We start from the raw sequence: 112,638 nt of genomic DNA, 5'->3' as shown, positions 1-112,638 counted from the left end.
TCGTCGGCACCGTGATCGAGGTCGTCGACGAGCAGGGTTCGGCGATCGACACCGGCGAGACCGAGGTGCTCGGGCCCGACGTGCTTGCGACGCTGCCCGCCGACCTCGAGGGGGAGTACCAGGTGCGCTGGCGGGTCGTCTCGAGCGACGGGCACCCGATCGAGGGAACCATCGACTTCGGCGTCGGCGCGGGTGCGACCGGCGTCTGGGATGGACGGGCCGCGGGTGGCGACGCGTCCGACGCCGCGACGGACCCGGCATCCGAGGACGCCGGTGAGGCGACCGACGCGCCGAACGGCTGGCTGATCGCCGGATTCGTGGTCGGCGCGCTCGCCGTGATCGGCCTCGTGATCGCCCTCATCGTGAAGACGGGGCGCCGGGCGCCGGGCACGGACGCACCGGGCACGGATGCCACGCGCCCCGGTGACGGCACGGAGCCCCGCGCGTGAGCGACGTCGCCGACTGGGTCGCCGTGCGGCGCTCCGACGCGGAGACGGTCGGCTACCTCGACCCGCTGACGCCCGACTTCGACCGGGTGCAGGCACGCAGCCTGCTCGGCCACGCCGTCGGCGAAGCCCAGTCGTACGTCGACGCCGAAGAGCTGCTGCTCGACCGCGGCATCGGCGAGCTCGCCGACTCGTGGCACCTCGACGGCGGCGAGCAGGCCCTGTCGATCGCCGAGCTCTCGCCGCACGGCATCGTGCTGCGCGACGCCCTGCTGTCGAAGGCGCTGCTCCCGACCGAGGACATCCGCATCCCCTGGCCGGACCTCGACGGGCGCTTGTCGCGCACCCGCCCGGTGGGCGAGTAGGTCTCACCGCGCGAGCAGGTATGCCGCGGCGCACGCCGCGAGGCCCGCTGCGAGGGTGACGGCGACGTTCGCCACCGCGGCGCGGGCACGGCGCGCGAGGGCGAGCTCCACGGTCTCGACCGTCCACGTGCTGAACGTGGTGAGGCCGCCGCAGAACCCGGTCACCAGCACGACCCGGACGTCGTCGCCGACCGCTGCGCGCTCGGCGAGGCCGATGACGACTCCGGCGACGGCCGAGCCCGCGACGTTGGCGATCAGGATGCCGAGCGGGATGCGGCCATCGCGCACCGGGAGCGCGCGGCTGAGGCCGTAGCGCGCGACGGCGCCGATCGCGCCGGCGACGAGCACGGCAGCGGCGATCCACGGCGTGAGGGCGGCGGTCATGTCGTGGCTCCGCGGCCCGGACGGCCGGGGTCACCGGGCTCGACGGCCTCGGGCGGCACCCGGCCGTGCACCAGCCGAGCGCCGAGGACCAGCCCGGCGTACGCGAGGCCGATCCCGCCGATGAGCGACACGGCGAGGTAGGCGCCGGCCGTCCACCAGGACCCCGCGCCGGCGAGGAGCACGAGCGAGGCCATCACCGCCGAGAGCGTCGTGAACGACCCCAGCAGTCCGGCCCCGGCACCGGCCTTGACCCAGGCGGGCGTGGACGGCCGGGTCCAGAGCCCGCCCACCAGCGTTCCGAGCGCGAGTGCGCCCGCGAGGTTCGCGACCAGTGTCGAAACGGGGAACGCGTCGTCCCCGTGCGGCAGCAGCAGGTCCAGACCGAACCGCAGTCCGGTGCCGATGAGGCCGCCGACGAACACGGCGAGGATCGCGCGCACACGCCGAGGCTAGCGGAGCGGCCGGATGGAACCGCGCGGGACCGCCGACCTCAGCGCTCGCCGAACGACCCGAGCACCTCCGCACGCACCTCGGCGAGCCGGGCGCGAAGCAGCGACACCGTGTCCGCGGAGAGCCCGGCCCGGTGCGCCTGGGCGCGCAGGTCGGTGCGCAACTGCTGCCGGAACTCGTTGATGACGAGGTCGGCCTCGTGCACGGCGCGGTTCGACTCGGCCTGCCCGGCGGACGGAGCGGCCGACGGACCGGACGGCATCCGGGCGTCCTTCGCCGCGCGCTTGGCCTCCCGGGCCGCGTTGGCGAGCTCTGCGCGCAGCGTGCGCATGGCCTCGTCGACCTCGGCGCGCACGCCGTCGGCGAGCCGTCGCACGGAGTCGTCGACCTCGTCCTCGATCGCGTCGAGTTCGGGGCGGCGTCGCTCGAGCTCGGCTCGACCCGCCGGGGTGATCGCGTAGACGGTCTTTCGGCCGTCGACGGACTTCTCGACGAGGCCCTCCTCCTCGAGCTTCGCGAGGCGGGGGTAGATCGTGCCGGCGCTCGGCGAGTAGGTGCCCCCGAACCGGTCGGAGAGCGCCTGGATCAGCTCGTACCCGTGCCGGGCGTGCTCGGCGAGCAGCGCGAGCAGGTAGAGCCGGAGGCTGCCGTGGGCGAAGACGGGTGGGGTCATTCGCCCGTCTCCTCCGCTGCACCGGTGTCCGGGGCATCCGCTGCGGCCTTCTCGCGGCGCATGACGGAGATGTTGCCCGCGACGCTGCTGGCGGCGAGGTCGAGCCACTGGCCGGCGAGTTCGCCGGTCGAGTACTCGAAGCCCTTGCCGAGCACGCCCTTGAAACGGCTGTCGTCGAGCACGATGGTGCCGCCGACCGTGTTGATGCGGAAGCGCGAGCCGGACCCCTCGGCGTACCGCACGGTCAGGTCGCCCGAGACGGTGTTGGTGTCGATCCGCGACGGCGTGCCGTGCGCGTCGACGATCATGTCGCCCGAGACCGTGTCGGCGTTGAAGCCGACGATGTCGCCGGAGGCGATGATGTCGCCCGAGACCGAGTGCGCGGTGACCCGGCCGGTGTGGTTGCCGGCCGAGACCTCGCCCGAGACGGTCGAGAGCTCGACGTCTCCCGAGTGGTTGTCGACGACGACGTCGCCGGAGACGGTGCTGAACTTCGCGTCGCCGTCGAAGCCGCTGACGAGCGCGTCGCCCGAGACGATGCCGAGCTTCACGATCGCGTGGCGCGGCGCGAGGATCGACACCTGCGCCTTGGCGTTGCCGGCGTACCCCTTGAACGCGTCGATGAACTTGTCCCAGCGCAGCTGGGGGTGGTCGATCTCGAGGCGGTCGCCGTCGATCGAGACCTTGAGGTCCTTGCCGGTGACGTCGGATATCTCGACCCGGGCGCCCGGTTCGTCGTGGGCGATCAGGTCGACCTTGCCGCCGATGAGGCTGATCTTGAGGTTGCGGACGAGTTCGAGGTCGATCACCCGCGTTTCGCCGGGTGCGATCACCCACTGCTCGATGGACATTCGATTCCTCCTGTCGTGCGGAAGTCCGGGGCGACTCCCGCCTCGTAACTCGCGATATATCGCGTCTCTGAGAATCAAGATATATCGCGTTTTCGGGGTCGGCAAGCCGGTTCAGCGATTTCCGGGTTGACCTTGACGCTACGTCAACTTCTACGCTGGAAGCATCCGGGAATCACCCGGTTCTCGGAAAGGAGCAGCACATGGACTGGTCGATCCAGGAGGTGGCGAGACTCGCGGGCACCACGAGCCGCACCCTGCGTCACTACGACGACCTCGGCCTGCTGCCGCCGAGCCGGGTCGGCTCGAACGGCTACCGCCACTACGACCAGGCCTCGCTCGTGCGGTTGCAGCGCATCCTGCTGCTGCGCGAACTCGGGCTCGGGCTGCCCGCGATCGGCGAGGTGCTCGCCGGCGAGGCATCCGAGGTCCATGCCCTGGCGGGCCACCTGGAGTGGCTCCGACAGGAACAGGAACGACTGGCGCGGCAGATCGCGTCGGTCGAGAAGACCATGCACGCCGTGGAAGGAGGTGAACAGATCATGGCTCACGACATGTTCGACGGATTCGACCACACGCAGTACCGCGAAGAGGTCACCGAGCGCTGGGGTGCCGACGCGTACGAGCGCGGCGACCGCTGGTGGCGCGGCATGGGCGACGCGGAGCGCACGGCCTGGCAGGCCCGCACCGCGCAGCTCGCCGCCGACTGGGCGGATGCCGCGACGCGCGGCGTCGACCCGGCCTCGGTCGAGGCGCAGGCGCTCGCGAAGCGCCACGTCGAGTGGCTCACGGGCATCCCGGGCACGCCGACCGCGGCGCCCGGAGGCGACGTGAAGGGCTACGTGCTCGGCCTCGGCGAGATGTACGTCGCCGACCCGCGGTTCGCGGCGAACTACGGCGGCACCGAGGGTGCCGGGTTCGTGCGCGACGCGCTGCGCGTCTACGCGGAGGCGGCGCTGTAGTCGCCTCGGCTTCCCGCCCGTCGTGACCCCCGAGGTGTCCCGCCTCGGGGGTCACGGCGTCCGCCGACCCGGCGGATGGTGAACCGCGCGATCGTCCAGCCGCACAGCGGGCCGATCGTGACCGCGAACAGCACGGTGCCGAGTCCGACGTTGCCGCCGAGCAGCCAGCCCAGTGCGAGCACGGTCAGTTCGATGCCGGTGCGCACGATCCAGATGCGCCATCCGGTCACGCGGTGCAGGCCGGTCATGAGCCCGTCGCGGGGACCGGGTCCGAAGCCGGCGCCGATGTAGAGGCCGGTCGCGACCGCCAGCAGCAGGATGCCGCCCGGCAGCAGCAGGATGCGCACCCACAGGTCCAGCGACTCCGGGATGAGGAAGAGCCCGAGGTCGGCGGCCGGGCCGATCAGGATCGCGTTCATGATCGTGCCGAATCCGGGCCGCTGCCGGATCGGGATCCACAGCAGCAGCACGACACCGCTCACGATCAACGTGATGGTTCCGAACGTGAGGCCGGTCTGCTTCGCGAGGCCCTGGCTCAGCACGTCCCACGGGGAGACGCCGAGGGCCGCGCGCACGATCATCGCGATCGCGAAGCCGTACAGCACGAGACCCACGATGAGCTGCACGAGGCGGCGCGTGAGGAGCGGTGCGGGATCGTCGAACGAGGGCAGGCGGCGTGGCATGCCTTCCATCCAATTCCGAGATTGGCCTTCCAGCAAGATGCCAATTCGCATAATCTGGCTCGCATGTCGGATGCCACGCTGAGCGCCCGCCGCCTCGAGACCCTCCTCGGCCCCTGGCGCGGCGACGAATCCCCCACGACGGATGCCGCGTACCGCGCGCTCGCCGAACGGATCCGGCTCCTCGTCATCGACGGACGCATCACGGTGGGCACCCGGCTCCCCGCCGAACGCGACCTCGCCGACCGGCTCGGGCTCAGCCGCACGACCGTGACCGCCGCCTACCGGCGCCTGCGCGAGCAGGACCTGCTGACGAGCACCCGCGGGTCCGGCTCGGTCGCCCGGCTGCCCGGTGCGCCCAGCCTGCCGCCGGCGCCCGGCGGCAACGGGTTCATCGACTTCTCGAAGGCGGCGCCGGCCGCCCTGCCGTGGCTGCCCGACCTGGCCCGCGAGGCGGCCGACGAACTGCCCGCCCACCTCGGCGACGCCGGATACGACCCCATCGGCACGCCCGTGCTCCGGCAGGCCATCGCCGACCGGTACACCGCGCGCGGCCTGCCCACCTCACCCGACCAGGTCATGGTCACGATCGGCGCCCAGCACGCCATCGCGCTGCTGTCGCGGGCGCTCATCGGCCGCGGCGACCGCGCCGTGATCGAGACGCCGACCTATCCGCACGCGTACGAGGCGCTGCGGGTGGAGGGCGCGAGGCTCGTGCCCGTCGCGGTCGCGCCGCACGACGGCGGCGGGCTCGGAGGATCTGCGGAGTGGACCGCCGGCCCGGCCGACGAGGGAGAGGCGTTCGCGCGCGCGTTCGGCCACGCGAACCCGGTGGCGGCGTACCTGATGCCCGACTTCCACAACCCGACCGGGCGCACGATGAGCGAGCAGGCCCGCGAGCACGTGCTCGACGCCGCCGCCCGCCAGGGCACCGTCGTCATCGCCGACGAGACGATCGCCGAACTCGACATCGACCGGCGCGGAACCTTCAAGCCCCTCGCCGCGTACGGACCCGCCGTGCTCATCGGGTCGACGGGCAAGACCGTCTGGGGCGGGGTCCGCGTCGGCTGGATCCGCGCCGACCGGTCGCTCATCCGGCGCCTGCTCGCGGTGCGGGCGCCCGGCGACCTCGGCACGCCCATCCTCGAGCAGCTCATCACCGCTCGCGCGCTCGAGCGCATGGACGACGTCCTCGCACTACGGCGCGAGCAGTTGCGTGCCGGCCGAGACCTGCTCGAGACGCTGCTCGCCGACGCGTTCCCCGAGTGGCACGTGCCGCACGTCGACGGCGGCATCGTGACCTGGGTCGGCCTCGGAGCACCGGTCAGCTCGCAACTCGCGCTCGCGGCGCGCTCGCACGGGCTCGTCATCGCCGCCGGCCCGCGGTTCGGCATCGACGGCGCCTTCGAGCGGTTCCTGCGGCTGCCCATCTGCTACTCCGCGGCCGAGACGGAGGGGGCCGTGCGGGCCCTGCGACTCGCGTGGGAGTCGCTGCCGGGGATGCCGGCCGCCGACGCCGGACTGCTGTCGGGCGTCGTCTGAGGGTACGCCGCCGAACGCACGCCGTCCGGGCGCATGACGTCCGACCGCATGACGGAGACGGCGACGGTCCGCGCCGAACACGGGACCGCCGCCGCCGCTTCCCCCTGCTCCTCCGTCGGATCCCCCTTGCGATCCCGGTGGTGCACCGGCGCGGCGCGAGGAGCACCGCCGCCACCGGTTCGGCCGAACCGTCGGCACGGCCGGCACGCGCCCCGAGGGCGCGCGCGTCTGGTGAACGTCTTGGTAGGTGAGCGTCTGACGTCGTGGGGCGGATGGCCCGGGGTCGCGCGGGCGACCCCGGGCCTTCCGTCAGTTGCGCTGCGGCAGCAGGCGACGCGCCCCGAGCAGGGCCAGGCCGGCCAGCATCACGAGCACCGCGATCCAGAGGCCCGCGGTGTCGGTGCCGGTCGAGGCGAGCGACTCGGATTCCCCGGCCGCCAGTGCGATGGAGTCCGAGGCCGCGACCGTGGTCGAGCCGCCGTCGCCCGCGCTGCCGCCCGAACCGCCGTCACCGGGGTCCACCGGATCCACCGGGTCGACCGGATCCACCGGATCCACCGGATCCACCGGGTCGACCGGGTCCACCGGATCGACGGGATCGACGGGATCGACCGGGTCGACCGGGTCGACGACCGTCGCCGGTCCCTCGGTCTCGCTGTCGCCGATCACCGAGACGGCGTTGCCGCCGATCGCGATCGGGAGCGAGATGATCGGCAGCACCTGGGTGCCGCCGAGGAGGGAGTCGGTGCCGCCCGTCGTCGGCGACCCGGTGCCACCGGTACCGGGTGCGACCTCGGTGGAGGCATCCGTCGAGGTGCTGTCGCCGATGACCGAGATCGCGTTGCCGCCGACGGTGATCGGTGCCGCGGCGTCGACGATGGCCTGCGTCCCGCCGAGCACCGAGTCGGTGCCGTCGGTGGTCGCCGATCCGGTTCCGCCCGTGTGGGCGGTGCCCGGTGCGATCCCGGTCCACGCGTCCGTCGACTCGGCGTCGCCGATCACGCTGATCGCGTTGCCGCCGACCGTGACCGGTGCCGAGATCCCCGGCAGCACCTGCGTGCCGCCGAGCACCGAGTCGGTGCCGTCGGTGGTCGGCGATCCGGTTCCGCCCGTGGGTGCGGTGCCCGGTGCCTCGGTGGCGGCATCCGTCGACGCGCTGTCGCCGATCACCGAGATGGCGTTGCCGCCGACGGTGACCGGCAGCGAGACGTCCAGGAGCGCCTGGGTGCCACCGAGGATCGAATCCGTACCCGACGTCGCCGGTGCCGACGATTCGGCCGGTGCCGGTGCCGGTGCCGGTGCAGGTGCGGCTGCGGGTGCCTCGGTCGAGGCATCCGTCGACGCGCTGTCGCCGAGCACGCTGATCGCGTTGCCGCCGATCGTGATCGGGATGTCGACGTCGATCAGCGCCTGCGTACCCGAACCGACGCCGTCGTCACCCGAGGTGACGGCGGCCGGAGCCGGCTCGGCGGCCGGTGCCGAATCCGTCGATGCTTCGGTCGACGCACCGCTCGACGACGAGTCGCCGAGCACCGAGATGCCGTTGCCCGAGAGCGTGATGGGCAGCTCGATCGAGATGCCCGCCTGCGTGCCCGAGAGGATGCCGTCGTCGCCGCCCGTCTCCGAGGCGTGCGCCACTCCGGCGCCGAGGAGCATGAGGCCCCCCGTTGCGAGGGTCGCGTACAGCGCCCTCGTTGCGAACCGCTTGAGGTCCATGATGATCAGTCCTTCCGACTGGTGGGTGATGGCGCGCACCCGGAACCGGGCGCGCGAGTTCCGTGTCCGCCGCTGCGGGCGCGCGAAGGCGCACCGGTGCGACGGGACGGCACCCGTCAGTCGGGAGTGGTGTCGGTCTCGAAGACCGGCGACGACGGCAATGCGTCGTCGACCGTGGAGAGCGCGAGCGACGCGAGCGCGTCGAGCTGGAGCGAAGCGGATGCCGCGTCGCCGGAGCCGAGGCCGGGGGCGCCCGATGCCGAGGCACCCGAGGCCGGCGCGCTCACGGGCACGTTCGTCGGTGCCTGGCCGATCGGCGTCGGCGCGGCCGGGATGACGGCTGCGCGCTCACCGATGGGCAGGCCGGGCGGACCGGCGTCCGTCGCCACGGCCGTGCCGCCCCGGGACGGCGATGCGGTCGGCGGCGGCGAGACGTCGTGCGCCTGCGCCGCGAGCGCGACCGGAGCCTCGCTCGGTGCGCCCGGGCTCGGCGAGCCGGGCGTCACGGGTTGGTCGACGCCGGGGGTCCCGGTGCCGGGTTCGCCGTCGCCGGGCAGCAGCGGAACCTCGGGAAGTCCGGGGAGCACGCCTCCGCCGGGGAGTGGCCCGACCGTGCCGACGACCGTGTCGAGCGAGTCGTCCACGAGCGAGGTGACCGGCGTGAGCACGCCATCGAGGAGGTCGTCGCCCACGAGTTCGCCGACGACCGGCACGTCGCCCAGGACGCCGTCCACGCCGTCGACCACCGGGTCCACGATCGCGCCGACCGTACCGCCGCCGGCGATGCCGGAGACCGTGTCGGTCACGCCGCCGACCGTGTCGACGACGGCGGTGTCGACCGCGTCGATCGTGCCGTCGAGGGCTCCGGTGGCGGTGTCCACGACCTCCGGGACGACCTCGACGACCTCCGCGATGGGTTCGGGTGCGACCTCGACGACGGGTTCGAGGACTTCGTTGACGGGGGCGGTCACCGCACCGACGACGCCGCCGAGGAGGTCGCCGACCGCGCCGGTCACGTCGGCGACGCCGCCGACCACACCGCCGACGGTGCCGAGCAGGCCACGTGGTTCGCCGTCGTCGGCCGACGCCGACTGCGCACCGGAGGCCAGTGTGATCGCGAGCCACGCCGCGGATGCGGCGGCTCCGAGCAGCGCGAGACGCAGGAACGGTCGTCCCGTTCGCGTCGTCGCCTCGGCCATGGCACCCCCTCGCCTGATTGCACCCTAGCGAACGCGTCGCGGCGGGTACACCCCCTCGCGGCGGCGAGCCGCGGCGACGAAACCCATGGGAGCGCGGTCATCGGTCGTCGTTCACAGGGTTCCGTGACCTTTTCGCGGCGCGTCGACTGGAAGAATCGAGCCCATGTCCCTGCTTGCCAAGCTCAGCATGAAGAACCGCGCCCTCATCGCGCTCGTCACGGTGGTGGTCGCGATCTTCGGCGGCATCTCGCTGACGAGCCTCAAGCAGGAGCTGGCTCCGTCGATCGAGTTCCCGCAGCTCATGATCGTCACCAGCTACCCCGGCGCGTCGCCCGACATCGTCAACCAGGACGTCTCGACGCCGATCGAGACGGCGATCCAGGGCATCACGGGCCTCGAGTCCACCTCGACGACGAGCTCGACCGGCCTCTCGCGGGTCACCGCGAGCTTCACGTACGGCACCGACCTGGCGTTCGCCGAGCAGAAGCTGCTCTCCTCGGTCAACCGCGTCCAGGGCCAGCTCCCCGACGACGTCGAGCCGCAGGTCGTCGCGTTCAGCCTCGACGACTTCCCCGTGATCTCGGTCGCCGTCACCGGCGCCGACGACGTCGCCGCGCTGTCCGACGAGATCACCCGCACGACCCTGGGCGAGATCGAGGACATCGACGGCGTGCGCGAGGCCACCCTCGTCGGCGACGTCGGCCAGCGGGTCACGATCACCCCCGACCCCGTGAAGCTCGCCACGTTCGGGCTCACGCAGCAGGCGATCCGCGACGCGCTCCAGCAGAACGGCGTGCTCCTGCCCGCCGGTACCATCACCGAGGGCGACACGACCTTCTCGGTGCAGACCGGCTCCCGCCTCGAGAGCATCGACGACCTCGCGGCCCTGCCCCTCGTCGGCGCGACCCAGCCGGCGCTCCCGTCTCCCGATGCGGGTGCCGGCGCGGAAGCCGGTGCCGATGCCGGAACCGACGCGGGCGCGGGAGCCGACGCGGAAACCGGAGCGGATGCCGGAACCGGCGTGGGCGCCGGCGCGGATGCCGCCGCCGGCGCTGCCGCCCAGGCGGCCGCGACTCCCGTCGCCGCGACGATCGGCGACGTGGCCACCGTCGAGCTCACCGAGAACCCGGTCACGAGCATCTCGCGCGTGAACGGCGAGCCCGCCCTCACGATCTCCGTCACCAAGCTTCCCGCGGCCAACACGGTCGACGTCTCGAACGCCGTCGTCGCGCTGCTGCCCGACCTGGAGTCGTCGCTCGACACGACCAACCCCGGGGCATCCTTCACGGTCGTGTTCGACCAGGCCCCGTACATCGAGCAGTCGATCGAGGCGCTCGCGACCGAGGGCCTGCTCGGCCTCGTGTTCGCGGTCATCGTGATCCTGGTGTTCCTGCTCTCGGTGCGCGCGACGCTCGTGACCGCGATCTCGATCCCGACGTCGGTGCTCATCACGTTCATCGGGCTCCAGGTCGCCGACTACACGCTGAACATCCTGACCCTCGGTGCGCTCACCATCGCGATCGGCCGCGTCGTCGACGACTCCATCGTGGTCATCGAGAACATCAAGCGGCACCTCGTCCAGGGCGTCGACAAGGCCTCCACGATCGTGCGCGCCGTGCGCGAGGTCGCCGGCGCGATCACCGCGTCGACCATCACGACGGTCGCGGTGTTCCTGCCGATCGCGCTCGTCGAGGGCGTCACCGGCGAGCTGTTCCGGCCGTTCTCGCTGACGGTCACGATCGCGCTGCTCGCCTCGTTGCTCGTGGCCCTGACGATCGTGCCCGTGCTGGCGTACTGGTTCCTCAAGCCCGCGAAGCCGCACAAGCACGACGAGCAGACCGCGGCTGCGGCGTTCGTCGACGATGCCGGCGCCTCGGCGCCGGGAGAGGACGAGCTCGAGCACCCGTCGCGCCTCCAGCGCGGCTACCTGCCCGTCGTCGAGTGGACCCTCAAGCACGGCGTCGTGACCCTGATCGTCGCGGTGCTCGTGCTCGGCGGGACGCTCGCGCTCGTGCCGTTCATGAAGACCAACTTCCTCGGCTCCTCGGGGCAGAACACGTTCCAGGTCACCCAGGAACTCCCGGTCGGCACCAGCCTCGAGGCGCTCGACGAGGCGTCCACGTCGGTCGAGCAGGTGCTGCTCGACACCGAGGGCATCGAGACCGTGCAGACGTCGATCGGCTCCGGCGGCGGTATCGCCGCGATCCTCGGCGGCGGCAGCTCGACCGTCACCTACTCCGTGACCACCGACGAGTCCGCCGACCAGGACGCGCTCCAGGCCGAGGTCCGCGACGAGCTCGCCGAGATCGACGACGCCGGCGAGGTCACGCTCGCCGCGTCGAGCGGGTTCGGTGCGTCCAACGACATCGAGGTCGACATCACCGCCTCGAACGCCGAAGACCTCCAGGCGGCGACCGACGCGGTCGTCGACGAACTCGACGGCATCGACGGGCTCGCGCAGGTGACCTCGAACCTCGCCGAGGGTCGCCCGTACATCGCCGTCGAGGTCGACCGCGAGGCCGCCGCCGCCGCGGGCTTCTCAGAGGTCGCACTCGGCGGATACGTCTCGGCCGCGATGCAGCCGCAGACCGTGGGCTCGATCGTGATCGACGAGCAGACGCTCACGATCTACCTCGCCACCGAGAACCCGCCGACGAGCATCGAGGAACTGCAGGCGCTCGAGGTGCCGACCGCAGCGGGCCTCGTGCGCCTCGACACCCTCGCGACCATCGAAGAGGTCGACGGCCCGGCCACGGTCACGACCGTGCAGGGACTGCGCAGCGCGACCGTCTCGGCCACCCCGCAGGGCGACGACCTCGGTACCGCGAGCGCGTCAGTGCAGACGGCCCTCGCCGAGGTCGACCTGCCCGACGGCACCTCGGCGACCATCGGCGGCGTCACCGCCGACCAGACCGAGTCGTTCGGCCAGCTCGGCCTCGCGCTGCTCGCCGCGATCCTGATCGTCTACATCGTGATGGTCGCGACGTTCCGGTCGCTGCTCCAGCCGCTGCTGCTGCTCGTGTCGGTGCCGTTCGCGGCGACCGGTGCGATCGCGCTGCAGGTTGCGACGGGCATTCCGCTGGGCGTCGCCTCGCTCGTCGGCGTGCTGATGCTGGTCGGCATCGTCGTCACGAACGCGATCGTGCTGGTCGACCTCGTGAACCAGTACCGCGACCGCGGCATGAAGGTGCGCGACGCGCTGCTGCACGGTGCATCCCGCCGTCTCCGGCCGATCCTCATGACGGCGCTCGCGACGATCTTCGCGTTGCTGCCGATGGCGCTCGGCATCACCGGCCACTCGGGCTTCATCTCGCAGCCGCTCGCGGTCGTCGTGATCGGCGGCCTGCTGTCGTCGACGCTGCTGACGCTGATCGTGCTGCCCGTGCTGTACGACCTGGTCGAGGGCGGCCGCGAACGCCGTGCCGCGAAGCGGGCGGCGAAGGCGGCGGCGGCGGCGGCTGAGACTGCCTCGGCTGAACCGGCGGCTGACGCTGCTCCGGCCGAGCAGGCGGCGGATGCCTCGCCCGACGCGCCCGCGCCCGACGAGGCCCCCGGCGGCACCGAGCGACCGGAGGACCGCGCATGAGGATCAGCGCCGATGGCCGGTTCGACCTCGGGCTCACCGGAGTCGGCCCGGCCGCCGCGGGCGGCGGTTGCTGCGGCGGCGCCGGCGGCTGCTCCTGCGGTGCCGGCGGGCATACCGGCGCCGGTGCCCGCGCGCGCGTGCTCGCCGAGCTCGACGACCGGGTGGTCGCGGAGTACGACCTCACGGGTCTGACCGGCGAGCAGTGCGTCGAGCGGGTGACCGAGGCGTTCGTCGTGCTCGACGGCGTGCAGACCGTGGACGTCTGGCTGGTCGCGGGCGGGTCGTCGACGGTGCGCGTCGCGAGCGACGAACTGCTCGACCCGGAGGCGGTCGCCGCGGCCGTCGACGAGGCGGGGTACGCGCTCGCCGGCTGACGGACGCATCGTTCGTCGACCACGCGGCCGACCCGGTCGACTGGTAGCTTCGGCCGCATGGAGCGCACCGGGGTCGACGTCGACGCGTGGCTGGCCGAGGCGGCCGCTGATCTCGGCGACGCGCGAGGCGGGCAGCTCCGCGAGCTCGACGCCGTGATCGCCCCGATCTTCGCCGGCCTCGACCGGACGCTCTGGGCGGGCAGGTTCTGGGGCGGCACCGACCAGCAGATCATCGGGTACGGCGCGATCGCGCAGGAACGCCCGCGCGGCCCGGCCGTCGACTGGTTCCTCGTCGGGCTCGCCGCGCAGTCGAAGCACTTCAGCGTGTACGTGAACGCCGTCGAGGGCGGCGAGTACCTGGTGCGCGGGTGGGCCGACCGGCTCGGCAGGGTGAAGGTGGGTGCGGCCGCGGTGACGTTCGCGGATCCTTCGGCGCTCGACCTCGACGGTTTCGTCGCCATGCTGCGGCGTGCCCGCGAGACCGCACCGGGTGTGCGCTGACGCAGATCACGTCGCGTTCAGTGGATGGTCGCCGAGTGTTCACCGAGGCGTCCGGTCGATGCCACCGCGCCCGGCACCCGCGCTCCATAGGGTCGAGGCATGTCCACCGCGACCGCTCCCGTGGCCCAGCGCGTGCGTGCGGAGCTCCGGCAGCGCATCGAGCGCGGTGAGTGGCAACCCGGCATGCCGCTGCCCAGCGAGGCCGCGCTGTGCCGGGAGTTCGGCACGTCGCGCGGGCCCGTCCGGCGTGCGCTGTCGGCGCTGCGCGCCGAGGGATTCGTCGTCGGCGGGCGAGGGCGGCCCCCGGTGGTCGGACGTGTGGTGCCGGCGCAGTCGCTGACCACTTTCCGATCGTTCACCGAGTGGGCGCGCGCCGAGGGCAAGGCTCCGGGCACCCGCATCGTCGCCCTCGAGCGGCGCCACGCGACGTCGATGGTCGCGGGTCTGCTCGAGTTGGACGAGGGGGCCACCGTCGTCGACCTGGTCCGGGTGCGACTGCTCGACGACGTCCCCATCATGATCGAGCGCGCGTCGTTCCCGACCGAGGTCGGGCGTCACCTGTTCGGCTTCGACCCCGAGCGCGGATCGGTGTCCGCCGAGCTCGCACGGCACGGCTGCCAGCTCGCGAGCGCGCGCCACACGATCGACGCGGTCTCGGCGAACCGGCTGGACGCCGAGATGCTCGGCGTCCACGAGGGCGCGCCGCTGCTTCGCGAACGGCGACGTTCGCAGGATGCCTCGGGGCGTGCCGTCGAGTACGCGGATGCCCGCTACCGCTCCGAGTACGCGACGTTCCGGGTCGACAACCGGGCGGTCGATGCGAGTCCGATCGAAGTGCGCGCCGACTCCTGACCGCCGGGGCCGGTCGCCCGCTCGCCCGGTCGCCCTCTCGCACGGCGGATGCCTCCGCGCGACCGCGCGCGGAGGCATCCGGTCGGTCGTCGACTCAGCCGGCCCGGTCGAGCACCGCGCGGGCGGATGCCTCGGGCCGCAGGTCGAGCCGCCGGAGCAGCTGGGCGTTCGCGGCGACGATGACGGTCGACAGGCTCATCAGGATCGCGCCGACCGACATCGGCAGCACGAACCCGATCGGCGCGAGCACGCCCGCCGCGAGCGGCACCGACAGCAGGTTGTACCCGGCCGCCCACCACAGGTTCTGCGTCATCTTGCGGTAGGTGGCGCGCGAGAGCTCGATCACCGACAGCACCGAGCGCGGATCGCTCGACGCGAGCACGACGCCCGCCGAGGCGATGGCGACATCGGTTCCCGCGCCGATCGCGATGCCGACATCGGCCTGGGCGAGCGCCGGGGCGTCGTTCACGCCGTCGCCGACCATCGCCACCGTCAGGCCCTCCTGCTGCAGCGTCGCCACCTCGGCCGCCTTGTCCTCGGGGCGGACGCCGGCGAGCACCCGGTCGATCCCGAGCTCCGCGGCGACCGAACGCGCGACCGGCTCGGCGTCGCCGGTGATCATCACGACCTGCACGCCGAGCGCGTGCAGGGCGTCGACCGCGTCGCGCGACTCCGGCCGGATCTCGTCGGCAAGCGCGATCGCCCCGACCACGGTGCCGTCCTTCACGACGTGCAGCACGGTCCGCCCCTGCGCGCTCCACGCGGCGGCCTCCGCGAGCGGCTCGTGACCGTCGCGGCTCAGCAGCCCCGGGCCGCCCACCTCGACGACCCAGCCGTGCACGTCGGCGCGGACACCGACGCCGGGCGACGCGGTGAAGCCGGTCGCCGGGTGCACGTGATCGGTGCGCCGGTGCGCCTCCGCGACGATCGCCTTCGCGAGCGGATGCTCCGAATCGGTCTCGGCGGCGCCCGCGAGCGCGAGCACCTCGCGCTCGTCGATGCCCGAACCCGGTGCCGCGACCACGCCGGTCACGGTGGGTGCACCCTTCGTGAGCGTGCCGGTCTTGTCGAACAGCACGGCGTCGACCGATCGCATCGTCTCGAGGGCGAGGCGATCGGTGACCAGCACACCGCCGCGTGCGGCGCGCTCGGTCGCGATCTGCACGACGAGCGGGATGGCGAGGCCGAGGGCGTGAGGGCACGCGATGACGAGCACGGTGATCGTGCGGACCACGGCGTCGTCGGGGTCGCCCAGCAGGGTCCAGGCGACAGCGGTGATCGCGGCGGCTCCCAGCGCGAACCAGAACAGCCATCCGGCAGCGCGGTCGGCGAGGCGCTGGGCTCGCGAACTCGACGCCTGCGCCTGCGCGACGAGCCGGGCGATGCCGGCGATCGCGGTGTCGTCGCCGATCGCGCCGACGCGGACGCGGAGCGCGCCGTCGGTCGCCACGGTTCCCGCGACGACCTGGTCACCGGGACCGCGGGGCACGGGAACGGACTCGCCGGTGACCATCGACTCGTCGACGGCGGCGCCGCCCTCGACGACCGTGCCGTCGGCCGGCACGCGCCCGCCGGGGCGCACGATGACGAGGTCGCCGACCACCAGGTCGGCCCGAGCGACCCGCTCGGTCGCGGTGCCGGTCGAGGATGCCGTCGTCGTGCCGGTCGCGGTCGACGTCGAGGTGCCGGCGGCGCCGGCTCGCGCCGGGATGATGCGCTCGGCGTCGTCGGGCAGCAGCGACTGGAGCGCGTCCAGCGCGCTCGACGCCTGCATGACCGAACGCATCTCGATCCAGTGCCCCAGCAGCATGATGACGATCAGCAGCGCGAGCTCCCACCAGAAGTCGAGGTGCCGGTGGTCGAGCAGGTGCAGGCTCGCGCCGAGGCTCGCGACGAAGGCGACGCTGATCGCGAGCGCGATGAGCAGCATCATGCCCGGCTTCCCGGAGCGGATCTCCGACCAGGCGCCGACGAGGAACGGCCGACCGCCCCACACGAACATCACCGTGCCGAGGGCGGGCGAGATCCACGGGATGATCTCGCTGTCGGGCAGCGGGTAGCCGAGGAGCGAGGCGAACATCGGGCTGAACGCGATCGTCGGCACCGCCAGCACGAGCATGATCCAGAACAGGCGACGGTATTGGGCGACGTGGTCGCCGTGCCCGGCGTGACCGGCGTGGTCGCCGTGCCCGGAGTGCCCGGCGTGGCCGGAGTGACCGGCGTGCCCGGTGTGGTCGGCGTGCCCGGTGTGGTCACCGTGCTCGGCGTGTGCGACCTGGCCGCCGTGACGCCGGTGAGACCCGGGTGCCTCGTGGCCCTCGTGCGGATCGTGCCCGTGGTGCGCTTCGTGGCTCACGTGCTCATCATGGCCTCCATGGCCCTCGTGGTGGTGGTGCTCGCGGGCGGCGGCGTCGCCGTCGGTTCGTTGCGTCTCCATCATGTCCTCCGCAACCACCATACCCCCTGGGGGTATTCCCGCAACACCTCGCCACCGTTCGTTCCGCCCTCGGCGGATTCCCTTCGCGCAGAGTGAACGTGGGTCGCGAGGCATCCGACGCCGTGCTTCGATGGCCTGCATGGACGTGCTCATCCTCGGTGGAACGCAATGGGTCGGACGAGAGCTCGCGCGGGAGGCGATCGCGCGCGGACACCGCGTGACCTGCCTCGCGCGCGGCGAGGCGGGCGAGGTCGCCGACGGCGCGGTGCTCGTCGCGGCCGACCGGGCCGAGCCCGGCGCCTACGACGCGGTCGCGGCCCACGACTGGGATGCGGTCATCGACGTCACGCGCGAACCGCTGTTCGCGCGCGGAGCCGCCGCCGCGCTCGCCGACCACGCCCGACGGGCCGTCTTCATCTCGACCGGCAACGTGTACGCCCGCCACGACGTTCCCGGCGACGACGAGTCGGCAGACCTGCTGGAGCCCCTCGCCGACGACCGCTCGACGCCCGAGACCTACGGCGAGGCCAAGGTCGCGTGCGAGGCGGCCTACCGCGACGCGTTCGGCGAACGGCTGCTCGTCGTGCGCCCCGGGCTCATCGGCGGCCCCGGCGACCGCTCGGGCCGGATCGGGGCGTATGTGACCCGCGCCGCACGCGACCCGCTGACGCCGATGCTCGTCCCCGACATCGCGGCCGAGGCCGCGCAGGTCATCGACGTGCGCGACCTCGTCGCGTTCGTCTTCGACGGCCTCGAGCGCGGCCTCGCCGGCACGTTCAGCGCCGTCGGCGACCGTTCGACGTTCGGCGCCGTGCTCGAGGCGTCCCGGGCGATCGGCGGACACGGCGGCGAGGTCGTGCCCGTCGCGACCGACTGGCTCGAGGAGCGCGGCGTGGCGGAATGGGCGGGCCCGGAGTCGCTCGCACTGTGGATCATCGACCCGACCTGGTCGGCGTTCCAGGACCGAAGCAACGCGGCCGCCGTCGCGGCGGGGCTGCGGGTGCGGCCCCTCGAGCAGACCTTGGCGGACGTGCTCGCGTGGGAGCGCGAGCAGGGACTCGACCGCGAGCGCGGCGCCGGGCTGTCGCCCGAGCGCGAGACCGAGCTCATCGAGGCCTGGCGCGCCGACCGACCGGCCTGAGCTCGCCTCGCAGGTCGGAAGACGTCTCGTCGTCCGGGATCGCAGACACCCGGCCGAAGGGATGCCTCGGCGCGCGGCCGCCCGATCGTTAGCGTGAGCGCATGGCGAATCCGCAGGCATCCGCGCTGCCGCACGACCCGCACTGGCCGCGGGCGGGCGGTTGGCCGTCGCTCGACGATCTCGCGACCGACCAGCGCGCGCACCTCGCCATCGTCGGCGTTCCCGCATGGCGCACGTCGCTCTCGACGACCGGTGCGCACGCCACGCCAGCGGCGATCCGATCGGCGCTCGCGAGGTACAGCCCGTCGACGATGCCCGACCGGCGCGCGACCGGTGCCGCCGATGGGCTCGACCTCGACGACGTCCTCCGCATCGTGGACGCGGGCGACGTCGTGGAGCCCGACGGGCCCGACGGCGAGGCGCGCACGCGGGCGCTCGTGGCATCCGCTCTGCGGCGCAGCGATGCGGTGCTCGCGCTCGGCGGCGACAACTCGGCGACCGTCGCGACGGCACTCGGTGCGTGGGGCGACGACCTCGACCGGGCCGGGCTGGTCACGATCGATGCGCACTACGACCTCCGCGACGGCGTCTCGAACGGATCGCCCGTGCGCCGGCTCATCGAGGCCGGGCTCGATCCCGCCCGCATCGTGCAGATCGGCATCGCGGACTTCGCGAACTCCGTGTTCTACGCGCGGCGCGCCGCCGACCTCGGCATCACGGTCGTGCACCGCGACGAGCTGCACGGGCGGGCGCCGGACGACGTGATGGCCGAGGCGCTCGAGATCGCCGGCGCAGGGGGCGGGCCGGTCCACCTCGACGTCGACGTCGACGCATGCGACCGTTCGGTCGTGCCCGCCTGCCCGGCATCCGTGCCCGGCGGGCTCGCCGCCTGGGAGCTTCGCGCCCTGGTGCGAGCGGCCGCCCGCGACCCGAGGGTGGGCTCGGCCGACCTCGTCGAGATCGACGCCACCGCCGACGCCCCGGACGGCCGGACCGTGCGGCTCGCCGCGCTCTGCGTGCTCGAATTCGCGGCGGGGCTCGCGGCGAGGTGACGTCGGTGGCAGGCTGGGCTGGTGAAGACGCTCCTCGTCGTGCGCCACGCCAAGTCCGACTGGGCCGATGCCGGCCTCGCCGACCACGACCGCCCGCTGAACGACCGCGGGCGACGTGACGCACCGGTGATGGGCGCCCGGCTCGCCGAGCGCGGCACGGTTCCCGACGTCATCCGGTCGAGCACCGCGTTGCGGGCGCAGACGACTGCGGCGATGCTCGCGGAGGCGCTCGGGCTCGATGCGTCGACCGTGCAGCTCGACGAGTCGCTCTACGCGACGGGCACGTCGCACCAGCTCGAGGTGATCCGCGCCTTCGACGACGCCGCCGCGATCGCGATGCTCGTCGGGCACAACCCCGAGTCGAGCGCACTCGTCTCGCGGCTGACCGGCCGGTACGCCGAGCTGCCGACCTGCGCGATCGCGGAGATCCGCCTGCCGATCGATCGCTGGGCGGATGCCGCCGCCGACACCGGCGAACTGGTGCGCCTCGACACCCCGAAGCGCTGAACGAGGCCCGCCGGGCCCGAAGGAGGTCGTGATGCCGAAGTCCGCGACGCGGGTGCCGGGTGCGCCGTGCTGGATCAACCTCAACACCAGCGACCTCGATCGATCGATCGAGTTCTACGACCGCCTGCTCGGCTGGCACGTCGACAGCGAACCCGTCGAAGGCGGCGGGTACGCCGTCGCGACGCTCGACGGCGGGCGAGTCGGCGGGATGTCGCCGCGGGACGCGGAGGAGCCCGGCCCCGACTGGTGGGGCCTGTACCTCGTCACCGAGGACGCCGAGGCGATGGCGGCGGCGGTCCCGGGCGCCGGCGGCCGCATGTCGTTCGGGCCCGACCGGGTGCCCGGCATCGGCATCTTCGCCGGCGCGTTCGGGCCGGGCGGCGCACTCATCGGGGTGTGGGAACGGGACGCCGGCGAGGCATCTGCTCCGTTCGGGATCGAACGGTTCGAGGCGCCGGGCGCGCCGAGCTGGTTCGAACTGCTCACCCGCGACTACGAGGCCGACGTCGCGTTCGCCGAACGGGTGCTGGGCTGGACGCCGCGCGTGATGTCGGACACCCCGGAGTTCCGCTACACCCTGCTGACCACGGCCGACGGAGCGGATCTCGCAGGCATCTGGGACGTCTCCGACGCGAGCGCCGGCACCCGCCCGTCGGCGTGGGAACTGTACTTCGGCACGGCCGACGTCGACGTCGCGTGCGGGGTGGTGGAGCGGCTCGGCGGTGCTGTGGCCGAGCCGCCGGAAGACAGCCCCTACGGCAGGATCGCGCGGGTCACCGACGCGACGGGCGCGTCGTTCCGGTTCATCTCGCAGGAGGGCTGACGAGCGCGCCGTCCTTCCAGACCCGCCGCACGATCGGCACGCCCGGCCGGTAGGCGAGGTGCAGGTGGCTCGGCGCTGCGAGCTCGACGAGGTCGGCGCGCACGCCCGGGCGGATCACGCCGACATCGTCGCGCCGGAGCGCGCGGGCACCGCCGGCCGTCGCCGCCCACACCGCCTCGGCGGGCGTCATGCCCATGTCGCGCACCGCGACCGCGATGCAGAACGGCATCGAGCTCGTGAAGCTCGACCCCGGGTTGCAGTCGCTCGCGAGCGCCACGGTCGCGCCGGCGTCGAGCAGTCGGCGTGCGTCGGGGTACGGCTGGCGGGTCGAGAACTCCACGCCGGGCAGCAGCGTCGCAACCGTGTCGGATGCCGCGAGCGCGGCCACGTCGGCATCCGTCAGGTGGGTGCAGTGGTCGACGGATGCCGCACCGAGTTCGACGGCGAGGGCCACGCCGCCGCCCACGCCGAGCTGGTTGCCGTGCACGCGGATGCCGAGGCCTGCGGCCCGGCCCGCCTCGAGCACCCGGCGGGACTGCTCGACCGTGAATGCGCCGCGCTCGCAGAACGCGTCGACCCAGCGCGCGTGCGGTGCGCACGCGGCGAGCATGTCGCCCACGACGAGGTCGACGTAGGCCTCGGCGCCGGTGTCGGCGAACTCCGCCGGAACCACGTGCGCGCCGAGGAACGTGACCTCGTCGGTGACCTCGTGTGCGAGCCGCGCGAGCCGTTCCTCGTCGGCGACCGAGAGGCCGTACCCGGTCTTCACCTCGAAGGTCGTGGTGCCCTGCGCGTGCAGTTCGGTGACGAACCCGGCGAGCCTGGCCCGGAGCTCGCGGTCGGATGCCGCCCGCGTCGCGGCGACGGTCGAGCGGATGCCTCCGGCCTCGTACGGCCGCCCGGCCATGCGCGCCGCGAACTCGTCGGCCCGGTCGCCGCCGAACACGAGGTGCGTGTGGCTGTCGACGAAGCCGGGGATCACCGCCCGGCCGCCGAGGTCGACGATCTCGAGGTCGTTGAACTCGAGGTCGCCTCCCGTCGTTCCGGACCCGACGCAGGCGACGTGTCCGCCCTCGACGAGCACCGCCGCGTCCCGGATGATGCCGAGGGCACCCCCGTCGCGGCCGGGTGCCGGGTCGTTGGTGACGAGCTCGCCGATGCCCGTGAGCAGCATCCGATCGGCTCGCACGGTTCCGCTCATTCGCCGAGCATCGGCACGTCGAGGCCGCGCTCGCGCGCGACGTCGACCGCCCGGTCGTAGCCGGCGTCGACATGCCGCATGACGCCCGTGCCGGGGTCGTTCACGAGCACGCGCGCGATCTTCTCCGCGGCGAGGTCGGTGCCGTCGGCGACCACGACCTGCCCGGCGTGGATGGACCGGCCGATGCCGACACCGCCGCCGTGGTGGATCGACACCCAGGTCGCGCCGGACGCGGTGTTGAGCAGGGCGTTCAGGAGCGGCCAGTCGGCGATCGCGTCGGAGCCGTCGGCCATCGCCTCGGTCTCGCGGTAGGGGCTCGCGACCGAGCCTGCGTCGAGGTGGTCGCGGCCGATCACGATCGGGGCGCTCAGTTCGCCGGTAGCGACCATCTCGTTGAACTTCAGCCCGGCGAGGTGGCGTTCCTGGTAGCCGAGCCAGCAGATGCGCGCCGGCAGGCCCTCGAAGTGCACCTGCGCACCGGCCTGCTCGATCCAACGGCGGAGGTGATGGTTCTCGGGGAAGAGTTCGACGATCGCCCGATCGGTGGCGGCGATGTCGGCCGGGTCGCCCGACAGTGCCGCCCACCGGAAGGGCCCGCGCCCCTCGGCGAACAGCGGGCGGATGTAGGCCGGCACGAATCCCGGGAAGTCGAACGCGTGCTCGAAGCCGCCGAGCTTGGCCTCTGCGCGGATCGAGTTGCCGTAGTCGAACACCTCGGCGCCGTCGGCCTGGAATCCGACCATCGCCTCGACGTGCTTGGCCATCGACGCGCGGGCCATGCGCGTGAACTGCTCGGGGTCGAGTGCGGCGAGCTCGCGCCACTCGGCGACCGAGACGCCCTCGGGTACGTACGAGAGCGGGTCGTGCGCGCTCGTCTGGTCGGTCACGATGTCGATCGGGGTGCGCCGTTCGAGGAGGTCGGTGAACACCGTCGCAGCGTTGCCGACCACGCCGACGCTGAGCGGCTCGCGGGCCTCCTTGGCGGCGAGCACCCGATCGAGCGCGGCATCGAGCGATGGCGCGACCTCGTCGAGGTAGCCGTGCTCGACGCGGCGGCGCAGGCGCGTCTCGTCGACGTCGACGATGAGCACCGCACCCCCGTTCATCGTGACCGCGAGCGGCTGCGCGCCGCCCATGCCGCCGCAGCCGGCGGTGAGCGTGAGGGTGCCGGCGAGGGTCGCGTGGGCGGCATCCGACTCGGTGGCTCCGCGCTTCGCCGCCAACGACCGGGCGACCGCGCCGAACGTCTCGTAGGTGCCCTGCAGGATGCCCTGCGTGCCGATGTAGATCCAGGAGCCGGCGGTCATCTGCCCGTACATGGTGAGGCCGAGATGCTCCAGGCGGCGGAACTCGGGCCAGTTCGCCCAGTCCCCGACGAGGTTGGAGTTCGCGATCAGCACGCGCGGCGCCCACTCGTGCGTGCGGAACACGCCCACGGGCTTGCCCGACTGCACGAGCAGCGTCTCGTCGACCTCGAGGCGCTCGAGGGTGCGCACGATCGCGTCGTACGCCTCCCAGTTGCGCGCAGCCTTGCCCGTGCCGCCGTAGACGACGAGGTCCTCAGGACGCTCGGCGACCTCGGGATCGAGGTTGTTCATGAGCATGCGCAGCGCCGCCTCGGTCTGCCAGCTCTTCGCGGTGCGTTCGGTGCCGCGGGCGGCGCGGACGGTGCGGGAGCGCGTGGGTGCGTCGGTCATGGTCCGATGCTCGCGCGGCGCGTCGATCGCGACAACGGATGCCGCTCGCCGCGTGTCTGCGATCCCAGACGAGCCGGGCTACGGCAGGTCAGCCGAGTGCGATCCCGCGACCGGCGAGGAACGGCCGCGCGTCGACGGCGACGCCGTTCAGGCGGACCTCGAAGTGCAGGTGGCAGCCGGTCGATGCGCCGGTCGAGCCGACGAGGCCGATCAGCTTCCCGGCTTCGACGAACTCGCCCGGCGAGACGAGGATGCCGCCGTCCTGGAGGTGGGCGTAGCCGGTCGAGACGCCCGAGCCGTGGTCGATGAGCACCCAGTTGCCGTACCCGCCGAAGGTGCGTGCCTCGACCACCACGCCGGCCGTCGCTGCGAAGACCGGCGTGCCGCACGCGGCGGCGACGTCGGTGCCTCGGTGGAACTCGTTGGCGCCGGCGGGCCGGCTGGGCCGCGGGCCGAACCCGTCGGTCAGGCGACCGGTGACCGGAACGGCCCAGCCCTGCGCGCTGAGCTGACCGGCATCGGCCGGCAGCATGGCGACCAGTTCGACGCTCTGGGCGGCGACGCGCGTCTGGACCCCGTCGAGTTCGGCTCGCGCCTGGGTGATCGCGACCTCTGCGGCACGGACCTCCTGCTGGTCGGACTCCACCGGTACGGCGTCGACGTCGTCCCAGGCGAGGCCGGCGGCCTCCTCGGCATCGTCGGCCCGCTCGTCGAGTTCCTTCGCGCGTTCGATCAGCTTCGCCGGGTCGCCGTTGAGGTTCGCCATGCGCGACATGCCGCCGAGGCCGGCGAGCAGGTCGCCGCCCGATCCGACCGCGGCGAGCAACGACGCGTCGGCCGCGTCGGCGCTGCGCTCGGCCGAGAACGAGACCGCGGCCGCCTCGTCGGCTTTCTGGCGCGCGAGCGCCGCCGTGTCCTCGAGGCGTTCAGCAGCCGTGCGGGCGACCTCGCGAGCCGCCTTCGAACCGGCGAGCGTGATCTCGGCGGTGCGCAGGGTCGTCGTCGCCTCGTCGATCACCGCGCGGGCCGCGAGCAGCTCCAGCACACCCGTGTCGGCGGTGGCGCGCGTGGAGAAGCGCAGCACCGGTCCGTCGCCGACGAGGAGCGGAGCGCTCGCGATCGGGGCGGGCGCTGGTGGAGGTGCGGGTGCCTCGGTGGGAGGCGGGGGCTCCTCGGTCGGGGCGGGTCGGTGGGATCGACCGGCGGGTCGGTGGGATCGACCGGCGGGTCGGTGGGATCGACTGGAGGATCGGTGGGATCCACGGGCGGGTCGGTGGGATCCACGGGCGGGTCGGTGGGATCGACCGGGGGATCGGTGGGATCGACCGGCGGGTCGGACTCGGCGGGCGGATCCGACGGCGGGGTCGGGGTCTCGGTGGCGAGCGGGGCCTCGGTCGCCGCGACGACCGGTTCCTCCGCCTGCGCCGGTGAGACGCCGCCGAGGGCGAGGACCAGGGCGGAGCCCGCTGCCCACACCGCGAGCGTGGCCCGCCGGGCATGCGCTGCCCGGATCGGTCCTCGGTGCTCTCGCGATGCTCTGCTCGACGCCATGGATCTTCCGTTCGTGCGGCCGGAAGGCCGACACCGTCAGTCTCGCACCCGCCGCCGACGGCGCACAACACCCGATCGGGCATGTTCGCCCCCCGTTCGGGTCAAGGTCCGCCGACGGGGCAGGCTCGTTCAGCCGAGTCGTCCGGCGACCTCCTCGGCCGCCGCGACGAGGGCGCCGACCGCGACGAGGTCGACCACGGCCTCGATCTCCGGGGCCACGAACCGGTCGGGTCCGGGGCCGCCCGAGGCATCCGTCACGATCGTCGCGGCCCGCCCCGTCGCGGGGGCCGGAGCGAGCGGCGCGCGCAGTGCGAGGCCTCGCGACGCGGTGAGCAGTTCGATCGCGACGACGCGCCCGAGGCCGTCGATCGCGCGGCGCAGCTTGCGCGCGGCGGCCCAGCCCATCGAGACGTGGTCCTCCTGCATCGCCGACGAGGGGATCGAGTCGACCGAGGCGGGTGCCGCGAGGCGCTTCAGCTCGGACACGATTCCGGCCGCCGTGTACTGCGCGATCATGAGGCCGGAGTCGACGCCGACCTCGTGCGCGAGGAACGGCGGCAGGCCCTGGTTGCGCGCCGGGTCGAGGAACCGGTCGGTGCGCCGCTCGCTCATCGAGGCGACGTCGGCGACCGCGATCGCGAGGAAGTCGAGCACGTACGCGACGGGGGCGCCGTGGAAGTTGCCGTTCGACTCGACGCGGCCGTCGGGCGTGAGTACGGGGTTGTCGATCGCGCTCGCGAGCTCCGCCTCGGCGACGGATGCCGCGTGCTCGAGCGTGTCCCTCGCTGCCCCGTGCACCTGCGGCGCGCAGCGCAGCGAGTAGGCGTCCTGCACGCGCGTGCACTCGGGACCGCGGTGGCTCGCGATCACGGGGGAGTCCGCGAGCAGCGCGCGCAGGTTCGCCGCCGAGACCGCCTGTCCGCGCTGCGGGCGCAGCACGTGCAGGTCGGCTGCGAACACCGCGTCGGTGCCGAGCAGGCCCTCGACGCTGAGCGCCGCGGCGAGGTCGGCGGTCGTCAGCAGTCGGCGCAGGTCGTGGATCGCGAGCGCGAGCATGCCGAGCATCCCGTCGGTGCCGTTGATGAGCGCGAGACCCTCCTTCTCGCCGAGGCGAAGCGGCGGGATGCCGGCGGCGGCGAGCGCCGACGAGGCATCCGTCGTCGTCCCGGGCGAGGCGACGTCGGCGCGGTCGATCACGCGGACCTCGCCCTCGCCCATCGCGACGAGCGCGCAGTGCGCCAGGGGTGCGAGGTCGCCCGAGCAGCCGAGCGATCCGTACTCGCGCACGATGGGCGTGATCCCGGCGTTCAGCAACGCCTCGTAGGTCTCGCACGTCTCGCGGCGGACGCCCGTCCGGCCGGTCATGAGGGTCGAAAGTCGCAGCAGCATGAGCGCGCGGACGACCTCGGCCTCCACGTCGGCGCCCGATCCCGCGGCGTGCGAGCGGACGAGGCTCGCCTGGAGCTGTGCGCGACGGTCCTCGGCGATGAACGTGGTCGCGAGCGCGCCGAATCCGGTCGAGATGCCGTAGTGCGGTTCGGGGTCGTCGGCGAGCGCCTCGATGATGCTGCGGCTCGCGGCGACCTCGTCGAGCGCCGCCGGATCGAGCGTGACGGATGCCCCGTACCTCGCGACGGCGACGACCTCGTCGATCGTGAGCGGGCCCGTGCCGATGACGACCTCGGCGACGGCGGGGATGACGGTCGTGGCGCTCATGATCCGATTCCATCCCGGTCGTGCGCTCGCCGCAGGCTCCGCGCGTAGGCTGGCGTCCGGGATACCGGACAGGCAGCGCCGATGCGGACGCGAAGGGAGGCGGCGATGGCCCACGAGAAGCCGAAGGTGCCCGCCGCCGACCAGACGCTCGCGATCCTCGCCCACCTCGCGACGCAGCGCGGCCCGGTGCCGGCCGCGACGATCGCCGCGGCGCTCGACCTGCCGCGCTCGACCGTCTACCACCTGCTCGCCGTCATGCAGGAGCGCGGGTTCGTCGTGCACCTGCCCGAAGAGCGCCGGTACGGTCTCGGCGTCGCCGCGTTCGAACTGTCGAGCGGATTCAGCAGGCAGCAGCCGCTCGCACGCCTCGGCCGCCCGCTCGTCGCGGCGCTCGTCGACCGGGTCGGCGAGTCCGGTCACCTCGCGGTGCTGCACGGACGCGACGTGCTCTACCTCGTCGAGGAGCGCGCACCGCGGCGCCCGTCGCTCGTCACCGACGTCGGCGTGCGCCTGCCCGCGCACCTCACCGCGACCGGACGTGCGATGCTCGCCGTGCTGCCGCCCGCGCAGCTGCGGGCGCTGTACCCGGACCGCACGGCGTTCGCGGCTCGGCAGGGCGCACCCGAAGCGGATGCCCCGGACTGGACGTACGGGCGACTCAAGCGCGTGCTCGAGCGCGTGCGACACGACGGCGTGGCCGGCGAGCACGGCGAGGTCACACCGGGGCTGGCATCGGTCGGGGCCGTCGTGCTCGACCACGTCGGCTGGCCGGCGGCGGCGATCGCGGTGACGTTCGCCGAACCGGCCGATGCCGACCGGGCGCGTGAGATCGGCGAAGCGGTCCGGGATGCGGCGCGGACGCTCTCGCGCCGCATCGGCGCGCACCGCTGACGCGCGACCGAACCGCACACCCAGCTTCCGTTCACCTCGCGTCGCTAGCGTGACGCCGAGCACGATCATCGCCGGACCGGCGATCCCGACACCCGACCCCGACCCGCCCACGAGCGCGGGCGCCGAGCGCCGAGAGCCGAGACGACGACATGACCACGCTTGCCACCGCCGACCACGGCTTCACCGGACTCACAGGCTTCGCCGCCGACGTGCTCAACGCACTCGGCGACGTGGGCGTCGGCGTGCTGGTGTTCCTCGAGGTGCTGCTGCCGCCGATCCCGAGCGAGGTGATCCTGCCGTTCGCGGGGTACCTCAGCCAGGCGGGCGACCTGAACCTCGTGTGGCTGATCGTGTGGTCGACCGTGGCATCCGTCGTCGGCGCGCTCGTGCTGTACGCGCTGGGGGCGGCGATCGGCCTCGAACGCGCGATCCGATGGATCGCGTGGACGCGACTGGTGAGCCGCACCGACCTCGAGCGCGGTGCGGAATGGTTCCACCGGCACGGTCGCGCATCCGTGCTGTTCGGCCGCATGATCCCGGGCGTGCGCAGCCTGATCTCGCTGCCGGCCGGCGCCGACCGGATGCCGCTGGGCTCGTTCGTCGTGTTCACCGCCATCGGGTCCGGCCTGTGGAACACGCTGCTCATCGGCGTGGGGGCCGCGCTCGGCACCCAGCACGCGCTGCTCGAGGAGTACCTGCAGTACCTCGACTACCTCGTCTACAGCGCGATCGCGATCGCCCTCGCGGTGCTCGTGTTCCGTCGCATCCGCGAGGCGCGCCGGTTCGGGCGCGACGACGTCGCCGACGCAGCGGAGTAGCGCGGAGCGCGTCGTCGCCGTTCGCCCGGGCCGCGCGCTCAGCGCCGCGGCGCCAGCCAGCGGCGCAGCGCGCGCGTCACGAACGGCAGCACCCAGTACGCCATGATCGGCGTGAGCACGAGCGTCGTCGCCAGCACGCGCAGCCACAGCGGCAGGTCGTTCCAGCCGGGCACCGGCGACAGCAGGTAGCTGAACGCGAGGTTCACGGGGAAGAACCCGAGCCAGATCGTCGTCGCCTGCTTCCAGCGCGGGGGTGCGGCGGGCAGGTCGACCGACGAGGCGGATGCCCCGGCATCCGGATCGATCGCCGAGATCGAGCCCGTCGGCGGCTCGTCGAACCAGCCCTCGATGCCGGTGCGGCGGCGGCTGCGTTCGCTGCGGACGAACCCCTCGCCCATCGAGAGCCACCAGGTGCGCTCGTTCGACCGCTCCCACGCGTCGAGGGTCGCCTCGTCGGCGAAGCGGTACAGCATGTGCCAGACCGTCGAGTCGTCGCCCGCGCGCACCCAGCCCGACCCGAGGAACCCGGGGTACTTGTTGGCGAGGTTGACGCCGGTCTGCACCCACACGGTCGCCTCGGAGATACGCGAGGGGTCGACCTCTCGACGGATCGACACGGTGATGGGCTGGTTCGCAGTCATGGGGGAGCGCCTTCTCGGGTGCCCGCGGGGGTGGTGCGGGAACGGAGGGTGATGGCAGAGGTGCCCGCGGTGTTCCGCGAGCCCCTCCGGCGGTCAAGTGTAGGCGGGCGATGTTGCGAGGTCGTTTCGAGCTGCTGCCTCACGAGCGTGCCGCCTCGTAGGGTGGCGGGATGGTTGCTTACGAGGTCTCGCAGATCGGCGCGCTCGACGACTGGCGCTCGCACTACGGCGGATTCCGCCCGGACTCCTCGCGCGACGGGCGCCGCGTCGTCGATCACGAGCTCACGATGCAGTTCATCGGCATGACCGCGAACGCGATGGCGCCGGGCGAGGAGGCCGGATACTGGCACCGTCACTCGAGGGTCGAGGAGCTCTACGTGTTCCTCGAGGGCCACGGGCAGTTCGCGGTCGACGACGACGTGCTCGACGTCGGCCCGGGCACGGTGGTCCGTGTCGGGCAGGGCGCCTGGCGCACCTGGCGGTGCCCACCCGAGCAGTCGGGCGAGCTGCGGTGGCTGTGCATCCGCGCCGGCGGGAGCGAACTGCCCCACCTTCCCGACGACTCCGAGCGCGGCCTCGACCGGCCGATGCCGTGGTGACCGTGCCCGGCCGGTGACCGTTTCGGACGGGTGACCGGTGACCGGTTCGGGCCGGTGATCGGCCCGGGCCCGATCAGGTCGCCAGCACCGCGATCGGCTCGGTCGTCGGCTCGGGGGAGCCGCCGGCGGGTTCGACGGTGATGCCGACGGCGACGCCCGGTTCGAACGCGCCGTCGAGGATCCGCCACGTCTCGCCGTTGCGCACGTCGAAGGTGCCCGCCGAGACCACGGAGTCCTCGCCGATGTACCAGAGCTCGTACGTGCGGCCCTCGCCGACGTCCTCGAGCCCCTCGGCGATGATCGCGCTGCGTCCCTGCTCGGCCGAGGAGACGAGGGTCACCTCGCCGCCGCCGGTCACCTGGGCGGTCGTCTGCTGCGCGTCGGATGCCTCGGCGAGCGACGCCATGTCGCGCTGCGCGCCCCAGCCGTTCGGGCCGCCCCAGTTGACGCCGACGATCGCGGTGCCCACGATCAGCACGACCGCGGCGGCGCCCGCGAGCAGCACCCCGAGACGCCCGCGCCGGCGCCGACGCTCGGCGAGCTCGTCGGGGACGACCGGCGCGGGAGGTTCGGCGGGTGCGGTGCGCGCGGCGGGCTCCGCCGGTGCGACCGGCACCGTGGCCGGCGCCGGGGCGCTCGGCTCCTGCTCGATCCCGTCGAGCCGATCGAAGATTCCTGCCTTCAGGCTCGGCGGCGGCTCGACGGGCGCAACCGTGCCGCCGAGGGCCTCGGTCGCCGCAGCGCGGAATGCGTCGACCTCCTCCTGGAGTTCGGGCGCGGTCGCGAGGGCGCGCTCGAATCGGGCGCGGTCGAACTCGTCGAGCGCCCCGAGCGCGTATGCGGGCACGAGGTCGCGCAGGTCGTCGGGGACGCGCGGGGAGGAGGCATCCGGCCCGGTCATGTCGTCACCCCCAGCACTTCTCGCAATCGGATCATCCCATCACGCAATCGGGTCTTCACGGTTCCGAGCGGAACGTCCAGCCTCGCGGCGATCTCCGACTGCGTGCAGCCCTCGTAGTAGGCGAGCGCGAGCGCCTCGCGCTGCGCGTCGCTGAGCGCGCCGAGCGCCGTGGTGACGCGTTCGTGCTCGACGCGGGTCTCGACGATCTCGGCGACCTCGTCGACCGGGACGTCCAGGTCGCGGGCGCCGACCCGGAGGTCGCGGTCGTGCGACGCCTGCGCGGCGCGCACGCGGTCGACCGCGCGGCGATGCGCGAGGGTGAGGAGCCACGCCATCGCGTCGCCCTTCGCCGGGTCGAACCGCGCGGCGGTCTGCCAAGACTCGAGATACACCTCCTGCGTCACCTCCTCCGCCTGAGCGGCGTCGACGAGGAGCCGCCGGACGAGGCCGAACACGCGAGGAGCGGTGGCGTCGTAGAGCCTGCTGAAGGCATCGCGGTCGCCGGTCGCGGTCGCGCGCAGCAGGTCGCCGAGCGTTGGGCTCGGCGGCTCGACGCCGCCGGCCGCCGTCGTTTCGCCGGTGTCCGCCACGCGGACAAGCATGGCAGAGGGCGTTCGGGTGCCCCGCCCCTCGCGGGCGGCACGGCTGTGTGGTAGTCGAACATCGGTCATCCGAACGTGAAGGAGTAGGCGTCGACGCCCGCGGGGAGCTCGACGTCGAGGACGCCGGTCGTCGAGGCATCCGACTTCCGGAGGAGGTGGGATCTCGGCGCTCCGGCCACCTCGATGCGCTCGGTGCGGTCGCCGTCGCGCACGACGACGGTGCCCTCGCCGCCGAGGACGATGCGTACCTCGCTGGCCGTGTACGACAGCCGCACGCTCGCGGCGTCGGAGCCGGAGCCGGAGTCGGCGGCGGGCGAGATCGACTGGGTGCCGAGCTCCCAGTCGCCGTCGAGCGCGAAGCTGTCGCGCGGCTGGTCGTCGGGCAGGGCGAACGACGTGGTCGACCTCCGGTACGGCTCGTCGCCGGCGAAGTTCACCTGCTTGGTCGTGCCGAGGTACGTCTCGGGCGTCGTCGAGCCGGCCGACGGAGTGTCGTCGGCGACCTCGGTCGGCTCGGGCAGCTCGGCGCCCGGGGAGGCATCCGCCAGGAGTTCCCGGATGAGCCCCTCGGTCGCCTCGTAGTGCCCCTCGCCGAACGACACCTGCCGCACCGTGCCCTCGGCGTCGATGAGGTAGTGCGCCGGCCAGTACCGATTGCGGTAGTTCGTCCACGTCGAGAGCGTGTTGTCGAGCGCCACGGGGTACTCGATGCCGAAGTCGGCGATGCCCGCCTGCACGTTGCGCGGCTCCTTCTCGAACGCGTACTCGGGCGAGTGGATGCCGACGACCGAGAGTCCGGCGTCGCGGTACGCCTCGTCCCACGCGACGACGTGCGGGATCGACCGCTGGCAGTTGATGCACGAGTACGCCCAGAAGTCGACCAGTACGACCCGGCCGCGCAGGTCCTCCAGGTCGACGCCCGCGCCGCCGTCGGTGTTGAACCACTGCTGGATGCCCCGGATCGACGGCGCCGTGCCGCACGACTCGAGCTCCGACGCCCCGTTGGTGCAGTTCGAGAGTTCGCGGTTCTCGTCGGTGACGAGTCCGCCGAGGTCGAGCGCCTCGGTCACCTCGTCGGACTGCGCGAGCTGACGCTGCAGGTCGGCCGTGTAATCGGGCACGAGCCGCTGGAGCGCCTGCGGCAGGTTGAACGCGAGCCCGACCGCGAGCGCGATCATGACGACGCCGCCGGTGATGCGGATGCCCCGCTGGTGGCGGCGGAACGTCGACAGCCGCTCGGCCATGCCTCGGCCCGCGAGCGCGAAGAAGAGCAGCGGCGCGGCCGTGCCGATCGCGAACGAGAGGGTCAGCACCACGGTCTCGAGGCCGATGCGCCCGGTCGACCCGGCGACCGTGATCGCCGCGAGCACGGGTCCCGCGCACGGCACGTACACGGCCCCGAGCGCGAGGCCGAGGCCGAACCCGCCGCGATCGGTGCCGACCGCCTTCCGCGGGATCCACGCGAACGGCTTCTCGAGCAGCTCCTCGAACCGCGGCACGATGAGGCCGATGCCGATGAGGGCCAGCACGACGAGACCCGTCCAGCGCAGCACGTCCTGCGGGAGGCCGAGGAGGCCGAGCAGCACCGAGCCGACGAGCGTGACGAGGCTGAAGCTCACCACGAGGCCGGCGATCACGAGATAGGGGCGCCAGCGTGACGGCTGCCGGGTGGCGTCGGCGTCGTCGCGGCGGGCCCCCTCGGCTCCGCCGGACAGCAGGATCACCGGGAGGACGGGCAGGATGCACGGCGAGATGCCGGTGATCAGGCCGCCGGCCAGGCCGATCAATGCGAGTACGAGCACGGGATACCTCGTTTCGGGAGTCATCCGTGATTCGGAGCCGAGGCCCGATCCGATTGGATCGCGATTCCTCCAATCCGTCTCCGTGAGGTCTCCGAATCCCTCGTGACGGCCCGCCTTCGAGTCGTCAGACGAACAAGGAGGAGATCCCATGCGATCGATCCGCAGCACCCGCACCGCGTTGGCCGTGTTCTCGATCACGGCGGTCGCGGCACTCGGCCTCGCCGGCTGTTCGATGGGCGGCAGCACGTCCACCGAGTCCGACGAGCCCGCCATGTCCGAAGAGGCCGCTCCCAGCGAAGAGGCGATGGAGATGGACCCGGCCGCGAACCTCGTCGGTCCCGGCTGCGCGGCCTACGCCGAGGAGGTGCCCGACGGGCCTGGCTCGGTGGTCGGCATGTCGCAGGACCCCGTGGCCGTCGCGGCATCCAACAACCCGCTCCTGACCACCCTGGTCTCGGCGGTCTCCGGGCAGCTGAACCCCGACGTGAACCTGGTCGACACGCTCAACGGCGACGAGTTCACCGTCTTCGCACCGGTCGACGACGCGTTCGCGAAGATCGACCCGGCCACCATCGAGTCGCTGAAGACCGACACCGACACGCTCACCGCGATCCTCACGTACCACGTGGTTCCCGGTCAGCTCACCCCCGACGAGGTCGTGGGCACGCAGAGCACGGTGCAGGGCGGCACGGTCGAGGTCACCGGCTCCGGCGACGAACTCATGGTCAACGACGCCGCGGTCATCTGCGGTGGCGTGCAGACGGCGAACGCCACCGTCTACCTGATCGACACGGTGCTGATGCCGACCATGTGACCGGGCCTCGCCCATCCGAATCCGCTGCGACCGCCGCATCGTGCGGCGGTCGCAGCACCGATCCAGCGTCACAGCCGCAACCCAAGGAGGAACTCATGCGCAACTCACCGAACCGGATCGTCGCCACGGTGTTCGGCGCCGTCTACCTGCTCGTCGGACTGCTCGGCTTCGCCGTCACCGGCGGCGTCGGCTTCATCGCCACCGAGGGCGGCCTGCTGCTCGGCATCTTCCAGGTGAACCCGCTGCACAACATCGCGCACCTGCTCATCGGCGCGGCCCTGCTCATCGCCGGGCTCGTCAGCGCGACCGCAGCGAAGACGGTCAACACCGTCGTCGGCGCCGCGTACCTGCTGCTCGGCATCGTCGGCTTCTTCCTCGCCGGAACCGCCGCGAACATCCTCGCGCTGAACACGGCGGACCACATCCTGCACCTCGCGAGCGCCCTGGTGCTGCTCGGCGTCGGCGTCGGCGTCGAACGCGGTGCTGGCCGGACCCGCGCGGTCACGGCATAGGGAGCCGAAACCGTGCGCGCACTGCTGCCGACCCTCACCCGAAGCTGGCCGATGCTCGCCGCCCTCGGCGCCGGGCTCGTGCTGGTCGCGGTCGGCGCCGGTGCACTCGACGGCGCGATCAGGGGGATCGCGACGTCGGTCACCCTGGCCGGGTGCGGTCTGACCGCACTCGGCTGGGGTGTCCTCGCCCTTCGGGCGGGAGCGATCCCGGCCCCGACGGCGACGCTCGGTGCCGTCGTCGGGGTGCTGCTGCTCACCGCGGTGCTCCTCTCGAACGGCCTCGCCGCGGAGTTGGACCTCGCGGCCCTGCCGCTGCTGGCTGCTGACGCCCTGCTGCTGGTCGTCGGGATCGGTGCGGCCCTCGCGCTGCGCCGCGGACAGCGCGGATCGGTCGGGCGCGGTCGCCAGCACGGCCGCCCGTCCGAACCCGTCGGCACGTCGCTCGTCGGCATGGCCGTCGGGGCCGCACTCGTCGCCGCCCTGGCGACGCCGGCGCTCGCCGGCACCGAGGCCGGCGGTTCCGCCGTGCCGCACGGCGAACTCCACGGCATCCCCGACGGCGTCGGCGGCCACGCCCACTGAGGATCGGGCGCGCCGCGCCGCGCCGCCTTCCCGTTGCATGGGGAAGGAACCGGCGGATGCTTCAGACGAAGCCCGGCAGGTCGAGCCAGGCGTCGGGCGCCGCGTCGACGCCCTCACGGATGACGGTGCCCTCGATGAGTCCGTACGGGCGGTCGGCCGCGATGAACACCTCGTTCGGGTTGTCGAGTCCGAACGGCGAGAGGTCGACCGTGAAGTGGTGCTTGTTCGGCATGGCGAAGCGCACCTCGGCGAGCTCGGGTCGAGCGTCGATCGCGGCCTCGCCCATCGCGAAGAGGGTCTGCTGGAGGGCGAGCGAGTGCACCGACGCGAACGTCGCGAGCAGCACGTCGAGCACGTCGGCGTAGAGGCCGTTGTAGTCGATCCCCGCCTCGACCGCCTCGGGAAGGAAACGCCAACGACCCGTGACCGAGGTCGCCATGATGCGATCGGATGCCTCGGCCAGCGTCGTGTACCGGTCGCGGTGGAAGCCGGAGAACTCCGAGCCCGTCGACTTCAGCACGACGAGGTCCTTCACGCCGCCGGTCACGTGCACCTTCCCGCCGACCCGCTGCACCGCCGCGAGCCGCGTCGCGCGACCCGACCGCACGAACGAGTGGTCGTGCGGGCGGCCGTCGACCGTGATGCGCTCCCACTCGTATTGTTCCGCCTGCCAGAGGCCGCCGTCGATCCACTCGTACCCGTCGACGAAGTGCGCGCCGAGCTTCAGCAGGAACTCCTCGGGCGAGGGGATGCCGTGCTCCTTCGCGAACGCGAACGCCGTGTTCTTCTGCGTATCGGTCGCGATGACGAGCGAGTTGTCGCCCGTCAGGTAGGAATCCTCGAGCGCGGCGCCGCGCAGCTGGCTCGTGACGTTCAGGTCGACGATCTCGTGCCGTGCGGTGTCGCGGACGATCCGCACGATGCGGTTCTCGGCCTTGCCGTACTTGTTGGCACCCAGGCGGACAGCGGCCACAGGTCAGCTCCCTCGGTAGGTGGAATAGGCGAACGGGCTCAGCAGCAGCGGCACGTGGTAGTGCCTGGAGGTGCCGTCGTCCGCGACCTCGACGCTGAAGGTCACGGTGACGAACGGGTGGAACGACGGGACGCCGCGCGCGGCGAAGTACTGGCCGGTCTGGAACGTGAGGGTGTAGTCGCCCGCGTCGAGCAGGTCGGGGCCGATCGCGAGCCGCCCGTCGGCGTCGGTGACGCCCTCGGCGATCGCCGACTTGTGCAGGCCAGGCTTCCAGTGCGCGAGCGAGACCGCGACGCCGGCGGCCGGGTCGCCGGTCGCGGCATCCAGGATGTGGGTCGTCAGGTGGGTCATCGTTCCTCCGATGCGGGCTCGTCGGGGCCGGTGACGGTCGATCGCAGCCTGAGCAGCGCGATCTCGGCGAGCTGCCCGGTCGCCTCGCGGGCCTCTTCGGCGTCGTCGTTGTCGAGCCGGCGTTCGAGCTCGGCCAGCATCTCCTCGGGCGAACGCCCGGCGGCACGGATCAGGAACACGCGCCCGAACCGCTCCTCGTACCGGCGATTGCCGTCGGCGATCCGCTCGGCGACGTCGACCGTCGCCGTCGACATCGACGACTGCTCACGACGCGAGGCGGATGCCTCGGCGCCGGTGCCGGGGGCGCGCTCGCCGATGCGCGGGTGGTGCGCCAGCGCGGCATCCAGGTCGATGCGCGACCAGACGGCGGCGAGGTCGGCGGCGGCCGCCGCGAGCGCATCGACCGACGGGTACGGGCGGCCGGCCTCGAGCTCGTCGGCCCAGGCGGGGATCGCCGCCCACACGGACGCGGTCGCGCGGGCGGCGTCGGCGTCGAGGGCGTTGAACTCATCGATGCGCATGCGGCTCCTCTCCATGGCGACGCTACCGCTGTCCGGCGTGCACGAGGTCGGAGATCTCCCGCTTGTGCTCGTTGAACGCGGCGCTCGTGAGGTCGCGCGGCTCGGGCAGGTCGATCTCGACGATCCGGCTGATGCGGCCCGGTTCCCCGTGCGCCGCGCCGCCCGTCATGACGACGACCCGGTCGGCGAGGAACACGGCCTCCTCGATCGAGTGCGTGACGAACACGACCGTCGTGCCGGTCTCGACGTGGATGCGCTTGAGCTCGGCCTGCAGGTCGGAGCGGGTGAGCGCGTCGAGCGCGCCGAACGGCTCGTCCATCAGCAGCACCCGCGGTTCGTTCGCGAGCACGCGGGCGATCGCGACGCGCTGTTGCATGCCGCCCGAGAGCGCGCCGGGGTACCGGTCGGCGAAGCGGCTCAGGCCGACGGCCTCGATGAAGCGGTCGGCGAGCTTTCGCACGCGCGCCCCGGGGACGCGGCGCCGGCGAGGGCCGTACGCGACGTTCTCGCGCACGGTCAACCACGGGAACAGCCCGTAGTCCTGGAACACGACGCCACGGTCGGGCCCGGGCGCGGTGACGGGTGCGCCGCCGACCTCGACGGCGCCCTCGGTGGCCGTCTCGAAGCCGGCGAGGATGCGCAGCACGGTGCTCTTGCCGCACCCCGAGGCGCCCACGATCGCGACGAACTCGCCGGGTGCGATCGCGAGGTCGACGTCGGCGACCGCCAGCACCCCGGTGTCGTCGTCGCCGTATCGCTTGCCGAGCGCCTCGAGGCGGACAGCGGCGGAATGCTGGTGATTCATCGGATGCTCCGGTCGATTCACTTGATGAGCGGGCGGCCGCGGGTGAACAGCCGGAATGCGCCGACGAGCAGCCGGTCGGAGAGGAATCCGGCGGCGCCGATCACGATCATGCCGACCACGACCATGTCGGTGCGGACGACGTCGCGGGCGAGGATGATCGACGAGCCGAGGCCGACGCTGACCCCGACGGACTCGCCGAGCACGAGCACGACCCAGGCGATGCCGAGTCCGACGCGGAGGCCGTTCATCACGGCCGGCGCGGACGCCGGCACGACGACCTGCGTCAGGATCTCCCAGCGTCTGGCGCCGAGCATCTGCCCGGCCTCGACGAGCCGTTGCGGCACCTCTTTCGCGCCGCTGATCGCGCCGAGCACGATCGGGAAGAACGCGGAGAGGGCGATGAGGAAGATCGTCGCCTGGTCGCCCCAACCGATGAGCAGGCCCACCAACGGCACCCACGCCGTCGCCGGGATCGGACGGAAGAGGTTGATGAAGGGGTCGAACAGGGAATCCATCGTGTACGAGCGGCCCATGACGATGCCCAACGGAATCCCGATGCCGCAGGCGATCGCGAAGCCGACGAGGATCCGCAGACTCGAAGCACCGAGGTTCACCCAGAGGTCGCCTGAGGACGCGTCGTCGCGGAGTCCGCCGAACGCGTAGTCCCAGAGCGAGACGACGACGTCGCCGGGCGCGGGCAGGTAGCCCATGCGGATGCCGACGACGGGGAGTTCCCACGCCTGCTCGCGGCCGATCTGCCACACGATGAGGAACAGGATCGGCACGGGGAGGGCCAGCAGGAACCGGCGCCATCGGGTCGGTCGCGCTGCGCTGCGCCGGGGTGGGCGCGTGGTGTCGGATGGGCGGGCCGCGCGCTGCGCGGTCGCATCCTCGGTCGTGGTCTCGGCCACGCGGTCCTCGCTTTCGGGAAGGTGCTCGCCCCCTGCAGAGGGCTGGGGCGGCGCCCGGCGAGTGCCGGGCGCCGCCGAGGTCAGGATGCGAACGAGGTGTCGACGATGTCGTCCGCGGTCGGCGCCTCGTCGATCAGGCCGATCGAGGCCATGGCCTCGGCGAGGGCCTCGAGCTGGCCGACGTACTCGTCGGAGAGGTCGGACCGCAGCCAGAAGTTCTCGAGCGCCGACTCGAACACGGACTGGTCGCCGCCGAACTCCTCGACCATGCCGGGGAGCCACTCGTCGATGTTGTCGGCCATGTACTCGGTGGTCGCGGCGTGCGTGTCGACGACCTTCTGCACCACGTCGGGGTGCTCCTCGATGTACGCGCCCGTCGTGATGAGGCCGATGTTGACCTTGCCGATCGGCGTCGAGTACGGGTCGACGACCTCCTCACCGCCGTTGCCCTTCGCGATCGAGACGCCGATCTCGACCCCCATGAAGGCCGCGATGTCGCCCGCCGCGAACGCCGTCGCCATCTCGGGGACGGGGATGGCCGTGAGCTCGAAGTCCTCGGGCTGGAGCCCGGCATCCTCGATGAGCAGTCGCAGCGCGACCTCCTGGGCGGAGCCCTGGATGATCCCGATCTTCTGGCCGGTGAGTTCCTCGAGCGAGGACTCGCCGTTGCCGATGAAGCCGGATCCGCCGTCGGCCGCGCTGGCGACGACCTTCAGATCGCGGTCCTGCGCGATCGAGGCGATCGACGGCGTGACCCCGGAGATCGCGAAGTCGATCGAGCCCGAGGTGAGGGCGTCCGACAGAGCGGGGGTGGTGTCGAGCGTGACGACCTCGAACTCCACGCCGTCGACGGCGTGGTCGGCGTAGAGGAACGGCTGGTAGAAATGCGGCTGGCCGCGCAGGGTGCCGATCTTGACGGTGACCGTCTCGCCCTCGGCGGCCGGGGCCGGCTCGGGCGAGCCCGCGCAGCCCGCGAGGGCGAGGGCGGATGCCGCGAGGAGGGCGGCGGTGGCGATGAGGCGGTGCGGGCGTGAAGGCATGTGCGTGTTCGCTCCAGGAAGGTGGTCCGGGTCGGGGGGACGGGTGGGACTCCTGTCATTCAATGACCGGTGCGCACCGTGGGTGTGACCGCCGTGTAACGGCTCCGTTAAGTCATCGCTTAAGGCCGATGCGGGCACGGCGGTCCCTTGCGCCGGCCGGCCCTGCGGCCTCTACGATGACGACGACCACGAGAACGGAGCACGGATGCCCGAAGCATCGACGGCGCAGATCGGCGCCCGCCTGCGGCGCATCCGCACCGCGACCGGCCGGTCGCTCGCGTCCGTCGCACGGGAGATGGGCATCTCGTCGAGTGCGCTGTCGCAGATCGAGACGGGCGCCATGCAGCCCTCGGTCAACCGCCTCATCGAACTCGTCGGCGTGCTCGGCGTGCCGGTGTCGGCGATCTTCGGCGATCTCGACGTGTTCGCGCCCCCACTCGGCGAGGAGCAGGGCGACCGCGCCGGCGAACCGCTGCCCGGCGTGCTGGTGTCGATCGGCTCCGGAGACGACACGGCCGCACACCTGGGCGGCGGCGTCACCTATCGCCGGCTCGCCCCCGCGACGCCGGCCGGCGTCGACTGGTTCGAGTCGACGTATCCTCCCGGCTCGTCGTCGAGCGCCGACGGCGCGATGCTCGTGCACGCCGGCTACGAGAGCGGGCGGGTCGTGCTCGGCGAACTCGTCTTCCAGTTCGAGGACGGCTCGGTGCGGCTCGGGCCAGGGGACTCGCTCTCGTTCGCAGCCACCAGACCGCACCGCGTCGTCAACGACACCGGCGAGGTCGCGGTCGCGATCTGGCTGACGGTCAGTGGGTCGTGAGGGCGGCGGGTGGGCGAATGACGCGACGTATTCTCGAACTCATTGCCGTCTTCACCGGAGTCTGCATGCTCATCTTCGTGGCAATCGGCTCGTTCGTGACGGTGGATGGACAGTTGCTCGAGCAGTTGCCGGAGGCTGAGGATAGCCGAATGGCAGGCACGGACATCCCCGCCGCTGTCTACGTGTTCGGTGCTGGGAGTGCGGCACTCGTGTCCTCGGTCGTCCTCGCGTTCCTCACGAGGGGGTTCGTGCGCGACTGGCGCGCGCGAAGCGCCCAACTCGATCCGTTGCGCGCCTCGGCCGCATCGAGGCCGTTCGAACCAGCGCCTTTGGACGAGGGGGAGCGCATCGCTGAAATCGCGGCGTCGCGCGATCCTCACCCCAATTCCAGCGCCGGAAGCCCTCGGCGCTTCGATCAGACTCGGGGAAAATTCGGCCTTCGACGGACCCCGGGCGAATCTCGTTGGCAGATCAAGGGTCACCTCGTGCCGGCGCGGGGCGTGTATCGCAGACGATTCATGCCAGGGGTGCTCATTCTCGTCGTCGTATTCGTTGCATCGGCCGTTGGTGTCCGGATGGCAACGACGATCTCAGTACAGTTCGGGCTCGTCCTCGCTCTCGGAACGCCTGCGGTCTTCGCGGCGGTGTGGCTCGGTGGTGCGGGCCTGCGTCTCATCGGTCGCGGTCGGGATCGGACCGTTGCGCAGATCGTCGGTGATAGTGCGGCCGTGGTGTTCGCGTCGAACCGTACAGCACGGTCGAATGAAGTACTCGCCTCGACTGTCGGTGACGGCCCGGTTCGTCTCTCCCACGAATTCAGCGTCGTCCTGGGCGCGGACGGGCTGTCGATCTGGGACGGCCCGGCGCGCGAGCCGAGCTGCATGGCCACAATCAGTTGGCACCTGGTTTCCGGCGTGCAGGTCGGCCGGGTCCGGTCGGAGAGTTCGACCGGGTTGGGACTCAGGGTGAGTCTGCGCGACACGAAATCGATCGAGTTTCAACCCGTCGGTGGGGGATTCATGGGCGTGTTCTCGTTACCCGCTGCTGAGGTCGAGGAGCTTGCCGCTCAGCTCGACCGGATGCGGGTCGCGAACGCGGCTCCTTGATGCGACGAGTCACGGCTCAGCCTGTCAGCGGTCGTAGACGTCGCGGCGATGCCCGAGTGTCACCACGACCACCAGGAGGACGTCGTCCTGGACCGTGTAGATGATCCGGTAGTCGCCGACGCGGACCCTGAGGCCGTCACGTCCCTGGAGCGCCTTCGCCCCCGGCGGCCGGGGATCCTGACCGAGCAGCGCGATCGCACCGCGGATGCGATCACGGTCCTGATGGTCGATGCGCTTGAGCGCTCGGATGGCGGCGGGTCGGAGTTCGATCCGATAGCTCACTCCCAGCCCAGGTCCTTCTTGACCTGGTCCCACGGAACGTTCTCGCCCTCTTCGGCCATCGCCGCATCGAACGCGGCGGCATCCTCGGCGTCTTCGAGCGCCTCGAGCATGCGCTCGTACCGCTCGTGGCTCACCACGACGGCAGCGGGCCGTCCGCGCCGCTCGATGATGACGGCCTCCCGCTGGGCGCGGGCGATCACGTCGGACAGGTGGCTACGGGCATCCGCGACGCTGACGTTGGACATGCTGCAATTGTACATTTGGAATGATCGTGTGTACATGATGCGAGCGCGTCAGGTCTCCGGATCCTGCGCGAACCCGCCGCCCAAGCGCTGCGTCACACGAGTGTTACCTCCGGGAAACCCCGCGGCGCACGTTAAGCAATAGCTTCACGGCATGACCTCCAGCCGTACCGTCTTCCGGGCCGCCCGCGCGTTCGTCGACGGGCGGTTCCGGCCGGCGGCGGTCGTCGTCGACGACGGACGCATCGCACAGGTGCTCGGGATCGACAACGCGGTGCCAGGCGCGACCGAGGTCGTCGTTCCTGAGGACGCGGTGCTCCTGCCCGGCCTCGTCGACTCGCACGTGCACGTCAACGAACCCGGCCGCACCGAATGGGAGGGGTTCGCCTCGGCCACGCGAGCGGCGGCCGCCGGCGGGGTCACGACGATCGTCGACATGCCGCTGAACTCGATCCCCCCGACGACCACGGCCGAGGCGCTGCGCATCAAGCGCGCGGCGGCCGAGGCATCCGCTCGGGTGGACGTCGCGTTCTGGGGCGGTGCGGTGGCCGACAACCTGGGCCGCCTCGGGCCGCTGCACGACGCAGGCGTCGTCGGATTCAAGTGCTTCCTCTCGCCGAGCGGCGTCGCTGAGTTCGGCCACCTCGACCGGGAGCAGCTCGACGCCGCGATGCACGAGATCGCGGCCCTCGGCTCGCGGCTCATCGTGCACGCCGAAGATCCCGACCTGCTCACCGGCGAGGGCCCGCTCGGGCGCGGCTACGCCGGCTTCCTCGCGTCGCGGCCGCCCGAGAGCGAGGCATCCGCCATCGACGCCGTCATCGCAGCCGCGCGGCGCAGCGGCGCGCGGGCGCACATCGTGCACCTCGGCGACGGTGCCGCGCTGCCCGCGATCCGCGCCGCGAAGGCCGACGGCGTGCACCTCACCGTCGAGACCTGCCCGCATTACCTGACCATCACGGCCGACGAGATCCCCGACGGCGCGAGCGAGTTCAAGTGCTGCCCGCCGATCCGCGAGCGCGCCCACCAGGACCTGCTGTGGGAGGGCGTGCTCGAGGGCACCATCGACGCGATCGTCAGCGACCACTCGCCGTCGACCGCCGACCTCAAGCACGCCGGCGACGGCGACTTCGGACTCGCCTGGGGCGGCATCTCGGGGCTCCAGGTCGGGTTCGCCGCGGTGTGGACCGAGGCGCTGGCGCGGGGCATCCGACTGGAGACGCTCGTGCCGCTGTTCACGACCGGGCCGGCGGCGGTCGCAGGCCTGACCGGGCTGGGTGTCATCGAAACGGGGGCGCCCGCGCACCTCGCCGTCTTCGGACCTGAAGACTCGTATGCCGTGCACGCCGCGGAACTGCACCACCGCAACCCCATCAGCGCGTACGACGGCCGCGAGCTCACCGGTCGCATCCGGCGCACCTGGCTGCGCGGTCGACCGGTGTTCGACGTCGACGAGGCAGCGTCGGTTGCCGCTGCGTCGAGTGCCGGGCCGCGCGGCCGCCTGCTCCACGCAGGGGAGGCCGGCGCATGACCGTCGAGATCCTCCAGCCCGGGCGCGGCGACCGGCCCGGCGACCACTACCTACCCGCTCGGCCCGACACGATCATGTGGGGCCGGCTTCCGTGCGAAGCGGATGCCCCGGTGCTCGACATCGCACCCGGGCAGACGGTCACGATCGACACGGTGAGCCACGAGGGCATCCTCGAAGACCAGGGCAAGGACCCGCTCGCCTGGTTCGGCGCGCAGGGCGTGGCGGCCGGCGACGTGCTCGAGGACGCCATCACCATCGCCGCTGAACGCTCACGCGACCCGCTCGCCGACGGACCGCATGTCGTCACCGGACCGATCCGCGTCGCGGGTGCGCGCCCGGGCGACCTGTTGAAGATCACCGTCGAACGGCTCGTTCCGCGTGTGCCGTACGGCGTCATCTCGAACCGGCACGGCAAGGGCGCGCTCGTCGGCGAACTGCCGCGCGGCGAGCACAACGTGAGCGTGTTCAGCCCAGTCGAGGTGCGCGACGGCGGGCTCGTCGGGGTGCTGCCGCTCGTCGAGGGCGGCGACCGCGTCATCGAGTTCCCGCTCGCCCCGTTCCTCGGCACGATGGGCGTCGCCGTCGCTGGCGACGTACGCCCGCACTCGGTGCCGCCGGGCGCGCACGGCGGCAACGTCGACATCAAGCTGCTCGTCGAGGGTGCCGTGCTCTACCTGCCGGTGCAGGTCGACGGGGCGCTGGCCTACGTCGGCGACCCCCACTTCGCGCAGGGCGACGGCGAGGTCGCACTCACCGCGCTCGAGGCGTCGCTGCGGGCGACGCTGCGGTTCGACGTCGTTCCGCGCGAGCAGGCGCTCGCCGCGTTCGGCGATCTCGCGGGGCCCCTCGTGCGCACGCCCGACTACCTCGTGCCGACGGGGCTCGACCCCGACCTCGGCGAGGCGATGCGCCGGTGCGTTCGTGCCGCCATCGACCTGCTCGGCGCGCGCTACGGCATGGCGGAGCACCTGGCCTACGCCTACCTGTCGGCCGCGACCGACTTCGACATCTCGCAGGTCGTCGACCTCGTGTGCGGGGTGCACGCGCGCATCCGGCTGGCCGACTTCGCCGCCGTCGGCATCGCAGACGAGGCGGTCGGCCGCGCGCAAGGGGTCCGCGCATGACCGGGTTCCCCGACGACATCCCCGCCGACCTGTTCACGGCGTTCGACCGGTACGAGCGGGCGATCCTCTCGAACGACCTCGACGCGCTGGATGCCGCGTTCGCGCCCGGCGACCGCACGATGCGCGGCGACGGCGCCGGCCTGCTCGTCGGACACGACGCGATCCACGCGTTCCGCAGCCTGCGCGGCGGGGTGCCTTCAAGATCGATCGAGCGGATCGAATACCGCCCGCTCGCCGACGGCATCGCGCTGCTCGTCTCGGTGTCGCGGTTCCACGACGGCGGCACCGGACTGCAGACGCAGGTGTGGGAGCGACACGACGACGGATGGCGCATCACCGCCGCGCACGTGACACCGAGGCCGCAGGCCTTCGACCGGACGATCTGGCGGGTGGTGGGCGACCCGCTGGCTCCCGCAGATGCGGAGTCGGGCGGCGCGATCGCCGGGCTCGCCGTCGCGGTCAAGGACGTCTTCGCGGTCGCCGGCCACCCGATCGGCGCCGGAAACCCGGCCTTCCTCGCCGAGGCACGCCCCGAAGGCGCCGACGCAGCCGCGGTCGGCGCACTCCGGCGCGCCGGCGCCGTGGTCCGCGGCATCGCCCGCACCGACGAGTTCGCCTACTCCATCGCCGGCGACAACGTGCACACCGGAACCCCGCCGAACGGCGCGCTGCCCGGCGCACTCCCCGGAGGCTCGTCGAGCGGACCGGGGTCGGCGGTCGCGACCGGCCAGGCCGACATCGGGCTCGCCACCGACACCGCGGGCTCGGTCCGCGTGCCCGCGTCGTACCAGGGGCTGTGGGGCATCCGCACGACGCACGGGCTGGTGCCGCGCGACGGGATGCTGCCCCTCGCACCGTCCTTCGACGCCGTCGGCTACCTCACGCGCGACGCTGAGACGCTGCAGCGTGTCGTCGACGCGGTGCTCGACACGGTGCTCGACACGGCGCTCGACGAGGGGCCCGTCGGCGACCTGCCGTGGCGACTGCTCGTCGCCGACGAGGCCCTCGCCGCCACCGAGCCCGAGACCGCCCGGGCGTTCGAGGCGCTGCTCGTCCGGCTCGCGGCATCCGACGACGGTCCCCGCCTCGGACGCGTCGCGATCGGCGAACTCGACGAGTACGCGGTGCCGTTCCGCACCGTGCAGGGCGGCGAGGCGTGGCGCAGCCATGGCGCGTGGGTGACCGCGCACCCGGCCGCACTGGGCGATGCGGTCGCGGCCCGGTTCGCCGCGGCATCCGAGGTCACCGCCGAGGCCGAGGCCGCCGCGCGCGACGACCTCGCGGCACTCCGCGAGCGCCTGCATCACCTCGTGCGCGACGCCGTGCTGATCCTGCCCACGGTGCCCGGGCCCGCACCCGCGCGCACGGTGGTCGGCGCAGCGGTCGACGCCGGACAGGCCGACAGGATCCGCAGCGACACCCTGCGTCTCACGACCCCCGCATCGGTCGCCGGGCTGCCCGCGATCTCCATCCCGCTGCTCACGGTCGACTCGCCCCTCGGCGCAGCGCCCGTGGGGGTGAGCCTCATCGGCGCCCCCGGCAGCGACCGCGCGCTCGTGCGCACCGCCCGCCGGCTCGCAGCCGTCGCGTCGCCGATGGATGCCCCGTGAGCGTCTCGATCTCAGCCCCGACCCCTCCCGGAGAGGACCACCGATGACCTTCGAGATCCCCGGCCCGATCGACCCGCCCGCCCGGCTCCTCATGGGGCCGGGGCCGATCTCGGCGTACCCGAGCGTGCTGGAGGCGATGTCGGCGCCGCTCGTCGGCCAGTACGACCCGTTCATGACGAACACGATGGCCGAGACCCAGGCGCTCTACCGGGGCGTCTGGGCCACCGACAACGACGCCACCCTGCTGATCGACGGTACGTCGCGCGCCGGCATCGAGGCCGTCATGGTGTCGCTGATCCGGCCCGGCGACCGGGTGCTCGTGCCCGTGTTCGGCAGGTTCGGTCACCTCCTCGCGGAGATCGCCGAACGCGCCATGGCCGAGGTGCACACCATCGAGACCGAATGGGGGCAGGTGTTCGCCCCGTCGGTCATCGAGGAGGCGATCGTCCGCGTGCGCCCGACGCTGCTGGCGCTGGTACAGGGCGACACGTCGACCACGATGAACCAGCCGCTCGACGAGATCGGCGCGATCTGCGCGAAGCACGGCGTGCTGTTCTCCACCGACGCGACCGCTTCGCTCGGCGGCAACGCGTTCGAGTCCGACGCCTGGGGGCTCGACGCGGCGACCGCCGGACTGCAGAAGTGCCTGGGCGGGCCGAGCGGGTCGTCGCCGATCACCCTTTCCGACCGGGCGGTCGAGGTCGTGACGAGTCGCAAGCGCGTGGAGGCCGGCATCCGCGAACCCGGCGACCCGTCGTCGCCCGACTTCGTGCGGTCGAACTACTTCGACCTCGGCATGATCCTCGACTACTGGGGGCCGAGGCGGCTGAACCACCACACCGAGGCGACCTCGATGCTGTACGCCGCACGCGAATGCGCGCGGGTGCTGCTGCTCGAGGGTCGCGAAGCCGTCATCGAGCGGCACCGGGTCGCCGGGGCGGCGATGCTCGCGGGCGTGCAGGCGCTCGGCCTCGGCGTCTTCGGCGACCTCGGCCACAAGATGCACAACGTGGTCGCGGTCGAGATCCCCGATGGAGTGCCCGGCGACGCCGCCCGGGCTGCGCTGCTCGAGGATTTCGGCATCGAGATCGGCACCTCGTTCGGCCCCCTGCACGGTCGGGTCTGGCGGATCGGCACGATGGGGTTCAACGCCCGCGAGGACGCCGTGCTCACGACCCTCGACGCGCTCGAACAGGTGCTGCGGCGGTTCGGCGCGGCCGTGCCGACCGTCGCGGGGGTCGAAGCGGCCGAGGACGTCTACCGGAGGGCGGCATGACGACGACCTCGCTCCTGCAGATCTCGCCCGACGCGGTCACGGCGGCGGCGCGCCGGGTCATGGAGCGCTGCGACGAACTCGCCCGCGTGACCGCGACGCCCCGCGCCATCGAACGCGTCTACCTGACCCACGAGCACGCCACCGCGAACCGCATGGCCGCCGGGTGGATGCGCGAGGTCGGCATGTCCTCGAGGCAGGACGCCGCGGGCAACCAGCTCGGCAGGCTCGAGACCACGTCCGGACCGGACGAGCCGGCGCTGCTGCTCGGCTCGCACCTCGACACCGTGCGGAACGCCGGCCGATTCGACGGCATCACCGGCGTGCTCAGCGCCATCGAGGTCGTGCGGCTCCTGCGCGCGCCGGGCGGACCGGGCGGCCCCGGCAGCGATCCCTTCGGCCACGAGGCCTGGCACTCGCCGTTGCCGTTCGCCCTCGAGGTCGTCGCGTTCTGGGACGAGGAGGGCACGCGGTTCGGCAAGGCGCTGCTCGGGTCATCCGCCGTGGCAGGCGAGTGGAACGAGGACTGGTGGAACCTCACCGACTCGGGCGGCACCTCGCTGCGCGTCGCTGCCATCGAGTTCGGGCTCGACCCCTCGCGCATCGGTGAGGCCGCGCGCCGACCCGAGGAACTCGTCGGCTACCTCGAGGCCCACATCGAGCAGGGGCCGGAGCTCCACCGGCGCGGCGAAGCGCTCGCCGTCGTGTCGTCGATCGCGAGCGCACGCCGCTTCCAGGTGACGGTCGAGGGCGAAGCCAGGCACGCCGGCGGCACGCCCTACGACCTGCGCCGCGACGCCCTGCTCGGCGCGAGCGAGGCCGCGCTCGCCGTGGAGCGCATCTGCCGTGCCGAGCACCACATCATCGGCACGGTCGGCCAGTTCGAGGCGTTCCCGGGCGGCGTCAACATCATCCCGGGCGAGACCCGGTTCTCGATCGACCTCCGCGGGGAGTTCGACGGCGAGCGCGACCGCGTGTGGGGCGAGCTCTCCCGCGAGCTCGACGCGATCATGGGCCGTCGCGGCCTGCGCTGGCGGCACCGCGAGATCCACAACGCGGCCGCCGTCGGGTGCGCGCCGCTCCTGCAGGACGTGCTGCGCGAGGGCATCGCGGGCACCTCGGGCGATTCCGTCGCCGCGGGCGGCGACGAGCCGTCGGTGCTCTTCAGCCCCGCCGGGCACGACGCGATGACGCTCGCCTCCATCACCGACGTCGGGATGCTGTTCCTGCGCAACCCCGACGGGGTGAGCCATCACCCCGAGGAGGCCGTCTCGGTCGGCGACGTGGGCCGGGGCATCCGGGCGCTCGCGGAGTCGGTGCTGCAGCTCGCAGCCGACCGCCGCGCCGCCTGACCGAGACGCACGACCGCACCACCTGGAGGCACACGATGTCACTGCTCGTCACCCGAGCCCGACTGATCACCGTCCCCGCCGGAACCGACGACCCCGGGTACCTCGACGGCGGCTGGATGCTCGTCGGCGACGACGGCCGCATCGTCGCGCTCGGCGACGGCGAACCCCCGGCGGGCACGACCGCCGACGAGTCGCTCGACGTCGACGGCTCGTTCGTCGCGCCCGGGTTCGTCTCGAGCCACTCGCACCTGTTCACGAGCGGGCTGCGCGGCCTCGGCGTGACCGAGACGCTCTACGGATGGTGCGACTCGATGCTCGGCTTCACGGCGAACCTGTCGCCCGAGCACGCGTACTGGTCGACGCTGCACGGCTCGCTCGACTTCCTCTCGAACGGCGTGACGACGGCGTACAACTTCACCGACCCGTTGCAGGCGTGGGAGTCGATGGTCGACGGCCGCCGCGTCGGGAACGCCCGGATGCGCGGGCTGGAGTACCACACGCGTCAGGCCGACGGATGCCTCGACGCGGGCATCCGCTTCGTCGATGCCGCCGGCATGGACGCGACGGTGGGTTCCGACGACGAGATCCTCGAGCGGTTCGGCGCGCAGGTCGCGCACACGAGGGCGATGGATCCCGATTTCGCGCTGGGCTCGTCGATCATGGGCCAGGTGCAGTGGTCGCCGCGCGACGACGCGGCGTGGATCGAGGTCGAGGCCATGCGCCGGTTCGGCGTGACCAACCAGGCGCACTTCCTCGAGTCGCCCGAGGCGATCGAGCTGCAGCAGTCGAAGTTCGCGTTCTACCGGGACGCCGGCGCACTCGGCCCCGGCATGATGTTCGGCCACTTCATCCAGACGACGCCCGAGATCATCGCCGAGGCCGCCGCCGGCGGCGCGTCGATGTCGTGGCAGCCGGCGTCGAACGGCCGGCTCGCGTCGGGCGTCGCGCTCGTGCCCGAGATGCTCGCCATGGGCATGAAGGTCGGCATCGGGCTGGACGACCAGGCCTGCACCGACGTCTCGGACCCGTGGCAGAACCTGCGCATGGGCATCTCCCAGCAGCGCGCCCGCACGAAGGACCCGCTGTCGATGTCGCCCGAGACCGCGCTGCGCCTGCACACGCTCGGCGCGGCCGAGATCATGGGCGTCGCCGACCGCGTCGGCAGCCTCGAGCCCGGCAAGTTCGCCGACTTCCTCGTCGTCGACCCGCGCCGCCCCGACGTCGGGCCGCTGTGGCATCCGGTGCGCAGCTACGTGCTCGCGATGAGCCCGCGCAACCTCGCCGCGGCGTACGTCGGCGGCCGGGTCGTGAGCGAGCACGGGGTCTCGACGAATCCGCTCGCGGCCGAGGCATCCGCTCGCCTCCACGCCGACCTGCCGGCGGTCGCCGCGCAGCACGGCCACCCGCGCTGAGTCGCGCGGCGCACGCCGGGCACGCCGAAGGCCCGGGCCGCGTGGACGCGAAGCGGCCGGGTCCCGCAGGACCCGGCCGCTTCGACGCTCAACGCGCCGACGTCGTCATGCCCATGCGGGCCAGGACCGCGTTCTCGAGCACCTGCACGACGTTGTAGAGCACCAGCGTGAGGATCGTGATGAGCGCGACCGACGCCCACAGGTCGTCGAACTTCGCCGTCGCCGTGAACTTCACGATCATGCCGCCGATGCCCTGCCCGGTCGACAGCCACTCCGCGAGGAGTGCGCCGGTGACCGCGCCCGGCACCGAGACGCGGGCGGCAGCGAACAGCGACGGCAGGGCGCCGGGCAGGTTGACCTTGCGCAACTGCGACCAGCGCCCGCCGCCGTAGACGTGCACGAGGTCGAGGCTCTCCTTCGACGCGCGGGACAGACCGAACAGGATCGACGCGAGCGCGGGGAACAGCACCACGATGCTGCCGATCACCGCGACCGACGCGGGCGTGCCACGACCCGTGATGAGGATGATCACCGGCGCGATGGCGACGAGCGGGATGCTGCGCAGGAGCAGGGCCAGCGGCATGACCCCGGCCTCGATCGCCTTCGACAGCGAGAACGCGAGCGCGAGCACGAGCGCCACCAGCATGCCGACGACGAAGCCGAGCGCCGCGTCCTGCAGCGTCTGCACGAGCAGCGGCGCCAGGTCGGCACGGTTCTGCGCGGCATCCTCGTCGGTGAAGAGGAACTGCCACACCTCGGCGGGGCCCTTGGCCACGTAGGGCGAGATGTTCGTGAGGTTCACGACCGCCCACCACAGGGCGAGCACGATCACCAGGGTCAGCAGCGCGTTCAGCAGCGAGCGGCCGACGCTGCGCATCACGGCCCGGTTCACGTCGTCGGCCTTCCGGCCAGCCACGGCGTCACGGCCCGCGAGATCAGCCCGAGCAGGCCGTACCCGATGAGCGCGACGATCGCCGACAGCAGGAACACCGCCCACACGCGCGCGGAGTCGAGATCGCCCTGCAGCTTGATGAGCGTGATGCCCACACCGCGGTCGACCGCCCCCATGTACTCGCCGAGGATCGCGCCGAGGAACGCACTCGGCACGGCGATCTGCAGCGCGTTGAGGATCGCGGGCGTCGCCGCGATCAGTCGCACCTTGCGCAGCTGGGTGAGCCGCGAGCCGCCGTACACCCGCACGACGTCGAGCGAGGCCTTGTCGGCGGCCTTGAACCCGAGCAGCGCCCCGACGACCGTCGTGAAGAACACCGCGAGCGCCGCGAGGAAGATCGCCGTCGCACTCGGGTCGCCGGCGCGCTTCGCACCGCCGAGAACCACGATCGCGATGCCGCCGACGGCGACCATCGGCAGGCAGTAGCTGACCACGGCGACCTGGGTCACCACGGTCTCGAGCTGCGGCAGGAGCAGGACGACGGATGCCAGGAGCAGCGCGACCGCGTTGCCCCACGCGTACCCGATGAGCGCCTCGGTGATGGTCACCTGGAATTGCTGCCAGTACGGGGCCAGTCCGTCCTGGACGATCGTCTGCACGACGACCCAGGGTGACGGCACCGGCGTGAACGTCGTCCCTGGCGGCGGCTCGAAGACCGTGGCCGACAGCAACCACCACGCACCGACGAGCACGGCGCCGCCGATCAGGCCGGCGAGCCACGTCGGCAGGCCGCGGCGGCGCATCAGGCCTCCGCCGCGACGCGGCCGTCGGCACCGAACAGCAGCTCCGAGGCGCGGTCGACGAGCGCGTGGAACTCGGGGGTCCGCATCATCTCGGGCGTGCGCGGCCGGGGCAGGTCGACCTCGATGATCTCCTTGATGCGGCCCGGTCGCGGCGACATCACGGCGACCCGGTCCGAGAGGAATATCGCCTCGGCGATGCCGTGGGTCACGAGGAGGGTCGTCGCGGGCTTCTCCGTCCAGATGCGAAGGAGCTCGAGGTTCAGGTTCTGCCGGGTCATGTCGTCGAGCGCGCCGAACGGCTCGTCGAGCAGGAGCACCGACGGCTTCAGCGCGAGCGCGCGGGCGATCGAGACGCGCTGGCGCATGCCGCCCGACAGCTGCGCCGGCTTCGCCTTCTCGAAGCCCTTCAAGCCGACGAGGCCGATCAGCTCGTCGATGTAGGACTTGTCGGGCGTGCGGCCCGCGATCTCGAATGGCAGCCGCACATTGCTGAGCACGCTCCGCCACGGGAGCAGCGCGTGGTCCTGGAAGGCGATGCCGAGCTCGCTGTTCCGGCGCAGCTCATGCGGGGTCTTGCCGTCGACGCGGACCTCGCCGGTGGTCGGCGTCTCGAGGTCGGCGAGGATCCGCAGGATCGTGGACTTGCCGCAGCCCGAGGGGCCGAGGAGGGCGAGGAACGAGCCCTGGTCGGTGTGCAGGTGCGTGTCCTGGAGGGCGGTCACGGTTCGGCCGCGGCTGGCCGTGAACGTCTTGGAGAGGCCGTCGATCAGGATGCCGGTGCCGCGAGCGGCACCGGCATCCCGGGTGTCATCGTGGTTCATCGTGTCTTCGTGGGGCGTCGGTGCTTCGCTGCGTCGGTCAGGGCAGGTAGTCGAGGAGCTCGGGGTGCTCCTCGTAGATCTCGTCGATGATCGTGGTGTCGAAGAGGTCGTCGACCGAGACCTCCCAGCCGGCGCCGGCGAGCGAGGCCACCGTCTCCTCCTTGAGGGAGTCCGAGATGGTGAACAGGCCGTTCGCCTCGGTCTCCTCGGTCGAGATCAGCAGCTTCTCGGCCTCGAGGCCCTTGGCGGTCTTCACCGGGTCGAGCGCGCCGAAGACGGCTTCGAGGCCCTCCTCGGATGCCTCGGCTTCGGCGTTGTAGTACTTCTGGATCAGCGTCACCGTGTCGTCGGTGCTCTCCTGGAACACGTCGGTCCAGCCCTTGATCTCGGCGATCAGGAACGCCTTCAGCAGGTCCTTGTTCTCGGCGAGGTACTGGTCGGTGACCGAGAACGTCTCGGCGACGTACGGCACGCCGTTCTCGGCGTACGCGAGGTTCGTGGTCTCGTAGCCAGCGAGCTCGACCGTCAGCGCCTCGTTGGTGAGGTAGGCCATGAAGCCGTCGACCTGGCCGTCCATGAGGGGGGTCGGGTCGAAGTCGACCGGAACGACCTCGACCTGGCTCGGGTCGATCCCGTTCGCGTTGAGCAGGGCGGCGAACACGCTCGCGTTCGAGTCCTGCACGCCGATCTTCTTGCCGATGAGGTCCTCGGGCGTCGCGATGTTCGCCGCGCCGGCGAGCGAGAGGATCGTGAACGGGTTCTTCTGGAAGGTGGCGCCGATGATCTTCAGCGGGGCCTCCTCCTCGGCGATCGCCGCGCCGATCGACGCGGCATCCGAGAGCGCGACCTGCACGGTGCCGGAGAGCAGCTTCGCGACGCCCGTGTCGGGGCCCGAGACGCCGATGACCTCGTCGAACCCGGCCTCGTCGTAGTAGCCGTTCTCGTACGCGTAGAACTCGCCGGCGAACTCCTCGTTCTTGATCCACGAGTACTGCACGCTGATCTCGCCGAGGGATGCCTCGCCGCCCTCGGCGGCGGGCTGCGATCCGCCGCTCGCGCACGCCGACAGGGCGAGCGCGGCGACGGCCGCGGTGGACAGGAGGGCTGCGGCGCGCGAGCGCGTGCGCATGCTGCGGGAGGTGGGCATGGGACTCCTTCGAAACGGACGGTGTGCGGGGGCTCGATCGGTGTTAAGCCCACGCTAAACACGCCACGTTTCAGGCGGCCGCTCGCTGCGTTTCAGGGTTGTGACGGGTGATCACGCCACCGCATCGAGCCGTGCGCGCTGCTCGCCGTCCAGCGTCAGCTCCACGCCGTCGAGTGCCGCGTCGAGCTGTTCGACCCGGCTGCCGCCGAGGATCGGCAGGATCGGGGTCTCCCCGCCGGCGAGCCAGGCGAGCACGACCTGTCCGCGTGCGACGCCGAGCTCTTCGGCGACCTCGCGCAGCGCGTCCAGGCGGGCGGTCGAGGCGGGGTGGTCGTACACCGCGTCGACCTGCTTCGCCGGATTGTCGTACGCACCCGAGAGCAGGGGCGTGTAGGCCCACAGGTCCATGCCGTTCTCCACCGCGAAATCGACCTGCTCATCGCTCATCATGCCGAACCGGTGATTCTGGCCCTCGGGCACGGCACCCGGCCGCGGCGCGAGATAGCTGCGGCTGAGTTGCAGCGCCGAGAACGGCGTGCCGCCGATCGCCACCGCGTGGGCCCGCGCCCGCTCCATGCGCCACGCCGGGTGGTTCGAGGCGCCGAGCCGGTCGACGACGCCCGCGTCGACGAGCGCCGAGAACGTCGCGGCCGTCTCCTCGATCGGCACGCGCCGGTCCTCCATGTGCGCCCAGAGCAGGTCGATCCGGTCGATGCCGAGACGGTCGAGGCTTCCGGACACGGCATCGCGGATCGCCCGCTCCGACAGTCCCTCGCGGGAGGCGGGCCAGGCGTCGGGGTCGGCGACGGTCGGCTCGGCGCCGACCTTGGTCGAGATGAGCACGCGGTCGCGGACGCCTGGCCGGGCGGCGAGCCAACGGCCGAGCACCGCCTCGCTCGAGCCGCCGAAGCCCGAGTCGCTCGCCCAGAAGCTGTAGCAGTCGGCCGTGTCGATCCAGCGGCCGCCGCGCTCGACGAATCGGTCGAGCAGGGCGAACGAGGTGTCCTCGTCGATCGTGGTGCCGAACATCATCGCGCCGAGCGCGAGGGGAATGGTGGTCATGCCACCCAGCCTGCAAGCTGGAGTGCGCTCCAGCTCAAGCCCGAGCCCGAGATCGGACAGAATGGGTCGCATGGACGAGTACACGCCCGCCGAAGTCGTCGAGGCGACGGGCTTCAGTCTGGACACGCTGCGGTACTACGAACGCGAGGGACTCGTCGGTCCCATCGAGCGGACGCCGGGTGGGCGGCGCCGCTACCGCCAGTCCGACGTCGCCTGGCTCGACCTGATCAAGTGCCTCCGCGACACGGGCATGCCGATCGCCGACCTCAAGCGCTACTGCGTGCTGTCGCAGGACGCCTCGACGCTCGTCGAGCGACTCGCCCTGCTCGAGGCGCACGACCGGGTCGTGCAGGCCGACATCGACCGCCTCCGCGAGCGGCAGTCGCGGCTGCACGAGAAGATGGACTGGTACCGCGAGCAGCTCGGCTGAGCTCCCTGCCGTCCACTTCCCCTTCTTCGCGTGCGACTTTCGTCCACCCGTGCGCCGAGCAACTCGCACGCACGGGTGGAACCCGCACGCGAAGAGGGATGGGATGGCGTCACCCGGCCCCGTCGACCGCGGACGGCGGCTTCAGCTCGAGCGCCGCGCGGATGTCGGCGTTGCGCTGCTCGCGATTGAGCTCGATCAACCGGTCGTCGCGCAGCGGCAGCTGCAGGTCCTCCTCGGCGTCGATGCCGGCACGGAGTTCGCGAACCCGTTCGACCTCGGTGTCGAGCACGGCCCCGAACATGATCGCGAGGTTCGACAGCCAGACCCAGAGCAGGAACGCGACCGCGAACCCGAGCACGCCGTAGTTGCGCTCGTACGTGCCGAAGCTGAAGACGTACCAGCCGAACAGCACCGTCACGGCGATCCACCCGATCATGGCGACCGTGGCTCCGACCCCGAACCAGCGGAAGTTGCGTCGGCGCACGTTGGGACTCGCCCAATACAGGATGCCCACGGTCACGGCGGTGAGCAGCACGACGAGCGGGATCTTCGCGAGGTCCCACCAGAACGCCGCGCCAGGATCGAGCCCGAAGCTCTCCAGAATGCTGCCCGCGACCGGTCCGCTCGCGAGCAGGAGCAGCGCGACCGCGGCTGCGAGCACCAGCACCGCCGCCGCCACGGCGATCATGATCGGCCGCGACTTCCAGAACGGCCGCCCCTCCTCGACGTCGAGCACCCGGTTCATGCCGCGGCCGAGCACCCCGAGGTATCCGGAGACCGACCACAGTGCCCCCACCACGCCGACGCCGAGCGCGAGCCACTGGTGCGACGCCCCGAGCAGCTGCTCCACCGGGCCCTGGAGCGCCGAGGCGACCTCGTCGCCGCCGAGGTCGGCGAGCACCTGCAGCACCTGCCGGGTGACCTCCTCGGCCGTGCCGAACGCACCGAGCAGGGAGAGCGCCGCCAACGCCGCGGGGAACACGGTGAGCGTCGCGTAGTACGTCAGCGCGGCGGCGAGGTCGGCGGACTGGTTGATGCGGAACTCGTGCCACGTGCGCACCAGGATGACCCGCCACTCGTGGGCCGACACGTGCGCCGGCGAATCGTCGCCGGGCGTCCGCTGCGGGTTCACGGGAGTGCCCGCGTGAACGCGACCCGGTGCTCGCCGGGGCCGTCGTAGTCGCGCCAGGCGAGCACCCCGTCGAGCTCGGCGTCGCCGGTGACCCTGAACCCCATGGCGCGATGGAACGCCTGCGACCGCGTGTTCCCCGGGCCCGTGATCGCGTCGACGCGGAGGCATCCGACCGCCGCCTGCTGCGCGAAGAACGCCTCGTACATGGTGCGCGCGAGGCCCGAACCCCGCAGGTCGGGGCGCACGCCGACGAAGTGGATGTACGCGACCCGCGGGTCGGCCGACGACCGGAACCCGATGAGGAAGCAGGCGAGGCCCGCGTCGTCCTCGCCGAGGAAGGACGTGTCGGAGAAGTGCTGGAAGAACAGGCGCGGAAGCACGTACGGCAGCGCGCTCGTCGACGGGAGCCCCCACCAATCGCGGATCACGGCCACCCCCGCGTGATCGGACGCCGTCGGGCGCCGCAGCACGAGTCCGGGTGGCAGTGCTGCGCCTGCAGGCAGGTCGATCGGCGGCGGCTCGGGTGCGTCGGTCACCCGCCGATGATCGCAGCCGGATGCCCCGCCGTCGACCCGTTGCGCGGGGGAGTGGTCGTGTGCCTCAGCCGAGGTGGGCGTGCAGGAACGCGGCCACCCGTGCGCGCATCGCCTCGTCGAGGATGCCGATCGAGTGCTCGCCGCCGGGCACCACGGCGAGCTCGACGGGCACCTGCGCCGCCTCGAGCGCCTCGGCGTAGCCGAGGGACTGCACGAGCGGGATCACCTCGTCCTCCGCGTGCCCGATGAACACGGGAGGGTCGGATCCGTCGAGATGGCTCGCGGCCGAGGCATCCGCCGCGAGGTCGCAGTCGCCGTCGGCGAGCACATCGGGTTCGCAGGCGAGGTACGCCGCGGTGATCCCCTGCAGCCAGTCCGACGCCGTGCCCAGCGCGTCGAGGGCGACCGGACCGGAGAGCTCGGCGACCGCGGCGACACGCGACCCGACATCGGTCGGCCCGTCGCCGGCGGCGCCGAGGAGCGCGGCGAGGTTGCCGCCCGCGGAGCCGCCGAACACGCCGATCCGTGCGGGGTCGATGCCGAACCGGTCGAGCTGCTCGGCGCCGCGCAGCCATTCGACCGCGAGCGACACGTCGTCGATCTGCGCCGGGAACGTCGCGTCGGGCACGAGGCGATAGTTGACGGATGCCGCCACGAAGCCCTCGCTCGCGAGCCACAGGCACACGTTCCGCCAGTCGGCGTTCGCCTTATCGCCGCGCGCCCAGCTGCCGCCGTGCACCGAGACGACCGCCGGCTGCGCCGAACCGAAGACCGAGACCGCTGGACTGCACACGTCGAGCGTGAGCAGCGTGCCGTCTTCGCGAGCGCCGTACTCAAGGTCTTCGGCGACCTCGATGCCCGGGGGCGCCGTGAAGGTGCGGATGCCGATGATCTCCGACCCGACGACCTCGCTCGCGGCATCGATGCCCTCGGGGTCGATCTCCTGCAACGGCAGGTGGAAGCCCGAGAGCGCGCCCGTGATCGCGAGCGCCGCCGCGACGGCGGCCGCGGCGGCGAAGGCCCGGCGACGCCGGAACCCGCGACCGCCGGAGGGAAGGGAACGGGTCACGGGGGGCTCCGGGCTTTCGAGGTGGAGTGATGTTACCTCACGTCCGGGCCGCGGCCGACCCGGGAAAGCGGGCCGTGCATTCGGATCGGGCCCGAGCACCGACCCGGCTTCACACCGATCGGCGGAACGTCCGTCTCATCGGACGAGATGGTGGGCGTGAGCGTGGGCGATCAGCTGGAGTCGTGAACTGAGTTCGAGCTTCCCGAGGATGTGCGAGATGTGCGTTTTCACCGTCGACTCGCCGATATACGCCGACTCGGCGATCTCGGCATTCGACAGGCCGCGTGCAGCGAGGAGATAGACCTCCTGCTCGCGGGGGGTCAGTTCCGCGATCGCGCGTTGATCGGGCTCGTCTCGCCGCGACGGCACGAGGTCGCGGATCAGCGCGACCGTGGTCGGCGGGGCGAAGAGGGAGTTGCCGTCGTGGACGGTGCGGATCGCCGTCAGCAGCAGTTCGGGTCTGGCGTCCTTCATCAGAAACCCATGTGCGCCGGCTTCGATGGCGTGCGCAACTGCATCCGGTCGCTGATGGGTCGTGAGTACGACCACGCGGGTCTCCGGCGCGACCTCGGCGAGTGTTCGCGTTGCGCTCAGACCGTCGGCGAGCGGCATCCGGATGTCCATGAGCATGACATCAGGGCGGGCTTCCTGTGCGAGTGCGATCGCCGCGCGGCCGTCGTGCGCGGAGCCGACGAACTCGAGGTCGGGCTGGGAGCGGATGATCATCTCGATTCCGGCGCAGAACAGCACATGGTCGTCGGCGATCGCGGCTCGGATCCGGTCGCTCACGCGCCCACCTCGACGGCTGCGGGTTCGTCGACGGGGATGAAGGCGTTCACGAGGAATGTGCCGTCCTCGTCGGGGCCGGCGGTCAGCCACCCGCCGGCGATCCGGGCGCGTTCCTGCATGCCGCGGATGCCGCGCCCTGGCCGCGCGGCGGCGGCGTCGAACGGCGTCGAGGTGGGAGTGGCGATGAGCAGGGCGAGGCCGGGTCCGCGCCAGTCGAGAGTCACCATCGCCTGCCCGTCGGCTCGGGCGTGCCGGACCGCGTTCGTGAGCGCCTCCTGCACGATGCGGTACACGCCCAGCGTCCCGGAGTGCCCCAGCGGGCGCGGGTCGCCCAGGCCGGTGAGTGTGCACGAAAGCCCTGCTCCCCGCACTCGGTCGACGAGCTCGTCGAGGTCGGCGATCGTCGGCTGAACGGCACCCGCGCTTTGGGGTTCGTGGTCGAGCAGTCGGCGCAATTCGATGAGTCCGTCTCGCGCGGCGTCGGCGATGGTGGCGAGGGTGAGGGTGCTGCCGTCGGAGAGGCTCGAGTCGAGCATCCGGGCGCCATCGGCCTGTGCCGCGATCACCGCGAGCGAGTGCGCCATCACGTCGTGCACCTCCCGGGCGAGCCGTTCGCGTTCGCTGAGCGCGGTCGTCTCGGCTTCCGCCAGCACGAGGCCGCGTTCGAGCGCCTGCGCTTGACGCTTCGCGGCACCGGCTTGGCGAACCGCGCGCATGGCCAGCCCCGCGCTCCACGCGCCGACGACCAACCCCTCCGCAACGAGACAGATCGTCGTGAACCACCAGACGACCTCGGTACCGGCCGGTAGGTCGGCCGGCCCGGAGTCGACTCCCGGCAAGGCGAAGAAATTCGTGTTGTCCAGGGCGTAGAACACCGGCCACCCGTACTGACCCAGCGACGGCAACGTCAGGAGCAGCGATACGGCGACTGCGAACAGCGCAGCGACCGGCAGCGTGATCCAGTGAACGGCGCGCCGCCCGAACGCACTCGCGTTGAACACGGCGTAGAGCAGGGGCAGGTATGCGGGCCAGCTGGTGTCGCTGAACCTCGCCCCCTCGACGAGCACCTGCAGCACCAGCGTTCCGCCGATGAGTGCCAGCGAGACGGCCGGCCACACTTGCGAGACCATGATCGCGAGGCTGAAGAGCAGGAGCGGCAGGAGCGAGACCAGCACGCCGCCGGAGCCGTTGCCCAATCGACCGGCTTCACCGACCCACCACAACACGAGGTACACGACCCCGACCGCCGGTGCCAGCACGTCGGTCAAACGCCATCGAATCCGCTTCACACCGCGAACCTACGACCGAACCGTCCTCAACGGCGGCAGCACGTCGCGATCTCCCCCTTCGGAGTGAGGAATCCCGGTCCCTCGACCGAGGGCGGCGAGGCGTGGGGCGCGATCACGCCACGACGAGCGGAACCACCTCGTGGGGCCTGCCTTCGATCTCGCGGGCGAGATCGAAGTTCACCTGCAACGCCATCCAGGCCCGGGCGGTCCCGACACCGGCGCGCTCGAGGCGGACCGCGAGGTTCGGACTCACCCCGGAGTGCCCGTGGATGACCCGGCTGAGGGTGACGCGGGAGACGCCGAGACGCGCCGCCGCCTCGGCGACGCTCAATCCGAGCTCGCCGAGCACGTCGTCGCCGATGATCTCGCCAGGGTGCGGTGGGTTCTTCATCGTCATGTTCATCTCCTGAGTCAGTGGTAGTCCTGATAGTCGACGAGTTCGACATCCTGCCCGATGAATCGGAACGTCACTCGCCAGTTGCCGTTCACCCAGATCGACCAGTGACCGGTCAGGTCGCCCTTGAGTTCGTGCGTACGAAATCCCGGGATCGCGAGATCGGCGGGCGACTGCGCCACGTCGAGGAGGCCGAGGATTCGTGTGAGCTTCGGCGCGTGCGCAGGTTGTACGCCTTTCTTCGAGCCCGACTCGTACAACGCCTGGAGGCCCTTGTGTCGAAAGCTCGCGATCACGGGATCCAGTGTATCCCGTATCGCAACGCGATACAATCTATCTCTGGTGATTCGCCACGATTCCGGCGCTGCCCGGCGGTTTCACAGGGGCATCCGATACCATCGTGAGGTCGGTTCTGGACACCGCGGAGTGCCGCGGATGGGTTTGTGAGTCCAACGGGCCGGTTCCGGGGCATCCGCCTCGGATAGTCACTGTATGTGAACGGCCCCGGTCGAAGACTGCCCGGGTTCACGGTCGCGCTGCCGTCGCAGCGTGCTCGCCATGTACTCGAGGTAACCCAGGAAGTCATCCATGCCCAAGAACAAGAAGCCCGCCGGCGGTCGCCCCGCCCGTAATTTCGACCCCTCGTACGCCCGGAGCGCGAAGAAGTCGACGCAGAAGCCCGGCTCGCGCAGCGCCGGCCACCGCGGCCACCGCCCCGACGAGGTGTCGGCCGGCGATCGCAAGCCGCGCTGGTCGCGCGACGAGCGGGTCGCCGAGGGTCGCACGCCGCACCGCGCCGACCGCCCGGGTCGCGACGACCGCCAGCGTGACGACCGCGCGCCGCGTCGGTTCGACGATCGCGACCGTGCTCCCCGCTCGTACGACCGCGACGAGCGCCGACCGGCTCGTTCGTACGACCGCGACGACCGTGGCCCCCGTCGTGACGACCGGAACCGGGATGACCGCGCCCCGCGCTCGTTCGACCGTGACGAGCGTGCGCCGCGTCGGTTCGACGATCGCGATCGCGCGCCGCGTTCGTTCGATCGCGACGAGCGTCGCGCGCCGCGTTCGTTCGACCGCGACGACCGCGCACCGCGTCGGTTCGATGACCGCGACCGTGCGCCGCGTTCGTTCGACCGTGACGACCGTGCCCCGCGCCGTGACGACCGCCGACGCGACGACCGCGCGCCGCGTCGGTTCGACGACCGCGACCGTGCGCCGCGTTCGTTCGATCGCGACGAGCGTCGCCCGACCCGCTCGTTCGACCGCGACGGCCGCGCGCCCCGCCGATTCGACGACCGGGACCGCGATCGCGCTCCGCGTCGCTTCGACCGCGATGACCGCAACACCGACCGTCGCGGCTCCGACTTCTACCCGTCGAAGGACGAGCGCCCGCGCTTCTCGCCGGAGGACGACGTCGTGCTCGAGCGCCTCGAGGCGCAGGCCATCCGGGCCGACGAGGTCGACGGCATCGGCTTCGCCGACCTCGGCCTCGGCGGCAACATCGTCCGCGCGCTGCGCGACCTCGGCGCCGAGTCGCCGTTCCCCATCCAGGCCGCGACCATCCCGGTCGTGCTCGAAGGCCGTGACGTGCTCGGCCGCGGCCGCACCGGCTCGGGCAAGACCATCGCGTTCGGCGCTCCCACCGTCGAGCGCCTGATGCAGATGTGGGCTGCGAAGGGCAAGGCCGGCGGCAAGCGCCAGATGGGCCGCGCCCCGCGCGCCCTCGTGCTCGCCCCGACCCGCGAGCTCGCGCTCCAGATCGACCGCACCGTGCAGCCGATCGCCCAGTCCGTCGGGCTCTTCACGACCCAGGTGTACGGCGGCGTGCCGCAGGGCCGCCAGGTCGGTGCGCTGCGCCGCGGCGTCGACATCGTCATCGGCACCCCCGGCCGCATCGAGGACCTGCACCGTCAGGGCGCCCTCGACCTCTCGCAGGTGCAGATCACGGTGCTCGACGAGGCCGACCACATGTGCGACCTCGGGTTCCTCGAGCCCGTGCAGCGCATCATCCGCGAGACCGCCGACGGCGGCCAGAAGCTGCTGTTCTCGGCCACGCTCGACACGGGTGTCGCGGCCCTCGTCGACGAGTTCCTCGTCGACCCGGCCGTCCACGAGGTCGCCGGCGAGGACCAGTCCTCGGGCACCATCGAGCACCGCGTGTTCGTCATCGACAACCGTGACAAGCGCGACATCGTCGCGCAGCTCGCCGACCGCGAGGGCAAGACGCTCGTGTTCTCGCGCACCCGGGCGTTCGCGGAGGACCTCACCGACCACCTGGAGGACGCCGGCATCCGCGCCGTCGCCCTCCACGGCGACCTGAACCAGGCGCGCCGCACGCGCAACCTGCAGCAGCTCACGAGCGGGCGGGTCGACGTGCTCGTCGCGACGGATGTCGCTGCCCGTGGCATCCACGTCGACGACATCGACCTCGTGATCCAGGCCGACGCACCCGACGAGTACAAGACGTACCTCCACCGCGCCGGCCGCACCGGCCGTGCGGGTCGCACGGGCCGCGTCGTCACGCTCATCCCGCGCAACCGTCAGCGCCGCATGAACGAGCTGCTCGACCGTGCCGAGATCGACGTGGACTTCGAGGACGTGCGTCTCGGCGACGAGCTGCTGGCCGACCTCGGACCGGTCGAGATCGAGCCGGTCGAGGTCGAGATCGTCGACGAGGTCCTCGACGTCGTGTTCGTCGAGGATGCCGCCGAGATCGACGCGGACGCCGCCGACGAGATCGACATCGTCGAGGATGCCGCCGAGGAGTCCGCCGACACCGTCGATGCCGCCGCCGCAGCGGACTCCGACCGCTGATCGTCACGACCTGATCGCACCCGGCCCGGTTCCCCAGTGGAGCCGGGCCGGTTCGCGTTCCGCTCGCATAGGTTCGGCGCCGACCTCCTTGCGCCCAGAAGCTGAGGATTCATACAGGTATCTCGCAGCCCGCCCACGGCTCGCGTACGACCGGCTCCCAACCCGGCGGAGCAGGCTGGACCATCGTGTCCGAGCTGTCCTCCACTGTCGTCGCGCCCGCAACCGCGCCCGTTCCCGCGACCGCGCCGCTGACGCTCCGCGAGTCCGACCGCGCGATCGCGGCCGCCGCGACCGCCGCGGTCTTCGACCGCACCCAGCGCCCGCGACGCGTCCGACTCGCGCTCGGTCAGCCGCTCGCACTGCTCGCGTGGGCCACGGGCCTCGGCGTCGCCGGCGCGCTCGCCTGGTTCGTCACGCACTGATCCGCTCGCTCGCGGACTTCGCGCCGCGCTCCGCGAGTCGGCCCGATCCGGCCGTGCAGGAGCGACGAACCCCTGGGGTCAGGCCACCGGCACCGGCAGTTGGTCGGGTGCCGGCAGCACGCGCGCGAACAGCCGGTCGAACACGTTGACCCGGTCGAACTGCAGCGCGTAGTCGCGCGCGGCGACCGCGCGAACGGCCTGCGTCTCCGAAGGCACCGCGAGCGCCTCGTCGATCGCGGTCGCGATCGCCGCGCCGTCACCGGCCGGAACCATCGTCGCGAACGACCCCACGGCCTCGCCGATGCCGCCCGTGTCGCACGTGATGATCGGCCCGCCGCCGGCGAGCATCTTCTCCGCGAGCGCGATGCCGAACGTCTCGACGAACTCGGGCCGCGGCTTCGAGGGCAGCACGAAGGCGGAGCATCCGGCCATCAGGTACGGCTTCTCGGCGTCGCCGACGTCGTCGAGGAAGTCGATCAGGTCGCCGACGCCGGATGCCGCCGCGACCGCGTGCAACTCGGATGCCTCGGGCCCGCGCCCCGCGATCACCAGGCGCTGTCCCTCGCGTGCGGCCGCGCTCCGCGCGAACCCGTCGATGAGGTCGTCGATGCCCTTCGCGCGTGCGAGCCGTGACAGGAACAGCACGTATCCGCCCGTGCGCAGGCCGCGTGCGGCGGCGACGCGCTCGACCTCGATCGGGTCGAGGTCGAGGTACGGCGACGAGTCGATCGCGGGGTACGAGATCGCGACGCGTTCGCGGCACTGGTCGGCGAACCGGGTGCCGTGGATCTCGTCGACCTCGGCCGCCGACTCCACGATGAGGTCGCGCGTGTACTCCGACACGGCGACGCAGTGGTCCTGGCTCAGGTAGCTCGACAGGATGTGCGCGGCCGGTCCGAAGCGACCCTCGGCGACGCACGCGCGCACGATGTTCGTGACATCCGACCCGACCGCCTCGGCGATCGTCGTGACGTTCACCGGCAGGCCGGTCGACCAGGCGACCCGCATCGCGTCGGCGACCGCAACGGTGTGCGGGCTCAGGTAGAGCGAGAGCGCGACGGTCGGCACGCCGTCGGTGAACAGTTCGACGAGCCGGCCCGTGATGCCGGCGAGGTAGCGGCTGTCGGGAACCTTGTAGTCGCCGACCGGCTCGGGCCGTTCGACCGTGATGCCGGGGCTGTACGGGAGCACGACGTCGAGCGGCTTGAGCGGCAGCCCGGCCGCCTCGAGCCGCTCGATCGGCCAGGTCACGATGCGCACGTCGTCGAACCCGCGGGTCAGGGCGACCTCGGCGAGGTTGCGCGCCTCCACGGAGTGGCCGCAGATCACGGGATCGGCGCGCACGACGATCACGAGGCGGGTCGGTGCGGTGCGGGTCACGGCGGTCATGGCGTCCTCCGGTCTGGTGGCGGTCGGTGATCGGTGGATGGTCGGTGATCGTCTGGTGGTGATCGTCTGGTGTCGGTGTCGGTGTCGGTGTCGGTTTCGGTGGTGTCGATGCGGGATGCCGCGCGCTCAGGTCGGCGCGGCGGGGACGGATGCCGGCGAGGCCGGGGCATCCGGGATCGCCGTCGGATCTGGCGCGGCGTACGACGGCGGCCGTTCCGCGGTCGCCCAGTCGCTCGGCTCGGGCCCGAGGGCGACGGTCAGCGTGCCCCCGTGGTGCAGTTCGGCGGCCCGCAGCCACGGCCGCGTCAGCGGCGCGCCGTTCAGCGCCATCGACTGCACGTACTGCGCGGGCCCGCCAGGGCGCGGCTCGGTGAACCCGACCGTCTCGATGCGGAACGTGTCGTCGCCGGCGACGCGGATCTTCGACTCCGCGAACGACGGCGCGTTCAGCAGGAACATGCTCTGCCCGGCCACCGGGAAGACGCCCAGCGACGCCCACACGTACCAGGAGCTGAGCCCGCCCGAGTCGTCGTTGCCGGGCAGGCCGCCGCGGCCCACCCCGAACTGCTGCTGGACGATGTCATGCACGATCTCGGCGGTGCGGTCGGGCCGGCCCGCGTACATATAGGCCCACGGCGACTCCATGTCGGGCTCGTTGTTGAGGCCCTCGAACCGCCCCAGCGCGTACCCGGCGGCCATCTCCTCGGCCGACGGTGCGAGGCCGGGCTGCGTCACCGGCTCGGCGCCATACCCGAAGAACCGGTCGAGCAGCCGCGTGAAGCCCTCGTCGCCGCCGGCGAGCCCGATGCGGCCGGCCATGTCCTGCTGCAACCGGAACGAGTAGTTCCACATGCTGCCCTCGTAGAAGGTCGACGTGCGAAGCAGCCCGGTCTGGCGGTCGTACGCGTTCACCCAGCGGCCGGCGAGCTGCTCGAGGTCTTCGGCGAGCTTCAGGTCGCCGCAGCGGCGGGCGACCTTGGCCGTGCACCAGTACCCGAATGCGAGGTCGAGCGTGTGGCTGATCGGGTGCGCGTGCCCGTGCAGCAGGTAGTCCTCGCCGTAGGTGCGGCGCAGGTCGTTGTGCATGTGCACGAGGGCCCAGTCCCAGTCGATGCCGTCGACGCCGAGCTGGCAGAGGTCGGCGAGGAAGGTGTGCGCGAGCGCTGACCCCTGCCGCGAGAACCGGTCGCTGCCGCGCGCCATGCGGTAGCCGATCGGGAAGTTGCCCTCCTCCTCGGCGATCGTCAGCAGCGCGTTGCCGAGCTCGACGGCGCGCTCGGGCATCAACGTCGTGAGCAGCGGCAGCTGGGTGCGGTAGATGTCCCACATCGTCGACAGGTCGAACGTGAACGGCCCGGGCGTGGGCCAGAACGGGCTCTCGTCGGGCGCGAGGCACGGCTTGATGAGCGAGTGGTAGAGCGCGGTCGAGAACACCGTGCGCCGGGCGGGCGACGGGGTGTCGACGCGCACGGCCTGCAGGCTGCGCTTCCACGTCTTCTCGGTGCGTGAACGACGATGGGAGAACCGATCGGGCCCAGGCCCGCAGTCGCGCTCGAGGTTCTCCCTCGCCTGCTCGGTGCCGCGCAGCGAGAACCCGAAGCGCAGCTCGATCGTCTGGCCGGCCTCCGCGGGGCCGACCCACATGAGGCCGAAGCTGCGCAGCGTCGTGGGCCTGATGTGGTCGAAGTCGAGTCGCGTGCCGCCCGGCATCAGCCGACGGTCGTACCAGAGCATCTGCCGCCACTGCGGGGTGTCGCACTCGACGTGCACCGCGAGCGGCGCACCCTCGACGACCACCTCGCCGCGCGCGACCCCGGGGGAGAGCGTCTCGAGATGGGCGCGCAGCGGGGTCGTCGACCCGTAGGGGATCGACAGGCCGCCGAGCGAGAAGTCGATGACGATCCGGGCGTTCCGGTGCTTCGGGAACGTGTAGCGGTGCACCGCGCTCTTGGGGCCCACGGTGAGGTCGGCCTTGATGCCCGACTCGAGCGTCGCGGTGTACCGGCCCGGGCTCGCGCGCTCGTCGCTCAGCTCCCACATCCGGCCCAGTTCGTCGAGGGGCTCGGTCATCGGCGTCACCCGGAAGTAGTTGTAGTACTTGCGGATCGCACCGGTTCCCGACTGCTGGAAGTGCGTGAACCCCGAGGCGAGCGACCCGTCGTGCAGGGTCGGCGGCACGCCCTCGGTGTTCAGGTCGTACGCTCCGTACCCGGTCGGGTAGGCGCCCGAGTACGCGCACGCCGAGACCATGCCGAGGGGGTACGTCGCGCCGGGATGCGTGTTGCCCACCTGCGGCTTGGGCCACCACCACGTCGCCGCCAACCCTTGCTGCGGCGGCAGGTCGGTGACCCCGGTCCCGATGAACGGATCGACGTGATCGATCATGCGACGTCCTCGTCGTGGCGGTAGCGCGGTGTCCCCTCCATGTCGGGAACGTACGCGCGGGATGTGACCGCCGGATGTCGACGGCATGACGGTTGCGTGGCGCAGGACGCGGTTCCCCCGCACGGGGGGTGGCCGCCGACCCGGGCACAGAGTACCGTGCCGCGCGAACACCGACATCCCCGCGCCCAGCCCTATGCTGCCGATCGACGCGAGCCGTGCAGGAGGGTCGCGACATGTCGAACGTCCGAGGCATCCGTCGGCTGCTGCTCGTCGCCGCAGCCGCGACCGGGTTGATCTTCGCCGGGTCGGTCGCCGGGCCGGCGCAGGCCGCGCCCTTGCCGCCGCCGCCGTCGATGGCGGCGATCGGCGACTCGATCAGCCAGGCGACGGATGCCTGCGGGTATCGCGACTGCCCCACGTACAGCTGGTCGACGGGCAACGTCGGCTGGGTGAACTCGCACGCGAACCGCATTCGCGCGAAGGGCGTGCCCGGGCTCGTGGCGACGAACCTGTCGGCGCGATCGGCGAAGGCCGTGAACCTCGCCGCGCAGGCGCAGGCCGCTGCGGCGACAGGGGCCGCGTACGTCACCGTGCAGATCGGCGCGAACGACGCGTGCACGCGGACCGTCGCCGAGATGACGGCGCCCGATGCGTTCCGTGCGCAGGTCAAGCAGGCCCTCGACGTGCTCACCGTGCAGACGCCGAACACGCAGATCCTCGTGACGTCGATCCCGAGCCTGATGCGCCTGTACGACCTGAACAAGTCGAGGACGGGCGCGCGCCTCGTCTGGGGTGCCGCCAAGCTGTGCCAGTCGATGCTCGCGGCGCCGACGAGCACGAAGCCCGCCGACGTGCAGCGCCGCGCCGACGTGCAGGGCCGCGTCGACGCGTTCAACGCCGCGCTCGCCGCGGAGTGCCAGGCCCGGCCGAACTGCACGTGGGACGGCGGGGCCGTCGCGAACTTCGCGTTCACCTCGAGCCAGATCTCGATCCTCGACTACTTCCACCCGAGCATCTCCGGGCAGGCGAAGCTGGCCGAGCTGACCTGGTCGGTCTCGCCGTACGGGCGGCCCTGAGGCGCAGCCGCCCGGCGGCGCGCGGCATCGGGCGCGAGCTGATGCCGTGAGAGCGCGGGCATCCGGCCGATCGACGGAAATCGCTCGACAGCGCGCCCGTCGGCCGCTATGTTTGCGTCAACATCTCTCGATGTTGACGTAAACATCTCCGACAGAAACGGACAACGGTGTCTTCCTCGAATGCGCGCGCCCGCGCCGCCGCGAGCCTCACGGCCGCGGCAGTCGTCGCCGGCGCTCTCCAGTTCGCACCGCTCGCCGCAGCAGCGGCGGAACCCGACGTGGTGCTCACGCCCAACCCGGCCGTCACCGGCCCGGCCTTCGACGGATGGGGCACGAGCCTCGTCTGGATGGCCAACGCCACCGGCGCCTACCCCGCCGACCTCCGCGATGAACTCATCGAGACGGTCTTCGGCGACGACGGCCTCAACCTCAACATCGCCAGGTACAACATCGGCGGCGGCAACGCCTCCGACGTGACCGACTACCTCCGCGCCGGCGGCGCGGTGCCGGGCTGGTGGAACCCCGACGCCCCCCTGAGCGACGCCGACGGCGCGATCACGTCCTCGTACGCCGACCGCGACCGGATGCTCGCCGCATGGACGGGCGATGAGGCATCCGACTACGACTTCACCGCGGATGCCGCGCAGCTGGCCTGGGTCGATGCGATCAAGGACCGCGTGACCAAGTGGGAGGCGTTCAGCAACTCGCCGCCGTACTTCATGACCGAGTCCGGGTACGTCTCGGGCGGCTTCGACGCGAACGCCGAGCAGATCAAGCCCGAGGCGTTCGGGAAGTTCGCAACGTACCTCAAGACCGTCGCGCAGCACGTCGAAGACGCGCACGGCATCTCGTTCGACACGATCGACCCGCTGAACGAGCCCAACACCAACTACTGGGGCACCACGCTGGACGGCTCGGGGACCCCGGTCGGCGGCCGTCAGGAGGGGGCGCATGTCGGCCCGGCGCTCCAGGCCGACCTGCTGACGACCCTCGCCGCCGAACTCGCGGAGTCCGACACGACGACGGATGCCGCGGTCTCCGGCCCCGACGAGACCAACCCGGGCAAGTTCGTCGCCGACTGGGACGGCTGGACGCCGGAGGCGAAGGCCGTCGTCGAGCAGCTCAACGTGCACACCTACGGCACCGGCGACCGGCTCCGCGCCCGAGACATCGCCAAGTCCGCCGGCAAGCCGCTCTGGATGAGCGAGGTCGAGGGCAACTGGGGCGGCAACGGGTGGAACCCCTCGTCGATCGAGAACGGCCTCGGCATCGCCCAGCACATCACCGCCGACCTGCGCGAACTCGACCCGTCGGCCTGGGTGCTCTGGCAGCCCGTCGAGGACCTCTTCAACATGGAGCGCCAGGAGAAGCTGAACTGGGGATCGGTCTTCATCGACTTCGACTGCAACGCCGACGGCGACTCCGAGCGCCGGATCGCGGCGGGCGACGCCGACCCGTCGTGCCGCGTCGCGACGAACACGAAGTTCGACACGCTCCGCAACTTCACGCACTACATCGAGCCGGGCGACCGCATCGTCCCCACGAACGACGCGCAGACCACGAGCGCCGTGAAGCAGGACGGCTCCGGTGCCGTGCTCGTGCACACCAACGCGTCGGGCGATGAGCGCACGGTGCGCATCGACCTCTCCGGCTTCGGCGACCTCGCCCCCGGTGCGACCGTGACCCCGATCGTCACGACCCAGTCGCCGGCGGATGCCCCGTCGAGCGCCGCGCTCGTCGAGGGCGCGCCCGTCGCGGTCGATGCGGGGACGAAGTCGGCCGAGCTCACCGTTCCGGCGAAGTCGGTGACGACCTTCGTCGTCTCGGGAGCATCCGGCGTCGCCGACGCCGCACCCGCGGTCGGCGACGGCGACGAGTTCCGCCTCGTCGGCGTGCAGAGCGGCAAGCCGCTCGCCGCGACGAACGGGTCGCCCGCCACCGTGCTCGGCGGCAGCGCCGACCCCGACGCCGACGCGACCCAGGTTTGGACCGCGACCCGCCTGAGCGACGGCGACGGCACCGCCCGCGACCGCTTCGCGCTGCGCCTGGCCGACGGCCGCACGCTCGCGGCCGACGCGAACGGCACGACGCTGCGTCAGCTCACCGACGACGAGGCCAGGGCGGATGCCTCCGCCCAGTGGATCGCGAACAGCACCGACGGTCGCACGTTCACGCTGCTGAACGCCGCGCGCGAACGCGTGCTCGACGTGGCCGGGCAGTCGACCTCGGCCGGGGCAACCGTCGGCCTGTGGACGTCGAACGGCGGCGGCAACCAGGCCTTCACGCTCTTGCCGGCGAACGAGGGCGGCGACGCAGCGTTCCCCGAGGCGACCCTCGACGACCTGATCGAGCACGACTTCACGCTCTACTTCGCGAACTCCGGCGCCGTCACGACCGACGCCGTCGACACGACCGACCGGATGGGCCTCTACCAGACCCGCTCCGACCAGGCGTTCGGCACCGAAGCGGCGACCGGCGCGAGCTGGGGGTACGTCTCCAGCCCGACGTCGAACCCGGTCCGCGGCAGTTCGAGCGAGTCGGTGAACCGCACCGACACCCTGCTCGTCGACGAGGAGCCGAGCGGTGCGAACCTCTCCAACCGGGAGGTGGCCTACGCGTTCGACCTGCCCGACGGCGAGTACGAGCTCACCTACGGCATCGACCTCCCGCCGAACTGGGCCGCTCGCACCGTCGAGCTGCGCGCCGAGGGCGGCACGCTCGAGACGGTCACGCCCGGAGAGGCGCTGCTCGAACGCACGTACCCGGTCACCGTGGCCGACGGCCGGCTGGACGTCTCGGTGCACAGCCCGGCCGGGCGCACGAACGGGTACCTCGACCCGGCCGTGAGCTACGTGGTCGTGCGGGCTTCGGTCGACTGGACCACCGAGGTGCTCGAAGCCAAGCTCGCGGTGTCCGAGGCATCCGACGGCGTCGAGTACTCGCCCGGCAGCCTGCGTGCGCTCGAGGACGCCCGCGAGGCGGCGCAGCGGCTCGTCGACGACGCGTCGACCGACGCGGCGGCGATCCGCGAGGCGTACGACCGGCTGACCGACGCGTTCGACCTGCTCGCCGAGGCGCTGCCGCCGTACACGAGCTTCCATCCCGGCCAGGAGTGGCTCGACACCGACGGCGAGGTGATCCAGGCCCACGGCGGCCAGGTCGTTCCCTCGACCGACGACGAGGGCCGCACGATCTACTACCTGTACGGCGAGGACCGCACCAACGGCTACCACTCGGCACCGGGCGTGCACGTGTACAGCTCGTACGACCTCTACAACTGGACCGACCGCGGCGTCGCGCTGCGCGCGCTGTCGTCCGAGGAGCAGTTCGACGAGGACCCGTACTTCCAGGAGCTCTACGGCGACTACACCCAGGAGCAGCGCGACGCGGTCTACCGCGACCTCGGTACCGTGCCCGTCGCGGGCGTCACGCCGCCGATCATCGAACGGCCGAAGGTGATCCACAACGAGCGCACCGGCAAGTGGGTCATGTGGGCGCACATGGACGGACCGTCGGCCACGTCGACGGCCCAGTACGCCAAGGCGACCGCCGGCGTCGCGGTCGCGGACTCGCCCTTCGGGCCGTTCCGCTACATCGACAGCTACCGGCTGCACTACGCCCCCGACGACGCGATGCCGCCGAACCACGCCCCGAACAACCGGGGCATGGCCCGCGACATGAACCTCTTCGTGGACGACGACGGGACCGGGTACATCATCTACTCGAGCGAGGAGAACGCGACGATGTTCATCTCCAAGCTGAACGACGAGTACACCGACCTGGCGACGCCCGCCGACGAGGCCGTGCTCGGCGTCGACTACAACCGCATCACCGTGAACGAGCACCGCGAGTCGCCGGCGATCTTCAAGCACGACGAGCGGTACTTCCTCATCACCTCGGGCACGACCGGCTGGTCGCCGAATCCGTCGCGATGGGGCACCGCGACCGACCTGATGGGCACCTGGACGAACATGGGCGACCCGTTCCCGTCGTGGGCGTCGTCGAACTCGTGGAACTCGCAGCCGTCGTCGGTGATCCCGGTCGACCGCGAGCAGGGGAAGTACATCTACATGGGCGACCGCTGGAACGGCGGCGGCGACCTGAAGAACGCGCAGATGGTGTGGCTCCCGCTGAACATGGGCGAGGGCGGCGACACGCTCTCGGTCGAGGTGCACGACGAGTGGACCCTCGATCAGCTCGACCAGTGGGCCGTCTGGGACGTCGCGGGCGTTCCCGCGAGCGTGCCGATGGGCGGTGCGTTCGACGTGCCCGTCGTCACGGTCACCCAGAGCGGCGCCGACACGCAGCAGCGCGTCGAGTGGACGTTCGACGGATCGTTCGACACGGCCGGCGTCGTCACCGCGACGGGTACGCTTCCCGACTTCGGCGGACGCACCTTCACCCGCGAGATCGCGGTCGTGCCCGACCACGTGCAGTACGCGGTCAACGCCGGCGGGAAGCGCACCGCCGACTGGGAGGCGCTCGTCGCCGCGGCATCCGACCAGGCGCCGCTGCGCAACAGCCGCCCCGACCAGGCGTACGGCGTCGACGCGGGCACGCAGGCCGCCTGGGGTTACGTCGGCTCGCAGAGCGCAGTCGCCGGCGGTGAGGACGGCACGATGTTCTCGACGCTCCGCTACGCGACCGAGGGTGCCGACCTGACGTACCGGTTCGACGGGCTCGCGCCCGGCGGCTACACCGTGTACGCGGGATACGCCGACCCGTGGGCGCAGTGGGACGACCGCGGCGCCGAGGTCACCGTGAACGGCGTGGTCGTCGAGGCCGACCACGACTTCGACGCGGCGAACCAGACCGCGGCGTACGGCGATGTCGTCGTCGGCGAGGACGGCCGGATCGAGTTCACCCTGCGGCCGACCCGTGGCCCCGACGTGCAACTGAGCTGGCTCGTCATCGCCGCCGACGAGGCGCCGGTGCCCGACACCGCCGGTCCCGAGCTCGCGCTCGCGACGGCACCCGGCGCGCCCGACGGGTCGGCGGGCTGGTACCGCACCCCGGTCGCGATCGACGCGACGGCGACGGATGCCTCCGGCGTCGCCGCCATCGAGTACCGCGTGGACGGCGGCTCCTGGCAGCCGTACGCCGCGGGCACCCTCGTCGGCACCGCGAAGCGGGGCGTGGAGGTGCGCGCCACCGACGTGCTCGGCAACGTGTCGACGGGTTCGCTCGCGCTCAAGGTCGACTCGACCCCCGCGAGGAGCGGCGCCGGAAAGCTCGACCTGCTCGGGCTCGTGCGCATCGTCGGCGTCGCCGCGACGGATGCCGGCGGCTCGGGCGTCTCCCGGATCGAGACCAGGGTGGACGGAGGCGCCTGGCGGAGCACGACCGGTGCCGCCGCCGTGGTCGTCGTCGGCCCGGGCAAGCACACGGTCGAGCATCGCGCGATCGACGCCGCGGGCAACGTCGAGACGCCGCGGAAGGTGTCCATCGGGCGCTGATCTGGGCGTCGCGCTTCGCGCGTCGCGCGTCGCGCGTCGCGCGGACGCAGATGGCCGCTCCGGAGCATCCGGAGCGGCCATTCGCGTCGTCGCAAAGGGGTGGAATCGGGCGCCACAGCGAGGGAGTCGCGCTGGAGCGCGGTTCTGTGCGGTTCAGCGCCGGTTCAGCGCGCGGATGCCACACTGACGTCATGCGAGTGCTGGTGGTCGACGACGAGGTGCGCCTCGCCGACGGTGTCCGGCGCGGACTCGAAGCCGAGGGCTTCGCGGTGGATGTGGCATCCGACGGCGTCGACGGGCTGTGGTTCGCGCGCGAACACGACTACGACGCGATCATCCTCGACGTGATGATGCCGGGCATGAGCGGGTACTCGGTCTGCCGGACGCTGCGCGCCGAGGGCGACTGGACGCCGATCCTCATGCTGACCGCCAAGGACGGCGAATGGGACGAGGTCGAAGGGCTCGACACCGGTGCCGACGACTACCTCGTGAAGCCGTTCCGGTTCGCCGTGCTCGTGGCGCGCCTGCGCGCCCTCATCCGGCGCGGTGCCAGGGAACGGCCCACGGTGCTCGAGGTCGGCGACCTGCGCCTCGACCCCGCGAGCCGGCGCGTCGACCGCGGTGGCCGTGCGATCGAACTGACCGCGCGCGAGTTCGCCGTGCTGCAGTTCCTCATGCGCCACGCCGGCGCCGTCGTCTCGAAGCGCGAGGTGCTCTCCGGCGTCTGGGACCACGCGTTCGAGGGCGATCCGAACATCGTCGAGGTCTACATCGGCCGACTCCGCGACAAGGTCGACCGGCCGTTCGGGCGCTCGTCGATCACCACCCTCCGAGGTGCCGGATACCGGCTGGGACCCGATGACTGACGCGCCGACCGAAGCCGACCGGCGGCGCTCGCATCGGGGTCGATCGCTCCGGCTGCGCGTCACGGCCGCGGCGACCGCGGTCGTGCTCGTGATCCTGACCGTCGGAGCCGTGCTGTTCGTCGTCGCGCTCGATGCCCAGCTCGTGGACGCCGAGGCCGCCGTCGCGCGAGAACAGGCCGAATCGCTCGCCGACCGCCTCGACGACGGCGACGCGCAGGTCGGCGCGACTCTCGCCGCCGACGACGATCTCGTGGCCCAGGTGCAGCGAGGCGATGACGTCGTCGCGCAGACCGAGGAGGCGTCGGAGCTCGGGGTGCTCCCGGATGACGACGGCGCACGGGTCGTGCTCGACGACGAACCGCACGTGGTGGCCGTCGAGGAGTTCGACGACGGTCGCGTCGTCGTCGCCCGGTCGCTCGACGGCGTGCAGGAGGCGACCGCAGCGGTCACCTGGCTGCTCGCGGTCGCGGTTCCGCTGGTCACGGCGCTCATCGCCGTCGTAGTCGCCGCGGTGGTCGGCCGAGCGCTGCGCCCGGTCGAACGGATGCGGCGCGAGGTCGCCTCGATCCGGCCCGACGACCTCGCCGCGCGGGTCGCCCCACCGGCGGGAGCGGCCGAGCTCGGTGCCCTCGCCGACACGATGAACGCCCTGTTGGATCGGGTCGACGGGGCCCTGCGCGAACAACGGAGATTCGTCGGTGACGCATCGCACGAGCTCCGCTCGCCGATCGCGAGCCTGCGCCAGCACGCCGAGCTCGCCAGGGACTATCCCGGAGCGACCGACCTCGCCCACCTCGCCGAGGTGGTCGACGCCGAATCCGGCCGCCTCGCCGACCTCGTCGACGCGCTGCTCGTCCTGGCGCGGTCGGGTGAGCGCACGGCGCTGCGGCTCGAATCGCTCGACCTGGCGGACCTGGTCGTCGAGGAGGCCGACCGGCTTCGCGCGCTCGGAGGACCACGGGTCGAGGTGAGCGCCGAACCCGCGCGCATTCGCGGCGACGCCGACCTGTTGCGCCGAGCGCTGCGGAACCTCGGCGACAACGCGCGACGCCACGCATCGACGGCGGTCACGCTCGAAGTGACGGCCGGTTCGGGCGAGGCGGTGCTCCACGTCGACGACGACGGCGATGGCATCGCCGAGGCAGACCGCGAGCGGGTGTTCGGCCGATTCGTACGGCTCGACGAGGCGAGATCGCGCGACGCCGGCGGTGCCGGGCTGGGACTGGCGATCGTGGCCGAGGCGGCTGCGCACCACGGCGGCGCCGTGTCGGTCGGCACCGCACCCGGCGGCGGCGCACGGTTCGAGCTGCGTCTGCCGCTCGCCTGAACCGTCGTTCAGGTTCGTTCAGGGTGGCGTCAGCGCCCGATCGCGACACTCGTTCCATGAACGAGACGAACACCACCCCACAGGACGACCGGAACCACCGGGACGACGAGATCGTCCATGAGAACGCCTCGGATGCCCCGACCGCGGAGCCGACCGAGGATGATGCCGCCGCGACGGCGGAGGTCGCGACGGCGCCCACGGTTCCCGTGCAACCGGCCGCGACTGCGCCGGCACCGCAGGTCGCGACGGCGCCGCAGACGGTACCCGCGGAGCAGACCGTGACGGCGCCTGCACCGCGATCGCGGCGTCGCCGGGTGTGGACCGTTACCGGCATCATCGTGGGCGCGGTGGCGCTCGTCGGCCTCACGGCCGGTGCCGCCGCGGTCGCATTCGATGAGTTCGACCTCGGCGATGACGACGACCGGTCGGCGACCACGCAGGTGAACGACGACGACCGCGATGACGCTGCCGCGGACGGAGTCGCTGCCGACGGCGACGTCGATGCGATCGCATCGGCTGCCGAGTTCTCGGACGCCCTCGCGGCCGCGGTCCCCGCAGCAGGTGGCGTCGGCGCATCCTCGATCGAGGCGGAGGCCGGCGGGTTCTCGGTCGACGTGCTGCTCGGCGACGGGACCGAGGTCGACGTGTTCGTCGATGCCGGCGGGTCCACGCGGGTCGGTGCGCCCGACGCCGAGGACTCGGACGAGCGGATCCTCGACGCGGCCGACCTCGAGGCCGCGATCGACGCTGCCGTCGCCGAGGCGGGCGGCGAGGCGCACGCGGTCTCCGCGGAGGACGACGGCGGGTTCGACGTCGACCTGGTCGTCGACGGCGCCGAGCGCGAGGTCCGGCTCGACGCCGGTCGCCAGGTGGTCGCGGTCGAGACCGACTGACGGTCGAGCCCGATCGGCCCTGAACCGCGCGCGGCGGCCGAGGATCGGCCGCAAACTGGCCTCGGACGGGTCGCGCGGAACCCCTACCCGCGCAGGGCCAGCACGAACGGCAGCACGCCGGTCGCGCCGGCCCTGCGGAGCTCGCGCGCCGCGACGGTGAGGGTCCAGCGGCTGTCGGCGAGGTCGTCGACGAGGAGCACCGGGCCGGCGGGCAGGTCGAGGCCCGATGCGTCGAGTCGGCCCCAGAGCCCGGCGAGCCGGAATGCACTGTTTCCGCCCGGACCGCCCGAGGGGCCGCCGTCGACCGCCTCGAGCGCGCCGAGGTAGGGGAGTCGGCCGACTTCGGCGATTCCGCGCGCCAGCGAGTCGACGAGCAGCGGCCGCGAGCGCGACGGCATCGCGACGACGGCGACGGGCCGCTCGGACCACCCCCATTCGGCGAGCACCCGCACGCAGGCCGCCAGTACCTGCGGCGGCACGGGCTGGTCGGCGGCTCCTGCCGCGAAGAGGTCTCGCAGGGCGCCGCCCCAGCCGAGGTCGGTGAGCCGGGCGAGTGCCCGGCCCTCGTCGGCACGCTCGTCGGGCGCGATGCGGCCCTTCACGGGAACCCCGAGCCGATCGGCGCCGGTCGGCCACTGCGCGCGCGGCTCGACCGGCACGCCGACCCGATCGAGGGCGCCCCGTGCCGCTTCGGCCGCCTCGGCGGCGAGTCCCGACGGGTACCAGGCACCCGCGCACGAGTCGCAGCGGCCGCAGGGCACCGCGGTGTCGTCGTCGAGCGAGCGCTGCAGGAACGCCATCTTGCATTCGCGGGTCTGCTCGTACTCGACCATGTGCTCCTGCTCGGCGATACGTTCGGCCGCGATGCGCCGGTAGCGCTCGGCGTCGTAGGTCCACGGCTCGCCCGTCGCGACCCAGCCGCCCTGCACCCGCCGTACCGCCCCGTCGACGTCGAGCACCTTCAACAGGAGCTCGAGCGGCGTGCGGCGGATGTCGACCTGCGCCTCGAGGGCCGGTGTCGACGTCGGCCGATCGGTGTCGAGGGCCGCGAGCACGCGCCCGGCCCGGTCCTCGTCGGGCATCGACGCGGTCGCGAAGTAGTGCCAGATCTGCGGGTCCTCGGCGCCGGGCAGCAACAGCACGTCGGCGTTGTCGGTGGCGCGGCCGGCACGGCCGACCTGCTGGTAGTACGCGACGGGCGACGACGGCGCGCCGAGGTGCAGCACGAAGCCGAGGTCGGGCTTGTCGAACCCCATGCCGAGCGCGCTCGTCGCGACGAGCGCCTTCACCTCGTTGCGCTTCAGCATGCCCTCGGACTCGGCGCGCTCATCGGCGTCGGTCTGCCCGGTGTACGCGCGCACGTCGTGCCCGCGCTCGCGGAGCACGCGGGCGGTGTCGACCGCGGCCGCGACGGTCAGCGTGTAGATGATGCCCGAGCCGGGCAGGTCGTCGAGGTGGCTGATGAGCCAGGCGAGCCGGCTCGTGGCGTCGGGCAGGCGCAGCACCCCGAGCCGCAGCGACGAGCGCGCGAGCGGCCCCCGGATCGTCAGGACATCGGATGCCCCGCCGCCGAGCTGCTCGACGACGTCGGCGACGACGCGGCTGTTGGCTGTCGCGGTCGTCGCGAGCACCGGGACCTCGGCCGGCAGTTCGGCGATGAGGTCTCGCAACCGGCGGTAGTCGGGCCGGAAGTCGTGCCCCCAGTCGCTGATGCAGTGCGCCTCGTCGACCACGAGGAGGCCGAGCCGGCGGACGAGCGTCGGCAGTTGCTGCTCGCGGAACGACGGGTTGTTGAGCCGCTCGGGCGAGACGAGCAGCACGTCGACGTCGTCGGCGTCGAGGCGGGCGAGCACGTCCTGCCACTCGTGCGCGTTGGTCGAGTTGATCGAGACGGCCCGCACACCCGCACGCTCGGCCGCCGCGACCTGGTCGCGCATGAGCGCCAGCAGCGGCGAGACGAGCACGGTCGGGCCGGCGCCGCGACGGCGCAGCAGCAGGGTCGCGACGAAGTACACGGCCGACTTGCCCCACCCCGTGCGTTGCACCACGAGCGCGCGACGATGGCCTTCGACGAGGGCTTCGATCGCCTCGTACTGCCCGTCGTGGAACTGCGCGTCGTCGCGGCCGACGAGTTCGCGCAGGGCTGAGAGCGCGTCGGTTCGGGTGTCGGCGTCCGCTTCGCTCATCCGTCCAGCATCGCGGATGCCGCCGACAGCCGCAGACGCCACCGCCGTCGGCCGCCGACCGGACCATCCTTGACCGACGGCGCCCACGGCGGCCACGCTGGACGCATGTCCGAATCGAAGAAGCCGGCCGCACGCGGCGCCGCGTTCTGGATCTGCTACGCCGTCGTGGCGATCGCCGCGCTGACGGGCGTGGCGCACACGGCGGGCGCGATCGCCGCGCAGGGCCTGGGTGAGGAGGACGCGCTGTTCGGGATCGCCCGCAGCATCGCCATCCTGGTGCTCGCGTTGATCGCGCCGCTGTTCCGCTCGGACGACGCGCTGCTGGGCGCCGCGGTCGTGCTCACGATCGTGCTGGCGATCGACGCGTTCGTGGGGGCGATGAACGGGCTGCTGTGGCTCACGGTGTGGTCGGCGGTGCTGTGCCTCGGCACGGTGATCGCCGCGACCTTCCTCGCGCGGAGCGACCGGATCCGCGGGCGCGGCTGACCGATCGCCGGGGCATCCGCTCGCTCCCGCCGTTCATCGCACCGCCGTTCATCGCACCGCGGCATCCGTTCGTCGCACGATGCGCCGCTTCGGCGTGCACCGGGGTTGCGGCGACCGGGGGGTCCTGCGGTACGCTCACATTTCCTGACCGATTGTTCGGTCAGGAACTCGGATCGACAGTCCCACGATCCCCTTCCCCTTCGAAACACCAAGAACAACGGAGTTCGCATGTCGACTGCTGTCAACCAACCGACCCAGAGCGGGCGCATGCCGTCCGAGGAACGGCGGGTGCTCGCCGGGACCCTCGTCGGCACGTCGATCGAGTGGTACGACTTCTTCATCTACGCCCAGGCCGCCGGCCTCGTGCTGGCTCCGCTGTTCCTCGCACCGCTCGCCGAGTCCAACCCCGGGCTCGCGCAGGTGCTGTCGTTCGCGACCATCGGGATCTCGTTCCTGTTCCGCCCGCTGGGCGCCGTCGTCGCCGGCTACCTCGGCGACAAGATGGGCCGCAAGAAGATGCTGGTCTTCACGCTCGTCATGATGGGCCTGTCGACCGCGCTGATCGGCGTCCTGCCGACCTACGCCGCGATCGGCATCGCCGCCCCGATCCTGCTGATCCTGCTGCGCATCCTCCAGGGCTTCTCGGCGGGCGGCGAGTGGGGCGGCGCGGCCCTCATGGCCGTCGAGCACGCTCCCGACGGTCGCCGTGGCTTCTTCGGCGCGTTCCCGCAGATCGGCGTGCCGATCGGCATGATCCTCGCCACCTCGACGCTCTGGATCCTGACCTCGTCGAAGTCGCCCGAGGCGTTCATGGAGTGGGGCTGGCGCATTCCGTTCCTGCTCTCGATCCTGCTGATCGTGGTCGGCTACCTCATCCGCCGTGCGGTCGAGGAGAGCCCGGTGTTCGAGGAGCTCGTGCGTCGCCGCAAGGAGTCCTCGGCCCCGCTCGGCCAGCTGTTCCGCCACAACACGAAGAACGTCATCCTCACCGCCGTCATCTTCATCGCGAACAACGCGGCCGGATACCTCCTCATCGCCTACTTCTCGACGTACGCCGTGACCGTGCTCGGCCTCGACCGCCCGACCGTGCTGCTCGCGACGACGCTCGCGTCGTTCGGCTGGCTGGTCTTCACCCTGTTCGGCGGACGCATCTCCGACCGCTGGGGTCGCATCCGCACGTTCCAGATCGGCTACGTGTTCCTCGCCCTGTGGGCCGTGCCGATGTGGTTCCTCATCGACACCGGCAACATCTTCTGGTACTTCACGGCGCTGTTCGTGATGACCTTCGGCCTGGGCCTGTCGTACGGCCCGCAGGCGGCGCTCTACGCCGAGATGTTCCCGGCGAACGTGCGCTACTCGGGTGTCTCGATCGGCTACGCGCTCGGCGCGATCCTCGGTGGCGCGTTCGCCCCGATGATCGCCGAGGCGCTGTTCAGCTCGACCGGCCAGTCGTGGACGATCGGCGTCTACATCGCGATCGCGTCGGTGATCTCGCTCATCGGCGTCTCGCTGGTCAAGGAGACCAAGGGCAGGAATCTGCTCGACTGATTCGCACGTCGTTCCGATCGGATGCCCCGGGCCCGCGCGCCCGGGGCATCCGTCGTGTGCAGGCAAGTCGCACCTGGGCGACGGGCTGCATTCAGGAGATCGGAGGCTGGTCAGGACCGATCTGCGGATTCCGTCCTGAACAGCCTCCGATCTCCTGAAACCGGCACGTGCGGGACCGGCGGGCGCACGCCTCGGGTGGCGGGCGGCGCGCGCGGCATGCCATAATTACTTTCCGAACGCTCGGTCAGTAAAGACGAGCCGGACGAGTCCCAACGACAACGCAGTCAGGAGCAGCCCACATGCCCGAGGCCTATCTCGTCGGTGGCGTGCGAACGCCCGTCGGCCGCTACGGCGGCGCGCTCGCGGGCGTCAGGCCCGACGACCTCGCCGCACTCGTCGTCGGCGAGCTCGTGCGCCGCGCCGGCCTCGACGTCGCCGGCGAACTCGGCGCCATCGACGAGGTCATCCTCGGCGCCGCCAACCAGGCCGGCGAGGACAACCGCAACGTCGGTCGGATGTCGGTGCTGCTGGCCGGGCTTCCCGACGAGGTTCCCGGCATCACGGTGAACCGCCTCTGCGCATCGGGCATGTCGGCGATCACGATGGCAGCCCAGGCGATCCGTGCCGGCGATGCCGACCTCATCGTCGCCGGCGGCGTCGAATCGATGACCCGCGCGCCCTGGGTGCAGCAGAAGCCCGACCGCGCCTGGGCCAAGCCCGGCGCCGAATACGACACGTCGATCGGCTGGCGGTTCCCGAATCCCAAGCTCGTCGCCCGCGACAAGGCGACGTTCTCGATGCCCGAGACGGCCGAGGAGGTCGCCCGCGTCGACGGCATCACCCGCGAGGAGGCCGACGCGTTCGCCCTGCGCTCGCAGCAGCGGGCCGCGGCCGCCATCGCCGCGGGGCGCTTCGAGGCCGAGATCGTGGGCGTGCCGACCCACCGCGGCGAGGTGCTCGTCGACGAGGGTCCGCGACCCGAGACCACGCTCGAGGCGCTCGCCGGCCTCCGCCCGGTCGTGCCCGGCGGATCCGTCGTGACCGCCGGCAACTCCAGCTCGCTCAACGACGGGGCGTCGGCGATCCTCGTCGCGAGCGGCGCCGCGGTCGAACGGTACGGGCTCGTACCCCGCGCCCGCGTCGTCGTCGGCTCGAGCGCCGGCCTCGCGCCCGAGATCATGGGCCTCGGCCCGGTGCCGGCGACCGAGAAGGCGCTCGAGCGCTCGGGCCTCGACCTCGACGAGATCGGATCGGTCGAACTCAACGAGGCGTTCGCGACGCAGTCGATCGCGTCGATGCGCCGCCTCGGGCTCGACGAGTCGCGGGTCAACGCCGACGGCGGCGCGATCGCGCTGGGGCATCCGCTCGGTTCCTCGGGGGCGCGCCTCGTCGTGACGCTGCTCGGCCGCATGGAACGCGAACGGTCGCGGTACGGCCTCGCGACCATGTGCGTCGGCGTCGGGCAGGGCTCCGCGCTCATCGTGGAGCGCGTCTCGTGAGCGACGCGGCCGCGCACATCGAGGCACCCGAACCGCTCCGCGTCGAACGTCGCGACGATCGCGTCGTCGCCACCCTCGACCGGCCCGACCGGCGCAACGCGATCGACCAGGCCACGATCGACGCACTGCACGAGCTCTGCGCCGAGCTCGAGGCCGAGCCGCGCATCCTGATCCTGACCGGCGCCGACGGAGTCTTCGCTTCGGGCGCCGACATCGCGCAGTTGCGCGACCGTCGCGCCGAGGACGCGCTGCGCGGCATCAACGCGAACGCGTTCATCCGCATCGCCGAGCTGCCGATGCCCGTCATCGCGGCCCTCGACGGGTACGCGCTGGGCGGCGGCGCCGAACTCGCGTACGCGGCCGACATCCGCATCGGCACGCCGTCGCTCAAGATGGGCAACCCCGAGACCGGACTCGGCATCCTTGCCGCGGCCGGCGCGAGCTGGCGGCTCAAGGAGATCGTCGGCGACGCCCGCGCGGCCGAGCTGCTGCTCACCGGGCGCACGATCGACGCCGACGAGGCGCTCGCGATCGGGCTCGTGTCGTCGCTGCACGACGCCGACGACCTGCTGCCCGCCGCGCACGCGATCGCCGACCGCATCGCGCGCAACGATCCGGCGGCGACCATGGCGACCAAGCGCGTCTTCCGCCTGCCGCGGGCCGCGCACCCCGACGCCGACCTCGCCGAGCAGGCCGAGCTCTTCGAGAGCCCGGAGAAGGAGCGACGCATGACCGAGTTCCTCGAACGGAGGAAGCGATGAGCGGGTCTCGCGGCACCGACGGCGCACCCGCCGACGTCGGCGTGCTCGGCGGCGGGCGCATGGGCGCCGGCATCGCGCACGCCTTCCTGCTCGCCGGCTCCCGCGTCACCGTTGTCGAGCGCGACGCCGACGCCGCGGCCGCCGCGTCGGCCCGCGTGCTCGAGTCGGTCGCGGCATCCGTCGCCCGCGGCACCGCCGACGAGGATGCCGCCGCCTACGGCGCCCGCTTCGCGACGAGCACCGACCTCGGCGACTTCGCCCGATGCGGCCTCGTCGTCGAGGCCGTGCCCGAGGACCTGTCGCTGAAGATCGCCGCGCTCACCCGCGTCGAGGCGGTCATCGCGCCCGGCGCCGCCCTCGCGTCGAACACGTCGTCGATCTCGATCGACGAGCTCGCGGCGCTGCTCGAGCGGCCGGGCCGGTTCCTCGGCATGCACTACTTCAACCCCGTGCCCGCGTCCACGCTCGTCGAGATCGTGCGCGGCGCCGGCACCGAGGCATCCCTCGTCGTCGACGCCCGCGACTGGGTGCGAGCGATCGGCAAGACGCCGATCGTGGTGAAGGACGCGCCCGGCTTCGCGTCGTCGCGCCTGGGCGTCGCGCTCGGGCTGGAGGCGATCCGCATGCTCGAGGAGGGCGTCGCGAGCGCCGAGGACATCGACGCGGCGATGACGCTCGGGTACAAGCATCCGGTCGGTCCGCTGAAGCTGACCGACCTCGTCGGGCTCGACGTGCGCCTCGGCATCGCCGAGTACCTGTCGTCGACCCTCGGCGAACGATTCGAACCGCCCGCCCTGATGCGCCGCATGGTCGCCGAGGGCAACCTCGGCCGCAAGACCGGGCAGGGCTTCTACACGTGGGACCAGCCGTGAGCGGGTCTCGATACGCTCCTTCGTCGCTACTCGACCACCGAGAGGACCACCTGATGACCGAGATCCTGCCCAGCTACGTCCGGGGCGCCTGGTGGGCGCCGGATGCCTCGGATGCCACGGCGTCCGCGACCGAGGTGCGCGACGCGTCGACCGGTGAGGTGGTCGCGCGCGTGTCGACCGAGGGCCTCGACCTCGGCGCCGTGCTGGAGTACGCGCGCACCACCGGCCAGGCCTCGCTCGGCGAGCTGACGTTCCACCAGCGCGCGGTGCTGCTCAAGCAGATGGCGCTCGCGCTCACCGAGCGCAAGGCCGAGCTGTACGAGCTGTCGAGCCGGACCGGTGCGACGAAGCAGGACTCCTGGGTCGACATCGACGGCGGCATCGGCGTGCTCTTCACCTACTCGGGCAAGGGCCGCCGCGAGCTGCCCAACGCCAAGGTGCACGTCGACGGGCCCGTCGAGCAGTTGTCGAAGGACGGTTCATTCCTCGGGCGGCATATCCACACCCGCCTGCCCGGCGTGGCCGTGCAGATCAACGCGTTCAACTTCCCGGTGTGGGGGTCGCTCGAGAAGTTCGCGCCCGCCTTCCTCGCCGGCATGCCCACGGTCGTGAAGCCCGCGACGCCGACCGGGTACCTCGCCGAGGCGTTCGTGCGGATCCTCGTCGAGTCCGGACTCCTGCCCGACGGCTCGCTGCAGCTCGTCTCCGGCAGCGTGCCCGACCTGTTCGACCACCTGCGCCTCGGCGACCTCGTCGCGTTCACCGGCTCGGCGTCGACCGCCGAACGCCTCCGCGCGCACGACGCCGTGCAGACCGGCGGCGTGCGGTTCACGAGCGAGACCGACTCGATCAACGCGAGCGTGCTCGGCGCCGACGCCGTCGCAGGCACGCCCGAGTTCGACGCCTACGTCAAGCAGCTCGTCGTCGAGATGACCACCAAGGCGGGCCAGAAGTGCACGGCGATCCGCCGTGCGATCGTGCCCGAGGCATCCGTCGACGCGGTGATCGACGCGGTGCGCGCCCGCATCGCCGAACGCGTCGTCGTCGGTGACCCACGCGCCGAGGGCGTCACGATGGGCCCGCTCGCCTCGATCGCGCAGCGCGACGAGGTGCTGCGTCAGGTGCGGCGGCTCCAGGAGTCCGGCGGCGAACTCGTCATCGGGTCGACGGATGCCCCGGCCGTGAGCCTGGCCGACGGCACGACCGGAGAGGCATCCGACGGCGCCTTCGTCGCGCCGATGCTGCTGCGGTTCGCCGATGCGCAGGCCGACGCGCTGCACGAGGTCGAGGCCTTCGGCCCGGTCGCCTCGATCGTGGGCTACGGCACGACGGCGGAGGCATCCGCTCTCGTCGCCCGCGGCGGCGGCTCGCTCGTGACCAGTGTCGCGACGCACGACCCGCAGGTCGCCGTGGAGCTCGCCTCCGGCATCGCCGCGTACAACGGGCGCGTGCTGTTCCTCGACCGTGACGACGCGCGCTCGTCGACCGGACACGGATCGCCGCTGCCGAACCTCGTGCACGGCGGCCCCGGCCGCGCCGGCGGCGGCGAGGAGCTCGGCGGCATCCGCGCGGTGCTGCACCACATGCAGCGCACCGCCGTGCAGGGCTCGCCCGAGATGCTCACCGCCCTCACCGGGGTGTGGCACGCCGGCGCGACGGCACGGCCCGAGGGGGAGCATCCGTTCCGCAAGTCGCTCACCGAACTGCGCCTCGGCGACCAGGTCATCTCGGCGTCGCGCACCGTCACGCTCGACGACATCGAGACGTTCGCGAACTTCACCGGCGACACGTTCTACGCCCACATGGACGAGGAGGCCGCGGCCGCCAACCCGTTCTTCCCGGGCCGCGTCGCGCACGGCTACCTGCTCGTGTCGTGGGCCGCCGGCCTGTTCGTGGATGCCGCCCCCGGGCCCGTGCTCGCGAACTACGGCCTCGAGAACCTGCGGTTCATCACCCCCGTGTCGCCGGGCGACTCGATCCGCGTCGAGCTCACGGCGAAGCAGATCTCGCCGCGCGAGACCGACGAGTACGGCGAGGTGCGCTGGGATGCAGTGCTGAAGAACCAGGACGACGAACTCGTCGCGACCTACGACGTGCTCACGCTGGTGGCGAAGGAGCGGGAGCCGGCCGCCGTCGGGGTCTGAGGGGCCTGGTGCTCGCGGCGCGGCTTGCTCCCGCCGCGGCCGGCTCGTGCGTGCGACCGGCGCCGAAATTCAGGAGATCTGAGGGTTCGACCGCCGTAGGGCGGCCATCGATGCACATCTCCTGAGGATTCCAGCGGGCCGACGGCGCGATGACTGAGGCGGCGGGGCGATGCCTTAGGCCGCGCCGCGGCGGCGCGCACCCGGCGAGGCGAGAATACGGCGACCACCCGATGTCCGGGGGGTACCTCAGAGACGAGTCTGGGATGACCAACACATCTCAGGAGTGGTCATGTACATCTCGGAGTTCGCCTTCCCGCACCTCGTCGCCGACCGCGACGCCCGGATGGCCGAGGAGCTCGAGCAGCGCCGGGTGATCCTCGAACGCCTCGAAGCGGATGCCTCGGGCGCCGAGGCCGCCGCCCGCCACCACTGGTGGAGCTTCGGGTCGCGTGGCCACGGGGGATCGCACGTCGCCCGGCCCGCGTGAGCCGGCCCGACCGCGCCGGCCGGCCTGAGCCGGCCCGCCCGCGCCGGCCGGGCGGTCCAGCCGACCCGGCACGGTCGTCGGCGGTTCCTGACAGACTCGGCGTATGAGCGCCCAGATCGGCACCCCCGGCGGCACGCCCGAGCGGCCCGCGGTCTTCTTCTCGGGGCCCGAGGAGTTCCGCGCATGGCTGGAGGCCAACCACGAGACGGCGACCGAGCTCTGGATGGGCCTCTACAAGAAGCACGTCGACGACCGGCCCCTGACCTGGGAGCAGGCGGTGCCCGAGGCCCTCTGCTTCGGCTGGATCGACTCCGTCGCCCAGCGCATCGACGACGACGCCGTCCGTCAGCGGTGGACGCCGCGCAAGGCCTCGAGCATCTGGTCGGCCATCAACGTCGCGCACATCGAGCGACTCACGGCCGAGGGCCGGATGCTTCCGGCCGGCATCGCCGCGTACGAACGCCGTCGCGACGACCGCACCGGCGTGTACTCGCACGAGAGCGCCGCGAAGGAGTTCCCGCCCGAGTTCGCCGCGCTGCTGGCGGCGAACCCCGCCGCGACGGCGTTCTGGCAGTCCGCCACGGCGACCTATCGGCGCCAGGTGACGCACTGGGTGCTCACCGCCAAGCAGGAGGCGACCCGGCAGCGCCGGATGCAGCAGCTGATCGACCAGAGCGCCGCCGGGGCACTCGTGAGCTTCCAGACCTACGGCGAGGTGCCGAAATGGGTCGAGCGCGCCGCCGCCGCGGCGCGGGGGGCCGGCGGGGACCCGTCGGCGTGAATCGGCGTCGACCACGTCGGCCCGACGTGACAACCCTCGACCTCGTCGGGGGTGCGGAGCCGCTTCGGGTCGGGCTGCACGAGCACGACGACCGGTGGGCGCAGCGGTACCGGGACGAACGCGACCGGATCCGGGGTGCGCTGACCGGGATGGATGCCGTGATCGAGCACATCGGCTCGACGGCGGTGCCCGGTCTCGCGGCCAAGCCGATTGTCGACCTCGTCGTGGTGGTCGACGACATCACCGCAGAGGAGGACTACCTCGACCCGCTGCTCGCGGCCGGGTACGAGCTCCGGGTCCGCGAGCCGGGGCACCGAATGGTGCGCACGCCGGCCCGCGACGTGCATGTGCACCTCCTCGAGCGCGGCGACCCCGCGATCGACGATTACCTGCTCCTGCGCGACCACCTGCGCCGCGACGCAGCGGACCGCGGGCTCTACGAGCGCACCAAACGCGACCTGATCGCGAGGCCCTGGAACGACATGAACGACTACGCCGACGCGAAGTCGGGCGTCATCCGCGAGATCGAGGAACGCGCTCGGGAGGCGGCGATGGCGGCGAGGGCCGCGGCGGGGTCCGGGGGCTGATCCGAGCGCGCCGATCCCGCACGGGAGACCGGCCGGATCTCGGATCGCGGGGTCAGCCCGGCCGCGGATCGACCGCATCCCGGTGGTATCGGGAGACCCACAGCCCGGGAACCGGCTCGGCGTCGCCGTCATGCGCGAAGCCCAGTCGCTCGTAGAGTGCGCGGGCCGGAGCGTTCTCGCGACCGGTCGACACGATCGTTCGCGGCGCGCTCGACATGACCCGGGTCACGAGTGCGGTGCCGAGGCCCATTCGGTGGTACGCAGGGTCGATCATGAGCCGGTCGAGGTCGACGGTGTCCGCCTCGATCGTGTAGCCCACCGCGCCGGCGATCGCTTCGCCGTCGAAGGTCGCGACCCACTCCAGCTGTGCGTCGGTCAGGTCGCGCTCGCTCTCGTGGAGCGGCGGGATGCGGTCGTCGCCGATCAGTCGGGCTTCGACGGCGTACGCCGCGCGCTGGAGCGCGAGCAGCTGCTCCGCACGTCGGCGGACTTCATCGGCGTCGAGCGTGCGGGTGAGCAGCATTCCGTCTCTCGTCGGAGCGTCAGCGCCCGGCATCGCCGGCCGTCTCGGCGCCGACGCCGTCTGCGCCCACCACGTCTGCGCCGACCACGTCTGCGCCGACCCCCTCTGCCGCCCAGGCGATCGCGGCATCGCGCCGCTCGAGCGGGAAGACCTTGAACGCGCCGGGCACGAGCCCGCCGAAGACCGTCGCGATGCCGGCCAGCACGTCGTGGTCCGTGACGAACGCCGCCCGCTTCCACGCCGACAGCGGTCGGCCGAGCAGCTTCGCGTCCTCGATCATGCCGCCGAACGACAGGTGGTCGAACGCCTCGTCCATGACCACGACGAGGTGGAGGCCGCGCCCGTCCGCGATGGTTTCGTCGATCGCCGGATCGAAGACGTCGCGATAGTCGGATGCCTCGAGGGTGCCGACGATCCGGAATCCGAGGACGCCGTCGGGCAGGTCGCGCAGCGGTTCGATCATGGTTCCCCCTCCATCGGCGGGCTCCGCCCGCTCCGTCGCCGCGGCCGTCCCGCGGGATCAGCCGAGCAGTTCCTCGACGCGGTTCGAGGTCGGCATGCGCAGCCCGTCGAGAGCCACGGCGACCACGTCGTCGGCGAGTCCGTCGGCGTCCTCGCGCCCGCCGGGGCGGTACCACTCGACGATCGAGTTGATCATGCCGAACGCCAGGCGCGAGACGACCCTCGCGTCGATGTCGCTGCGCAGCGACCCCTCGCGCTGGGCCTCCTCGACGAGCGAGGTCACGCGCTTGTCGAACGCGCGGCGGCGTTCGAGCGCCCGGCGTTCGACGTCGGTGTTGCCGCGCACGCGCAGCAGCAGCGTGACGCTCGGCAGGTGCTCGACCAGCACGTGTACCGCGCCGCGGAGCACCCGGTCGAGCCGGTCGGCGGCGCGGCCGCCGGAGGCATCCGTCTCGTCGACGACGCGTTCGAGGCCGCTGAGCGCGGTGTCGAGCGCCCGGTCGAGCATCTCGTCCTTCGACGCGAAGTGGTGGTAGATCGCCGACTTCGACAGGCCGAGCCGCTCGGCGAGCACGCCCATGCTCGTCGCGTCGTAGCCGTACTGGTTGAAGGCGGCGACGGCGACGTCGAGGATCCCCTGCTGGTCGTAGCCGGGGCGCCCCCTGCGCATCGAGGTGCTGGAACCGTTCTCGGACATCGTGCTCATCCTCCCATCACGGGCCCGTCGAAGGTGATCCGGCGCGGATGCCTCACCGCAGGTCGTAAACCCGCTTGTACTTGCCCTCGCTGCGCGGCAGCGTGCCGGGCTCCTCGACCTGCACCTCGACCGACGAGCCGATGAGCACCTTGATCTTCTTCGCGAGCACGACGCCTGCGGCCTCGCAGGTCTCGCGGGGCAGGTCGGGATGGCGTTCGATGCGCACCTTCATGGCATCCATCCGGCCCTGCTTCGTCAACTCGAGGATGAAGTGCGGCGTGAGGTGCTCGATGCCGAGCACGATCTCCTCGATCTGCGTGGGGAACAGGTTCACGCCGCGGAGGATGATCATGTCGTCGTTGCGGCCGGTGATCTTCTCGATGCGGCGCATGCCGGGGCGCGCGGTGCCCGGCAGCAGTCGCGTGAGGTCGCGTGTGCGGTACCGGATGACCGGGAACGCCTCCTTCGTGAGCGACGTGAAGACGAGCTCGCCGCGTTCGCCGTCGGGCAGCACGGCGCCGGTGTCGCCGTCGATCACCTCGGGCAGGAAGTGGTCTTCCCAGATGTGCGGGCCGTCCTTCGTCTCGACGCACTCGTTGCCGACGCCCGGGCCCATGACCTCGCTGAGCCCGTAGATGTCGAGCGCGTCGATGCCGAGCCGCTGCTCGAGTTCGTGGCGCATCTCGTTGGTCCACGGCTCGGCGCCGAGCACGGCGAACTTGAGCGACGTGGAGCGCGGGTCGATCCCCTGTTCGACCATGGCGTCGGCGATCGTGAGCAGGTAGCTCGGGGTAGAGAGGATCACGTCGGGCTCGAAGTCCATGATGAGCTGCACCTGGCGGGCGGTCTGGCCGCCCGACATCGGGATGACGGTGGCGCCGAGCGCCTCGATGCCGGCGTGGGCGCCGAGTCCGCCGGTGAAGAGGCCGTAGCCGTAGGCGTTGTGCACCTTCATGCCGGGTCGCACCCCGCTGGCGCGCAGCGACCGTGCGACGAGCTGCGCCCATCGCTCGAGGTCGCCCTTCGTGTAGCCGACGACGGTCGGGCGCCCGGTCGTGCCGCTGGAGGCGTGGATGCGCGCGACCTCGGCCATCGGCACGGCGAACATGCCGAACGGGTAGGTCTGGCGCAGGTCCTCCTTGGTCGTGAACGGCAGCTTCGAGACATCCGACAGCGAACGGATGTCGTCGGGGTGCACGCCGGCCTCGTCGAACTTGCGCGTGTACAGCGGCACGTTCGCGTAGGCGTGGCGCACGGTCTGCTGCAGGCGTTCGAGCTGGAGCGCCTCGATCTCGGCGCGCGTCATGCGCTCCTCGCGATCGAGCGTCGCAGGGTCCGGCGCCGCGCCGCCGTTCACGGCGGCAGCAGGGGCGGCCACGATGGCGGATGCCTCGGTGCCGGATGCTTCGGTGCCGGATGCTTCGGGGGAGATGGTCGTCGTCGACACGGATGCTCCTTGCGGGTCGTCGGTCAGCTGTCGTCGGTCAGAAGCTGCGGTTGGTGGAGATGGAACGGCCGCGGAACTCGGCGACGGCGTCGCCCTGCTCGTCGACGACCGTGACGTCGTAGATGCCGGTGCGGCCGCTGCGCGTGCGCCGGACGGCGGTCGCGGTCAGCGTCTGGCCCGCGACGGTGGACTTGAGGAACGAGATGTCGGCGCCCGCGGCGACCGTGACGAAGTGGTCCTCGTTGCAGGCGATCGCGAATGCGGTGTCGGCGAGTGCGAACACGAAGCCGCCGTGGGTGATGTCGAACCCGTTGGTCATGTCCTCGCGGACCACCATCGAGACGACGGCGTAGCCGGGATCGTCGCGTTCGACGACGAGGCCGAGCGACGCCGAGGCGCGATCCCGCTGCATCATCCGGCGGTTCAGTGCGGCATCCGTCATCTGCGACTCCTCATCGAGTTCGAGGTCGAGCCCCGTCGTTCCGGGGGTGCTGGGGCACCGTTGCTCCGGCGCTGGAATTGACTATATACTAACTGAACGATCGGTTAGTAATACCGGATGCCGGACGTCCGGGCCAGGCCGACCCGAGACCGGATCCGGAACCGCACAGACACAGGAGTCGACGATGACCGCACCCGCAGACCTGAGCGTGGTCGAACCCGAGGCAGACCGTGCCCGCTTCGACGAGCTCATCGCCGCCGACTCGCGCGTCGAGCCGCGCGACTGGATGCCCGAGGCGTACCGCAAGACGCTCATCCGCCAGATCAGCCAGCACGCGCACTCCGAGATCATCGGCATGCAGCCCGAGTCCAACTGGATCTCCCGCGCGCCGAGCCTCAAGCGCAAGGCGATCCTCATGGCCAAGGTGCAGGACGAGGCCGGCCACGGGCTCTACCTGTACTCGGCAGCGCAGACGCTCGGCATCACGCGCGAGGAGATGATGCAGCAGCTCATCGAGGGCCGCGCGCGCTACTCGTCGATCTTCAACTACACGACGCCGACCTGGGCCGACATGGGCGCGATCGGATGGCTCGTCGACGGTGCCGCGATCTGCAACCAGGTGCCGTTGTGCCGCGCCTCGTATGGTCCGTACGGCCGGGCGATGGTGCGCATCTGCAAGGAGGAGTCGTTCCACCAGCGGCAGGGCTTCGAGATCCTGCTCGAACTCATGCAGGGCACCGAGGCGCAGCGCGAGATGGCGCAGGACGCGGTGAACCGCTGGTACTGGCCGAGCCTCATGATGTTCGGGCCGCCCGACGACCAGTCGCCGAACTCGGCGCAGTCGATGGCGTGGAACATCAAGCGCTTCTCGAACGACGACCTGCGCCAGCGGTTCGTCGGCATGCTCGTGCCGCAGGCCGAAGTGCTGGGCGTGATGCTGCCCGACCCGAACCTCGCCTGGAACGAGGAGACCCGGCAGTACGACATGAGCGAGATCGACTGGACCGAGTTCGAGGAGGTGCTCGCCGGCCGCGGGCCCGCCAACGCCGAGCGCCTGCGCCGTCGTCGCAAGGCCCACGAGGAGGGCGCCTGGGTGCGCGAGGCCGCGGCCCAGTACGCCCGCAAGCAGTCCGAGCGCGCGCTCGCGGCAGCAGGGGCGGTGGCGTGATGTCGACCCCCGGCGAGATCGGAACCGAGTCCTGGCCCCTGTGGGAGGTCTTCGTCCGCGCGAACCGCGGCCTGAGCCACGTGCACGTCGGCTCGCTGCACGCACCCGACGCCGACATGGCCGTGCGGAACGCGCGCGACCTGTACACGCGCCGCAACGAGGGCGTGTCGATCTGGGTCGTGCCCGCCGCGGCGATCACGACGAGCGACCCCGACGCGAAGGGTGCGTTCTTCGAGAGCCCGGCCGGCAAGAACTTCCGGCACGCGGTGTACTACACGAAGTCCGAGGGGGTGAAGCACCTGTGAGCACGGTTCCTGAGACGCACGCCGACGACCTGCACGACGTCCACGGCGACGTCACCGTCGACCAGGTCGAGCTCGCCGAGGAGCTCGCCGGCGCCGGACTCACCGGCACCGGGCAGACCGCGTCACCGGATGCCGCCGCCTACGCCATGCGGCTCGGCGACGACGCCCTCGTGCTCGCGCAGCAGCTCGGCCTGTGGATCACGCGCGCGCCCGAGCTCGAGGAGGACGTCGCCCTCGGCAACATCGGCCTCGACCTCATCGGCCACGCCCGCTCGCTCCTGCACTACGCGGGATCGGCGACCGACCGCTCGGAGGACGACCTCGCGTACTGGCGCGACGAGCCCGAGTGGCGCAACGCCTGGCTGTTCGAGCAGCCGAACGGCGACTTCGCGCACACGATCGCGCGCCAGCTGGTGGCATCCTGCTACCTGCTCGAGCTGTACCGCGACCTCACCGCGTCGACCGACCCGACGCTCGCCGCGATCGCGGCGAAGTCGGCCAAGGAGGTCGACTACCACCGCGACCACGCCGTGCAGTGGACCCTGCGTCTCGCGGGCGGCACCGACGAGTCGCGTCGCCGCATGATCACCGCGGTGGCCGACACCTGGCCGTACGTCGACGAGCTGTTCGAGGACGACGACCTCGTCGAGCGCCTCGCGGCCGACGGCGTCGCGGTGCTGCCGTCGTCGCTGCGCGACCGGTTCGATGCGGCGATCGACGAGGTCTTCGCCGAGGCGGCCCTCGAGCGGCCCGTCGGCCGCACCGCGTTCACCGCCTCGGGCGGCGGACGTCGGGGGCGCCACACCGAGCACCTGGGTCCGCTCCTCGCGGAGATGCAGGTGCTCGCGCGGCAGCATCCGGGGGCGTCGTGGTGACCGCGGTGGCCGAACGTCTGCCGCGGGGCGCCGCGGCGGAGGCATCCGTCGCCCGCCCGGTGCCGGCGGACGCCGCCGCGCGCCGAGCCTGGGACATCGCCGCGACGGTGACCGACCCCGAGATCCCGGTGCTCACCATCGAGGACCTCGGCGTGCTGCGCTCGGTCGAGATCGCCGACGACGGCGCAGTGCGCGTCGCGCTCACGCCCACCTACAGCGGATGCCCCGCGCTCGACGCGATGCGCGACGACGTGCTGCTCGCCCTCACGCACGCCGGCTACGACGACGTGACCGTCGACCTTGTGCTCGCACCGGCGTGGACCACCGACTGGATGAGCGAGGCCGGCACCGAGAAGCTCCGCCGCTACGGCATCCAGGCGCCGACCGGCCGCGCGGCCGCCCGAGACGCCGGTCCCGTGCGCCTGCAGCTGGCGGTCAAGTGCCCCCGATGCGACTCGCTGCACACCCGCGAGCTCGCCCGCTTCGGTTCGACGTCGTGCAAGGCGCTCTACGAGTGCCTCGACTGCCTCGAGCCCTTCGACTACTTCAAGGTGCTCTGATGGCCGCCCGCAACCTGGGGTCGACGACGACCCCGCCCACGTCGACGATGCCGCAGGCCGGATCGGATGCCTCGATCGCCGAGGCGTTCCTCGCCGCCACGGTCGGCGGACGGCAGGCCGAGCCGGCGAAGCGCCGCCGCGCCCGGTTCCACACGCTCGAGGTCGCCGAGGTGCGGCCCCTCACCGCCGACTCGGTCGAGGTGACCTTCGCCGTGCCGGGCGACCTCGCCGACGAGTACGACTACCTGCCCGGCCAGTACGTCGCGCTGCGAAAGGAACTCGACGGCCACGAGCGCCGCCGGAGCTACTCGATCTGCCGCCCGCCGCAGCGCGGCGTCGACGGCGGTGCCGGGTCGATCTCGGTCGCCATCAAGCGCGACCTCGGCGGCGTGTTCTCGACCTGGGCGAACGCCGAGCTCGCGGCCGGGGACACGCTCGACGTGATGAGCCCGCAGGGCACGTTCACCTCGACGCTCGCCGACCTCGACGGCCGGCGCATCGTCGGCATCGCCGCCGGCAGCGGCATCACGCCGTTGATGGCGCTCGCGCACACCGTGCTCGCGCGCTCCTCGGACTCGACGTTCGAGCTCGTCTACACGAACCGGTCGACCCTCGACGTGATGTTCCTCGAAGAGCTCGCCGACCTGAAGGACCGCTATCCGTCGCGCCTCGCCGTGCACCACGTGCTCTCGCGCGAGCAGCGCACCGCGCCGCTGCTGTCGGGCCGCATCGACGCCGAGAAGCTCGGCACGATGCTCGACCTGCTGATCCGGCCCGAGACCGTCGACGAGTGGTTCCTGTGCGGACCGTTCGAGCTCGTACAGCTCGCCCGTGACACCCTCGCGGAGCGCGGCGTCGAGCCGGCGCACGTGCGATACGAGCTGTTCACGACGGATGCCGACCGCGTCGAGCCGCGCCACGCGCGGCCGGTCGTGGTCGAGCAGGGCGAGCAGACCTACACCGTCGAGTTCACGCTCGACGGGCAGTCGTCGACGGTCGAGACGCCGGTGTCGGCGAACGAGTCGATCCTGAACGCGGCGCTGCGCGTGCGACCCGACACGCCGTTCGCGTGCGCCGGCGGCGTGTGCGGCACGTGCCGCGCGCGGGTCGTCGACGGCAGTGTGCGGATGACCGAGAACTACGCACTCGAGCCCGACGAGCTCGAGGCGGGGTACGTGCTCACCTGCCAGTCGCACCCCACCACCGACAAGGTCGTCGTCTCGTACGACGCCTGACCTCCCGGAAGGGCCACCACATGATCAGGTTCACGGCCGACGACGGCGTCGCCGAAGTCGTGCTCGACGCACCCGACAAGCTCAACGCGCTCGACGAGCAGGCGCTGGGCGAGCTCTCGGCGGCGTACGAGGAGGCCGAGCGGCTCGTCGCCGGCGGGGACATCCGGTCGCTCGTGCTGCGCGGCGAGGGCCGGGCGTTCTGCGCCGGTCGCGACATCTCGAACGTCGACCCCCGCGAGGACGACGTGCAGGGTTACCTCGGCGGACTCGTCGAGCCGCTGTTGCAGCGCATGGCCGCGCTCCCGGTTCCGACCTTCGCCGTCGCGCACGGTGCGTGCCTCGGCGTCGGCCTCGGCCTGCTCATCGCGAGCGACATCGTCTACGTCGCCGACACCGCGAAGATCGGATCGCCGTTCGCGAACCTCGGCGCGACCCTCGACTCGGGCGGGCATGCCCTGTTCGTCGAGCGGCTCGGCGCGCACCGCACCATGGACCTCATCGTGACCGGCCGCCTGATGTCAGGTTCGGAGGCGGTCGCCGCGGGCCTGTTCTCGCGGGTCTTCCCGGCCGACGAGGTGACGGATGCCGCCCGCTCCGCGGCGCGCGCCGCGGCATCAGGTGCCACGCAGGCGTTCGTCGCCTCGAAGCGCCTGGTCGCGTCGCTGCGCGACGACCGGCTCGGACTCTGGGCATCCATGGCGGAGGAGAACCGGGCGCAGGCCGCGCTGTGCGACTCCGCCGACTACCGCGAGGGCTTCGCGGCGTTCCAGGAGAAGCGCCGGCCGGAGTTCACCGGGCGCGGGTGAACGGCGGTCTCGCGTTCGTGCTCGCCGCTGTCGGGCTCATCGCCGTGCGGCGGCGAGCTGCTCCTCGGTGAGCGGGCGGTCGGCGTAGACGAGCCTGATCGCCGCCGGGTCGGGATTGCCCGCGTCGGGACCGCGCCACGCGAGTTCGAGCCCGACCTTGCGCGCGACCCGGTCGGAGGCGACGTTGTGCTCGAGCAGGTAGGCGATGACGGGGAGGTCGGGCGCGACCTCGTTCGCCCGCCGGAGTCCTGAGGCGGCGAGCTCGGTCGCGTATCCTCGTCCGTGCTCGTCGGCGGCGAGCCGGTATCCGAGGTTCCAGACGAGTCCGCCGAGCACACCCGCCCCGCCGTAGCCGATGATGCGCTCTTCACCGTGGGGCCGCACGACCCAGGTGTCGAGGCCGTGTTCGCGCCAGCCGTCCATCCAGCGCTCGAGCATCGCGCGCGTCCGCTCGGGGTCGGTGTGCCGCAGCGACGGGAAGTGCCCCCACACGCGCGCGTCGCTGCAGATGGCGTACAGCTCATCGAGGTCGCTCGCGACGGGTGGGCGCAGGTCGAGGCGTTCGGTGCGGGCCGCGCCCGACACCGCGGCATCCGCCGTCATCGCCGCTCCCCGCCCGACTCGGCGGCCTCGCCGGATGCCCCGGACGAGCCGGATGCCCCGGACGAGCCGGATGCCCCGGACGAGCCGGATGCCCCGGACGTGCCGGATGCCCCGGGCACCCCTGAAACCCCGGAGCGCCCGGTCGTCTCCGCGCCGGTCTCCGCGAACTCACCGGTACCGTCGGCGAAGCCCTCGCCGCCGGCGCCGAAACCCTGCGCCTCGTCGGCGAAGTCCTCGGCGTGCTCCTCGATGTCGCGGCCGAGGTCGTCCCGGATCAGCAGGTCGCGCCGCACGTGGTCGGTGCGGTAGGCGCTGCGTCCGAGCATGTGGGCCGTCATCGGCTGCGTCAGCAGCTGGAAGGTCATCACGAGCACCGCGGTGGTCGCGACGCCCCAGCTCGGTGCGCGCAGCGTGATCGCGAGCAGCACGAGCGCGAGGCCGAGCACCTGCGGCTTCGTGGCCGCGTGCAGGCGCGTGAGCACGTCGGGGAACCGCAGGATGCCGATGCCCGCGGCCATCGACAGGAACGCGCCCACGAGGATGAGCACGCCGACGACGACCTCCACGGGGCTGAGCCAGAACCCGTTCACGAGGCATCCTGCTTCGCGATGAACCGCGCGATCGAGATCGAGCCGACCACCGCGAACATCGCGAGGACGAGCAGCACGACGAGCGTGTCGGTGTGCCGGTTGAGCGCCATCTCGGTGCCGAGGGCGCACATGGCGATCGCGAGCAGGACGTCGGTCGCCAGCGCGCGGTCGAGGATCGACGGGCCGCGGATGATGCGGATCACGGCCGCGATCGCGCCGATGCCGAACATGACGCCGGCCGCGATCCCGGCCAGGGTGAGGAAGGTCATTCGCGCTCCTTCGGCTCGGGGGCGCCGCCGACGGTACGGTCGTCGACGGCACGGTCGTCGGCGGAGGAGGGGCCCGATCCGGACGCCGCAGCGGCGCGCGCCGCCCGCCGCTCACGCCGCTCACTGCGCACCGCCTCGGCCTGCTCGTGCGTGCCGATCGCGAGGACGATGAACTCCTCGGTGCTGAGCACGTGGCTCCGCGTCCGTTCGATGTCGGCTTCGGTCCGGGTGCCGAGCGCGTGCAGGTACAGCAGGCCCCGTTCGCGGTCGATGTCGACGACGACGGTGCCGGGCACGACCGAGATCGCCTCGGCCGTGAGCGTCGTGACCAGGTCGCTGCGCGTCAGCAGCTGCACGGTGATGATCGAGTTCATCGGCTTCCACCACGGCCAGATCGCGAACGCGGCGACCTGGAGCGACGCGGTGACCACGTCGAACATCATGCGGAGCCCGAGCAGCAGCCCTCGCCACGGGTTGAACCGCCCCGACAGCAGCACGGGCGGCAGGTAGAGGGCGCGGGTCACGGCGATGGCGAGCAGGATGCCGGTCACCAACGTGAGCACGTCGATGTGGTCCCAGAGGAGCAGCCACAGCACCACGAGTCCGAGCAGCAGCGGCGCCTGCCGCCACACCGCCTGCCACCGGGTGAGCTCACGGCGCTCGCGGGGCGTCCGCTCGGCTCCGTCACCGACGCGGGCGGCACCGGCGCCCACGGCGTCGGAGCCGGCCGGCTGAGGCATCCGCTCGTCGCTCATCGGATGCCTCCCGGGAAGACCATCGAGATGTACGTCTCGGCGTCGGTGAGGTTCGCGGCCGCACGGCCGGCGAGGTCGAACAGGGGCCCGGCGAACACGGTGAGCAGCAGCGTCAGGGCGACGAGGCCGGTGGTCGCGGTGACCATGAGCCACGGGGTCGTGCGCTTCGCGGTCGCGATCGGCGACGAGCCGTCCCACTCCTGCACCTGCTCGAGCAGCACCGATTCGTAGCCGGCCTCGAGCTCGTCGCGTCCACGCCAGAACGCCATGTTCCAGAACCGGGTGAGCGCGTACAGCGTGATGAGCGAGGTCGCAGCTCCGGCCGCGATGACCGCCCACGTGAGCCAGGCGGGTCCGCCGACCGCCTGCGGCGCGCCCTCGGCGCCGGCGACGAACAGTCCGACCTTGCCGAGGAATCCGGAGAACGGCGGGATGCCCCCGAGGTTCAGCGCCGGGATGAAGAACAGGATCGCGAGCAGCGGCGACGCCTTCAGCAGCCCCGCGAGCCGCGTGATCGACGTGTCGCCGCCGAAGCGCTCGATGAGCCCGGTCGTGAGGAACAGCGCGGTCTGCACGGTGATGTGGTGGACGACGTAGTAGATCGTGGCGGCGATGCCGAGCTCGGTGGCGAGTCCGATGCCGAAGATCATGTAGCCGATGTGGCTGACCAGCGTGTACGACAGCAGTCGCTTGATGTCGGCCTGGGTCAGCGCGCCGAGGATGCCGACGAGCATGGTCAGGCCGCCGACGACGAGCAGCGCCGTCGAGAGGTCGGAGTCGGCGAAGATCAGCGTCTCGGTGCGGATGATCGCGTACACGCCGACCTTCGTGAGCAGGCCGGCGAACACCGCCGTGACCGGCGCGGGCGCGGTCGGGTACGAGTCGGGCAGCCAGAACGACAGCGGGAACACCGCCGCCTTGATGCCGAACGCGAGGAGCAGCAGCAGGTGCAGGATGAGCTGCACGTCGGCGGGCAGCGCGCCGAGCCGCACCGAGAGCTGCGCGAGGTTCGCGGTTCCCGTCGCACCGTAGATGAGTGCGATCGCCGACAGGAAGAACAGCGATGAGACGAGGCTGACGATGATGTACGTCACGCCGGCTCGAATGCGCTCGCCGGTGCCGCCGAGGGTGAGCAGCACGTAGCTCGCCGCGAGCAGGATCTCGAACCCGACGTACAGGTTGAACAGGTCGCCCGCGATGAACGCGTTGCAGACGCCTGCCGCGAGGATCAGGTACGACGGGTGGAAGATCGACACCGGCGTCTCGCGGTGCTGGTCGGCGATGCCCTGCCCGACCGCGTAGACGAGGACGCCGAGCAGCACGAGCGCCGAGATGAGCACCATGATCGCCGAGAGCCGGTCGACGACGAGCACGATGCCGAACGGCGGCTCCCACGCGCCGACCGCGACGACGATGCCCGCTCCGGTGCGGTCGACGATCGCGAGCAGCACGGCGGCGATCGCGGCGACCGCGGCCAGCACGCTCGTCGACACCGCCATCTGGGCGCGGCGGTGGCGGCCGAGGATGAGCGCGGTCGCAGCGCCCAGCAGCGGCAGCAGCACCAGCAGCGGCACGAGGGCCTGGGCGACGGATTCGGTGGTCATGGGCGCACCACCTCCTCGTCGGGTTCCTCGTCGCTCGCATCGATGATCTGCTGGATCGCCAGGTCGTCGGCCGACGACGAGCGGATGAGGTCGGCGGCCTCCTCGGCGTCCTCCTCGAGCTCGGCGTCGTCGTCGACCAGGTCGCCCTTCTCGCCGAGCTGCGCCAGCCACCACGACCGGTAGATGAGGGCGAGCATGAACGCGGTGATGCCCAGGTTGATCACGATCGCGGTCAGCACGAACGCCTGCGGCAGCGGGTCGGAGATCTCGTCGGGATCGACGCCGTCGTTCAGGATCGGCGCGAGTCCGGGCATCCCGCTCATCAGGTAGATCAGCAGGTTCACGGCGTTGCCGACGAGCAGGAACCCGATGAGCACGCGGGTGAGGCTGCGTTCGAGCATGATGGCGATGCCCGCGCCGAACAGCACGGCCATCAGCACCACGAGGGTGAGCGAGGCGGTCATCGCGTCACCCCCTGCCGGTCGGCGGCCGGTGCCGTCGGGGCGGGAACTCCGGGCTCGGATGCCTCGGGCTGCGCGCCGTCGCCCTCGTCGGCCTCCTCCTGCTGGCGGTCGACCTCGGCGCCGAGCGAGCGCAGGATGTCGAGCACCAGCCCGACGACGACGAGGTACACCCCGATGTCGAACAGCGTCGAGGTGCCGATCGACAGGGTGCCGAGCACCGGCACGTCGAGCTCGAACCAGCTCGACTCGAAGACCGTGAGGCCGAACACGAGCGACGACGCGGCCGTGCCGGCGGCCAGGAACAAGCCGGTGCCGAGCAGGCGCCCGGCGTCGATGGGCGCGGCCTCGCCGAGTTCGTACCGGCCGCCGGCCAGGTACCGGGCGACGAGCGCGAGGCCCGCGAGCAGCCCGCCGGCGAAGCCGCCGCCCGGCGCGTTGTGGCCGACGAACAGCAGGTACACCGACACCACGATCGCGGGGTGGAAGAGCAGGCGCACGAGCACCTCGATGAGGATCGAGCGTCGCCGCGGCGAGAGCGTGCGCCCGGCGATGAGCCAGGTCTGCCGAGTGGAGGCGGCGTCCGAGGCGGCGTCGGCCGCCCGCTTCGAGCCGCCGCCCGCCGAGGCATCCGTGCGCCCGGCGGCTTCTGCTCGGCCCGGCCGCGGCGCGCGGATGCTCGATGCGGGCTCGGGAACAGGGCGGAGCCGGTTGCGGCGGTCGAAGTCCGCGTCGAGCCGGGGCGCGCCGCCCGTGCGCCCGGAGACGAACAGCAGGCTCGCGACGCCGGTGGCGACCGCGACGAGCACGGCGATCTCGCCGAGCGTGTCCCACGCGCGCAGGTCGACGAGCATCACGTTGACGATGTTCTTGCCGTGCGCCTCGATCGCGAGGGCGGGCAGGCCGCCCGCGATGGTCGGCTCGACCCGTGCGCCGAGCGCGATGAAGCCGATGACGCCCATCACCGCGCCGGAGAGCACGCCGATCGTGATGCGGGCCGCCCGGTGCACGGGCGGGTGCTGTTGCGCGATCTGCTTCGGCAGGCGGCGCAGCACCAGCACGAACACGACGATGACGATGGTCTCGACGAGCGCCTGTGTGAGGGCGAGGTCGGGCGCCCCCGACATGCCGAACAGCAGCACGAGGCCGTACCCGGTGACGCTGACGAGCAGCACCGCGGTCATCCGCTGCCGGACGATGGCCGCTGCGACGCCGGCGACCGCCATGACGAACGCGATGAACGGCTGCGAGGGGTAGTCCCACAGGCGCACCGACCCGGGCCAGGTCGAGTTCGCGATGGCCGCGACGCCGAGCCCGCCGATGAACACGACCATGATGAGCGCGAGGTAGCCGGGCAGTCCGCCGGCCTGGATGAGGCTCGTGAGCCGCGCGGCGAACCGGTCGATGACCGACACGATGCCGAGGTACCCGCGCCCCGCGTCGACGAGGTGCGGCATCGCGGCCTGCAGGCGCGCGACGCGCGCGCGACCCCACACGAGGAGGGCGCCGAGCGCGAAGACCGCCAGCGAGATCCACAGCGCCGGTTCGAATCCGTGCCAGAGCGCGAGGTGGTATTCGTGCGGCCCGGCGAGGGTGTCGGCATAGGCGGTGAGCAGCGGCTCGATCCCGGCGATCGCGAACGCGGCGACGACGCTCGCTGCGGCGAGCACGGCCGGGGCGACGGTGATGAGCGGGCTGGGCCGGTGCAGCGGGGTCGGCTCGATCGAGGGGCGGGTCCAGAACGCGCCCCACACGAACCGCACGCTGTAGGCGACCGTGAGCACCGAGCCGGCGACGGTCGCGATGAGCGCGAGCCACGCCCACGCCGCAGGCCCGGCCGTGCCCTCCGTCGCCGCTTCGAGGAAGGCGGTGAGCACGCCCTCCTTGGCCACGAACCCGAGCAGCGGCGGGATGCCCGCCATCGACGCGGCCGCGAGCATCGCCGCGGTCGCCACCACGGGCATCCGCCGCCCGACACCCGAGAGCTTCCGCCAGTCGCGGGTGCCCGCGGCGTGGTCGACGATGCCGACGACGAGGAACAGCGCCGCCTTGAACAGCGCGTGCGCGAGCAGCAGCGCGACGCCCGCCAGCGCCGCGTCGCGCGTGCCGAAGCCGGTGACGAGCACGAGGAAGCCGAGCTGGCTGACCGTGCCGTACGCGAGCATCAGCTTCAGGTCGTACTGGCGCAGCGCCCGCCAGCCGCCGACGAGCATCGTCAGGCCGCCGATGACGACCACGATCGGATGCCACACCTCGAGGTCGGCGTACCCGGGCGCGAGGCGGGCGATGAGGTACACGCCGGCCTTCACCATCGCCGCGGCGTGCAGGTAGGCGCTCACGGGGGTCGGCGCGGCCATGGCCGCGGGGAGCCAGAAGTGGAACGGCACGAGCGCGCTCTTGGAGATCGCACCGACGAGCACGAGGGCGACGCCCCACTCGCCCGCGGCCCCCGTGACGGGGTTCGCGACGAGTTCGGACAGCGAGGTGGTGCCGCCCTCGACCGAGAGCAGCACGAGCCCGACGAGCATCGCCAGGCCGCCGAACGTCGTCACCGTGAGGGCCTGGAGCGCGGCGCCGCGGCTCTCCTTGCGACCCGTGTAGTGGCCGATCAGGAGGTACGAGAGCACGCTCGTCGCCTCCCAGAACGTGAACAGCACGTACACGTCGTCGCTCGTGACGAGCCCGAGCATGACGCCCGCGAACGCGAGCAGCAGCCCGGCGAATCGGCCGAGCGACGGCTCGTCGTCGTCGAAGTACCAGGTGCAGTAGACGAGCACGAGCGCGCCGACGCCCGTGACGACGAGCGCCAACAGCAGGGCCAGCGCGTCGAGGCGGAAGCTCAGCGCGATGTCGAGCGCCGGGATCCACTCGACCGACTCGACGACGGGCGTGCCGGCCAGCACGCCGGGCAGCCACGCGAGCAGCAGCACGAACACGGCGGCGGGCAGCACGGCGAGCAGCAGGAAGACACGGCGCCCGAGGAACCTCGTGAGCAGCGGCGTGAGGATCGACAACGCGCCGAACGCGACGAGGCTGAAGAGCATCCAACCTCCTCACCCGCGTTTCGACCCGAACCACCAGTCTATCGGGCGGGTCGACCGCCTTCCGCGGCGGCTCCGACGGGCAGGATGGAGGGATGCCGATCCTGATCCAGCCCGACGACCTCGCCGCCCGGCTCGCAGCGGACGCCGAGCAGCGCGATCCGGGTGCGCCGCGCACGGTCGTGCTCGACGTGCGGTGGAGCCTGCAGCAGCCCGACGGCCGGCCCGCCTACCTCGACGGCCACGTGCCCGGCGCGGTCTACGTCGACCTCGACGCCGAACTCGCCGACCACGGCCGTGACGGGGCGGGTCGCCACCCGCTCCCCGACGAGGCCGCCTTCACCCGCGCGATGCGGCGGTGGGGCCTGCGCGACGGCGACACGGTCGTCGTCATGGACGACCTCGGCAACCAGTCGTCGGCCCGGGCCTGGTGGCTGCTGCGGCACGCCGGGTTCGCCGACGTGCGCCTCCTCGACGGCGCGCTCGCCGGCTGGATCGGGGCGGGGCATCCGCTCGAACCCGGCGACGTCGTGCCGCCGCCCGGCGACGCGACCGCGCGATTCGGGTCGATGCCGGTGATCGACGCGGATGCCGCCGGCGCACTCGCCCGCGACGGCGTGCTGCTCGACGCACGCGCCGTCGAGCGCTACCGCGGCGAGGTCGAACCGGTGGACCCGAAGGCCGGGCACATCCCGGGCGCGCGTTCGGCGCCGTCCGGCGGCAGCCTCGACGCCGACGGGCGGTTCCTCGCGCCCGACGCACTGGCGGAGCGGTTCGCCGCGACCGGCGCGGTGCCCGGTGCCGCCGTGGGCGCGTACTGCGGTTCGGGGGTTACGGGTGCGCACGCGGTCGTCGCGCTCGCGCTCGCCGGGATCGACGCGGCGCTCTTCCCCGGCTCATGGAGCCAGTGGTCGCGCGAGGACCGCCCCGTCGAGACGGGAGACGCGCCGGCGGGGGACTGAGCGAGACCGTCACGTCGTCTCGGGCGCTGCCTCGTCTTCGGCCTCGTCCTCGACTTCGGTCTCGGTCTCGGCCTCGTCCTCGTCGCGCTCGCGGCGGCGCTTGCGCTCCTCCTTCCGCTTCGCCTTCTTCTCCTTCTTCGCCGCCTTCGCGTCCGGCTCGACCGGGGCGGATGCCTCGGGGTCGAGGTCGGGTCCGGGCTCGCCCTCGGAGTCGGGTCCGGACTCGCTCTCGGAATCGGCCCGGGGCGCGGCTGCGGCATCCGTCTCGGTGGTCGCCACCTCCGCGTCGGGTTCCGCGATCGCGATGGCGACGTCCGTCGCCGGCTCGGCGACCGCGACCGCGGTCTCCCTCGCGGGCTCGTCCGCCGGGGCATCCTCGGCCGGCCGATGACCGACGCCGATCAGGACGGTGAGGTCGACGCGATCGATCCCGCGCGTCGCGAGCGTGTCGAGGAGTCGCACGCGGACCCGTTCGCGTGTCTCGTCATCGAGGTCGGCGATGACCCGCGACCGGCTCGTGCCGAGCACGATCCGCCACGCGAGGTCGTCGTCGAGGTCGACGTGCCGCGGAACCTCCTCGCCCCGCACGTCGACGAGTCCGATCGTGTGCATCCAGTGCGCGAGGCCGCCTGCACTGTCGGGCACCTTCCGGGCGGCCCGGTGCGATCGGTGCCGGTCGACGGCGGCGGCGCCGGCTTCGCCGCCCTCCGCCTCGACGGCGGCGTACAGGGCCTGCTCGAACTCGTCGAACGCGCTCGGCGCCCAGATCGTGAGCACGAGGCGCCCGCCGGGCCTCGCTCGCGACGCGAGATGGCGCGCCCCCGCGTCGACGTCGTCGAAGAAGAACACCCCGAGCACGCACTGCACGAGGTCGTAGCCGACCGTCTCCCACGTGCTCGCGTCGTCGGCGTGGAACCGGAGTTGCGGCAGCAGCCCGTCGGCCGCTCCGAACGCGTCGGCGCGCGACCTCGCGTGCCCGAGCATCGGCTCGGCGAGATCGACGGCGTCGACCAGCCCTTCGATTCCGACCAGTTCAGCGGTCGGCACGGCCGACGCACCGCTGCCGCAGCACGCGTCGAGCACGAGTTCCCCGACCTGCGGCGCTGAGCGCAGGACGGTCGCGAGTGAGATCGGCTCCCAGATCTCGGCGTCGAGTGCGGCGAACCGGTCGGAATCGTGCACGAAGTGCCGCATCCGGTCGTCGCCGAGTATTGCTTCCCCCATGGGCATATCATGCCGTGCGCGGGCGGCACCGGGCGACGGGTTGCGCCGAATTCCTGCATCGCGGCCGCCCTCGCCGATCGCCCGCCGGGCGTCAGCGGGGCCCGTTCAGGCAATCGTGATGCGGAGGCGGCAGACTGTACGGGTCCTGCCCTTCGATCGAAGTGAGACCTCCCATGAATCGCGCCATGCGCCGCGGTGCGCCCATCGCGCTCGCCGTCACCTCCGCCCTGGTCCTCGCCGGATGCGCCTCGTCGCCCGAAGGGGCCGAGCCGACCGCGACCGAGGCGGCCACCGCCGAGTGCCAGGACCTCTCGTCCGGCGACCTCTCCGACGGCGTGCAGGTCGAGGGCGAGTTCGGCACGGCGGCACCGGTCGCGACCTTCACCACGCCGGTCGAGACCGACGAGCTCCAGCGCACGATCCTCATCGAGGGCGACGGCGAGACCACGGCGCCCGGCGACGTCGTCGACGTCGTGATCAGCATGTACTCGTCGGTCACCGGCGAGCAGCTCGTCTCGCAGCCCGCGCAGCTCGGCGTCGGCGACGAGGCGACGCTCCCCGGATTCACCGCCGCGATCGACTGCGTGCCGATCGGGACCCGCACCGTGACCGTCGCGCCGGCCGCCGACGTCTACGGCGAACAGGGCAACGAGACCATCGGCGTCGGCCCGAACGAGGCGGTCGTCATCGTCGCCGACGTCACCGGCGAGGTGCAGCCGCTCACCCCGGCCGAGTGGACCGAGAACGTCCCCGAGATCACCTTCAACGACGACGCGGCACCGACCGTGGTCATCCCCGACGCGCCGGCGTCGACGGAACTCGAACTGGCCGTCCTCGAGGAGGGCGATGGCGCCGAGGTGCAGGCCGGCGACACGGTCACGCTCAACTACGAGGGCATCGACTGGGATACCAAGGAGACCTTCGACAGCTCGTACGAGCGCGGCGAGCCCGCGAGCTTCTCGACCGACGGCGTGATCCAGGGCTTCGGCGCCGCGCTCGTCGGCCAGAAGGTCGGCACGAAGCTCGTCGTCACGATCCCGCCGGAGTACGGCTACGGCACCGACCCGGCCGCGCACGAGCTCGGCGGCAAGACGCTCGTCTTCGTCGTCGAGATCCTCGACACGGCGTCTGCGGGCTAATCCCATGCAGATCGCGAAGGGGCCGGCTCGAACGAGCCGGCCCCTTCGGCGTCTCCGGATGCCGTGCGGTCAGGGCGCGACGTCGACGGGCCGCGACACCGGTGCGAGCGTCGTCGGGGCCGACGCCTCGTCAGGCCGCGACGTCGACGGGTGCGTCGATCGCGGGGGCATCCTTCGGCAGCCGCCAGTAGCCGCAGAACGAGATCGCCTGCTTGTCGACCCCCTTCGCGACGAGCAGTCGGCGGATGCCCGCCGCGAGCGCCTGCTCGCCGGCGGCGTATCCCGCCCACTCCCCGGGGCGATCGATCGCGACCTCGGTCGCGGCCCGGTAGGCGAGCGATCCGGGCCGATCGTCGTGTCCGCGGACGAGCCAGCGGACCTCGACGCCGGCCGGGTGCGCGAACTCCTGGACGTCCGCGGCATCCGGCACCTCGATGAACGCGACGCCCGAGGCATCCGACGGGAGCGACTCGCACACGCCGGCGACGGCCGGCAGCGCGGTCTCGTCGCCCGCGATCAGGAACCGCCGGGCTGAAATCGAGGCGTCGAACCCGACGCCCTCGTCGAGCAGGCCGAGCGCGTCGCCCGGCTCGCACGTCGCGGCCCACGTCGCCGCGATGCCCTCGAGGTCGCCGGCGGCGTTCTCGTGCAGCACGAAGTCGATGTCGAGCTCGGCGCCGCTGGTCGCGCCCGGGGCGCCTGCCGGTCGGAACGCCCGCACCGTGTAGTTGCGCATCACCGGGCGGATCGCCCTCGGCATCGCGAGCAGGCGCGCGTAGCCGCCCCATCCGTCGCGGTCGGGAAGGCGCAGCTCGGTTCCCGCCGGCGGCAGGAACAGCCGGAACCACTGGTCGGCGCCGCGGAACGCGAACCGGTCGACCTGTCCGCCGCCGACGGTGACGCGCACGAACGACGGGCTGATCCGCTCGCGCCGCAGCACCTCGAGGTGCAGCGGCACCGTGCGTTCGGGCTTCAGGGGCTCACTGTGCGACTTGGCCATCGGGGGTCCCTTCGGGTGCTTCGGGTGCGTTCGGTGCTGCCGGTGTCGCTGCGGTGTCGCGCCGCAGCCCGCGAAGCACGCCGGTGCGGGCGAGCCGGCCGGCGATCACCAGGCCCAGCCAGGTGAAGGCGAGCTGCGTGACGAGGAGCACCCCGGGGATGGCGATCTGCATCGGCAGCGCGAGCGAGGGCAGGTTCCAGTACGCGCCCCAGAACACGCTGTAGAAGACCACCACGACGAGTGTCGCGACGTAGTGCAGCCACGGTCGCCACACGCGGTAGCGCGCGATCGCGAACACGGCCTCGATGAGCACGCCGATGATGAGGTACGACGCGACGCTGCCGATGCCGCCGGGCACGAACGGCGCCTGGGTGAGCCCGGCGATGAGCGACGCGAGGACCGCGGCGCCGGCCCGCCGGGTCGCGGCCTGCGCGACGACGACCGGCAGCGTGTAGACGCCCGTGCCGAGGCCCGCCAGCGCGGGCATCGCGACCGCGACGACGTTGAAGAAGTATGCGTTGCCGATGTTGAGCAGTCCGCCCGCGACGCCGATCGCCGCGACCGCGAGCAGGAATCGCGTGCTGGTGCGCGTGGTGCGCGGTGTTCGCGGAGCGGTGCGGGTCTCGTCGGTCACAGGGTCTCCATGAGGTCGGTGACGGTGGCGCCGGCGCTGAGGCCCCACCAGTAGACGGCGGCCACGACCGCCCAGAACACGAGGACGAACACGGTGTCGCGCACGCGCCAACGACTGATCGTGCGTTCGGTGCGGGCGCGGTGCGCGCCGAAGGCGCGGGCATCCATCGCCAGGGCGACGCGCTCGGCGTGGCGGATCGCGCTCGCCAGCAGCGGGATCGCGAGCCCGATCGTCCGGCGCACCCACGCGACCGGGCCGCGCCCGTGGTCGGTGCCGCGCACCCGGTGGGCCGCGCGGATCACCTCGAGTTCGTAGCCGAACCTCGGCACGAACCGCAGTGCCGCGAGCGCCGTGTAGCCGATGCGGTACGGCACCCGCAGGTTCTGCACCATCGCCCGCACGAGCTGCGGGCCCGTGCTCGTGAGCCCCGCGAGGAGCGACAGCAGCACGAGTGCGGCGATCCGCAGCGCGGTCGCGAGGCCGACCAGGTAGGCGGCCAGGGTGAACCGCCAATCGCCGATCTCGAGGAGCACCACGGATGCCGCATCGCTCGTCTGGTCGACGCGGGCGGGATCGGTCCAGATGCCGAAGCTGATGCCGAGCACGGCGACCATCAGCGGCGTGCCGACGAGCAGTCCGGTGATCACCCGGCCCGAGAGCTTCGCGCCGATGAACAGCAGCAGCATGGTCGCGACGATCAGCACCGTCGGGATCAGCACGCCGCGCGTGAACACCAGGGCCAGCATCACGGGCAGCGGTGCGAGCAGCTTCGCCAACGGGTTCAGCAGGTAGAGGAACCGGCCCGGCGGCGGGGCCTGTTCGGCGTAGGGGTCGATCTCGTGCGTCTCCGCCGCGGTGGCGTCGGCGGTCGTCGCGGTCGCGCCCGGCGCGGCGGTCATGCCCCGACCTCCGATGGTGCGGGCAGCTGCGACAGTCGCGCGACGCCGTGCCAGTCGGGATGGTTGCGCAGGGCGCGGGTCGCCTGAGCGAGGGGCGGATGCCGCAGCCCCGCCTCGTCGATCAGCGGACCGGCGAGCACCTCGGCGGTCGGGCCGACGCCCGTGAGCCGTCCGTCGGCCATCACCGCCGTGTGGGTCGCGTAGTCGGCGACGAGCTGCAGGTCGTGCGTGACCACGATCACCGTGGTGCCCTCGTCGTTGAGCTCGCGGAGCATGCCGAGGAGCTCGGCCGCGCGCTCACGGTCCTGCCCGAACGTGGGCTCGTCGAGCGCGAGCACCGGGGCGCCGGCGATGAGGGCGGTGCCGACCGAGAGTCGCCGCTTCTGCCCACCCGACAGGAGGAACGGATGCTGCTCGCGCAGGTGCTCGAGGCCGAACCGGCGCAGCATCCGCTCGACGATCGGCTCGCGATCGGCCTCGTCGACACCCTGCACCCGCAGGCCCACCTCGAGCTCCTCCACGACGCTCGAGGCGACGAACTGGTGCTCGGGATTCTGGAACACGAAGCCGATGCGGCGGCTGCGGTCGCGGGCATCCGCCCGGCTCGGATCGAGGCCGAGCACGTCGATCGAGCCGCCCGCGGCCGGGATCACGCCCGCGATCGCCTGGAGCAGGCTCGTCTTGCCGGCGCCGTTCGTGCCGACGATCGCGAGGAAGTCGCCGCGCGCCACCTCGAGGTCGACGTCGTGCACGACGACCGGTCCGCGCCTGCCGCCGCGTCGCACCGACAGGTTGGCCACGCGGATGGCGGGGGGTGCGGGGACGGCGGACGGGAGGTGTTCTGCGCCTCGGGAGGCCTCCCCCGGCGAATTCGACCTCCCGTCGTGCGAATCGCCTCCCGTCGCGCGGGACGCGGGCCGTGCGGGCGCGGGGAGCTTCGTCGCGTCGAGGGCTGCGGCGAGCTCGGCGGGCGAGACGGGCAGCGGGTCGAGCACGACCCCGGCCTCGCGCATGCGGAGTGCCGCGAGCGTCGAGACCGGCAGCCAGACGCCGAGCTCCAGCAGCTCGTGCGCCCGCTCGCGAAGCACCTCGCGCACCGGGCCGTCCATGACGAGCCGGCCCTGCCGGTCGAGCACCACCACCCGGTCGACCACGTCGACCGCGGCGTCGAGGTTGTGCTCGACGAGCACGATCGCGTGGTCGCGTTCGCTCGCGAGCTCGCGGAGCACCCCGTACACCTCGTCGATGCCGACGGGATCGAGGTTCGCGGTCGGCTCGTCCAGCACGAGTACGGGTGACGCCATCGCGAGCGCGCACGCGATCGCGAGCCGCTGACGGCCTCCGCCCGAGAGCCGGTCGGGGTTCTCGTGCCGCCGCTCCCAGAGCCCGACGTGACGCAGCGCGCGCTCGGAGCGCTCGAGCACCTCGGCGACCGGCACCAGCTGGTTCTCGGGGCCGAACGCGACCTCGTCGAGCAGGGTGCCCGTGACGACCTGCGCGTCGGGATCCTGGAAGACCATCGCGACGTGCGCGCTCAGCACGCCCACGGGGTGCTCGCGGCTGTCGAGTCCGGCGATGCGCACCGTGCCCTCGATCTCGGCGGGGACCGCGTGCGGGATCAGGCCGTCGAGCGCGAGCGCGAGGGTCGACTTGCCGCAGCCCGACGGGCCGAGCAGCAGCACGACCTCGCCGGCGCGCACCTCCAGCGAGACCCCGTCGGGCGTCGGAGCGCCCGCGCCGTCGTGCCGGATGCCGACGCGGTCGAGCGCCAGCAGCGGCGCGCCGTTCGTCGGGCCCGACGCCGGGCTCGGCGTGGCGATGGGCGCCGGGCCGGGCGTGGTGCCGGTCGCGGACTCGTCGGCGGGTGCGGAGGTCATGGCGGTCCAGGGCTCGTGGGCGCCCGGGCTCGTGCGCTCCGGGCGGGCGCCGACCGGGGCATCCGTTCGGCAAGGAGAGCCTAACCTCGCCTGCGTGATCCCGCCGCATCCGATCGGATGCCGCGGCGCAGGCGCGCGAGCCGGCCGCGGGCCGCGCCGCGCGCACCGACCTGCGCACCGACCCGCGCACCGGCCCGCGCGGCGCCCCGCGCACGCCGCCGGATCAGCCGACGGGGAGCTCCTCGAGGAGGGCCGACGCGGCGACCGCCCGGTCGAGCTCCTCGGCGATGATCTCGTACGCGTCGTAGTCGCGGACGGCGTTCGCGAGCGCGGTCGCGCGGTCGCTGTAGCCGCGATCGGCGAGCACGCGCTGGACCGCCGCCCCGATGGCACGTGCCCCCGGGGTGCCCGTGCGCAGGTTCGCACCCACCCCCGTCCAACCGACGCGCGCCGACACCTCGGGCTTGTCCTCGGTGTCGCCCGCGACGACCAGCGG

Annotated in this window: 108 protein-coding genes (2 of these 108 running past the window's edge); 51 read left to right on the top strand and 57 right to left on the bottom strand. The window is 72.1% G+C overall.

Annotated elements, in window-relative coordinates; all coding sequences use genetic code 11:
• Positions 1-449, top strand: partial view of a copper resistance CopC family protein gene (locus ELQ40_RS16345; RefSeq protein ID WP_127794639.1) — the 3' portion only. It extends 217 nt beyond the left edge of the window; the window shows 449 of its 666 coding nt (coding positions 218-666); the start codon falls outside the window, past its left edge; it ends in the stop codon at positions 447-449.
• Entirely contained in the window at positions 446-811 is a 366-nt protein-coding gene (locus ELQ40_RS16340) for a hypothetical protein (RefSeq protein WP_127794638.1), read from the top strand. The genes ELQ40_RS16345 and ELQ40_RS16340 overlap by 4 nt, the downstream gene beginning before the upstream one ends.
• Before the next feature lie 3 nt (positions 812-814).
• On the opposite strand, the gene crcB is transcribed toward ELQ40_RS16340, so the two are convergent.
• The 4 genes from crcB to ELQ40_RS16320 are packed head-to-tail and all read right to left on the bottom strand — an operon-like array spanning position 815 to position 3,169.
• On the bottom strand, positions 815-1,195 hold the full coding sequence (gene crcB / locus ELQ40_RS16335; protein WP_127794637.1) for a fluoride efflux transporter CrcB: 381 nt from the start codon (positions 1,193-1,195) through the stop codon (positions 815-817).
• Complete coding sequence (locus tag ELQ40_RS16330) at positions 1,192-1,635, bottom strand: CrcB family protein (protein ID WP_127794636.1); 444 nt, start codon at positions 1,633-1,635, stop codon at positions 1,192-1,194. The genes crcB and ELQ40_RS16330 overlap by 4 nt, the downstream gene beginning before the upstream one ends.
• Positions 1,636-1,685: 50 nt before the next feature.
• Entirely contained in the window at positions 1,686-2,318 is a 633-nt protein-coding gene (locus ELQ40_RS16325; RefSeq protein WP_127794635.1) for a PadR family transcriptional regulator, read from the bottom strand.
• The gene (locus tag ELQ40_RS16320; protein ID WP_127794634.1) at positions 2,315-3,169 is read right to left on the bottom strand and encodes a DUF4097 family beta strand repeat-containing protein; all 855 of its coding nucleotides are present in this window, start codon (positions 3,167-3,169) and stop codon (positions 2,315-2,317) included. The genes ELQ40_RS16325 and ELQ40_RS16320 overlap by 4 nt, the downstream gene beginning before the upstream one ends.
• A 200-nt stretch (positions 3,170-3,369) precedes the next feature.
• Between ELQ40_RS16320 and ELQ40_RS16315 the strand changes: the two genes are divergently transcribed.
• A complete protein-coding gene (locus tag ELQ40_RS16315; protein WP_127794633.1) occupies positions 3,370-4,128 on the top strand; it encodes a MerR family transcriptional regulator in 759 nt (252 codons plus the stop codon).
• Here the strand turns inward: ELQ40_RS16315 and ELQ40_RS16310 are convergent.
• On the bottom strand, positions 4,107-4,811 hold the full coding sequence (locus tag ELQ40_RS16310; protein WP_127794632.1) for a YitT family protein: 705 nt from the start codon (positions 4,809-4,811) through the stop codon (positions 4,107-4,109). The genes ELQ40_RS16315 and ELQ40_RS16310 overlap by 22 nt on opposite strands.
• 63 nt (positions 4,812-4,874) lie before the next feature.
• Between ELQ40_RS16310 and ELQ40_RS16305 the strand changes: the two genes are divergently transcribed.
• Positions 4,875-6,350, top strand: a complete 1,476-nt coding sequence (locus tag ELQ40_RS16305) for a PLP-dependent aminotransferase family protein (protein WP_127794631.1) — start codon at positions 4,875-4,877, stop codon at positions 6,348-6,350.
• A 309-nt stretch (positions 6,351-6,659) separates the two neighbouring features.
• Here the strand turns inward: ELQ40_RS16305 and ELQ40_RS18970 are convergent, their stop codons facing one another.
• Together ELQ40_RS18970 and ELQ40_RS16295 are read right to left on the bottom strand one after the other, a co-directional pair.
• Positions 6,660-8,066, bottom strand: coding sequence for a hypothetical protein (locus tag ELQ40_RS18970; protein ID WP_205649364.1), 1,407 nt, complete (start codon positions 8,064-8,066; stop codon positions 6,660-6,662).
• Between the two features lie 116 nt (positions 8,067-8,182).
• On the bottom strand, positions 8,183-9,265 hold the full coding sequence (locus ELQ40_RS16295; RefSeq protein ID WP_127794630.1) for a hypothetical protein: 1,083 nt from the start codon (positions 9,263-9,265) through the stop codon (positions 8,183-8,185).
• 163 nt (positions 9,266-9,428) lie between these two features.
• Here ELQ40_RS16295 and ELQ40_RS16290 point away from each other — a divergent pair, with 163 nt between their 5' ends.
• The 4 genes from ELQ40_RS16290 to ELQ40_RS16275 all read left to right on the top strand — a co-directional run bounded on the left by ELQ40_RS16290 (position 9,429) and on the right by ELQ40_RS16275 (position 14,578).
• Positions 9,429-12,851, top strand: a complete 3,423-nt coding sequence (locus ELQ40_RS16290; protein WP_127794629.1) for an efflux RND transporter permease subunit — start codon at positions 9,429-9,431, stop codon at positions 12,849-12,851.
• On the top strand, positions 12,848-13,225 hold the full coding sequence (locus tag ELQ40_RS18965) for a cation transporter (protein WP_205649363.1): 378 nt from the start codon (positions 12,848-12,850) through the stop codon (positions 13,223-13,225). The genes ELQ40_RS16290 and ELQ40_RS18965 overlap by 4 nt, the downstream gene beginning before the upstream one ends.
• Before the next feature lie 57 nt (positions 13,226-13,282).
• Positions 13,283-13,726: a hypothetical protein gene (locus tag ELQ40_RS16280; protein ID WP_127794628.1), complete on the top strand. Its 444-nt coding sequence runs from the start codon at positions 13,283-13,285 to the stop codon at positions 13,724-13,726.
• 99 nt (positions 13,727-13,825) lie between these two features.
• Positions 13,826-14,578 carry a GntR family transcriptional regulator gene (locus ELQ40_RS16275; protein WP_127794627.1) on the top strand — a complete coding sequence of 251 codons (753 nt, stop codon included), beginning with the start codon at positions 13,826-13,828 and terminating at the stop codon, positions 14,576-14,578.
• Between the two features lie 94 nt (positions 14,579-14,672).
• Here ELQ40_RS16275 and ELQ40_RS16270 read toward each other — a convergent pair whose 3' ends face one another.
• The gene (locus ELQ40_RS16270) at positions 14,673-17,015 is read right to left on the bottom strand and encodes a heavy metal translocating P-type ATPase (protein WP_127794626.1); all 2,343 of its coding nucleotides are present in this window, start codon (positions 17,013-17,015) and stop codon (positions 14,673-14,675) included.
• A gap of 139 nt (positions 17,016-17,154) precedes the next feature.
• Here ELQ40_RS16270 and ELQ40_RS16265 point away from each other — a divergent pair, with 139 nt between their 5' ends.
• The 4 genes from ELQ40_RS16265 (at position 17,155) to ELQ40_RS16250 (ending at position 20,538) form a co-directional block, all read left to right on the top strand.
• Positions 17,155-18,156 carry an NAD-dependent epimerase/dehydratase family protein gene (locus tag ELQ40_RS16265; protein ID WP_127794625.1) on the top strand — a complete coding sequence of 334 codons (1,002 nt, stop codon included), beginning with the start codon at positions 17,155-17,157 and terminating at the stop codon, positions 18,154-18,156.
• Between the two features lie 101 nt (positions 18,157-18,257).
• The gene (locus ELQ40_RS16260; protein WP_127794624.1) at positions 18,258-19,208 is read left to right on the top strand and encodes an arginase family protein; all 951 of its coding nucleotides are present in this window, start codon (positions 18,258-18,260) and stop codon (positions 19,206-19,208) included.
• Between the two features lie 21 nt (positions 19,209-19,229).
• Complete coding sequence (locus ELQ40_RS16255; RefSeq protein ID WP_164863674.1) at positions 19,230-19,715, top strand: histidine phosphatase family protein; 486 nt, start codon at positions 19,230-19,232, stop codon at positions 19,713-19,715.
• Positions 19,716-19,746: 31 nt separating this feature from the next.
• Complete coding sequence (locus ELQ40_RS16250) at positions 19,747-20,538, top strand: VOC family protein (protein ID WP_164863673.1); 792 nt, start codon at positions 19,747-19,749, stop codon at positions 20,536-20,538.
• Here the strand turns inward: ELQ40_RS16250 and hutI are convergent.
• The 4 genes from hutI to hutH form a co-directional block, all read right to left on the bottom strand.
• On the bottom strand, positions 20,519-21,739 hold the full coding sequence (gene hutI / locus ELQ40_RS16245; RefSeq protein ID WP_240665836.1) for an imidazolonepropionase: 1,221 nt from the start codon (positions 21,737-21,739) through the stop codon (positions 20,519-20,521). The genes ELQ40_RS16250 and hutI overlap by 20 nt on opposite strands.
• The gene (gene hutU / locus ELQ40_RS16240) at positions 21,736-23,436 is read right to left on the bottom strand and encodes a urocanate hydratase (RefSeq protein ID WP_127794621.1); all 1,701 of its coding nucleotides are present in this window, start codon (positions 23,434-23,436) and stop codon (positions 21,736-21,738) included. Before hutU ends, hutI begins: the two co-directional genes overlap by 4 nt.
• Positions 23,437-23,524: 88 nt before the next feature.
• A complete protein-coding gene (locus ELQ40_RS16235; RefSeq protein WP_127794620.1) occupies positions 23,525-24,520 on the bottom strand; it encodes a M23 family metallopeptidase in 996 nt (331 codons plus the stop codon).
• A 596-nt stretch (positions 24,521-25,116) separates the two neighbouring features.
• On the bottom strand, positions 25,117-26,703 hold the full coding sequence (hutH, locus tag ELQ40_RS16225; RefSeq protein ID WP_127794618.1) for a histidine ammonia-lyase: 1,587 nt from the start codon (positions 26,701-26,703) through the stop codon (positions 25,117-25,119).
• Between the two features lie 105 nt (positions 26,704-26,808).
• On the opposite strand from hutH, the gene ELQ40_RS16220 reads away from it, so the two are divergent.
• Together ELQ40_RS16220 and ELQ40_RS16215 are read left to right on the top strand one after the other, a co-directional pair.
• The gene (locus tag ELQ40_RS16220) at positions 26,809-27,594 is read left to right on the top strand and encodes an IclR family transcriptional regulator (protein WP_127794617.1); all 786 of its coding nucleotides are present in this window, start codon (positions 26,809-26,811) and stop codon (positions 27,592-27,594) included.
• A 149-nt stretch (positions 27,595-27,743) separates the two neighbouring features.
• Entirely contained in the window at positions 27,744-28,412 is a 669-nt protein-coding gene (locus ELQ40_RS16215; protein WP_127794616.1) for a DedA family protein, read from the top strand.
• Positions 28,413-28,450: 38 nt separating this feature from the next.
• Here ELQ40_RS16215 and ELQ40_RS16210 read toward each other — a convergent pair whose 3' ends face one another.
• Positions 28,451-29,053: an antibiotic biosynthesis monooxygenase gene (locus ELQ40_RS16210; RefSeq protein ID WP_127794615.1), complete on the bottom strand. Its 603-nt coding sequence runs from the start codon at positions 29,051-29,053 to the stop codon at positions 28,451-28,453.
• A 170-nt stretch (positions 29,054-29,223) separates the two neighbouring features.
• Here ELQ40_RS16210 and ELQ40_RS16205 point away from each other — a divergent pair, with 170 nt between their 5' ends.
• Positions 29,224-29,652: a cupin domain-containing protein gene (locus ELQ40_RS16205; protein WP_127794614.1), complete on the top strand. Its 429-nt coding sequence runs from the start codon at positions 29,224-29,226 to the stop codon at positions 29,650-29,652.
• A gap of 73 nt (positions 29,653-29,725) precedes the next feature.
• On the opposite strand, the gene ELQ40_RS16200 is transcribed toward ELQ40_RS16205, so the two are convergent.
• From ELQ40_RS16200 to ELQ40_RS16190, 3 genes are all read right to left on the bottom strand, one after another.
• Entirely contained in the window at positions 29,726-30,553 is an 828-nt protein-coding gene (locus ELQ40_RS16200) for an anti-sigma factor domain-containing protein (protein ID WP_127794613.1), read from the bottom strand.
• On the bottom strand, positions 30,550-31,155 hold the full coding sequence (gene sigK, locus ELQ40_RS16195; RefSeq protein WP_127794612.1) for an ECF RNA polymerase sigma factor SigK: 606 nt from the start codon (positions 31,153-31,155) through the stop codon (positions 30,550-30,552). The genes ELQ40_RS16200 and sigK overlap by 4 nt, the downstream gene beginning before the upstream one ends.
• Before the next feature lie 65 nt (positions 31,156-31,220).
• The gene (locus ELQ40_RS16190; protein WP_370296449.1) at positions 31,221-32,957 is read right to left on the bottom strand and encodes a cytochrome c biogenesis protein DipZ; all 1,737 of its coding nucleotides are present in this window, start codon (positions 32,955-32,957) and stop codon (positions 31,221-31,223) included.
• Between the two features lie 148 nt (positions 32,958-33,105).
• Here ELQ40_RS16190 and ELQ40_RS16185 point away from each other — a divergent pair, with 148 nt between their 5' ends.
• The 3 genes from ELQ40_RS16185 to ELQ40_RS16175 all read left to right on the top strand — a co-directional run bounded on the left by ELQ40_RS16185 (position 33,106) and on the right by ELQ40_RS16175 (position 34,865).
• Entirely contained in the window at positions 33,106-33,771 is a 666-nt protein-coding gene (locus ELQ40_RS16185) for a fasciclin domain-containing protein (protein ID WP_127794610.1), read from the top strand.
• 95 nt (positions 33,772-33,866) lie between these two features.
• Entirely contained in the window at positions 33,867-34,283 is a 417-nt protein-coding gene (locus ELQ40_RS16180; RefSeq protein WP_127794609.1) for a DUF4383 domain-containing protein, read from the top strand.
• A 12-nt stretch (positions 34,284-34,295) separates the two neighbouring features.
• Entirely contained in the window at positions 34,296-34,865 is a 570-nt protein-coding gene (locus ELQ40_RS16175; RefSeq protein ID WP_127794608.1) for a hypothetical protein, read from the top strand.
• Positions 34,866-34,926: 61 nt separating this feature from the next.
• On the opposite strand, the gene pucL is transcribed toward ELQ40_RS16175, so the two are convergent.
• The 6 genes from pucL to ELQ40_RS16145 form a co-directional block, all read right to left on the bottom strand.
• Positions 34,927-35,838, bottom strand: a complete 912-nt coding sequence (pucL, locus tag ELQ40_RS16170; protein ID WP_127794607.1) for a factor-independent urate hydroxylase — start codon at positions 35,836-35,838, stop codon at positions 34,927-34,929.
• A gap of 3 nt (positions 35,839-35,841) precedes the next feature.
• Positions 35,842-36,189 carry a hydroxyisourate hydrolase gene (gene uraH / locus ELQ40_RS16165; protein ID WP_127794606.1) on the bottom strand — a complete coding sequence of 116 codons (348 nt, stop codon included), beginning with the start codon at positions 36,187-36,189 and terminating at the stop codon, positions 35,842-35,844.
• Positions 36,186-36,710: a 2-oxo-4-hydroxy-4-carboxy-5-ureidoimidazoline decarboxylase gene (gene uraD / locus ELQ40_RS16160; RefSeq protein WP_127794605.1), complete on the bottom strand. Its 525-nt coding sequence runs from the start codon at positions 36,708-36,710 to the stop codon at positions 36,186-36,188. The genes uraH and uraD overlap by 4 nt, the downstream gene beginning before the upstream one ends.
• A 22-nt stretch (positions 36,711-36,732) precedes the next feature.
• A complete protein-coding gene (locus ELQ40_RS16155) occupies positions 36,733-37,515 on the bottom strand; it encodes an ABC transporter ATP-binding protein (protein WP_127794604.1) in 783 nt (260 codons plus the stop codon).
• A 17-nt stretch (positions 37,516-37,532) separates the two neighbouring features.
• Entirely contained in the window at positions 37,533-38,426 is an 894-nt protein-coding gene (locus ELQ40_RS16150; protein ID WP_205649361.1) for an ABC transporter permease, read from the bottom strand.
• Between the two features lie 80 nt (positions 38,427-38,506).
• Positions 38,507-39,466 (bottom strand): ABC transporter substrate-binding protein, encoded by a 960-nt coding sequence (locus ELQ40_RS16145; RefSeq protein WP_127794603.1) that lies wholly within the window; start codon positions 39,464-39,466, stop codon positions 38,507-38,509.
• A 205-nt stretch (positions 39,467-39,671) separates the two neighbouring features.
• On the opposite strand from ELQ40_RS16145, the gene ELQ40_RS16140 reads away from it, so the two are divergent.
• Both ELQ40_RS16140 and ELQ40_RS16135 read left to right on the top strand, forming a co-directional pair.
• Positions 39,672-40,286 (top strand): helix-turn-helix domain-containing protein, encoded by a 615-nt coding sequence (locus ELQ40_RS16140; RefSeq protein WP_127794602.1) that lies wholly within the window; start codon positions 39,672-39,674, stop codon positions 40,284-40,286.
• A gap of 17 nt (positions 40,287-40,303) precedes the next feature.
• Positions 40,304-41,392: a hypothetical protein gene (locus tag ELQ40_RS16135; protein ID WP_127794601.1), complete on the top strand. Its 1,089-nt coding sequence runs from the start codon at positions 40,304-40,306 to the stop codon at positions 41,390-41,392.
• Between the two features lie 24 nt (positions 41,393-41,416).
• Here ELQ40_RS16135 and ELQ40_RS16130 read toward each other — a convergent pair whose 3' ends face one another.
• Positions 41,417-41,674 carry a type II toxin-antitoxin system RelE/ParE family toxin gene (locus ELQ40_RS16130; protein WP_127794600.1) on the bottom strand — a complete coding sequence of 86 codons (258 nt, stop codon included), beginning with the start codon at positions 41,672-41,674 and terminating at the stop codon, positions 41,417-41,419.
• Positions 41,671-41,919: a type II toxin-antitoxin system Phd/YefM family antitoxin gene (locus tag ELQ40_RS16125; RefSeq protein ID WP_127794599.1), complete on the bottom strand. Its 249-nt coding sequence runs from the start codon at positions 41,917-41,919 to the stop codon at positions 41,671-41,673. Before ELQ40_RS16125 ends, ELQ40_RS16130 begins: the two co-directional genes overlap by 4 nt.
• Before the next feature lie 151 nt (positions 41,920-42,070).
• Here ELQ40_RS16125 and allB point away from each other — a divergent pair, with 151 nt between their 5' ends.
• The 6 genes from allB to ELQ40_RS16095 are packed head-to-tail and all read left to right on the top strand — an operon-like array spanning position 42,071 to position 50,218.
• The gene (allB, locus tag ELQ40_RS16120) at positions 42,071-43,447 is read left to right on the top strand and encodes an allantoinase AllB (protein WP_127794598.1); all 1,377 of its coding nucleotides are present in this window, start codon (positions 42,071-42,073) and stop codon (positions 43,445-43,447) included.
• Positions 43,444-44,571, top strand: coding sequence for an acetamidase/formamidase family protein (locus ELQ40_RS16115; RefSeq protein ID WP_127794597.1), 1,128 nt, complete (start codon positions 43,444-43,446; stop codon positions 44,569-44,571). Before allB ends, ELQ40_RS16115 begins: the two co-directional genes overlap by 4 nt.
• A complete protein-coding gene (locus ELQ40_RS16110) occupies positions 44,568-46,181 on the top strand; it encodes an AtzH-like domain-containing protein (RefSeq protein ID WP_127794596.1) in 1,614 nt (537 codons plus the stop codon). The genes ELQ40_RS16115 and ELQ40_RS16110 overlap by 4 nt, the downstream gene beginning before the upstream one ends.
• A 43-nt stretch (positions 46,182-46,224) precedes the next feature.
• Complete coding sequence (locus ELQ40_RS16105) at positions 46,225-47,457, top strand: alanine--glyoxylate aminotransferase family protein (RefSeq protein ID WP_127794595.1); 1,233 nt, start codon at positions 46,225-46,227, stop codon at positions 47,455-47,457.
• Entirely contained in the window at positions 47,454-48,806 is a 1,353-nt protein-coding gene (locus ELQ40_RS16100; protein ID WP_127794594.1) for a Zn-dependent hydrolase, read from the top strand. The genes ELQ40_RS16105 and ELQ40_RS16100 overlap by 4 nt, the downstream gene beginning before the upstream one ends.
• Positions 48,807-48,841: 35 nt before the next feature.
• Positions 48,842-50,218: an amidohydrolase family protein gene (locus tag ELQ40_RS16095; RefSeq protein WP_127794593.1), complete on the top strand. Its 1,377-nt coding sequence runs from the start codon at positions 48,842-48,844 to the stop codon at positions 50,216-50,218.
• 88 nt (positions 50,219-50,306) lie between these two features.
• Here the strand turns inward: ELQ40_RS16095 and ELQ40_RS16090 are convergent, their stop codons facing one another.
• The 5 genes from ELQ40_RS16090 to ELQ40_RS16070 form a co-directional block, all read right to left on the bottom strand.
• Positions 50,307-51,134, bottom strand: a complete 828-nt coding sequence (locus ELQ40_RS16090; RefSeq protein WP_240665835.1) for an ABC transporter permease — start codon at positions 51,132-51,134, stop codon at positions 50,307-50,309.
• Positions 51,107-51,913: an ABC transporter permease gene (locus ELQ40_RS16085; RefSeq protein ID WP_127794592.1), complete on the bottom strand. Its 807-nt coding sequence runs from the start codon at positions 51,911-51,913 to the stop codon at positions 51,107-51,109. The genes ELQ40_RS16090 and ELQ40_RS16085 overlap by 28 nt, the downstream gene beginning before the upstream one ends.
• Positions 51,913-52,734 (bottom strand): ABC transporter ATP-binding protein, encoded by an 822-nt coding sequence (locus ELQ40_RS16080; protein ID WP_127794591.1) that lies wholly within the window; start codon positions 52,732-52,734, stop codon positions 51,913-51,915. The genes ELQ40_RS16085 and ELQ40_RS16080 overlap by 1 nt, the downstream gene beginning before the upstream one ends.
• A gap of 37 nt (positions 52,735-52,771) precedes the next feature.
• Positions 52,772-53,881 (bottom strand): ABC transporter substrate-binding protein, encoded by a 1,110-nt coding sequence (locus ELQ40_RS16075; RefSeq protein WP_127794590.1) that lies wholly within the window; start codon positions 53,879-53,881, stop codon positions 52,772-52,774.
• 111 nt (positions 53,882-53,992) lie between these two features.
• A complete protein-coding gene (locus ELQ40_RS16070; protein ID WP_127794589.1) occupies positions 53,993-54,943 on the bottom strand; it encodes an aldo/keto reductase in 951 nt (316 codons plus the stop codon).
• 70 nt (positions 54,944-55,013) lie between these two features.
• Here ELQ40_RS16070 and ELQ40_RS16065 point away from each other — a divergent pair, with 70 nt between their 5' ends.
• Entirely contained in the window at positions 55,014-55,373 is a 360-nt protein-coding gene (locus ELQ40_RS16065) for a MerR family transcriptional regulator (RefSeq protein ID WP_127794588.1), read from the top strand.
• 109 nt (positions 55,374-55,482) lie between these two features.
• On the opposite strand, the gene ELQ40_RS16060 is transcribed toward ELQ40_RS16065, so the two are convergent.
• The 7 genes from ELQ40_RS16060 to ELQ40_RS16030 form a co-directional block, all read right to left on the bottom strand.
• Positions 55,483-56,505, bottom strand: coding sequence for a YihY/virulence factor BrkB family protein (locus ELQ40_RS16060; protein ID WP_164863671.1), 1,023 nt, complete (start codon positions 56,503-56,505; stop codon positions 55,483-55,485).
• Positions 56,502-57,041 (bottom strand): GNAT family N-acetyltransferase, encoded by a 540-nt coding sequence (locus ELQ40_RS16055; RefSeq protein WP_240665834.1) that lies wholly within the window; start codon positions 57,039-57,041, stop codon positions 56,502-56,504. Before ELQ40_RS16055 ends, ELQ40_RS16060 begins: the two co-directional genes overlap by 4 nt.
• A gap of 64 nt (positions 57,042-57,105) precedes the next feature.
• The gene (locus ELQ40_RS16050) at positions 57,106-58,110 is read right to left on the bottom strand and encodes an alpha/beta hydrolase (protein WP_164863669.1); all 1,005 of its coding nucleotides are present in this window, start codon (positions 58,108-58,110) and stop codon (positions 57,106-57,108) included.
• A 135-nt stretch (positions 58,111-58,245) separates the two neighbouring features.
• Complete coding sequence (locus ELQ40_RS16045) at positions 58,246-58,899, bottom strand: response regulator transcription factor (protein ID WP_127795361.1); 654 nt, start codon at positions 58,897-58,899, stop codon at positions 58,246-58,248.
• Positions 58,896-60,188, bottom strand: coding sequence for a sensor histidine kinase (locus ELQ40_RS16040; RefSeq protein ID WP_127794585.1), 1,293 nt, complete (start codon positions 60,186-60,188; stop codon positions 58,896-58,898). Before ELQ40_RS16040 ends, ELQ40_RS16045 begins: the two co-directional genes overlap by 4 nt.
• A gap of 112 nt (positions 60,189-60,300) precedes the next feature.
• Complete coding sequence (locus tag ELQ40_RS16035) at positions 60,301-60,585, bottom strand: HigA family addiction module antitoxin (protein WP_240665833.1); 285 nt, start codon at positions 60,583-60,585, stop codon at positions 60,301-60,303.
• A 14-nt stretch (positions 60,586-60,599) separates the two neighbouring features.
• Positions 60,600-60,878: a type II toxin-antitoxin system RelE/ParE family toxin gene (locus ELQ40_RS16030; protein WP_127794584.1), complete on the bottom strand. Its 279-nt coding sequence runs from the start codon at positions 60,876-60,878 to the stop codon at positions 60,600-60,602.
• Between the two features lie 292 nt (positions 60,879-61,170).
• Here ELQ40_RS16030 and ELQ40_RS16025 point away from each other — a divergent pair, with 292 nt between their 5' ends.
• Positions 61,171-63,399 (top strand): DEAD/DEAH box helicase, encoded by a 2,229-nt coding sequence (locus ELQ40_RS16025; protein WP_127794583.1) that lies wholly within the window; start codon positions 61,171-61,173, stop codon positions 63,397-63,399.
• A gap of 185 nt (positions 63,400-63,584) precedes the next feature.
• Complete coding sequence (locus tag ELQ40_RS16020) at positions 63,585-63,821, top strand: hypothetical protein (protein WP_127794582.1); 237 nt, start codon at positions 63,585-63,587, stop codon at positions 63,819-63,821.
• A gap of 78 nt (positions 63,822-63,899) precedes the next feature.
• Here ELQ40_RS16020 and ELQ40_RS16015 read toward each other — a convergent pair whose 3' ends face one another.
• Positions 63,900-65,210, bottom strand: coding sequence for a glycosyltransferase (locus ELQ40_RS16015; protein ID WP_127794581.1), 1,311 nt, complete (start codon positions 65,208-65,210; stop codon positions 63,900-63,902).
• Between the two features lie 126 nt (positions 65,211-65,336).
• Entirely contained in the window at positions 65,337-67,595 is a 2,259-nt protein-coding gene (locus ELQ40_RS16010) for a glycoside hydrolase domain-containing protein (protein ID WP_127794580.1), read from the bottom strand.
• A gap of 233 nt (positions 67,596-67,828) precedes the next feature.
• Here ELQ40_RS16010 and ELQ40_RS16005 point away from each other — a divergent pair, with 233 nt between their 5' ends.
• The 5 genes from ELQ40_RS16005 (at position 67,829) to ELQ40_RS15985 (ending at position 77,213) form a co-directional block, all read left to right on the top strand.
• Positions 67,829-68,671: an SGNH/GDSL hydrolase family protein gene (locus ELQ40_RS16005; RefSeq protein WP_127794579.1), complete on the top strand. Its 843-nt coding sequence runs from the start codon at positions 67,829-67,831 to the stop codon at positions 68,669-68,671.
• Positions 68,672-68,838: 167 nt separating this feature from the next.
• Positions 68,839-74,127, top strand: coding sequence for a glycoside hydrolase (locus tag ELQ40_RS16000; RefSeq protein ID WP_127794578.1), 5,289 nt, complete (start codon positions 68,839-68,841; stop codon positions 74,125-74,127).
• A 191-nt stretch (positions 74,128-74,318) separates the two neighbouring features.
• On the top strand, positions 74,319-74,993 hold the full coding sequence (locus ELQ40_RS15995) for a response regulator transcription factor (RefSeq protein ID WP_127794577.1): 675 nt from the start codon (positions 74,319-74,321) through the stop codon (positions 74,991-74,993).
• Positions 74,986-76,320, top strand: a complete 1,335-nt coding sequence (locus tag ELQ40_RS15990; RefSeq protein ID WP_127794576.1) for a cell wall metabolism sensor histidine kinase WalK — start codon at positions 74,986-74,988, stop codon at positions 76,318-76,320. The genes ELQ40_RS15995 and ELQ40_RS15990 overlap by 8 nt, the downstream gene beginning before the upstream one ends.
• A gap of 56 nt (positions 76,321-76,376) precedes the next feature.
• Positions 76,377-77,213, top strand: coding sequence for a hypothetical protein (locus tag ELQ40_RS15985; RefSeq protein ID WP_164863667.1), 837 nt, complete (start codon positions 76,377-76,379; stop codon positions 77,211-77,213).
• An 83-nt stretch (positions 77,214-77,296) separates the two neighbouring features.
• Here the strand turns inward: ELQ40_RS15985 and ELQ40_RS15980 are convergent, their stop codons facing one another.
• Positions 77,297-79,399 (bottom strand): ATP-dependent DNA helicase RecQ, encoded by a 2,103-nt coding sequence (locus tag ELQ40_RS15980; RefSeq protein ID WP_127794574.1) that lies wholly within the window; start codon positions 79,397-79,399, stop codon positions 77,297-77,299.
• A 105-nt stretch (positions 79,400-79,504) separates the two neighbouring features.
• On the opposite strand from ELQ40_RS15980, the gene ELQ40_RS15975 reads away from it, so the two are divergent.
• The 9 genes from ELQ40_RS15975 (at position 79,505) to ELQ40_RS15935 (ending at position 88,564) form a co-directional block, all read left to right on the top strand.
• Positions 79,505-79,885, top strand: coding sequence for a hypothetical protein (locus ELQ40_RS15975; RefSeq protein WP_127794573.1), 381 nt, complete (start codon positions 79,505-79,507; stop codon positions 79,883-79,885).
• Between the two features lie 228 nt (positions 79,886-80,113).
• A complete protein-coding gene (locus ELQ40_RS15970; protein WP_127794572.1) occupies positions 80,114-81,433 on the top strand; it encodes an MFS transporter in 1,320 nt (439 codons plus the stop codon).
• Positions 81,434-81,732: 299 nt separating this feature from the next.
• Positions 81,733-82,932 carry an acetyl-CoA C-acyltransferase gene (locus ELQ40_RS15965; RefSeq protein ID WP_127794571.1) on the top strand — a complete coding sequence of 400 codons (1,200 nt, stop codon included), beginning with the start codon at positions 81,733-81,735 and terminating at the stop codon, positions 82,930-82,932.
• Entirely contained in the window at positions 82,929-83,693 is a 765-nt protein-coding gene (locus ELQ40_RS15960; protein WP_240665832.1) for an enoyl-CoA hydratase/isomerase family protein, read from the top strand. The genes ELQ40_RS15965 and ELQ40_RS15960 overlap by 4 nt, the downstream gene beginning before the upstream one ends.
• Positions 83,690-84,565, top strand: coding sequence for a 3-hydroxyacyl-CoA dehydrogenase family protein (locus ELQ40_RS15955; RefSeq protein ID WP_127794570.1), 876 nt, complete (start codon positions 83,690-83,692; stop codon positions 84,563-84,565). Before ELQ40_RS15960 ends, ELQ40_RS15955 begins: the two co-directional genes overlap by 4 nt.
• A 53-nt stretch (positions 84,566-84,618) precedes the next feature.
• Positions 84,619-86,709 carry a phenylacetic acid degradation bifunctional protein PaaZ gene (gene paaZ, locus ELQ40_RS15950; RefSeq protein WP_127794569.1) on the top strand — a complete coding sequence of 697 codons (2,091 nt, stop codon included), beginning with the start codon at positions 84,619-84,621 and terminating at the stop codon, positions 86,707-86,709.
• 289 nt (positions 86,710-86,998) lie between these two features.
• Positions 86,999-87,196 carry a hypothetical protein gene (locus ELQ40_RS15945; protein ID WP_127794568.1) on the top strand — a complete coding sequence of 66 codons (198 nt, stop codon included), beginning with the start codon at positions 86,999-87,001 and terminating at the stop codon, positions 87,194-87,196.
• A gap of 103 nt (positions 87,197-87,299) precedes the next feature.
• Positions 87,300-87,977, top strand: coding sequence for a YdeI family protein (locus ELQ40_RS15940; RefSeq protein WP_127794567.1), 678 nt, complete (start codon positions 87,300-87,302; stop codon positions 87,975-87,977).
• A 26-nt stretch (positions 87,978-88,003) separates the two neighbouring features.
• The gene (locus ELQ40_RS15935) at positions 88,004-88,564 is read left to right on the top strand and encodes a GrpB family protein (protein WP_370296445.1); all 561 of its coding nucleotides are present in this window, start codon (positions 88,004-88,006) and stop codon (positions 88,562-88,564) included.
• A 52-nt stretch (positions 88,565-88,616) separates the two neighbouring features.
• Here the strand turns inward: ELQ40_RS15935 and ELQ40_RS15930 are convergent, their stop codons facing one another.
• From ELQ40_RS15930 to paaI, 5 genes are all read right to left on the bottom strand, one after another.
• Entirely contained in the window at positions 88,617-89,087 is a 471-nt protein-coding gene (locus ELQ40_RS15930; protein ID WP_164863665.1) for a GNAT family N-acetyltransferase, read from the bottom strand.
• 19 nt (positions 89,088-89,106) lie between these two features.
• The gene (locus ELQ40_RS15925) at positions 89,107-89,550 is read right to left on the bottom strand and encodes an STAS/SEC14 domain-containing protein (RefSeq protein ID WP_127794564.1); all 444 of its coding nucleotides are present in this window, start codon (positions 89,548-89,550) and stop codon (positions 89,107-89,109) included.
• 57 nt (positions 89,551-89,607) lie between these two features.
• A complete protein-coding gene (locus ELQ40_RS15920) occupies positions 89,608-90,246 on the bottom strand; it encodes a TetR/AcrR family transcriptional regulator (protein WP_127794563.1) in 639 nt (212 codons plus the stop codon).
• A 52-nt stretch (positions 90,247-90,298) separates the two neighbouring features.
• Positions 90,299-91,552 carry a phenylacetate--CoA ligase PaaK gene (paaK, locus tag ELQ40_RS15915; protein WP_127795358.1) on the bottom strand — a complete coding sequence of 418 codons (1,254 nt, stop codon included), beginning with the start codon at positions 91,550-91,552 and terminating at the stop codon, positions 90,299-90,301.
• Between the two features lie 178 nt (positions 91,553-91,730).
• The gene (paaI, locus tag ELQ40_RS15910; protein WP_127794562.1) at positions 91,731-92,135 is read right to left on the bottom strand and encodes a hydroxyphenylacetyl-CoA thioesterase PaaI; all 405 of its coding nucleotides are present in this window, start codon (positions 92,133-92,135) and stop codon (positions 91,731-91,733) included.
• A gap of 184 nt (positions 92,136-92,319) precedes the next feature.
• Here paaI and paaA point away from each other — a divergent pair, with 184 nt between their 5' ends.
• Genes paaA through ELQ40_RS15880 form a run of 6 tightly spaced genes read left to right on the top strand, consistent with a single transcriptional unit; the run spans position 92,320 to position 97,084 of the window.
• A complete protein-coding gene (gene paaA, locus ELQ40_RS15905; RefSeq protein ID WP_127794561.1) occupies positions 92,320-93,303 on the top strand; it encodes a 1,2-phenylacetyl-CoA epoxidase subunit PaaA in 984 nt (327 codons plus the stop codon).
• Complete coding sequence (gene paaB, locus ELQ40_RS15900; RefSeq protein ID WP_127795356.1) at positions 93,303-93,608, top strand: 1,2-phenylacetyl-CoA epoxidase subunit PaaB; 306 nt, start codon at positions 93,303-93,305, stop codon at positions 93,606-93,608. Before paaA ends, paaB begins: the two co-directional genes overlap by 1 nt.
• Positions 93,605-94,483 carry a 1,2-phenylacetyl-CoA epoxidase subunit PaaC gene (paaC, locus tag ELQ40_RS15895; protein ID WP_127794560.1) on the top strand — a complete coding sequence of 293 codons (879 nt, stop codon included), beginning with the start codon at positions 93,605-93,607 and terminating at the stop codon, positions 94,481-94,483. Before paaB ends, paaC begins: the two co-directional genes overlap by 4 nt.
• 59 nt (positions 94,484-94,542) lie before the next feature.
• On the top strand, positions 94,543-95,043 hold the full coding sequence (gene paaD, locus ELQ40_RS15890; protein WP_127795357.1) for a 1,2-phenylacetyl-CoA epoxidase subunit PaaD: 501 nt from the start codon (positions 94,543-94,545) through the stop codon (positions 95,041-95,043).
• Between the two features lie 47 nt (positions 95,044-95,090).
• On the top strand, positions 95,091-96,278 hold the full coding sequence (gene paaE / locus ELQ40_RS15885) for a 1,2-phenylacetyl-CoA epoxidase subunit PaaE (RefSeq protein WP_127795355.1): 1,188 nt from the start codon (positions 95,091-95,093) through the stop codon (positions 96,276-96,278).
• A 20-nt stretch (positions 96,279-96,298) separates the two neighbouring features.
• The gene (locus tag ELQ40_RS15880) at positions 96,299-97,084 is read left to right on the top strand and encodes an enoyl-CoA hydratase/isomerase family protein (RefSeq protein ID WP_127794559.1); all 786 of its coding nucleotides are present in this window, start codon (positions 96,299-96,301) and stop codon (positions 97,082-97,084) included.
• A 36-nt stretch (positions 97,085-97,120) separates the two neighbouring features.
• Here ELQ40_RS15880 and ELQ40_RS15875 read toward each other — a convergent pair whose 3' ends face one another.
• The 7 genes from ELQ40_RS15875 to ELQ40_RS15845 are packed head-to-tail and all read right to left on the bottom strand — an operon-like array spanning position 97,121 to position 104,410.
• The gene (locus ELQ40_RS15875; protein WP_127794558.1) at positions 97,121-97,687 is read right to left on the bottom strand and encodes a GNAT family N-acetyltransferase; all 567 of its coding nucleotides are present in this window, start codon (positions 97,685-97,687) and stop codon (positions 97,121-97,123) included.
• Positions 97,684-98,277, bottom strand: coding sequence for a monovalent cation/H(+) antiporter subunit G (gene mnhG / locus ELQ40_RS19350; protein WP_305004407.1), 594 nt, complete (start codon positions 98,275-98,277; stop codon positions 97,684-97,686). Before mnhG ends, ELQ40_RS15875 begins: the two co-directional genes overlap by 4 nt.
• On the bottom strand, positions 98,274-98,546 hold the full coding sequence (locus ELQ40_RS15865) for a monovalent cation/H+ antiporter complex subunit F (protein ID WP_127794557.1): 273 nt from the start codon (positions 98,544-98,546) through the stop codon (positions 98,274-98,276). The genes mnhG and ELQ40_RS15865 overlap by 4 nt, the downstream gene beginning before the upstream one ends.
• Entirely contained in the window at positions 98,543-99,301 is a 759-nt protein-coding gene (locus ELQ40_RS15860; RefSeq protein WP_240665829.1) for a Na+/H+ antiporter subunit E, read from the bottom strand. Before ELQ40_RS15860 ends, ELQ40_RS15865 begins: the two co-directional genes overlap by 4 nt.
• A complete protein-coding gene (locus ELQ40_RS15855; RefSeq protein ID WP_127794556.1) occupies positions 99,298-100,905 on the bottom strand; it encodes a Na+/H+ antiporter subunit D in 1,608 nt (535 codons plus the stop codon). The genes ELQ40_RS15860 and ELQ40_RS15855 overlap by 4 nt, the downstream gene beginning before the upstream one ends.
• The gene (locus ELQ40_RS15850; RefSeq protein ID WP_127794555.1) at positions 100,902-101,369 is read right to left on the bottom strand and encodes an NADH-quinone oxidoreductase subunit K; all 468 of its coding nucleotides are present in this window, start codon (positions 101,367-101,369) and stop codon (positions 100,902-100,904) included. The genes ELQ40_RS15855 and ELQ40_RS15850 overlap by 4 nt, the downstream gene beginning before the upstream one ends.
• Positions 101,366-104,410 (bottom strand): Na+/H+ antiporter subunit A, encoded by a 3,045-nt coding sequence (locus ELQ40_RS15845; RefSeq protein WP_127794554.1) that lies wholly within the window; start codon positions 104,408-104,410, stop codon positions 101,366-101,368. The genes ELQ40_RS15850 and ELQ40_RS15845 overlap by 4 nt, the downstream gene beginning before the upstream one ends.
• A gap of 92 nt (positions 104,411-104,502) precedes the next feature.
• Here ELQ40_RS15845 and ELQ40_RS15840 point away from each other — a divergent pair, with 92 nt between their 5' ends.
• Complete coding sequence (locus ELQ40_RS15840; protein ID WP_127794553.1) at positions 104,503-105,369, top strand: sulfurtransferase; 867 nt, start codon at positions 104,503-104,505, stop codon at positions 105,367-105,369.
• 9 nt (positions 105,370-105,378) lie between these two features.
• Here ELQ40_RS15840 and ELQ40_RS15835 read toward each other — a convergent pair whose 3' ends face one another.
• A complete protein-coding gene (locus ELQ40_RS15835) occupies positions 105,379-106,593 on the bottom strand; it encodes a class I SAM-dependent methyltransferase (protein WP_164863663.1) in 1,215 nt (404 codons plus the stop codon).
• A gap of 173 nt (positions 106,594-106,766) precedes the next feature.
• Here ELQ40_RS15835 and ELQ40_RS15830 point away from each other — a divergent pair, with 173 nt between their 5' ends.
• Positions 106,767-107,732, top strand: a complete 966-nt coding sequence (locus ELQ40_RS15830) for an FKBP-type peptidyl-prolyl cis-trans isomerase (RefSeq protein WP_127794551.1) — start codon at positions 106,767-106,769, stop codon at positions 107,730-107,732.
• 130 nt (positions 107,733-107,862) lie between these two features.
• Here the strand turns inward: ELQ40_RS15830 and ELQ40_RS15825 are convergent, their stop codons facing one another.
• The 5 genes from ELQ40_RS15825 to ELQ40_RS15805 form a co-directional block, all read right to left on the bottom strand.
• Positions 107,863-108,732 carry a siderophore-interacting protein gene (locus ELQ40_RS15825; RefSeq protein WP_127794550.1) on the bottom strand — a complete coding sequence of 290 codons (870 nt, stop codon included), beginning with the start codon at positions 108,730-108,732 and terminating at the stop codon, positions 107,863-107,865.
• Entirely contained in the window at positions 108,713-109,366 is a 654-nt protein-coding gene (locus ELQ40_RS15820; protein WP_164863661.1) for an ECF transporter S component, read from the bottom strand. The genes ELQ40_RS15825 and ELQ40_RS15820 overlap by 20 nt, the downstream gene beginning before the upstream one ends.
• Entirely contained in the window at positions 109,363-110,265 is a 903-nt protein-coding gene (locus ELQ40_RS15815) for an energy-coupling factor transporter transmembrane protein EcfT (protein WP_127794548.1), read from the bottom strand. The genes ELQ40_RS15820 and ELQ40_RS15815 overlap by 4 nt, the downstream gene beginning before the upstream one ends.
• Positions 110,262-112,142 (bottom strand): ABC transporter ATP-binding protein, encoded by a 1,881-nt coding sequence (locus ELQ40_RS15810; RefSeq protein WP_127794547.1) that lies wholly within the window; start codon positions 112,140-112,142, stop codon positions 110,262-110,264. The genes ELQ40_RS15815 and ELQ40_RS15810 overlap by 4 nt, the downstream gene beginning before the upstream one ends.
• A 223-nt stretch (positions 112,143-112,365) precedes the next feature.
• Positions 112,366-112,638: the 3' end of a glycosyltransferase gene (locus ELQ40_RS15805; RefSeq protein WP_127794546.1), read on the bottom strand. 1,041 nt of this gene lie beyond the right edge of the window; 273 of the gene's 1,314 nt are visible here — the last part of the coding sequence; its start codon lies off the right edge, out of view — the gene reads right to left on this strand; the stop codon is at positions 112,366-112,368.

Origin of the sequence: Agromyces sp. LHK192, from assembly GCF_004006235.1 — a bacterium.
Classification (GTDB): domain Bacteria; phylum Actinomycetota; class Actinomycetes; order Actinomycetales; family Microbacteriaceae; genus Agromyces.
This window is presented reverse-complemented; position numbering and strand designations above follow the sequence as displayed.

Coding starts and splice junctions, on each gene's coding strand:
- hutH (WP_127794618.1), bottom strand. CDS start 26,703: ATGAGCGCCACGACCGTCATCCCCGCCGTCGCCGAGGTCGTCATCGGC.
- ELQ40_RS16005 (WP_127794579.1), top strand. CDS start 67,829: ATGTCGAACGTCCGAGGCATCCGTCGGCTGCTGCTCGTCGCCGCAGCC.
- ELQ40_RS16260 (WP_127794624.1), top strand. CDS start 18,258: ATGGCGAATCCGCAGGCATCCGCGCTGCCGCACGACCCGCACTGGCCG.
- ELQ40_RS15855 (WP_127794556.1), bottom strand. CDS start 100,905: ATGACCACCGAATCCGTCGCCCAGGCCCTCGTGCCGCTGCTGGTGCTG.
- ELQ40_RS16320 (WP_127794634.1), bottom strand. CDS start 3,169: ATGTCCATCGAGCAGTGGGTGATCGCACCCGGCGAAACGCGGGTGATC.
- ELQ40_RS15810 (WP_127794547.1), bottom strand. CDS start 112,142: ATGACCTCCGCACCCGCCGACGAGTCCGCGACCGGCACCACGCCCGGC.
- ELQ40_RS16035 (WP_240665833.1), bottom strand. CDS start 60,585: ATGACGATGAAGAACCCACCGCACCCTGGCGAGATCATCGGCGACGAC.
- ELQ40_RS15930 (WP_164863665.1), bottom strand. CDS start 89,087: ATGCTGCTCACCCGCACGCTCGACGCCGATGAAGTCCGCCGACGTGCG.
- paaE (WP_127795355.1), top strand. CDS start 95,091: ATGCCGCAGGCCGGATCGGATGCCTCGATCGCCGAGGCGTTCCTCGCC.
- ELQ40_RS16135 (WP_127794601.1), top strand. CDS start 40,304: ATGACGCGACGTATTCTCGAACTCATTGCCGTCTTCACCGGAGTCTGC.
- ELQ40_RS15830 (WP_127794551.1), top strand. CDS start 106,767: ATGAATCGCGCCATGCGCCGCGGTGCGCCCATCGCGCTCGCCGTCACC.
- ELQ40_RS16115 (WP_127794597.1), top strand. CDS start 43,444: ATGACCGTCGAGATCCTCCAGCCCGGGCGCGGCGACCGGCCCGGCGAC.
- ELQ40_RS16080 (WP_127794591.1), bottom strand. CDS start 52,734: ATGAACCACGATGACACCCGGGATGCCGGTGCCGCTCGCGGCACCGGC.
- ELQ40_RS16065 (WP_127794588.1), top strand. CDS start 55,014: ATGGACGAGTACACGCCCGCCGAAGTCGTCGAGGCGACGGGCTTCAGT.
- ELQ40_RS15965 (WP_127794571.1), top strand. CDS start 81,733: ATGCCCGAGGCCTATCTCGTCGGTGGCGTGCGAACGCCCGTCGGCCGC.
- ELQ40_RS15815 (WP_127794548.1), bottom strand. CDS start 110,265: ATGACCGCCGCGCCGGGCGCGACCGCGACGACCGCCGACGCCACCGCG.
- hutI (WP_240665836.1), bottom strand. CDS start 21,739: ATGAGCGGAACCGTGCGAGCCGATCGGATGCTGCTCACGGGCATCGGC.
- ELQ40_RS16075 (WP_127794590.1), bottom strand. CDS start 53,881: ATGCCCACCTCCCGCAGCATGCGCACGCGCTCGCGCGCCGCAGCCCTC.
- ELQ40_RS16270 (WP_127794626.1), bottom strand. CDS start 17,015: ATGGAGACGCAACGAACCGACGGCGACGCCGCCGCCCGCGAGCACCAC.
- ELQ40_RS18970 (WP_205649364.1), bottom strand. CDS start 8,066: ATGGACCTCAAGCGGTTCGCAACGAGGGCGCTGTACGCGACCCTCGCA.
- uraD (WP_127794605.1), bottom strand. CDS start 36,710: ATGCGCATCGATGAGTTCAACGCCCTCGACGCCGACGCCGCCCGCGCG.
- ELQ40_RS15925 (WP_127794564.1), bottom strand. CDS start 89,550: ATGATCGAACCGCTGCGCGACCTGCCCGACGGCGTCCTCGGATTCCGG.
- ELQ40_RS15850 (WP_127794555.1), bottom strand. CDS start 101,369: ATGACCGCCTCGCTCACCCTCGTGGTGCTGATGGCCGTGCTGTTCGGC.
- ELQ40_RS15845 (WP_127794554.1), bottom strand. CDS start 104,410: ATGCTCTTCAGCCTCGTCGCGTTCGGCGCGTTGTCGATCCTCACGCCG.
- ELQ40_RS15920 (WP_127794563.1), bottom strand. CDS start 90,246: ATGTCCGAGAACGGTTCCAGCACCTCGATGCGCAGGGGGCGCCCCGGC.
- paaZ (WP_127794569.1), top strand. CDS start 84,619: ATGACCGAGATCCTGCCCAGCTACGTCCGGGGCGCCTGGTGGGCGCCG.
- uraH (WP_127794606.1), bottom strand. CDS start 36,189: ATGACCCACCTGACGACCCACATCCTGGATGCCGCGACCGGCGACCCG.
- ELQ40_RS15825 (WP_127794550.1), bottom strand. CDS start 108,732: ATGGCCAAGTCGCACAGTGAGCCCCTGAAGCCCGAACGCACGGTGCCG.
- ELQ40_RS16140 (WP_127794602.1), top strand. CDS start 39,672: ATGCCCGAAGCATCGACGGCGCAGATCGGCGCCCGCCTGCGGCGCATC.
- ELQ40_RS15875 (WP_127794558.1), bottom strand. CDS start 97,687: ATGACGGCGGATGCCGCGGTGTCGGGCGCGGCCCGCACCGAACGCCTC.
- ELQ40_RS16280 (WP_127794628.1), top strand. CDS start 13,283: ATGGAGCGCACCGGGGTCGACGTCGACGCGTGGCTGGCCGAGGCGGCC.
- ELQ40_RS15985 (WP_164863667.1), top strand. CDS start 76,377: ATGAACGAGACGAACACCACCCCACAGGACGACCGGAACCACCGGGAC.
- ELQ40_RS16180 (WP_127794609.1), top strand. CDS start 33,867: ATGCGCAACTCACCGAACCGGATCGTCGCCACGGTGTTCGGCGCCGTC.
- sigK (WP_127794612.1), bottom strand. CDS start 31,155: ATGCTTGTCCGCGTGGCGGACACCGGCGAAACGACGGCGGCCGGCGGC.
- ELQ40_RS15865 (WP_127794557.1), bottom strand. CDS start 98,546: ATGACCTTCCTCACCCTGGCCGGGATCGCGGCCGGCGTCATGTTCGGC.
- ELQ40_RS16095 (WP_127794593.1), top strand. CDS start 48,842: ATGTCACTGCTCGTCACCCGAGCCCGACTGATCACCGTCCCCGCCGGA.
- ELQ40_RS16215 (WP_127794616.1), top strand. CDS start 27,744: ATGACCACGCTTGCCACCGCCGACCACGGCTTCACCGGACTCACAGGC.
- ELQ40_RS16250 (WP_164863673.1), top strand. CDS start 19,747: ATGCCGAAGTCCGCGACGCGGGTGCCGGGTGCGCCGTGCTGGATCAAC.
- ELQ40_RS16125 (WP_127794599.1), bottom strand. CDS start 41,919: ATGTCCAACGTCAGCGTCGCGGATGCCCGTAGCCACCTGTCCGACGTG.
- ELQ40_RS16210 (WP_127794615.1), bottom strand. CDS start 29,053: ATGACTGCGAACCAGCCCATCACCGTGTCGATCCGTCGAGAGGTCGAC.
- ELQ40_RS16110 (WP_127794596.1), top strand. CDS start 44,568: ATGACCGGGTTCCCCGACGACATCCCCGCCGACCTGTTCACGGCGTTC.
- paaA (WP_127794561.1), top strand. CDS start 92,320: ATGACCGCACCCGCAGACCTGAGCGTGGTCGAACCCGAGGCAGACCGT.
- paaK (WP_127795358.1), bottom strand. CDS start 91,552: ATGACGCGCGCCGAGATCGAGGCGCTCCAGCTCGAACGCCTGCAGCAG.
- ELQ40_RS16025 (WP_127794583.1), top strand. CDS start 61,171: ATGCCCAAGAACAAGAAGCCCGCCGGCGGTCGCCCCGCCCGTAATTTC.
- ELQ40_RS16145 (WP_127794603.1), bottom strand. CDS start 39,466: ATGCCTTCACGCCCGCACCGCCTCATCGCCACCGCCGCCCTCCTCGCG.
- ELQ40_RS16010 (WP_127794580.1), bottom strand. CDS start 67,595: ATGATCGATCACGTCGATCCGTTCATCGGGACCGGGGTCACCGACCTG.
- ELQ40_RS15980 (WP_127794574.1), bottom strand. CDS start 79,399: ATGAGCGAAGCGGACGCCGACACCCGAACCGACGCGCTCTCAGCCCTG.
- ELQ40_RS15995 (WP_127794577.1), top strand. CDS start 74,319: ATGCGAGTGCTGGTGGTCGACGACGAGGTGCGCCTCGCCGACGGTGTC.
- ELQ40_RS15975 (WP_127794573.1), top strand. CDS start 79,505: ATGTCCGAATCGAAGAAGCCGGCCGCACGCGGCGCCGCGTTCTGGATC.
- ELQ40_RS16295 (WP_127794630.1), bottom strand. CDS start 9,265: ATGGCCGAGGCGACGACGCGAACGGGACGACCGTTCCTGCGTCTCGCG.
- ELQ40_RS15835 (WP_164863663.1), bottom strand. CDS start 106,593: ATGGGGGAAGCAATACTCGGCGACGACCGGATGCGGCACTTCGTGCAC.
- ELQ40_RS15990 (WP_127794576.1), top strand. CDS start 74,986: ATGACTGACGCGCCGACCGAAGCCGACCGGCGGCGCTCGCATCGGGGT.
- ELQ40_RS16305 (WP_127794631.1), top strand. CDS start 4,875: ATGTCGGATGCCACGCTGAGCGCCCGCCGCCTCGAGACCCTCCTCGGC.
- ELQ40_RS16085 (WP_127794592.1), bottom strand. CDS start 51,913: ATGCGCCGCCGCGGCCTGCCGACGTGGCTCGCCGGCCTGATCGGCGGC.
- allB (WP_127794598.1), top strand. CDS start 42,071: ATGACCTCCAGCCGTACCGTCTTCCGGGCCGCCCGCGCGTTCGTCGAC.
- ELQ40_RS16155 (WP_127794604.1), bottom strand. CDS start 37,515: ATGAATCACCAGCATTCCGCCGCTGTCCGCCTCGAGGCGCTCGGCAAG.
- ELQ40_RS16290 (WP_127794629.1), top strand. CDS start 9,429: ATGTCCCTGCTTGCCAAGCTCAGCATGAAGAACCGCGCCCTCATCGCG.
- paaI (WP_127794562.1), bottom strand. CDS start 92,135: ATGACGGATGCCGCACTGAACCGCCGGATGATGCAGCGGGATCGCGCC.
- ELQ40_RS18965 (WP_205649363.1), top strand. CDS start 12,848: ATGAGGATCAGCGCCGATGGCCGGTTCGACCTCGGGCTCACCGGAGTC.
- ELQ40_RS15955 (WP_127794570.1), top strand. CDS start 83,690: ATGAGCGGGTCTCGCGGCACCGACGGCGCACCCGCCGACGTCGGCGTG.
- ELQ40_RS15940 (WP_127794567.1), top strand. CDS start 87,300: ATGAGCGCCCAGATCGGCACCCCCGGCGGCACGCCCGAGCGGCCCGCG.
- ELQ40_RS16315 (WP_127794633.1), top strand. CDS start 3,370: ATGGACTGGTCGATCCAGGAGGTGGCGAGACTCGCGGGCACCACGAGC.
- ELQ40_RS16310 (WP_127794632.1), bottom strand. CDS start 4,811: ATGCCACGCCGCCTGCCCTCGTTCGACGATCCCGCACCGCTCCTCACG.
- ELQ40_RS16100 (WP_127794594.1), top strand. CDS start 47,454: ATGACGACGACCTCGCTCCTGCAGATCTCGCCCGACGCGGTCACGGCG.
- ELQ40_RS16325 (WP_127794635.1), bottom strand. CDS start 2,318: ATGACCCCACCCGTCTTCGCCCACGGCAGCCTCCGGCTCTACCTGCTC.
- ELQ40_RS15970 (WP_127794572.1), top strand. CDS start 80,114: ATGTCGACTGCTGTCAACCAACCGACCCAGAGCGGGCGCATGCCGTCC.
- ELQ40_RS16185 (WP_127794610.1), top strand. CDS start 33,106: ATGCGATCGATCCGCAGCACCCGCACCGCGTTGGCCGTGTTCTCGATC.
- ELQ40_RS16220 (WP_127794617.1), top strand. CDS start 26,809: ATGGCCCACGAGAAGCCGAAGGTGCCCGCCGCCGACCAGACGCTCGCG.
- ELQ40_RS16205 (WP_127794614.1), top strand. CDS start 29,224: ATGGTTGCTTACGAGGTCTCGCAGATCGGCGCGCTCGACGACTGGCGC.
- ELQ40_RS16275 (WP_127794627.1), top strand. CDS start 13,826: ATGTCCACCGCGACCGCTCCCGTGGCCCAGCGCGTGCGTGCGGAGCTC.
- ELQ40_RS16200 (WP_127794613.1), bottom strand. CDS start 30,553: ATGACCGGGCCGGATGCCTCCTCCCCGCGCGTCCCCGACGACCTGCGC.
- ELQ40_RS16015 (WP_127794581.1), bottom strand. CDS start 65,210: ATGACCGCCGTGACCCGCACCGCACCGACCCGCCTCGTGATCGTCGTG.
- ELQ40_RS15945 (WP_127794568.1), top strand. CDS start 86,999: ATGTACATCTCGGAGTTCGCCTTCCCGCACCTCGTCGCCGACCGCGAC.
- ELQ40_RS15880 (WP_127794559.1), top strand. CDS start 96,299: ATGATCAGGTTCACGGCCGACGACGGCGTCGCCGAAGTCGTGCTCGAC.
- hutU (WP_127794621.1), bottom strand. CDS start 23,436: ATGACCGACGCACCCACGCGCTCCCGCACCGTCCGCGCCGCCCGCGGC.
- paaB (WP_127795356.1), top strand. CDS start 93,303: ATGTCGACCCCCGGCGAGATCGGAACCGAGTCCTGGCCCCTGTGGGAG.
- ELQ40_RS16105 (WP_127794595.1), top strand. CDS start 46,225: ATGACCTTCGAGATCCCCGGCCCGATCGACCCGCCCGCCCGGCTCCTC.
- ELQ40_RS15840 (WP_127794553.1), top strand. CDS start 104,503: ATGCCGATCCTGATCCAGCCCGACGACCTCGCCGCCCGGCTCGCAGCG.
- crcB (WP_127794637.1), bottom strand. CDS start 1,195: ATGACCGCCGCCCTCACGCCGTGGATCGCCGCTGCCGTGCTCGTCGCC.
- ELQ40_RS16070 (WP_127794589.1), bottom strand. CDS start 54,943: ATGACCACCATTCCCCTCGCGCTCGGCGCGATGATGTTCGGCACCACG.
- ELQ40_RS16265 (WP_127794625.1), top strand. CDS start 17,155: ATGGACGTGCTCATCCTCGGTGGAACGCAATGGGTCGGACGAGAGCTC.
- ELQ40_RS15860 (WP_240665829.1), bottom strand. CDS start 99,301: ATGAGCGACGAGCGGATGCCTCAGCCGGCCGGCTCCGACGCCGTGGGC.